We start from the raw sequence: 112451 nt of genomic DNA on the forward strand, positions 1-112451 counted from the left end.
CCGATTGTGGCCAAAGACGGTCGCTTCGGTCCATACGTCACTGATGGCGAATACAACGCGACGCTTCGCAAAGGCGACTCGATCGACGAGTTGACGCCCGAGCGTGCGGCCGACTTGTTGGCCGAACGTCGCGCCAAGGGCCCGGCCAAGAAGGCTGGCAAGAAGACCGCGAAGAAGCCGGCCGCCAAGAAGAAGGCACCAGCCAAGAAAGCTGCAGCGAAGAAGACAACCGCGAAGAAAACGCCGGCTAAAAAGACGGCCCCCAAGAAGGCTGTGGCGAAGAAATCAACTGCCAAAAAGGCCTGACATGCGCCAGCTGGCTGGTTAGTGAACTCCAAGTCGGCACTGTCGTTGCCGCCCAGTAGGCTCTCGGTTATGGATCCGCTCTATACCCACTCCGGCGTGTTTATCGCGTTGGAGGGCGGCGAAGGTGCGGGCAAATCGACCCAGTCACAGCTTTTGCACGATTGGCTGACCGGTCTTGGCCACGATGTGGTTCTCACTCGGGAGCCCGGCGGCACGGCAGTTGGCACCGCGCTGCGTACGATCTTGCTCTCGCACGAGACTGGCAGTCTGGCCGATCGTGCTGAAGCCTTGATCTATGCCGCCGACAAGGCCGAACATGTCGACAAACTGGTGCTGCCGGCACTTGTTGCGGGTCGTGTCGTGATCACCGACCGCTATGTCGACTCGACCCTCGCCTATCAGGGTGGGGGACGCTCGCTCGACAACGCTGAGCTTGAATTTGTTGCCCGTTGGGCGACGTCGGGATTGCGGCCACATCTCACCGTGCTGCTTGACGTCGATCCGGCTATTGGATTGTCGCGGTTCGGCACTCCTGATCGGATCGAGGCCGAACCGCTTGAGTTCCACCAGCGTGTACGCCAGCAGTTCCTAGATCTTGCGGCCACTGACTCGGCGCACTATCTCATTCTGGATGGCAGCGGCGATCGTGCCGACATTCACGACCAGATTCGGACCCGCGTCGAGCCGTGGTTGCGGCAGGCGGCGATATGACGGTCTGGGACGAACTTGTCGGACAGGAGCCGGTCGTGGCAACGCTCAAGACCGCAGTAGCCGGCGCGGCGACGCAGATTCGCGGTGCAGGCGGCGGCTCCATGACACATGCCTGGCTGTTCACCGGCCCGCCCGGCTCAGGCCGCTCGAATGCCGCTCGTGCCTTCGCGGCTGCACTGCAATGCCCCGACGGGGGCTGTGATGAGTGCAAAGCCTGCACGACCGCGCGCGCTGGCAGCAATCCGGACATCACCGTCATCCGCACCGAAGGTCTGAGCATCGGCACTGACACGGCACGCGAGTATGTCCGCAGGGCCGCGCTGCATCCCTCACAGGGCCGATGGCAGGTGCTGATCGTCGAAGATGCCGATCGTCTGACCGATCAGGCCGCCAACGCGCTCCTGAAGGCGATCGAGGAGCCGCCGCCACGCACTATTTGGATGCTATGCGCGCCCGCCGTCGAAGATGTCATCATCACGATTCGTTCACGCGCCCGGGCCGTCCTCTTGCGGACCCCGCCAGCGGCTGCGATTGCGAAACTACTGGTTGAGCGTGATGGCATCGACGAATCGATTGCCGTCGCTGCTGCGGCTGCCGCACAGGGGCACATCGGTCGGGCCAAGGCGCTCGCGACCAATCCTGATGTACGTGCACGGAGGCAGACGATTCTGGAGCTGCCGCTATCGCTCCGTGACCTTGGCGCCTGCCTCCGGGCCGCCGCCGCGATCAATGATGCTGCCGCTGCGCATGCGGCGGCGATCGCAGATGACGCCGATGCGCGCGAGCTGGACGACATACGGTCGGCTTGGGGTGTTGAGGACCGCGGTCGCCGCCCGGCGGGCTACGCCGGAGCCTTGTCGGCGCTTGAGAAGGACCAGAAGCGCCGCCGCACACGATTGCTTCGTGACTCGATCGACGGCGTCCTGCTCGACTTGATGGCGCTCTATCGTGACGTGCTGGTGGCCCAACAGGCCCCCGGAACCGACCTCATCAACGCCGACTTCATCCAGGGAGTTCAGGAGATCGCGAGCCTGGGGACAGCCGAGTCGACCTTGCGGAGCATCGATGCCATCTTGGAATGTAGGCAGGGACTCACCGCCAATGCCGCGCCGCTCCTGGCGCTCGAACAGATGATGATCGGACTCGTGAATCGATAGTGCGCAAACATGCAACCGCCATTTTGATCGGACTGCTCGCGGTCGCTTTGATCGCAATCGTGCTCGTTGCCTCGTTCGGCACCGGCGAGCGATCCAATCCGGTCGGCACAAAAGAATCGGCACCGAGCGGCCTTCAGCCGATCTATCAGCAGAAGCTCAGCTGGACCGATTGCGGTACCTACCGCTGCACCTGGGTCAAGGTTCCGATCGACTACGACGCACCGACCGGCCCCACACTCCGGCTGCGCGTCAAGGTGCATCCCTCTGGCGATAACGGTTCGGATCGGATGTTGTTCATCAATCCAGGTGGACCGGGTGGTTCTGGCGTCGAATTCTTGAGTTCATTTGTCGATGCGGCAAGCCGGTCATTGCGCAAGGCATACTCAATCGTCGGCTTCGATCCGCGCGGCGTCGGCAAGAGCACCCCACTCAAATGTTTGTCTGATCAGCGTCTTGATGAGCTCCTCAACGGTGATCCTGATCCGGACACGAAGCGAGAGGTCAATGAGTTCGTCAAGGGCACCATCGAGCTCGGCAAGGCCTGTGCAGCGCGCTCGGGAGCATTGGCCGCACATGTGTCGACTTTCGAGGCGGCGCAGGACATGGATGTGCTGCGGGGCGTTTTGGGGCAGAAGAAATTTGACTACTACGGGGCCTCCTATGGCACTCAACTCGGCGCGACGTATGCGCAGCAGTTCCCTACCAAGGTGGGCCGGATGGTTCTGGACGGGGCCGTCGATTCGACCCTCTCCGACGAGCAGTCCTCGCTTGGCCAGGCAGAGGGCTTCCAGCGCGCCTTGACCGCATATATCGCCGATTGCGCCGGTGCGACGACGTGCCCACTGGGTCGCGATCCCAAGGCCGCTGAGACCAAGCTCGCGGCGTTCCTTCAGGGATTGGACGCCAAACCGATGAAGGCCAAGAATGGCCGGCTACTTACCGAGTCCGGCGCGTTCTTCGGGATCGCGGTCACGTTGTACAACCGTGACTACTGGCCGCTGTTGACTCGCGAGTTGACCGATGTGTTCGCCGGTGATCCAACGGCGATGCTCAATCTGTTCGACGCCTACACCTCACGCAATCCCAATGGCACCTACAAGGACAATTCCTCGGAGTCGATTGTTGCGATCCGTTGCTTGGACAGCGCCAAGCCGGCGACCGTCGCCGAGGTTGAGGCATCAATTCCCAAGTTCGAAAAGATCTCGCCGGCGTTTGGTCGCGCCATGGCTTGGGGCGCGCTGGGTTGTAGTGACTGGCCGATCAAGGCGACCCATCCACAGGGCCCGGTCCACGCCAAGGGCGCGGCGCCGATCCTGGTTGTCGGCACGACGCGTGACCCGGCAACGCCGTATGAGTGGGCGCAAGCATTGGCCAAACAGCTCGATTCAGGCGTCCTTCTGACCCGGGTGGGCGACGGTCATACTGGCTTCCATGTCGGCAATGCTTGCATCGACAAGGCCGTCGACGGATTTTTCGTCGACAACACCGTGCCCAAGGACGGCGTCAACTGTAAGGCTTCCTGATGCCCTGGTTCTGCCAGACGACCCACTGAGACCGATGTTTAGTCGCGGGCGGCCAGATGGTGGTGGATGACTTCCTCTACGATGAAATTGAGGAACTTTTCCGCGAACGCGGGATCGAGGTCGGCATTGACTGCCAACTCCCGTAGCCGCGTGATCTGACGCGACTCACGAGCTGGATCTGCCGGCGGCATGTCGTGCTCGGCTTTGAGTTTGCCGACCCGCTTGGTGCATTTGAATCGCTCAGCAAGCATGTGGATGACAGCCGCATCGATGTTGTCGATGCTGGACCGGATTTCCTCGAGTTCGGCGTTCGTCGCCTCGGTGGCACTCACGTGCGCGATACTACCTGCGAGGGGTGAGCTTGCGGCAACTTGCATCGTATGCTGGGCCCGGCATTGCTTGACGACACCTCCCGGGGGAGACATCGTGGTTGCACGAACAGTTGGTTGGTACGACTACTACCGCGACATGTATCCGGGCATCACCGGCGAAGCGGTCAGAGCGACGGTCGACCCACTCGGCGTCCACCTAGATACCTTGGGGACGCTTGCCGAAGATCTCACCGGTGACGAGCAGAAAATTCTCGAGACCACTGAGGGACGAACGGTCAAGGTGATGACGAGGACTGCGCAGGTGCCTAAAGATGTGGCGCTTCGTCTGGCGTCAAGTGCGCATTTCGCCTGCGCCTGCACTCGGCTTTTCGCCAATCACATCGATACCTTCGATCGGGCGGTCAACGGGATCAATATCCGATACAACGCTGCCGTTGCGGGCGCCAAGTCAGACATCAAAGCTGACAAGACTGATGAAACGATTGGTGCGCTGAGGGCCGAGATTCGCGCCGAGTTGGATCCGGAATACGGCGCTGCGAAGACCACAGTTTTTGACGCGGCCGATGATGTGGCCGAGATGCTCAACGGCGACCCTTCACCGGGCGAGATCCGAACCCTGTTGCGTCAGGGGCTGATTCCCTTGGCGTTGATGAGCACCTATTTTCCCGAGATATATCTCTCGACGGAGGATCGGCGGGCCGCCTACAAGGCCATGATCGATCAGACGTTGGAGAAGTTGCGTGCGGAGGGACTGCTGCCCGAGGGCGATCCGGGTCCGCTGTATCGGCGTTGGGTTGAGAATGCTGACCGGAACGGCGTCTCGCTCGACACGATCATGGAGATCATCAGAGATCATGACATCGATCCCGACGACTTCAAGGTGCTCGATGGCTTGGAGGAGATCCGTGATCCCGATGACAAGTCATTCTTTATGCTGCCGAAAGACATCAGCGGATCCGATGCCCGCAAAGCGGTCGAGATGGCCTACCTCTTCAACGCAGGCACTGACTATGGGTCGGCCAACGGTGGCGACACCGACTTCCAAGAGACGCCTTACTCGGCGAAGGAACTTCAGCGCATTCTCGATCGTCAGGACGCCAACAACTGGTTCAGTTACGAGCAGGATGTCGGCATGGTTAACCGGAGTGGCGGTGCGCTCGCTGCCACTCCCAATGGCATGCTGATGGGCTTGGGCGGGGACGGGCCAGTGGACTTCTTCAGCCTCAACGGTGGTACGACTTGGGGCGACATTTTCATGCTCAACATCGACGATCCCGATGATTCGCACGAAGCGATGAGGACGGTCGTCGAGAGTGGCAAGGCCAACTATGTGGATGACGACGGCCATCAATTTTCCGGTTCGCTCGATCTTGATCGGCTGCTCCATCACGAGGAGCGTCATTCGCAGCAGTGGGCGGATGACGGCTATGCGAAGTTCATTGCGAAGTACGCCACAGAATCGGTTGCGGTGGACATGAAGGGGCCGTGGATCTTCAAAGCGCCGATTCCGAGGACTGCGACCGGTGAGGAGAACTGGTTCGAAAATGATGCCGGCTTGTCCGATGGAGGTTATTGATCGGGAGCGACCCAAGGCCGATTCGGTCTCGTGCCGGTCGTGCCGGTAGACTCGTTTCTCGGTCCTGCAGGCGATCCCTGGAGGGCCTTGGCCGCCTTAGCTCAGTCGGTAGAGCGTCTCACTCGTAATGAGAAGGTCATCAGTTCGATTCTGATAGGCGGCTCCGTGTCGAGACCCCGTCTCACCTGCACACACGTGTCGGTGAAGGCGGGGTTTCTCTTATTTGGTGTGTCCATCGGGCGCTCCTCGCGTCCCCCCGGTGTACCGCAAGTTGTGTAACCGCCGGCCGCGTCCCGCGGTTACACGGAATACCGACTCAACGACTGGCGACTTTGACCCCGTTTGCAGCGAAGATGTCGCGCCACACGCCAACCTGGTTCGACATGGCCTTCCACTGGCTGAAGACCTCGGACATCGCTGGCGTAACTCTCCCAGCCGTGTCTGATGGTCCATCAGCCTCGAGTTCGGTGCGGGTTGCCTCGATGACTTCCTGCTGCTGAGCTGCAGTGAACTTTGGTGCCATCGCGCCCCGATACCCGCGATCGAATATCGCTTGCCCAACACGGTCAGCGCCATGGTGCCCATCTTGCTGAACTTCGCCTCCGCTTCTGCCAATACAGGCCGCTCTTGAACGTGATGGGCGAGGATCATGACTGCATGTGACGAGACCAGCGTGCCGCAGGACTGGCTACTTTCACGCAAGGCGTTGGGCACGAAACACGTACTGGTCGAACCGGACGACCGCGCGCGGCTTCCTCAGACTCCGCTGCCAGTGCCGAGGAGATCGTCGGGGTGAGGTCAGCGATCTGGGCAGCGATGGACACCGAGTAGAGGCTAGCGCGCGACGCGACCGCACACCATGAAGCCGATGACGAACGGAATGACCCCTGCGTCCTTCGCGGCCTCAGCTTTGTGCCTTTTCCGTCACCTGACGCTTGATGCGGGTGAGCATCGCGGCCATTCCTCGCAGCCGCAGCGGACTTACCGCTTCCTCCAAGGCCATCCTGCTGGACAAGTCGTTCGGCACTCCGAGGACCTCGGCGACGCTCAACCCGTCAAGCCCGCTTTGCAGGATGCCCGCAAAGCCTCGGGTGGTCGGAGCCTCCGGCGGAGCCGAGAAGTGCAGGCGGACCACGGCTCCATCATCGGTGCCTTCGACCTCAGTGATCAAAAAAATCGGTGACTGACACTCCGGTACCGGCTCCAACAGCTCGGGGTGGTCGGCGTAGCGAGCAGGCAGCGGTGCGAGCTCTTGACTGAACTCCAGGAGCAGTTGTAGCCGATCCTGAGGCTCGAGGGCATTGAAATCCTCAACGATCTCTACCAGCGACTCGGGCATACCGGCCGTCTCCGCATTGCTCACCTGCCGGGCACCTCCCCGACGTCCTCGCCCTTGACGATGGGTACGCGTACTGCGTTACCCCACTCGGTCCAGGAACCGTCGTAGTTCTTGACATCCGCGTAGCCGAGCAAATGTGTGAGCACGAACCATGTGTGAGAGGACCGTTCGCCGATTCTGCAGTAGGCGATGACGGGTTCGTCCGACGTGAGGCCCTTCTCCTGCTCGTAGATTGCTTCGAGTTCCGCACGAGCGCGGAACGTGCCGTCATCATTTGCGGCGCGTGACCACGGTACGGACTGGGCACCCGGGATGTGGCCGCCGCGCAGTGCGCCCTCCTCGGGGTAGTCAGGCATGTGCGTGCGCTTGCCCGTGTACTCCTCGGGGGAGCGGACATCGATCATTTGGCCGCCGAGGAAGTCGATCACCTCGTCCTTGTAGGCGCGGATCGGCGCGTCCTCACGCTGCACGACCGGATAGTCCGTCGCCTTGGGCTGGTGCTTTTCGGTGGTCATCTCCCGGTTTTCGGCAATCCATTTGGCACGGCCGCCATCGAGGAGTCGAACGTCTTCGTGGCCAAAAAGCGTGAACACCCACAGGGCATACGCCGCCCACCAATTGCTCTTGTCGCCGTAGACCACCACGGTGGTGTCCCGGCCGATGCCCTTGTTCGACATCAGTTTGGCGAACTGATCACCGTTGATGTAGTCGCGGGTTACGGTGTCGTTGAGGTCGAGGTGCCAGTCGACCTTCACGGCGCCGGGGATGTGCCCGATCTCGTACAACAAGACGTCCTCATCGCTTTCCACGACGACGAGCCCAGGCTGACCGAGGTGCTCGGCAAGCCATTCCGTGCTGACCAGACGTTCGGAGTGGGCGTATGTATTGAACTTCGAATTGTCGTCGTAGGGCATGCTCATAGCGCTCCTCGTGGGTTGGCTGCTGGCGGTCGATGGTGATTCCGCGCCTGTCGTCATGATCTCACGCGGCCTCGACGCCAAGTATTCTGTGCCTAGCCTCCCGGCCTGATGCCGCCTGCTGATGCCGCGCACTCATGTTGCGTAGGTCAGACGGTCTTCTTGCGTCCGGTGACGGCGTTGTAGCCGATGAGGACAATGATCGAGCCGATGATCGAGCCGATAATTCCTGCGGCACTGATGTCCAGACCGTCGCCAAAGAGGAGATTGCCGAGGAAGCCACCGACGAATGAGCCGACCATTCCCAGCACGATCGTGGCAAGAATGCCCATGCTGTCGTCACCCGGAACGATGGCGCGCGCGAGGAATCCGGCGATGAGACCGACGATGATGAAACCGATGATGGACATAAATACTCCCCGTGTAGACCCGAGCGTCGTTGCTCAGGAGTGTCATTTTCCCGGTTTATCTTAGTTGATCCGGGGCTCAGCCCCCAACGCGATGACATCGCCGATGATTTCGAGTCCAACGACATCCCCGGGGCGTGGTGCGTGATGGCCAAGCACCCGCGCGGTCACAGCGAGTGAAGGCAGCGTGTCGAGGATCAGTCGAACCGCTGCATCATGCCCGTAATAACTAACCTCAGTGACAGTTGCGGCCACACCATTGTCGAGTGGTGCCAGATGGATTTGCTCGGCGCGAATCATGACGCGGGCAGGTCCGGCGGGGACGGGTGAACCATCAGGCGCGGAGATGGTGAGTGGCCCGAGTGCTGATGCGATGTCGCCGGCGGAATCGACAATCACATCCATGAGGGTGCCACTGCCGACGAACTTGGCTACGCCTGAATCCACTGGCGTGGTGTAAAGGGTTCGCGGGTCAGCAATCTGGATGAGCCGACCTTCACGCATGACTGCGACCTGATCGGCAAGCGACAGCGCCTCGCTCTGATCATGGGTGACCAAGATGGCAGTGGCCTTCGTCTCTTGGAGCGCCCGAACGACCGCGCGCCCGGTCTCCTCGCGCAGGCCAGCATCGAGTGAGGCGAATGGTTCGTCGAGGAGCACGACCGATGGTGCTGGCGCCAATGCTCTGGCCAGCGCGATGCGCTGTTGTTGCCCGCCGGAGAGCTCATGTGGCCGGCGCGAACGCATCGACACCGGCAGGCCTACGAGTTCGAGCAGGTCATCCACGGTGCGGTGCTGGCGTCGATCGGAACGGCGCAGCCCGAAACCGATGTTGGCCGCCACATCAAGGTGCGGGAAAAGCGCACCTTCTTGCGGCACGTACCCAACTCGACGCCGCTGCGGCGGCACGCGATGAGTCTGATCGAACACGATTTTGTCGTCGAACTCGATTGATCCAGCGTCCGGATCGAGAAAGCCCGCGATCAGGCGGAGCATCGTCGTCTTGCCGCAACCCGAGGGGCCCAGGATTGCGGTTAAAGATCCGGCGGCAACCTGAAGATCGACGTCATGCAAGACCTGTGTCCCGCCGAAGGACTTTGACACGCCATTCAGTCGCAGCTGGGTCATGAGACGTTCGACCTTTCAACATGGCGTGTCAGCAAGAATGTCACTGGCAGGGAGATCAACACCATCAGGGCCGCATACGGTGCCGCGGCACCATACGCAACGTTGCTGGAATTGCTCCAGAACTGCGTTGCAAGCGTACGCGTTCCGATGGGTGCCAACAACAAGGTAGCGGTCAACTCGTTGACGATTGCAAGGAACACCAGCGCCGCACTCACGCCGAGACCCGGGGCGATCAGCGGCACGGTCACCCGCCAGAATGTGCGGGCTGATCCGTCGCCGAGTGCATGCGCAACGTCTTCGAATAGCGGTGGGGCCTGCATGATCGCGGCTTTGACACTGATCATTGCACGCGGCAGTGACACGATCGCGTACGCCGCCAGCAGCAGCCATACCGTTTGATAGATCGCTGGGACGAAGCGCAGTGACACGGTGACCAGCGCGAGTGCGACGACGATTCCGGGGAGTGCATTGCCGAAATAGGTGCTGCGCTCGAGTGTCGTCGTGGCGGCTGAGCGATGGCGCACGGCAAGCCACGCGACCGGCAGCGCGATCAGCGTTGTCCCGATCGCCGCCGCCGCAGCAAGGCCAACCGATGTGCCGCCAGTAATCAGCAGGTCACCGATGGGGAACGCGGTCGAACTTCCGACCACCAGCCAATGCACCAGGCTCCCCATCGGCACACCCAGCGCTAGTACGACCAAGAGCGTCACGGCGGCGAGCGAGGGGACCGTGTAGCGGCCGAGTGGTTTGCGTACGGCGGATCGCCGGTTGCCGCTGCCGATTCGTGAGTAGCGGCGATTGCCACGAAGGCGGAGTTCGGTGATGAGCAGGAGCAGGCAGCACAGGACGAGCACGCTGGCCAGCATGTTGGCGGCAGGTCCGCTGAAGGTCGATCGATATTGATCGTAGATCGCGGTCGTGAAGGTTGGGAAGCGCAACATCTGCAGGGCACCGAACTCGGCCAGCAAGTGGAGACCGACGAGCAATCCGCCGCCCAGGATTGCCGGCCGCAATTGCGGGAGGACGACCTTCGCGAACGTCTTCCACGGTCCGTAGCCGAGACCGTTGGCGACTTCCTCGAGCGCGGGGTCGAGGCCGCGCAGCGACACCATGACCGGCAGATAAACCAGTGGGTAATAGGACATCGTGACGATGAGGGTAGCGCCGGCGTATCCCTCGACTGACGATGTGATTGATACCCAGCCGAAACTGTTGACGAATGCCGGCACGGCAAGTGGTGCGGCGAGCAGTACGTTCCAGATCTGGCGGCCGGGGAGGTTGGTTCGTTCGACGAGCCAAGCCGCGCCGACACCGATGACAATGCTGGCGAGGACGCAGGCGAGCGTCAATTTGGTGGTGTTCGTGAGCAGTTCACCGACGCGCGGGCGCCAGATCAAGGTCTTGGCGGTATGCCAGCCAGCGCTGATCGTCGAACTGATGACAAAGCCGGTCGGGATCACCGACAAGATGATTGCGACTGATGACAACGCAAACAGCGGCCACCGCTTGAGCGTTCCTCGGCGTACGGCCGCCGCCCGAGACCCTCTCGGGTTCGGGTCGACGGCCATACCGAAGGCGTTCAAGTCAGAGAATTCCTGCCTGCTGCATCAGCGAGATGACCTTGGCGCCGTTGAGCGATGTGACATCGATCGTGGGCGCATCGAGATCGGTGATCGGCTTGAGTTTTGGATTCGGCGCGGCCTTCAGGTTGATCGAATATTCCATCGCATCACTCGCGGCCAACGCTTTCTGGCCATCGACGCTGGTCAAGTATTTGACGAACTTCTGCGCCAGTTTCTTGTGCTTGCTCGACTTGAGGACGCCCGCACCGGACACCGACAGGAACGCACCGGGATCTTGGTTGCCGAAGTAGTCCAATTTGGTGTTGTTGGATTCGGCGCCGGACTCGTTTTGGTCCCTGAACCAGTAGTAGTGGTAGATCACGCCGGCCTCAATATCGCCGCTGTTGACGGCCTTCATGACGGTGCTGTTGCCGTCGTAAAACTTGGCGTTTTGTTTCAGCCCTTTGAGCCATGCTTCCGTTGCTGCCTCGCCCTTGAGCGTCAGCACGGCGCTGACGATGGCCTGGAAGTCGGCGCCGCTGGGCGACATGCCGATCTTGCCTTTCCATTTTGGTTCGGCGAGATCGAGGATTCCCGCCGGCAACTCGGCTTCGGTCAACTTTTTGGTGTTGTAGGCCAGCACTGTCGAGCGTGCGGCGTAACCGACCCAATCGCTGCTCTTGGGGGAGTATTTCGCTGGAATGTTAGCCAACGTGGCGGCATCGACCTTGGCGAACCCGCCCTTATTTGCCACGAGTGTCATTGCCGGTGAGTTCTCGGTAAGGAACACATCGGCGGGCGAACGGTCACCTTCGGCCACGATCTGGTTGGCGAGCTCGAAATCGTCGCCATTGCGCATCTCGACCTTGATGCCCGTCTTGGCAGTGAAGCGGTCTGCGAGGAGTTTGGTGAGGCTCTCATGTTGAGCGTTGTACAAGGTCAGTGTGCCGGCGTCCTTGGATTTGCTAGTGCTCTCGATGTCATTTCCGCAAGCGGAGAGGACAAGGGCAGCCGCTAAGGATCCGGCGACGATTGCCACAATGCGACGTCGTGCGTTCATTACTGTTTCCCATTCCATTGACTACTAAGGCAAGGCTAACCGTACCGTCAAGGAATATGCACGTCCGATCGGGCGTGCACTTCTCGGGTGAGCGAGGCGTCAGGGATGACGTTGGCCGGTGCCAGCGAGCACCGCTCGATAGCCTTCGCGATAGGTGGGGTAAGCGAACTCGAATCCGGTGCTGCGCAGCAGCGTGTTTCGGCAGCGCTTGCCGGTGTATGGCGGCCCGGGATCCAACTCGTCCGGCGGAACGGGGCGACCCAGTTCGGCGGCGAGGAAACGCAAAACCTCGCCGCGATCAGTCGGTGCATCGTCAACGCCCACATAGATGGGCGCAGGGGCCGTGGGCATTGTCGTGAGATGCACCATCGCGGCAGCGGCATCGTCACGATGGATTCGGTTGGTGAAATTGACCCGGTCGCTTCTCAGCGTGGTTCCGGCGCGGGCCTGATCGATCAGCCGTGTCCTGCCGGGGCCATAGATGCCGGTCAGTCGCAGGATCGTCGCGCTGGGGACCCTGGCGTGCAGGATCGCTTCTGCTTCGACCAGTACGTGGGCGGTTTCGGCGGTCGGTGCTGTCGGCGTTGACTCATCAACCCAACTGCCGTCGTCCTGGCCGTAAACCGCCGACGACGAGATCATCAGCACGCGGTTAGGCACGATTTGGGCGTGGTCGAGTGCGGTGAGGATATTGACCAGACTGTCGACATACGCCTCGCGGTAAGCGCTCTCTGAACGGCGGTCCGCGCTGGTCGCCAAGATGAGAGTTTCAGTGTCGGCCGGGAGCGTCGGAATTTCATGGGCGAGGTCGATTGAATACCGCTCGAATCCAGTCGGAAGGCGATGCGCGGATCGACGCATTCCAACGACCTGTTGGCCGGCCTGGAGAAAACGCAAGCCGGCTTCGGTGCCAAGGTCGCCGCAGCCGGCGATGACGACGCTCATCGAGTTCGTCGCGCAGTGTTCGACATGTTGATAATCTCTCACGACGTTCCTAATGACGCAGTTCGAGATTGCCACCGAGCGGTTATTTGCCGGCCCAGTGTGCAGACGCCTAAATGCCGTCCGGCATCCTTGAAGGTATGTCTTTAAGCATCGATGAGCAGGTCAAGGCCATATTTGATGATGTGGTCCGTCGCAATCCGGCTGAACCAGAGTTCCACCAGGCCGTCCGCGAGGTCCTGACTTCCTTGGCCCCGGTCGTTCGCCGGCGCCCCGAATATCTCGAGCGCAAGACGGTTGAACGGATCTGCGAACCCGAGCGGCAGATCATCTTCCGGGTGCCGTGGCAGGACGACTCAGGCGAGGTCCAGATCAACCGCGGCATGCGCGTCGAATTCAACTCCGCGCTCGGTCCATACAAGGGTGGCCTGCGGTTTCACCCGTCGGTCACGCTCGGCACGATCAAGTTTCTCGGCTTCGAGCAGATCTTCAAAAATGCGCTGACGGGTATGCCGATCGGTGGTGGCAAGGGCGGATCGGATTTTGATCCCAAAGGCCGATCCGACCGCGAAGTCATGCGGTTCTGCCAGTCGATGATGACCGAGCTCTACCGTCACATCGGTGAATACACCGATGTTCCCGCCGGCGACATGGGCGTCGGAACGCGTGAACTCGGCTACCTTTTCGGCCAGTACAAGCGCATCACCAATCGTTATGAATCAGGCGTTCTGACCGGCAAGGGCCTTGCCTGGGGCGGCGCACGTGTGCGCACTGAAGCCACCGGCTATGGCACGGTGATCTTCGCTGACGAAATGTTGCGCGCACGTGGCGACTCGATTGATGGAAAAACGATCGTGGTGTCAGGCTCAGGCAACGTTGCGGTCTATGCGATCGAGAAGGCGCATCACCTCGGCGGCAAAGTCATCGCAGCATCGGACTCGGATGGCTACATCGTCGACGAAGCCGGCATCAATGTCGAAGTGCTCAAACAGGTCAAAGAAGTCGAACGGCTGCGCATTTGTGAGTATGTCGAACGGATCCCCAGCGCCCGTCATGTCGAAGGCGGCTCACTGTGGGATGTGCCGTGCGACATCGCGCTGCCGTGTGCGACCCAGAACGAGATGGATGAAGCCGCCGCACTCCGCCTGATCAAAAATGGCTGCATCCTGGTTGCCGAAGGCGCAAACATGCCGCTGACCGCGGGCGCCATGGCAGCCGTGCAAGGAGCAGGCCTGGCCTACGGCCCCGCCAAGGCAGCCAACGCCGGTGGCGTCGCAACGAGTGCGTTGGAGATGCAGCAGAACGCATCTCGGGACAGCTGGTCGTTCGAATATTCGGAGGAACGCCTCACCGAATTGATGAAGGGCATCCACCGTCGTGTTGCTGAGACCGCCGAGGAGTTCGGCGAGCCGGGCAACCTAGTTCTTGGTGCCAACGTCGCCGGCTTCCTTCGGGTTGCCGACGCGATGAGTGCGTTCGGTCTCGTCTAAACAACCTGCGCTTCGGTCGCATCAGCCGCGCGTTGGTGCGACCGCTGTCGATGAATGACTCGGGCGCGCGATGATGGGTTCATGACTGAACTGACTTATCGCGAATCGACCCTGATCGAGTTGCCGGCTGAGGCGATATACGACATGGTCGCCGATGTCACCCGGACCGGTGAGTGGAGTCCCGTTTGCACGTCTTGCTGGTGGGATGACCCCCAGCAGGGTGCGGTCGTCGGAGCTTGGTTCACCGGGCATAACGAGTCGGACGATCGCACCTGGGATACCCGTTCGGAAGTTGTCGCGGCCGATCGCGGTCGAGAGTTTGCCTTTATCGTCGGCGGCAAGCTCGTCCGCTGGGGATACACGCTCACCAAGGTCGAGCACGGGACCGAGCTCACCGAGAATTGGGAGTTTTTGCCTGCTGGCATCGCGTTCTTCCACGAGAAATACGGGGCCTTGGCCGAAACCGAGATCGCCAAGCGAATCGAGGCAGCACACACGGGCATCCCCGTGACACTTGCCGCGATCAAACGGATCGCGGAGTCCGGCTAGCCCGAGAGCGTCCTTCACGCGTTCAGGGCGGCCGCCGGGCGCATCAGCCGCGCGCTGGTGCGACTGTTCCTTCGACTGCGCCGAGCCAGAGGGTCTCACCGTCGGGCCCTGGTGCGGTTGCCGAGATACGTACGATGTCGCCGTCTTTGAGGAAGCCGCGGGTCGAGCCGTCGGCGAGCCGAATCGGCTCCTGACCGTTGTGAGTCAACTCGATCATCGAGCCACGTTGGTCATCGGCCGGGCCGCTGATCGTGCCCGATCCATACAGGTCGCCGGTCCGTAGCGTCGCACCGTTGACGGTCATGTGCGCAAGCATCTGGGCAGGCGTCCAATACATCTGCTCATAGGGCGGCCTAGAGATGACGTGGCCGTTGATGCTGACCTCGAGTTGGAGGTCGAGGCCCCACGGTTCGGCGTCATCGTCGTCGAGATAGGGCAATAGCTCGACGGTCCGTTCGGGGGCATGCAGACGGGCCTCGGTGAGCGCAGCCAGCGGAATGACCCACGGTGAGATCGAGGTCGCGAATGACTTGCCGAGGAATGGCCCGAGCGGCACTGCCTCCCAAGCCTGTATGTCGCGCGCTGACCAGTCGTTGAGGATGCACAAGCCGAACACATGGCGATCAAAGTCAGCGAGCGCGACCGGCTTGCCCGGCTTGGATCCGGCGCCGACGACGTAGCCGATCTCGGCCTCGAAATCGAGTCGTGTCGACCAACGGAATGCGATGTCGCCCTCGGGAGTGCGGACCTGCCCTTTGGGACGCGTGATCTTTGCACCGGAAGTGACGACGGTTCCAGCGCGGCCGTGATAACCGACCGGCAGATGCTTCCAATTGGGCTTGAGTGGGTCCTCGCCCGGACGCATCATCGTGCCGAGATTGGTGGCGTGTTGCTCAGAAGCATAGAAATCGACGTAATCTGCGACCGCGAACGGCAACCGCAGCGACACACTGTCGGCCGGCACAAGATGACGCTCGACCACCTGTTCGTGCACGGGATCTTCGAGCCATTCGATGAGATTGTGGCGCACGACTTCCCAGTCCTCAAAACCGGCAGCGAGGAAGGCGTCGAGCGTTCCCGCAGCAAACAACCTCTGTCGCAGCGGCACCACAATCTCGGCGGCTGTGGTCAGATCGAGAATCTCGGTCCCGACTCCGACGCCGACGCGTGGCTGCGTCTCGCCCGGCACCACGAAAGAACACATGGGAAGCGTGAATCGTCCAAAGTCTTCGGTCATGGGAGTACCTCCATCAGTCCGAGCTCGGCTAGATCGTCGAGCGGTTCGTGGGTGTCGCAGGTGCCGAAGGAGTGGAAATGTCGGCGAATGCGATTGACGTCGGCATCACTCAGCGCCGCAATGTGATCGGCGACAACATTGGGTTCGCGCTCGGCGAGGACCGCCGCGATCTCGGTCGGCAATGCCGCGTCGAGAGCAGCGCGCACGGCGAGAATGACGTTGAGGAAGCCGTGATGTTCGAATCCAGTCGCCGGATCGGTATGTCGGACGGCGTTGTGCAGTCCCGCGGTGAGTTTGAACTCGCGGCCCTGACCCAGGCAGTTGTCGAGCGCATGCGCCAGCCGCTCCTCGGTCGGAAACGCATCGGAGGTCTCGCCACCGGTGCGAAGTTTAAGTCCGGTGCCGGTCGGCAGATCGGGCTGCGCTCCCCACGGCAACTCTAGGTAGACCATCGCATCATCGGGCATCTCAGCCACCGGCACGAGTACGTCCGGTGTGGTGATCTCGACCGACCGCAACGTCATACGTGGATCGGACTGAACTGCGTGGACCGCGGCAGGGTAGTCCACGGCGTTTGTGGTCAGCGCGACGTCGATCAGCGCATCGCCAAGTGCATCTTGCAACTCTGTGAGTCGCGCGCCGGAGCATACGAATGCGCCGATGTACGGGGCTGCGGTGGACCCGAGCGCCGCTAAATGGGCACGCACGGCGTCCGGCATCGCGGCGTTGCCGGGCGGAAAAATCGCGGCATCATCGAAGAGCCGCTCGAACAGGAGCGGGTTCATCGGCCGCCCACCCACGACCACGCGTAGTCACCGTCATCGCATGCGGTGCCGCCTTCGCCCAACTCGAGCGGTCGGAACGTGTCAATCATGACCGCGAGCTCGTCGAAGCTTTCGGCGCCGAGGCTGGCTTCGATCGCGCTCGGTTGCGGGCCGTGCGAGTGGCCGCCGGGATGGAGTGAGATCGAGCCGGGCGCGATGCCCGAACCCTTGCGCGCCTCGTAGTCGCCGGCGACGTAAAACATGACTTCGTCGGAGTCGACGTTTGAGTGGTAATAGGGGACCGGGACCGACAGCGGGTGGTAGTCGACCTTGCGTGGCACGAAATTGCAGATCACGAAATTGGTGCCCTCGAACACCTGATGTACCGGTGGCGGCTGGTGTACGCGGCCGGTGATCGGCTCGAAGTCGGCGACGTTGAACGCATACGGATACAGGCAGCCGTCCCAGCCGACAACGTCGAAGGGGTTGGTGGGGACCGTGTGGATCGTTCCGGCTAGACCGCCGGGACCGTTGCCACGATGTTTTATGAAGACTTCGCTGGTGGGTACGTTTTCGTTAGCTTCCAAGACGTTTGCCAACGGTTGGAAAACCGGCGGACGCAGATCACGCTCGCAGTAGGGCGAACTCTCCAGCAGCTGGCCGTAGCGAGACAGATAACGCTTCGGTGGTGCGATGTGGCTGTTGGCCTCGATGCAGTAGGCGCGCAGCATGCCCTTGGGCACCCAGCGGTGATTCGTCGCGCGCGGAATGATGACGTAGTCGCCGGGGCCGACCTCGAGATTGCCGAATACGGTTTCGACAGTTGCAGAGCCGTCTTCGACAAACACACACTCATCGCCGATTGCGTTCCGATAGATCGGCGAAGCCTTGCCCGCGACAACGTAGGAGATCCGCACGTCGCTGTTGCCGAGCACGAGCCGGCGACCGGTGACGACATCTTTCCACTGCCAGTCATCGGCGCCGAAGAGGTCATGCAGCTTGAGATGGCGGGGGAGCAGCGGTTGGTTGGGGGTCGTGGCTTGTTCGGGCAGCAGCCATTCGCGTACGTCCGTAATCGCCGACGGCACGCCACGGTGATAGAGCAGCGATGAGTCCGACGAGAAACCCTCCTCGCCCATCAACTCCTCGTAGTAGAGCTTGCCATCGGGATCGCGATGTTGCGTATGCCGCTTGGGCGGAATGTTTCCCGCTTGTCGGTAGTAAGCCATGGGCCATCAACTCCTGCGTTCGACTCTAACCAGACCGTCCGCGTACGTCATCCCAACTGAACTCCATAGGGTTCATTTGGGATGACGTTGTGGTCAGAAGCTGCCGCCTCTAGAAGTTTCCACGCCGCGCCTGCTCGCGCTCGATCGCCTCGAACAGCGCCTGGAAGTTGCCTTTGCCGAAACCGAGTGAACCGTGGCGTTCGATGAGCTCAAAGAACACGGTGGGGCGGTCGCCGATCGGCTTGGTGAAGATTTGTAGAAGGTAGCCGTCCTCGTCGCGGTCGACCAGAATGCCGCGCTTCTGCAGCTCCTCGATCGGCACGCGAACCTCGCCGATGCGCTCCCGCAACGCTGGATCGGTGTAATACGAGTCGGGAGTGTCGAGGAAATCGATGCCGCGGGCGCGCAGGAGGTCGACCGTGGTCAGGATGTCATTGGTGGCGAGCGCCAGGTGCTGGGCGCCGGGGCCACGGTAAAACTCGAGATACTCGTCGATCTGCGACTTACGCTTGCCGATGGCCGGCTCATTGAGCGGAAACTTCACCCGATGATTGCCGCTGGAGACAACCTTGCTCATGAGCGCGGAGTATTCGGTCGCGATGTCGTCGCCGATGAACTCGGCCATGTTGGTGAATCCCATGATCCGGTTGTAGAAGTCGACCCATTGATCCATGCGGCCGATCTCGACATTGCCGACGACATGATCGAGTGCTTGGAACACGCGTTTCGGTGCATCGGCTGGCTTAACGTATGTCGAGGCACGTGCGACGTAGCCGGGAAGGTACGGGCCGTCGTACTTGCTGCGATCGACCAGTGTGTGCCGAGTGTCGCCGTAAGCCGCGATGGCGCCAATGCGAACGGTGCCATGTTCATCGCTGATATCGTGAGCCGCTTCGAGAATCGTGGCACCCTGGGCCCGGGCGTGGTCGATGCATTTGTCGACGTCAGGGACTTCGAGCGCGATGTCCATGATGCCGTCGCCGTGGGCGCGATGGTGGTCGAGGATCGTGCTGTCGGGATCGACCCCGCCCTTGAGGACGAAACGGACTGCCCCGCTCTCCATGACGTATGCATGGTGGTCGCGGTTGCCGGTTTCGGGACCGCTGTACGCGACGAGATCCATACCGAATGCGGACCGGTAGAACTGTGCGGCCTGGGTGGCATTGCCGACCGCCCAAACGATGGCATCCCAACCTGTGACGGGGAATGGATCGGCGTTGGAGTCGTATTCGACGAGCCCGACGAGTTGTTTGAGCTGGTCGAAGTCGAGGTCGGCGAGGCGTTCGGTGTCAGTCAGATCCAGGGTCATGCCTTCAGCGAATCGCACCGGTCGCGACGATGCAACCAGCACAGCAACGGCTGAGCTCAGGGGGAAGCATTGCCGAACATATTCACTAACAACTAGACAGTATGCTCAGTAGATGGCACATCAAGTTGACCAATTGGATTTAGCCCTGATCGAGGCGCTCCAGCACAATCCGCGTGCCGGTGTGCTTGAACTTTCTCGTCTGACCGACGTCGCCCGCGCCACGGTTCAGTCGCGGTTGCAGCGGATGGAGGACTCGGGCGTCATCACCGGCTATGGGCCCGATATCAGCCTGATTGCTGCGGGGCATCCGGTCCTGGCGTTTGTGACCCTCGAGATCGCCCAGGGCGCACTTGACGCAGTCACGACCGAGCTCGACGGATTGCCGCAAGTACTTGAAGCATTCGTCACCAGCGGCAACGCTGATGTCCTGTGCAAGATTTCGGCGACGTCGCACGAGGAGTTACAGGAAACACTCCTGCACATCAGCAAGTCCGGCTCAGTCGCGCGGTCGACCAGCGTCATCGTATTGTCAGAACTCGTGCCGCCGAGGGTGTTGCCGATGTTGGCCGAACACGCCAGGAAGGGTTCGACCAGAGCCCCTGCCTACCGACCCACCTCGTGAGAGGTTGCTGAGCCACCGTCAACCCAAGGCGGCGGTGCCTGAGCAACCTAATGACATACTTGGGTTCAAGGGGCCGTAGGTCAGGTGCGAAGGACCTGGAGTCGGTCGAGGGCCTCGGTCAGCACCTCGGGACGTTTGCAGAATGCCCAGCGGACCAACGGCCGGCCGGCGGCCTTATCGTCCCAGAAAACCTCATGCGGGATCGCAACAACGCCAGCCCGCTCCGGCAACGATCGGCAGAACTCGAGGCCATCGTTGAAGCCGAGTGGACGTATGTCGGTCGTCACGAAATAGGTTCCCTGCGGCACGAATACGTCGAAACCGATCTCGGCGAGTCCGCTGCACAACAGATCTCGCTGCGCAAGCATGCTTGCCTCGAACCCATCGAAATAGTCTGCGCCGAAGGCGAGTGCTTTGGCGATCGCCGGCTGCAACGGCGCCCCCGACGTGTAGGTCACGAACTGTTTGACGGCGAGCATCGCCTGAATCAACGACGCGGGACCACTCGCCCAGCCGATCTTCCAGCCGGTGAACGAAAACGTCTTGCCGCCGCTTGAGATGGTGAGGGTTCGCTCGGCCATCCCGGGCAGGGTCGCGATCGGTGTGTGGGCGAAGCCGTCGAACGTGAGGTGTTCGTAGACCTCATCGCTGATGACATTCAAATCGTGCTCAATCGCAAGCGTCGCGACCGCCGATAATTCGTCCACAGACAGCACCGTGCCAGTTGGATTGTGCGGCGAGTTGAGCAGAATTGTGGTGGTTCGCGGACTCACGGCGCTACGCAATTCGTCGAGTGACAATCGAAAATCAGGTGCTCGAAGCGTCACTGGCCTGCGAATTCCACCGGCCATTTGGATGCAGGCGACATAGGAGTCGTAATAGGGCTCCAGCACGATGACCTCGTCCCCGGGATCGATCAAGCCAAGTAGTGCGGTCGCGATCGCCTCGGTCGCTCCGGTCGTCACCGCAACCTCGCGATCGGGATCAAGTTCGAGGCCATACCAGGTCCGTTGATGCTCGGCGATCGCTTGGCGCAGCGCGGGGATCCCGATGCCGGGTGCATATTGATTGTGACCGTTGCGCATGGCCTCAACCGCAGCTTCGATGATGCTGGCGGGTCCGTCGGTATCGGGAAATCCCTGCCCGAGGTTGACTGCTTCGGTTCGTGTCGCGAGCGCCGACATTTCCGCGAAGATTGTCGTTCCCAGTCCGTCGATGCGTTGACTTGAGGTCTTCATACGACCAACACTCTCACGTATTTGGCGGCGGTTCCGGCGCGATATTAGCGACCAGGCCCTACGATGGCGCTGATGACTACTATGACGGCCGGCGACACGCGCCACACGCCCTTCGGCCTTGGTGCCCTCTTGACTCTGTCAGGCATCATCGGACTGATCTCCTCCTTCGTGCTCACCCACGATGAGCTCGAGTTAGCGAAGAACCCCGACTTCGTGCCGGCCTGCAACTTCAGTGCAATTCTCAATTGCACCAATGTGATGAAGAGCGATCAGGCAGTCGTGTTCGGCTTCCCAAATCCCTGGATCGGGTTGATCGCATTCCCCGTGGTCTTGACGCTCGGCGTCCTGCTGCTCGCGAAGCTCGAATTTCCCGAATGGATCTGGGCCAGCTTGCAAGTTGGCGTGACGCTCGGCATCGCCTCCGTCCTCTGGCTGCAGTACCAAACGATCTACGAGATCACCGCGCTGTGCCCGTGGTGCATGGCGACGTGGGCGGTCGTCATACCGACCTTCATCTACGTCACGAATGGCAATGTGCGGGCGTGGTTCCCCGGTAACCCGGTTGCTGAGTTCCTTGGCAACTGGCATGCGCTGATCCTGGTCCTTTGGTACATCGCGGTCGCGGCTGCGATCTTCTTCCGGTTCTACGCCTGACGATGGGCACGGCCGCGCTGAGTCGCACCCGGATCGCGGTCGCTGCGGGCTTCTTCCTGCAGGGGCTCGTGTTCGCTGCAATCCTCACCCAGATTCCCGGTATTCAGGACAAGCTTGGTCTCAATGATGGCGATGTCACGCTGTTGTCGCTGATTGTCGCGGTCCTCGCTGGTGTCGGCAGCGTCCTCGCTGGCATGATCGCCGAACGGCGCTCCAGTGCCACGGCGTTCGGACTGGCATTACTGACGATTTCGCTGGGTGCTCTGCTGATCGGCCTGGCGCCGAGCAAATTCGCGATAATCCTTGCGTTCGCGCTGTATGGCTTGGGTGTTGGTGGTGTCGATGCCGGGATGAACATGCAGGGCGTGCGTGTTCAGGCTGCGTATGGCCGCAGCATCATGGCAAACTTTCACGGAATATGGAGTGTCGCCGGAATTGTCGGCGCTCTGTATGCGGCGGGCGTCTCGAAGCTCGACATTCCACTGGTGTGGTCACTCGGGTTGGTGGCGGTCGTTTCGCTGGGCATCACGGTGTGGGCGCGGCCGAAGTTTATTGATGCGCGCGAGGTTGCCGTCCCGCTCGGCGGGGAGGGAATCCAGATCCCGTGGCGTCCGATGCTGCTCATCGGACTGGCGATTCTCGTGTTCTATGCCTCCGACACGGGCATCTTGGCGTGGAGCAGCAAATACCTTCGGGATGCGCTCGATTCGTCCAAGGCAGTTGCGCCGCTGGCGTTCGCGGCGTACGAAGCCGGGGCTCTCGTTTCCCGCTTCGGCGGCGATTTCTTGGTCCGTAAGCACGGTGCAGTGTTCGTTGTCCGGGTCGGAACGTTGATCGGCATTGCCGGCCTGCTCGGTGTCGTCGTCGCACCCGTGCCGGCCCTCGCGATCGCTGGGTTCTTTTTTGCCGGCCTTGGTCTAGCGATCCTCGCTCCGCTGGCCTTCGCTGCGATTGCCGGTGCGGTTGGGCCCGATGGCGTCGATGTCGCAATCGCCCGACTCAATATTGCCAATTACCTTGGTGCGATCGTCGGCAGCGGTGCGATTGGCGCCGCCGCGACGGGCGGTCAGCTGCGCTGGGCATTCGTCATACCGCTGGTGTTGATTCCCATCGTGTTGATCGTGGCGAAGTCATTCGCGACTGCCGACGCGGTCAGCGACTCGGGAGATCGCCCGGCGCTCGAATAGCACGGCCGATCAGCGCTCCCAGCCAGCGCTCCCAAATGATGCTCCCAGGAAATAAGTGTCGCCCCATCCTTCTCGGGGGGTGAAAGGATGGGGCGACTACAGGATCAATGGTTGGTGTGCGCACTGGCCTGTGGAATCAATGTTAGGTCCCCGATCAGTGGTCCGTTAGCGAATTGAAGAAATAATTCAGAAGTTTTTGCTGAGAATCTCCTGATCCCTGATCGACGCTTTGGGAGCAGATGCGAGAATTGTGGTCATGGCCTCACACCGACCCCGACGCAGCCCGACTCAGCGGATCGTCAGCTTGTTCGGTGCCCTGCTGATTTTGGTCGGGCTGGGCTTCCTCGGCTACGTCGGTTGGCAATATTACGGCACGGACATCGTGTCCAAACACAAACAAGCCGAGGTCAAGACCCAGATCAAGGCCAAGTGGAAGGACAACATCGACGGCGACGAGATTGGGCTGCTGCGGGTGCCACGGTTCGGCAAAAAGTATGAACAGCCGATCATTCCCGGCTTCGACCAGACTGCCTTGGCCAAAGGCGTTGGTTGGTACAAAAAGGGTGTAAAGCCTGGCGAGGTCGGTAACTTCGCGATTGCCGGCCACCGGGTGACCCATGGTGAACCGTTCCGGGACTTCCTCAAGCTCCGCAAGGGCGACAACGTCTATATCGAGACGCGCACCCACGTCTATACGTATGTCTTGCGTGACAATGGCACCGATCGGACCGTGGACTTCTCCACCGGGTGGGTGCTCATGTCCAATCCGATTGATCGCAACTTCGTTCCGACCAAACCGATTCTGACGATGTTGACCTGCTCGGAGTTATTCCACACCGATAACCGCAATGTCGTTTTCGGCGATCTGGTCAAGACGGTCGACAAATCGAAGACCGCCCCGCCGGCATCGAACTGATCGTTTCGGTCTCACCTCCCACCATTACGACGGACGGCTACTGTGCAGGATTTTCACCACGAGTTCATCGAGTTCGCGCTGCGTCACGACGTTCTGAAGTTCGGCGACTTCACGCTCAAGTCGGGTCGGCGCTCGCCGTACTTCTTCAACGCGGGGTCGTTCAATACCGGTGAACGATTGGCCGGTCTCGGTCGTTTCTACGCGGCCGCGATTGCCGACAGCGGGATCGAGTTCGACGTCATACTCGGGCCGTCATACAAGGGCATCCCGATTGCCTCGGCGACGGTCGTGCAACTGGCGGAATTGCATGGGCTGGATGTTCCCTGGTGCTTCAACCGCAAGGAGGCGAAGGACCACGGCGAAGGCGGGCTGATCGTTGGATCGCCGCTTGCCGGAAAAGTTCTGATCGTTGACGATGTGATCACCGCAGGCACGGCGATTCGCGAGGTCATGGAGATCGTGACCGATGCTGGCGCCGAGGCGGTGGGTGTTGTCGTCGCGGTTGATCGACAGGAGCGCGGTGCGGGCGATTGCTCGGCGATCCAAGCGGTCGAACGTGATTTCGGTATCCGCGTCGCGAGCATCATCACGTTGGACCAGATCATCGAATACCTCCGCCAGGGTGGGCAACACGGCGAGCATCTTGCGGCGGTCAGTGCCTACCGGGAGACCTACGGCGTCACGGTATGACTGACATAACAGCTGACGAGCCGGACGATGTTGTTGGCGTTGGGCCGTGGTTGGGGGACTGGCCGACCGACGAACACTTCGATCCCGAGCTGCTGCGTGATGGTGACCGGCGCAATGTCGTCGACAAATATCGCTATTGGGCGCTGGAGGCGGTCGTTGCCGATCTTGACCGTGACCGGCACGCCTTCCACATCGCAGTTGAGAACTGGCAACACGACTTCAACATCGGCTCGATCGTGCGCACGGCCAATGCGTTCGGCGTCGCTGAAGTCCACATCGTTGGTAAGCGTCGCTGGAATAAGCGCGGCGCGATGGTGACCGATCGCTATCAACACATCCGCCATCACGAGACGGTCGACGAGTTCGCCGAGTGGGCAGCAAGCGCCGGGCTCGACATCATCGGAATCGACAATGTCGAGGGCTCAGTCCCGATCGAGACCGCCACGTTGCCGCGGGACTGTGTCCTCGTGTTCGGCCAAGAAGGCCCAGGCCTGTCCGAACCGATGCGTGCGGTGTGTGCAGCGACGTTGGAAATTTCGCAGTTTGGTTCGACTCGTTCGATTAACGTCGGCGCAGCCGCCGCGATCGCGATGCACAGTTGGATCCGCCAGCACATCTTCTAATCGATCTAGGCTGATTGGCCTAGGCTGGTGGTCATGAGCGAGCGACAGCGAGTGAACAATCATCTGCCAGTCATGGTGCGGCCTCCGTATTGTGGGTTTCTGACGGAGGTCACGCCATGACGTCTCGTGTTGTTGTTATTGGTGGCGATGCGGCCGGTATGACCGCAGCCTCGGCCCTGCGGCGAAGACTGCACGCTGATGATGAAGTCGTCGTCCTGGAGCGTGGGCAGTGGACGTCATACTCGGCCTGCGGGATCCCCTACTGGGTTGCGGGCACGGTCGACTCGCGCGACGCGCTCGTCGTCCGTACACCGGAGCAACACCGGCGCAACGGCATTGACGTCCGGCTGGATGCCGAAGCCACCGCGATCGACCCCGTCGCGCATACGGTCTCGATTCGCGGCGGTGAGAAACTCAGCTATGACCGACTCGTCATCGCGACCGGAGCGGAGCCGATCCGGCCGGACCTGCCGGGAATCGAGGGCGATGGCATCCACGGCGTTCAGACGCTGGCCGACGGTCAGGCACTCATTGATGCGCTCGCCGAAGGGCCGCGACGGGTCGTGGTGGTCGGCAGTGGCTACATCGGCCTGGAGATCGCCGAGGCATGTGTCGCCCGAGGGTTCGACACCACCGTCATCGAGAAGGCACCGACCCCGATGTCGATCGTCGAACCCATGCTGGGCGAGCTGATTGCCGAGGCGATGCGCGGACGCGGCATTCAGTTGCACGCCGACACCGGAGTCACCGGCTTCGTGCTCGAGGGCGGCGCGGTCACGGCCGTGACGGTCGATGGCGGACAGGTCGATGCTGATCTCGTCATCCTGGGCCTCGGGGTTTCGGCCCGGTCCGCGCTCGCCGCCGACGCGGGCCTGCCACTCGGCGCTAAGGGCGGCATCGTGGTCGACGAGCACCAACGGGTCCTAGGTTTCCCCGACATCTGGGCGGCTGGCGACTGTGTCGTGAGCAAGGATCGGATCACCGGCGACATGATCCATCTCCCGCTCGGCACGCACGCCAACAAGCAGGGCATGGTCGCTGGCGATTCGATTGCGGCCGACTTGCTTGACGAGACGCCGCGGCTCAGTTTCCCGGGCGTCGTCCAAACTGCGATCACCAAGTTTTGTGCGCTCGAAATCTCGCGTACGGGGCTGGGCGAGAAGCAAGCGCGAGCGGCTGGCTTCGATCCGGTCGTCGTTTCGGTTGAGACCACCAACTTCGCTGGCTATATGCCCAATCCGGGCACCATGACCGTCGTCATGATTGCTGACCGCACATCGCGAAAGTTGCTCGGCGCCCAGATCGTCGGACTCGAGGATGCCGCGCTGCGCATCGATGTCGCCGGGACTGCGCTGGCCGCCGGCCTTACGGTGGACGAAATAGTGATGCTCGATCTCGCCTACGCGCCGCCGTTTTCCTCGGTGTGGAGCCCCATTCAGGTGGCCGCTCGTGCTGCCGTCAAAGAACTGGGATACTGAGCCCAGAACCCAACTACATTCAGTCCGAGGAGTTTCAATGTCCGTCGCAACCCCCGAGGTCTACGCCGAGATGCTCGACAAGGCCAAGCGCGAGTCGTTCGCCTACCCGGCGATCAACGTGTCGTCCTCGCAGACGCTGAACGCGGCGCTTCAGGGCTTTGCCGAGGCCGAGAGTGACGGCATCATTCAGATCTCCACCGGCGGCGCGGATTATCTGTCTGGCCCGACGGTCAAGAACATGGTCAATGGCTCGATCGCCTTCGCGCTCTATGCCCAAGAGGTCGCCAAGGGCTATGGCGTCAACGTCGCGCTGCATACCGATCACTGCCCCAAGGACAAGCTTGACGGCTTCGTACGTCCACTGCTTGAACTCTCGGCCGAGCGGGTCAAGGGTGGCGGGCTGCCATACTTCCAATCGCACATGTGGGACGGTTCGGCCATTCCGTTGACCGAGAACCTCGAGATTGCTCGTGAATTATTGGGCAAGGCTGCGGCCGCGAACATCATTCTTGAGGTCGAGATCGGCATCGTCGGCGGCGAGGAAGACGGGGTCGAAGGTGGCCAGGGTGAGCACCTCTACACAACTCCCGAGGATGCGCTGGCGACGGCGGCTGCGCTCGGACTTGGTGAGAATGGCCGCTACATGACTGCTCTGACATTCGGCAATGTCCACGGCGTCTACAAGCCCGGCAACGTCAAACTTCGTCCGGAGATCCTCAAGGAAGCGCAGGCTGCAGTCGGCGCACGGTATAAATCAGAGACGTATGGCCAGGACAAGCCATTCGATCTGGTGTTCCACGGCGGCTCCGGCTCGCTTCCCGAAGAGATCTCGGCGGCCGTCGACTACGGCGTCGTCAAGATGAATGTCGACACCGACACGCAGTACGCATTCACCCGCCCGGTCGTCGACTATATGTTCGCCAACTACACCGGCGTACTCAAGGTGGATGGGGAGGTCGGCAACAAGAAGCAGTATGACCCCCGCGCCTGGGGCAAAGCCGCCGAAGCGGGGATGGCTGCCCGCGTGGTCGAAGCCTGCCAAGCGCTCCGCTCCGCCGGCACCAAGCTCTAACCCTCGAGGTTTCCCACGATAACCCCGAAAACTGGCATTTCTCACATGTTGCTTTCTGTGAGGAGTGCCAGTTTTCTGTGAAAAATATGCTGCTCAGAGTGTGATCGTCGTGCGATTACGTGCATACAATCGGCGTGATCGCTCCAAATCTCTCTGTATGCGTTGTGCCGTGTGGACAGCATTCGGAGGATCAAGCTGGCGCCATACGACCCGGCTCACGCCAAGGTTCTCACCGCGGACTTCATCTTCGCGTGCCTTTTCATCGGCCAGAGCATGGGTGCCGCTGATGCCGAAGGCGCCGGAGTATTTGACCAAGCCGTCGAACTCCCCGATGTGACAGAACGTCGGCCAGCCGAAATCCGTGCGGGCGATAACCCGGCCGTCGGGGGTCCTGACGGTGTATTGGAGTTCCGGTTCAGGGATCCCATATCGCCAGAACAGATAACGGCATCGCGATTCGCCGGGTGATTCGGCGCGCCCATCGGCGAGTCGAAATGTGAGTCGGCCGGCCCGTGACCCGGGCCAGCATTCGAAGTATGCGGCGAAATCTTGGAGTTCTTCGATTTCCACAGCCTTCTGATGGAGCGCCGAGTCGACCGTGACGAGTCCTGATTCGATCGACGATGTGCACGCCGCTTCCCAGATCGCGCGCGGCGTCTTGACCACCAAAAGCCCGTTGACCTCTTCGATCTCGGACTCATCAACGTGGCCCATGTGATGGAATACGCCAGCTTCATGTCGACCGCGACCGCCATTGAGTCGAGTGATGTTGACCAAGGAGAGGTCGCTGCCCCAGACCGCGGCGCCATGGGCGAGGGCCGCTGACTGATGGCTCAGGACGACCGAACCGTTGTGTCGATGCAGCACCGCTCGGCAGCGCACCAAATGTTGTTGATCGGCAGACAGGCTGCGGTAGGTGGCTCCAAATGCATACAAGCCAGGTCCGATGCTGACCAAATATCCAGACCGGCGCGCGTCACGGATCGTACGGTCGTCATATCCGCAGTCCAGGATTTCCGGTCGAGTGATGAAACCGCGGCTGATGGCAAGTGCTTCGAGTGCGTCCATGTCGTAAGCCTCGTGGGATCGTCGCAGTATGGCGGCACCCAATCTGGTAGCTGTGGATAAGCGGCGGGGTCCGGCGTCGTGTGGACAAGTTCGATTTCTCACAGGAATCTGTCGCTTCTAACACGTTGCAACCTGTTAGAAGCGACAGATTTCGGGGTTATCGTGGGAAACCGCCAAGGGGTGGGAGGATGGGCGGTATGACGAACTTGCTGGGCGAGCCTGAGCCCACTCTGCTGCCCGAAGATCCTGCCGCCGCCGACCTTGCATCAGGCGACAGCCCCGCGCTGGCGGCCGAGACTCATCTCGATTCGCCGTTGGCGTGGTCGTTGTTGGCCGACAGCGCGTTGGCCGATGGCCGCGACCTGGAGGGCTATGCCTACGCGCGTACCGGCTATCACCGCTCACTCGACATGCTGCGCCGCAACGGTTGGAAGGGTCACGGCCCGGTGCCGTGGTCGCACAAACCCAACCACGGCTTCCTCCGTTCGCTCGCGGTGCTTGCCGAAGCGTCGGAACGGCTCGGCGATGCCGAGGAGGCTCATCGTTGCCGGGAGTTCCTGCACGAGTCGAGCCCAGAGGCATACGCCGAACTCGTCGGCTGATCGGGTCTAGGAGCGGGGTGCGAACATCGACACCGCGCCCGGTTCGATGTGCCAGGTACGTTCGCTGATGCCTTCGAGCAGTTCGCCGTCAGCGCTGCAGGAGAACGGTTCGCCGTGCACTGTGACGCTGGTACCGCGCACCGTCATGACGTCATCTCGGTCGACGTGAGTGCCCTCGCGAAGATCGCGCGCATAACTCAGACGCTCGGCGTTGCCGGTCGAGTATGAGACAAGTACGTCGAGTTGACCGTCGGAGGGGTCGGCCTGCGGCGCTAGCGGTGTGCCTGCGCCGACATATTTACCGTTGTTGATCGCGACCTGCAGCACGCCGTTGCCCGCCGGCAATGCGGTGCCGTCGACGCTGATCTGGACGGCGAGCGGCGCGGTGTCGAGCCCACTGACCAGCGCGCCGATGCCATAGGCGATAGGACCGAGCGCTTCCTTCCAGGTGGCGGCGCGCTCGGCGGCCTCGGCACCGGCGCCGAGGTGAACGGCATTAATAGCCGATCCGCCGGCATCGTCACGGATGAGGTCGACTCCGACCTGGTGGCCGGCCACGATGAGCTGGGCAGCCTCGGCGGGGACGTTTGGAATGTTGAGGCTGCGGGCAAAATCGTTGCCGGTGCCCAACGGGATCAGTCCGACTGCAACGTCGGTGAGACGGCCGATCCGGAGGAGAGCGGCGATAACGGCATGGAGGCTGCCGTCGCCACCCATCGCAATGACGGTCTCGTGCTCGCCAATCGCAGCATCAAGGTCGCCGTCATCATGGGTCGAAACAACCGTGACGTCATATGAGGTGCGAAGAACCGATAGCGCTGATTCCACGGCTTCGTTCTCCGCTGAGCCGGCCCGGTCGTTGGTGATAGCGATCGCTGACTTCATTCGACAATCCTACGGGGTAGATTTTTTCGGTAGACTGCGGTCGTAAGGCCCCGGATGGCGGGCCTCAGGACGCGTGCACGGTCTCCGGCTCGCCAAGCCTGACTACCACGACGACGAGCGCGATGAGTGGAAGCCGCCACACGGCGGCGGTGTCAGCGAGCACGACCTCGGCACGCGAGGTCGTGATCGAGACGATGCCGACCAGTCCGGCCACGAGGAAGGCCATGCATCGAGCAGGAGGCCGCCAGTCGGGCTGACCGGGCCGACACCAAATCGGCTAGGCTGGGCCGGTAAGAGCGCCGTGAGAACGGGGCTTCCTTTTTGGTAACAGGGGTGCATATCCATGCCCGCAGTCGTGATCGTCGGGGCCCAGTGGGGCGACGAAGGCAAAGGCAAAGCAACGGACCTGCTCGGCAGCCGTGTCGATTATGTCGTTAAGTTCAACGGCGGCAACAACGCCGGCCACACGGTCGTCATCGGCGATGAGAAGTATGCGTTGCATCTCCTGCCCAGCGGGATCCTCAGCGAGGGCTGCGTGCCGGTCATCGGCAACGGCGTCGTGGTCGATCTGGCGGTGCTGTTCGAGGAGATCGACGGACTCGAAGCCCGCGGTATCGACACGTCACGACTGGTCGTCAGCGCCAATGCGCACGTCATCGCCGACTACAACCGGACGATGGACAAGGTCGCCGAACGCTTCCTTGGCTCGCGCAAGATCGGTACGACTGGCCGCGGCATCGGACCGACATACGCCGACAAGATGAATCGCCTTGGCATCCGTATCCAGGATCTCTTCGACGAGAACATCCTGCGCCAGAAGGTCGAGGGCGCACTTGACCTTAAGAATCAGATCCTCACCAAGATCTACAACCGGCGTGCGGTCGAGGTCGACGAGATCGTCGAGGAACTCCTCTCCTATGTTGAGCGGCTTCGCCCCATGGTCGCGGACACCCCGTTGCTGCTGCATGAAGCGCTCGACGCGGGCAAAACGGTGCTCCTCGAAGCCGGTCAAGCGACCTTGCTCGATGTGGATCACGGCACCTACCCATTTGTGACTTCGTCCTCGGCGACGACCGGCGGCGCCTGCACCGGCTCCGGCATCCCACCGACCCAGATCACCGGCGTCATCGGGATCGTCAAGGCTTACGCCACCCGGGTCGGCGAAGGCCCGTTCCCGACCGAACTATTCGACGACGATGGCGACGGCGAGCGGCTGCGGCAGAACGGCTTCGAGTTCGGGACCACGACCGGCCGACCGCGCCGCTGCGGCTGGTATGACGCGCCGATCGCACGGTATGCCGCCCGGATCAATGGCGTGACCGATTTCGTTCTGACCAAGCTCGACGTACTGACCGGCTGGGACAAAATTCCCGTATGTGTTGCCTATGAGGTCGACGGCGAACGGGTTGACGAAATGCCCATGACGCAGACCGCATTCCATCACGCGAAGCCGATTTACGAATTCTTCGACGGTTGGCACGAGGACATCTCTGATTGCCGTACGTTCGACGATCTGCCGGACAACGCACAGGCGTATGTGACAGCACTCGAAGCGATGTCGGGTGCGCGGATCTCGGCAATCGGCGTCGGACCCGATCGTGAAGAGACGATCGTCGTCCACGACCTGCTCTGAGGCGGAAGGCAACCATGAAGACCCTTGTGATCGGTAGCGGCGGGCGCGAACATGCGCTCGCGCTCGCGCTGTCCCGCGACCCCAACGTCGAGCAGGTCCACGCAGCGCCGGGCAACCCAGGCATCGCCGCCTGCGCGACCCTGCATGCGGTCGACCAACTCGACGGTGCTGCCGTCGCAGCGCTGGCACTGAACATCGGCGCAGACCTGGTGGTCATCGGACCGGAGGCGCCACTGGTTGCCGGTGTTGCCGACGCCGTCCGGGACGCTGGCATCGCCTGCTTCGGGCCGAGCGCTGCGGCCGCCCGACTCGAAGGCTCGAAGGCATTCGCCAAGCAGGTCATGGCTGGTGCTGAGGTGCCGACCGCACTCGCTCGCGTTTGCGATACGCCTGATCAGGTCGAGGCCGCCCTTGATTCGTTCGGTGCCCCGTATGTCGTCAAGGACGATGGGCTCGCCGCCGGCAAGGGCGTCATCGTGACCGATGATCGCCAGGCTGCGATTGACCACGCGGCCACGTGCAGGCGAGTCGTTATCGAGGAGTTCCTCGATGGTCCCGAGGTGTCGCTGTTTGCGATCACCGATGGACAGACCGTCCTGCCGCTCCAACCAGCGCAGGACTTCAAACGCATCCGGGACAATGATGAAGGTCCTAACACCGGTGGCATGGGGGCCTATACGCCGCTGCCCTGGGCGCCCGCGGATCTGGTCGCTGATGTCACCCGGCGGGTGCTTGTCCCCACCGTCGAGGAGATGGCTCGTCGCGGCACACCATTCGCGGGGTTGCTTTATGCCGGTCTTGCGTTGACCAGCAGGGGAGTGCGCGTCATCGAGTTCAACGCCCGCTTCGGCGATCCGGAGACACAGTCATTGCTGGCGCTTCTGGAGACACCGCTCTCGGCGCTGCTCTATGGCGCAGCAACCGGTGGCCTTGCCGAAGTGGGCCTGCCGCAGTGGAGCAAGGGCGCTTCGGTGACGGTGGTTGTCGCCGCCGAGGGTTATCCCGAATCGCCACGCACCGGCGATGTGATTGCCGGTGTTGACGCGGCCAATGCGCTCGATGGTGTCGACGTGATCCATGCGGGTACGAGTCTTGATGAAGCCGGCAACCTCGTCACAGCCGGCGGCCGCATCCTCGCGGTGACTGCGGTCGGCGATGATCTGACCGACGCCCGCACTCGCGCCTATTTGGGTGTTGATCTCATCTCGATTGACGGCGCCCAACACCGTACGGACATCGCCGCGGTCGCTACCGCGCAGAGCTAAGCTAATGCCGTCGATGGGTCGTCCGCGGCTGAGTGCGATTTCGGCCGACTCATCAGCACTGCGATAATGGCGCTGTGACCACACCAAATGTTCTCGCCAGCCGCTATGCCTCTGCCGAATTGGCCCGGATCTGGTCGCCCGAGCACAAGATCGTCCTCGAGCGGCAGCTCTGGATCGCTGTGCTCAAGGCACAAAAGGATCTCGGCATCGAGACCCCCGACGGCGTCATCGAGGCACATGCCGCAGTGATCGAGCAGGTCGATCTCGACTCGATTGCCGCACGCGAGCGCGTGACCCGCCATGACGTCAAGGCCCGTATCGAGGAGTTCGCGGCGCTGGCCGGCACCGAGCACATCCATAAGGGGATGACCTCACGTGACCTCACCGAGAATGTTGAGCAGTTGCAGGTACGCGCCTCGCTTGAGCTAGTGCGCGACCGAGCAGTCAGCGCTTTGGTACGGCTCGGTCGACTCGCAGCTGAGCATCAATTGACCGTCATGGCCGGTCGTAGCCACAACGTCGCGGCTCAGGCCACGACACTGGGCAAGCGTTTCGCGACTATCGCGGACGAGCTGATGATCGGCATCGAACGGGTCGAGGAGCTGGTGGCGCGCTATCCGCTGCGTGGCATCAAGGGCCCGGTCGGCACCTCCCAGGACCAACTCGATCTGCTCGGTGGCGATGAGGACAAACTGGCCGAACTCGAGTCCCGCGTCGCAGCGCATCTCGGCTTCGACCGGGTGCTCTCGAGCGTCGGTCAGGTCTATCCGCGTTCACTCGACTTCGATGCCGTGACGGCGCTCGTGCAACTCGTGTCGGCACCGTCCAATTTGGCCACCACAATCCGTTTGATGGCTGGCAATGAACTCGTGACCGAGGGTTTCAAGCCCGGCCAAGTCGGTTCGAGTGCGATGCCGCACAAAATGAACACGCGCTCCTGTGAACGGGTCAACGGCCTCGCGGTGATCCTGCGCGGCTATGCCTCGATGGTCAGCGAGTTGGCCGGTGACCAATGGAATGAGGGCGATGTGTCCTGTTCGGTCGTGCGCCGCGTCGCGCTGCCTGATGCGTTCTATGCCGCCGACGGATTGTTCCAGACCTTCCTGACCGTTCTCGACGAATTCGGCGCATTCCCAGCCGTCATACAGCGCGAACTTGATCGGTATTTGCCTTTCCTCGCCACGACCAAGGTGCTCATGGCCGCCGTACGCCACGGGGTCGGCCGCGAGATCGCGCATGAGGCGATCAAGGAAAATGCTGTGGCAGTTGCCCTCGGTATGCGTGAGACCGGCGCGGCCCACAACGACCTATTCGACCGTTTCGCTGCCGACAGTCGGCTGGGGCTGTCCGAGACCGATTTGGCTTCTTTATTGGCCGAGCCGCTGACGTTCACCGGCGCTGCCGTCAGCCAGGTCAATCAAGTGTTGGCCAAGATCGACGCCGTCGTCGCCCGCCATCCGCAAGCGGCCGCCTATTCGCCGGGTGCGATCCTCTAGGCAGGGATCTTTCATGAGACCAATCGACAAATATCGTCTTATCAGCCTTGGCATCGCGGTTGCGGTGTTGCTGGCCGCATTCCTAGGCACCCCCGATTGGTGGAACGACTACCACTAGGCTGCACTCGTGGCTCTCGACATCCCCGGCGCATCGCACGTCCATTCGGGCAAGGTCCGCGATCTTTACCGTCTCGACAACGGCAATCTGCTCATGGTCGCGTCCGACCGGATCTCGGCATATGACTTCATTCTGTCGCCCGGTATCCCGGACAAGGGCGAGATTCTCACCCGCATGTCGCTGTGGTGGTTCGACCAGCTCAAGGACCTCGTCCCCAATCACGTCATCTCGACCGATGTGCCCGAGCGAGTACGCGGTCGGGCGCTGATCTGCGAGAACCTTGAGATGTTCCCGGTTGAATGCGTCGCGCGCGGCTACCTGACCGGCTCGGGCCTGATTGACTATGCGGCGACCGGCGAAGTGTGCGGGGTTCGGCTACCGGCCGGACTCGTTGAGAGTTCCAAACTTGTCAAACCGATTTTCACGCCAGCCACCAAAGCTGAGCTTGGTGAGCACGACGAGAACGTGTCGTTCGAGACAATCGTCGACACGATTGGTCGCGAGCACGCCGAGGCATTGCGTGAGTTGACGCTCAACGTGTACGGCCGGGCCGGGGAGATCGCCCGTTCGCGCGGCATCATTTTGGCCGACACGAAGTTCGAGTTCGGGCTACGGCCGGATGGCACGATCGTTCTGGCCGATGAAGTCCTCACCCCGGACTCATCGCGCTTCTGGCCCGCCGACAGTTATCAGGTCGGTCGGACCCAAGCGTCGTATGACAAACAGTTCGTGCGTGATTGGCTGACCTCGACCGAAAGCGGTTGGGATCGTGCAAGTGAGCAGCAGCCGCCGTCGCTGCCCGCAGAGATTGTCGAGAAGACGCGAGAGCGCTATTTGCAGGCCTACGAACAGTTGACCGGCGAGGCCTTCTGACCTGCGGTTGTCATACCGTGAGTATTCTGGTGATTCCTGTCACCTTCTAAGGAGTCACCGTGGCCAACCTGTCAGCCTTGCTTGAAGATTCTGCCGCCAGCTATCCCGATCGGACCGCAATCGTCCTCGGCGACAGTCGACTTGCTTATGCGCAGGTCAATGCTGCGGCCAATCAGGTCGCCAATCTGTTGGTATCGCGTGGCATCCAGCCGGGTGACAAGGTCGCGCTCTCCTGCGCGAACATCCCATATTTCACCATCATTTACTTCGGCATTCTTAAGGCCGGCGCGACCGTTGTGCCGCTGAATGTCCTGCTCAAGGGTCGTGAAGTGGCTTATCACTTGGACGATTCCGATGCCAAGGCTGTGTTCGCGTTCGAGGGCACTCCCGAGTTGCCGATCGGCGCTGCCGTATGGGAAGGATTCAACAAAACCGAGGGTTGCACCGAGTTCTTTTTGATCACCGCCGACCCGACCGCGCCGTCATCGATTGAGGGCACGGAGACGTTCGCCTCAGCGGTTGCCGCTCAGCCGCCGACGTTCACGACCATTGATGTCTCCGACGATGACACCGCCGTGATTCTCTACACCTCCGGAACGACTGGCCAGCCCAAGGGCGCCGAACTCCGGCACCGCAACATGCGTGACAACGCGCTGGCTGGCAGAGACCTTTTCGGCGCTGATCCGAGCAACCCCGACACCTACCTTTGTGCGCTGCCGTTGTTCCACTCCTTCGGACAGACCGTCAGCCAAAATGGTGCATTCGCATTCGGCGGCACGGTCGTGATGCTGCCGCGCTTCGAATCCAAGGCTGCGCTCGGGCTGATGCTCAAGGAGAATGTGACGTTCTTTGCCGGCGTACCGACGATGTACTGGGGCTTGCTCGGTGCCTTGGACGACAGTGTTGATGTGAAGACGCTCGCCGCAAATCTGCGTGTGGCTGCTTCGGGCGGCTCGGCATTGCCGGTCGACATCCATCGCCAGTTCAAGGAGCGCTTCGGCGTCACCATTCTCGAAGGTTATGGCCTGTCGGAAACCTCGCCGGTTGCTTCCTTCTCCCCGGCCGGGCAGGATCCGCGGGTCGGCTCGATCGGATTGCCCATCCCAGGTGTTGAGATGAAGTTGATCAATGATGATTGGTCGGACGTTGTTGATGATCCTGAGGCGATCGGTGAGATCGCGATCAAGGGCCACAACATCATGAAGGGTTATTACGACCGTCCCGAAGCCACCGCCGAGGCAATCCATGATGGTTGGTTCCGATCCGGCGACCTGGGCAAGAAGGACGTCGATGGCTTCTACTACATCGTCGACCGGTCCAAGGACATGATTCTTCGCGGTGGCTACAACGTCTACCCGCGTGAGTTGGAAGAGGTCCTGATGACGCATCCGGCGGTGTCGCTGGTCGCGGTGATCGGGGTTCCGCACGAGTCTCACGGCGAGGAGATCAAGGCCATCGTCGTCAAGAATGCTGGCGATCCGACCACCGAGGAAGAGTTGAAGGCGTGGGGTAAGGAGCAGTTTGCCTCCTACAAATACCCGCGTCTGATCGAGTTCCGGGATGAGTTGCCGATGACCTCGACCGGCAAAATCCTCAAACGCGAACTCTCCTAACCACCCTTCCGCCGAGTGGCGCAGATTCGGGGATTTTGGGCGTCCGAAACCCCGAATCTGCGCCACTCGCGGCACGAATCTGCGCCACTCGCAGGGGCGGTGGCGGGACTCGATAGACTGAGGGCACCTGTTCGAACCCTTCCGCCAGAGGAGCGCCCGTGGCCCGCATCATCGTCGACGTCATGCCGAAGGTCGAGATTCTCGACCCACAGGGCAAAGCTGTGCACGGGGCGCTGCCGCGGCTCGGTTTCACCGGTGTGACCGATGTACGTCAGGGCAAGCGGTTCGAGCTTGAAGTGCCTGAGATCAACGACGATGTTCTCGCCGAGGTCGACAAGATTGCGCTCACGCTCCTGTCGAATCCGGTGATCGAGGACTACGCCGTACGGATTGATAAATGAGCGCGCGCCAGCGAGTGAACCAAGGGATTGTTATGCGGGGCTTCCTGAATACTGCACCTCTTGCAGGGAGGCTCGCATGAAAATCGGGGTCGTCACATTCCCGGGCTCCCTCGATGATGTTGATGCGCTGCGTGCTGTGCGCGCAGCCGGCGCCGAAGCGGTCGCGCTTTGGCATGGGGATCACGATCTTCGCGGCGTCGACGCGGTTGTTCTGCCCGGTGGCTTCTCCTATGGCGACTATCTACGCTGCGGAGCGATTGCCAGTTTCGCGCCAGTCATGACCGAAGTCATCGGCGCAGCTAGTGGCGGTATGCCGGTGCTCGGCATTTGCAACGGCTTCCAGATCTTGTGCGAATCGCAACTGCTACCAGGTGCCTTGATCCGTAACGATCACCGCAAGTTCCTATGCCGTGATCAGCGGCTGCGGCTGGAAAACACCGACACCGCATGGACCAACACGTACGCCAAAAACCAAGAGATCGTGATCCCGCTCAAGAACGGCGAGGGTGGCTTCGTGGCCGATGAAAAGACGCTCGACACCCTCGAGGGCGAGGGCCGCGTTGTCGCTCGTTACCTCGGTGGCAACCCCAACGGATCACTCCGCGACATCGCTGGCATCAGCAATGAGCGCGGCAACGTCGTCGGCTTGATGCCGCATCCCGAACACGCAATTGAGGACCTGTGCGGTCCCGGCACGGATGGGCTCGGCTTCTTCACCTCGGCACTCAAAGCCCTCGTTTCGGCCTGAGTCACTACCGATACTCTGTTGATATGGACATTCCTGTCGGTTGGTCGATCATCCTCATCGTGGCGGGGCTATGGAACCTGCTCATTTGGCCGCAGTTTTTCAAACGCATCGTGCGCGACGAGCGGTCGCGGGACGCCGCCGGGAAGCCCACAGCCTTCCTCAAAGTGCATACGGTTCTCATCGCGATCTCGCTCGCGCTCGGCATCGCCGTCGGAGTCTTGGGCGTTATCGCGATCATCTGATCGATCCGTCGCTGTGCGAAGACGTGGTGATCGGGCGTTCGTTGCGATTCTCGTCACAGGCACGCTCAGTTGAGGGTCCGGTGACGGGCACCACTGCGGAGCTAAATACCCCGGTATACAGGGCGTTTTGGTCAAATACGCAGCCGCCCCGGGCCGGGTCGCCTGATCTCTTGATGTCAAGGTATGCGTTGTTGCGTGGTAGTATGTGAACAAGTGAATGTCACCTCACGCAGGTGACGTTCTCTTTGCCCGGCGAAGGTGCGCACTCCTGCGCGGCCTGGAATGAACGGGCTTTACTTCAGTCTGTGAGTTCTTTGCCTAACGCAATCAGCGACGTTTCGTCGCGCACTTTTTCCGATCTTTCGCTCCCTGTTTCGCTGGTCAATGTTTTGTCCACACAGGGAATCACCAGCCCGACTCCGGTCCAGGAAGCTGTCATTCCCGACGCGCTCGCCGGCGATAACGTTCTCGGCCGGGCCCGCACCGGCTCCGGTAAGACCCTGGCCTTCGGTGTGCCGGTTCTGCTGGAACTTGCCGGTGGCACCAGCCGCCCCAAAGCTCCTCGTGGCCTCATCGTTCTGCCGACCCGTGAACTCGCCACCCAGGTGCGCGAAGCCCTCGATCCGCTCGCCGATGCTCTCGGCCTTCGGCTCGCGACGGTTTATGGCGGAACATCGATCGATCGCCAGATCAAGCGGCTCCGCTCGGGTGTCGACGTCGTCATTGCCACCCCCGGTCGGCTTGAGGATTTGATCGATCGCCGCTGCTGCACGCTCGACGACATCCAGATCACGGTCCTCGATGAGGCCGATCACCTTTGCGACCTCGGCTTTTTCAAGCCGATTGATCGCATCCTGACTAAGACACCGGCCAATGGTCAGCGCCTACTGCTTTCGGCGACGCTCGACGGTGACGTCGACAAGCTAGTCCGTAAGCACCTTCCGAAACACAAACTGCACGAGCTCGAGCCGCCTGCGGGCGACGAAGTCCAGATGGAACACCATGTTCTCGTGGTGCCGCCGACCGAAAAGGTCGCCACCATCAAGTTGCTGCTTGCAGCCAACCCGCGCACGATCGTGTTCGTTCGTACGCGTCGCGGTGCATCCAACCTTGCCCGTCAGCTCACGCGCAACGGCATCGAAGCTGTTGACCTGCACGGTGATTTGTCGCAGCGGGTCCGTGAGCGCAACCTCAAGACGTTCTCGAGTGGACAGGCCACCGCGATCATCGCGACCGATGTCGCTGCGCGCGGCATCCACGTCGACCATGTCGGCCTTGTCATCCATTACGATGCGCCAGCCGAACACAAGGCATACCTGCACCGTTCGGGCCGCACCGCGCGTGCTGGCGAGTCCGGTGCTGTCATCACGATGACAACCGCCAATGACCTCGGTGACGTCATCCGTCTGCAGCAGAAGGCGGGCGTTGTGGCCAAACACCATGACTCACGGACAGCGCCGCAGCCGATGACGGTCGAAGCCTTGGCAAAGGGCGGCACTGCTGCCCCCGCCGCTGGTGCTTCCTCGAAGTCCGGCGGTGGCGGCAAAGGTCGTCCCGGTGGCGGTCGACGCAAGTCGGCACCGCAGGGTGGCTATGCCTCCGCGCGCAACCGTGGCGGTGCTCGTAGCCGTCAGGGTGGCCAGGGCGGCGGACAGAAGCGTTCCGGTGGACAGGGCAGCAACGGCGGACAGTCGCGCCAGCGGTCATACTCCAGCTGATTCCAAACCCGCGAGTGGCGCAGATTTGTGCCCCGAGTGGCGCAAATTCGGGATAATTGTTAACCAAAAACCCCGAATCTGCGCCACTCGGCGTATGCGGGCGGGCCGAACGGACGTAGGGTTCGGGCATGGACGTGCTGATTCGGGCTGCCGAGCTCAGAATTCTTGTTGAATCCGCCCAGCGGGTTGTCATCTTGGATGTTCGCTGGCAGTTGGGCGGGCCGCCGGGGCATGACGAATATTTGCGCGGACACATACCCGGATCGGTGTTCGTGTCGCTTGATGATGAGCTTTCGAGCCATGGTGCGGCAAGCGATGGACGGCACCCGCTGCCGCCCGGCGACTCGTTGCAGGCCGCGGCGCGACGGTGGGGTGTCCGGGCTGGCGACCAGGTCGTCGCCTACGACGACAGTGGCAATCTTTCGGCGGCGCGTGCTTGGTGGCTACTGCGGCGGGCCGGCGTCGACGTACGACTTCTCGACGGTGGGCTGAAGGCCTGGACCGACGCCGGGGGAGCCCTCCACACCGAGGATGTCCAACCGGACGCGGGCAATGTCGATCTTCTCGATGGCACCGGGGGAGTTCTCGAACTGGAGCAGATTCCCGAGTTCATGACCACTGGTCTGCTGCTGGATGCACGTGCGGCTGATCGTTATCGCGGTGAGACCGAACCGGTCGACCCGGTCGCCGGGCACATACCTGGAGCAGCCAGCGCGCCTACCTTCGGTAACCTCGATCAGGTCGGGCGCTTCCTGAACGCAAAGCTCCTGCTCGAACGATTTGCTGCGCTCGGTATCGATGGCTCGACTCCTATCGCGGTCTACTGCGGGTCGGGCGTGACCGCTGCGCACGAAGTGGCTGCGCTCGCGATCGCCGGCTTCGACGCGGCGCTCTATCCGGGCTCGTGGTCCCAGTGGAGCAATCGTCCCGAGTTGGCGGTTGCGACGGGGGCCGAACCGGGCGCACTCTAAGTCCCCCATTTCACGTCCCGACGGGGTTCCCATATTGAGGCACGCATGGTTGCAATCTGCTAACCGTCTAGCCTGATAGGACAATGTTGCGCGAAATGTCGATCGCCAAGCGCGTCACGCTTCTCGGCCCGGCGTTCATCGCTGCGGTCGCTTATGTTGACCCCGGTAACGTCGCGACCAACGTGACCGCAGGGTCACAATTTGGCTACACACTCGTGTGGGTCGTCGTGATGGCCAACGTCATGGCGATGCTGGTGCAATACCTGTCAGCAAAACTCGGCGTGGTCACCGGAAAGTCGCTCACAACTCACCTCGGCGAGATCTTGCCAACGGCGCCGCGCGTCGCGTTCTGGATGCAGGCCGAAATCATCGCCATGGCGACCGACGTCGCCGAGATCGTCGGCGGCGCCATTGCGCTCAATCTGTTGTTCGACCTCCCCCTGGTGGCCGGTGCAGTCGTCACCGCCGTCATCTCGATGATCGTGCTCCACATCGGCGATGTACGCGGGCAGAGCGCACTCGAGCGGGTCATCATGGCATTTTTGGGCATGATCGCGGTCGGATTCACTGCGGGCTTGTTCATCAATGTTCCTGACGGCGGCGATTTGGCCAGCGGACTTATTCCAATGTTCAAAGGCTCCGATAGCGTCCTGCTCGCCTCCGGGATCATCGGTGCGACTGTCATGCCGCATGTGATCTATCTCCACTCGAGTCTGACCGTCGACCGCTTGGGTGATCGAGGTGCGCGTCTGAGTATCCAACAGTTGCTCTCGGTGACCAAGGTCGATGTCATTGTGGCGTTGGTCTTAGCTGGCATTTTGAATCTTTCCCTGCTGGTCGTCGCGGCGGCGAACCTCGAAGGCCTTCCCGGCACTGACACCCTCGACGGGGTTAACGCAGTCATCACCTCCGAACTGGGTGCAGGCGTGGCACTGCTGTTTGCGGTCGCGTTGCTTGGCTCGGGACTTGCGTCGACCTCGGTAGGATGCGCGGCCGGTGCCGAGGTCATGAAGGGGTTGCTTCACCGGCAAGTGCCGATGTTTGTGCGGCGTACGGTCACGGTCATACCGGCCCTGGTGATCCTGATGTTCGGCGCCGAGCCCAGTCACGTCCTCATCGCCTCGCAGGTCATGCTGTCGATTGGCGTGCCGTTCGCGCTCGTTCCGTTGGTGTGGCTGACCGCCAGCGCCAGGATCATGGGCGCACACCGGAGCAAGACGTACACGACCGTATCCGCAACGCTTGTCGCCCTGATCATCATCGCGCTGAACTTTGCCCTGTTGTGGTTGACCGTTCAGGGGTGACAGGCTCGGGGCATGCCCGAACTTCCCGAGGTCGATGCGCTTGTCGCTTTCCTGCGCGAGAAGTCCGTGGGAACCGTTGTCGCACGCATTGAACTCGCGTCATTCTCGGTGCTGAAAACATTCGATCCGCCGATCGATTCGTATGCTGGCCTCGCTGTCGAGGGCGTCGCCCGGCACGGCAAATTCATCGACTTTGATATCGGCGGCCTACACCTCGTCATACATCTGGCGAAGGCTGGCTGGCTGCGCTGGTCCGATCAGCTGCCGGCCACGCGGCTCAAACTTGGCAAGAGTCCGATCGCGGCACGCATACGGCTTGATGCGGGTGACGGTCCGCAGCTGGGCTTTGACATCACCGAGGCCGGCACGCACAAAGGGCTTGCGATGTATGCGGTTCGCGCCGCCACAGATGTCGCCGGGATTGCGGCGCTTGGACCGGACCCACTTACGCTGGACTTCGCGCTTCGACCGTTGCTTGGCCGGCGTATGCAGATCAAGCGGCTGCTCCGCGATCAGAAGATCATCGCCGGGATCGGCAACGCTTACAGCGACGAGATCCTGCATGCGGCGAAGCTGTCGCCGTTCGCGATCGCCGAAAATCTCGATGACGACCAGATCGATCGACTCGAAGCGGCGACTCACGCAATCCTCACCGAAGCAGTCGGTGCGGCGCGGGGCAAGCCCATTGCTGAGCTCAAGGACGATAAGCGCAGCCGCATGCGTGTTCACGGGCGAGCAGGCGAGGTGTGTCCGGTCTGCGGTGACACTAACCCGTTACGTCATAGCGATTGAGGTCCAGGGGCCACTTTCTCTATGACGTAACGGCGGTGTCCTCAGCCGACGGCAACGAGGGCCACCGCCGCTGCCGCCAGGGCGAGGCCGACCGCTTGGTGGCGGTGAATGCGCTCACGCAGTAGGAGTGCGGCGAGGACCACCGTGCTGGCCGGGTAGAGCGCTGTGATGACGGCCACGACCGAGAGCAACCCATGGTGGGTCGCATACAGGAAACTGCCGGTTGCGACGAGACCGATCGGGCCCATGACGATTGCCTTGTAGGCCCGGCGATCACGGGGAATCCATGCCGCGCGCATGACCGTGGCGGTGAGAATGACCCCGAACACGGAGGTGAACTGAGTCAGCGCGAGTGGCCAAAGTCCTGCTTCGGAGTTGACTTGGCCGAGCATCGCGAACATGAAACCGAAACCGAGGCCGGCCAAGACGCCGTCGACGACACCGCCCTGGCCGACAGGGTTTGTCTCGACGACCTGTGAGATCAGGTAGATCGCCGGGAATGCGCTGGCGATGCCGGCGAGCACCAGCAGCGAGGGGCGGTCGCCGGTGACGATCCCGAACGATACGGGTACGAGCGCCGAGCCGATCGCAGAGATCGGCGCGACGACGCTCATTCGACCGGTGCCAAGACCGCGGTAGAGAAAGGCCGTGCCGAAGCCGCTTCCCATCCCGGCGATTGCCGCCCAGGTCCAGTCGCCACTGGTCACGGTGCCGCCCACGATGGCACCGCCGATCAAGGAGAAGACGGTGGTTGAACTCTGCCCGACGATAGCGGTCTGCCACGCCGAAACATTGCGGGAAATAAAACCACCGAGGAAATCGGAGACGCCATAGGTGAGCGCGGAGATGAGAGCAAGAACGATGGCCACAACCGGACTATAGGCTGTGCGTATGGCATGGCGACGAGCGAAGTCCCTCGGTAAGAGTACGAACGAAGCGGTCACCAATCTGACCGGTCGCGTTGATGATCAAACCGGACAGGTTGCGGCGCGGGCGGCGCAGGTGATTTTGGTTGCTGTACGGGTCCTGCGCATCCCGGCTGCAGCGCTCTTGTGGGCGCCAGTGCCCTTCATCGCGTTGACTCTTCTGCTGGGGCTGAAGGCCGATGGCGGAGCCCGGGTCTTCGTGGTGATCATCGCGCTGGTGATGGCGGCGGTGAGTGTGGCCTTCGGCGTACGGCGGCGCAAGATTATCAACGCGGTTGATGATCCGGACAAGTTGGCGACCGAGCTTGGCATCATGATCAGCCTCAGCGACAAGGTCAATGAGACTCGCGGAACGCTGGCTCAACTCGCTGGTGGCGGTGGTTGGCGGGTGTTCTCCCGGCTCCAAGGGTTATGGCACGGTGCTGCGATGACCGGCAATTGGATCAACGGGATCGGTGACCTGCCGCGGGCGCGCTACTTCGGACCGCCCAAGATCGGCACGACGATCACGATTACGGTGGCAGCGTTGTGGTTGGTGCCCATTTCGGTCGTGGTGGCGCTGTTCGTCGCGATTGGCAGTCTCGCCTCGACGTTTTGATCCAGTCCCCGTACGCCGAGGAGTCACTCACGTACGCCGAGGAGTCACTCACAGAGCTGACTAGTCGGGCTGCTTCGTCGTCAGAACAACGCAACAGCGTCCTTTTTCGGGCTCGAGGTGACACTCGAGCCGCTCGCGATCCACCGTGTCGACCATGGCATCGATCAACGCGAAATTCATTCCACACACCATGTCGGTATGGGTGTCGGCAAGGGAGTGGAATGGACAATTGGATAGTTCCACCCGGCCGTTGATTTCGCGCGGTTCGTACCCATGCTCGCGCAGGGCGCGCACCGCCAGTGCGAGCGCCTTCTTCTTACTCTTGGGGTTGCCTGAGTCGGCGAGCAGCGATTCACCAAGCGTTCTGCCACGTTCGGCGGCCACCTGATTGAGTGCCTGCATCGCCGGTATGCCGGTCGCGGCCGACTCGGTGATCGCTTCGGCCATCAACCGTCCAGCCAACTCATATTCACGGCCAGGTAGTGATACCGCAATCTCGCGGTCGGAGCGGCGATAGAGCTTGGCTGGCCGGCCGGCGCCGGGCCCGCTCTTGCCGCTCAATCGGGCGAACTCGGTCATGAGTAGACCCTGCGACTCGAGCTTATCCAGATGAAATTTGGCCTTGTGCAGGGGAAGCTGTAGTGCCTCCGCAGCCTCATCTCGACTGACCGGGTGGGCCTGCGCGCATACATACAGGTAGAGGCGGCGGCGTGCGGGTTCGGCTAGCGCACCGATGCCGCTGACGCGTTCAGAGAAGTCGGTCATGGGCACCCCCTTTTCTAAAAAACAATTTAGTTGACGAAATGGTTGAGCGGGTTCTAAGATCAATATTAGTAGTCTTTAGAAAAGGAGACAAGTCATGAGCATGACAATTACTAAGCTTGACGTACCGAGGCTCAAGTCGGACCCCGGGTATCAGGCATTTACGTTGTTGCGGACGGTTTTCACCGTTGCGCCGATTCTATTTGGGCTGGACAAGCTCAACAGTGGCCACTCGATTTTGGTGGAGGGCGACAAATGGTCGATCTACCTCGCTAACTGGATGGATAAGCTCGTGCCAGGCAGCGCGTCGACCGACATGGTGATCGTTGGCATCATCGAAATTGTTGCCGGCATCCTGGTGTTCCTCGTGCCTCGTTACGCCGCATACATTGTCGCGCTGTGGCTCCTCGGCATCATGCTGAGCCTGCTGACCGTGAACACAGGCATCAACTACGGCGACATCGCGTTGCGTGACTTCGGCCTGTTCGTTGCTGCGATCGCGTTGGCCCGCCTGTCGGTGACCTACGACCGTCCGCAATCCTGACCGAAGGTCTCTACAGATGACTGACTACGCCGACACGGATCTCTCCGAGTACCTGGTCGACATGTTGGACGAGAGCCCGGCCGGGGAGGTCGACCTGGCGGCAGCAGCACGCGCCGCCGAGTCGTTCCTCCTCGCGTTGGGAGTCTCGTGCAACACCGAGTCGACGACGAAGACTCCGCAGCGGATGGCCAAGGCTTACGCTGCATTACTCTCGCCCCGACCATTTGAAATGACGACCTTTCCCAATGAGGAAAGATATGACGAACTTGTCATCGTCCGCTCGATCCCGGTTCAATCCGTGTGCGAGCACCATTTTTTACCGTTCACCGGAATAGCGCACGTCGGCTACATTCCTGGCGAGCGGATCGTGGGTTTGTCCAAGCTGGCCCGGGTCGTCGAGATGTTTGCGCGTCGGCCCCAGGTGCAGGAGCGGCTCACGCAACAGATCGCCAATCATCTCGACGCGCATCTGGCTCCCAAAGGTGTCGGTGTGGTTATCGAGGCCGAGCATATGTGTATGACTCTGCGTGGCGTTCATATCAACGGAACCACCACCAGTACGTCGGCCGTACGTGGATTGTTACGCGAAAGTCCGCAGACGCGGGCAGAGTTCTTTGCCTGTTTGCCACCAAAGGGAGCATGATGCCCAAGAGACCATCTACGAGGAGAATGCTATGACCGAGACCCCCGGAATCGTCGTCGTCGGCGCCGGACTTGCCGCCGCAAAAGCAATCGAGACGCTGCGTGAGGATGGCTTCGACGGAGCCATCACCCTGATCGGTGACGAACCTGAGCGACCGTATGAGCGTCCTGCTCTGTCGAAGGAATATCTACAGGGCAACTCGGCATCCGACGACCTGTTTGTCCACCCGAGTGATTGGTATGCCGAGCACAAGGTGGACACCCATTTTGGTGATGCCGCAGCGTCGATCGACCGCGACGCTCGCACCGTAACCCTCGCCTCCGGCGACACCGTCAACTACGACCAGTTGCTCCTCACTACGGGTTCGCGACCGAATACGCTTCGGATCCCAGGCGCCGACCTTGCCGGAGTGTTCTCACTGCGTCGCTTGTCTGACAGCGATCAAATCCGAGCCGGCTTTGCCGACGCCAAGAACGTCGTCATCATCGGTGCGGGCTGGATCGGCCTCGAAACCGCATCGGCTGCACGTGCTGCTGGCCTCAATGTGACGGTGCTCGAGTTCGCTCCGCTCCCGCTGCAACGGGTTCTTGGCGACCAGCTCGCAACCTACTTCGCTGAGTTGCATCGCAAGAACGGTGTTGATCTGCGCACGTCCGTGTCCGCGACCGTAATCGAGGGCACCGACAAACGAGTCACGGGCGTACGCGTCGGCGACGAGGTTCTTCCCGCCGACTTGGTCATTGTCGGTGTCGGGATCAGCCCCAACACTGAACTGGCTGAAGCGGCCGGACTCGCGATCGACAACGGCATCACCGTCGATGAATCGCTGCACACCTCGGATCCGACAGTCTTTGCTGCCGGCGACGTGGCGAATGCCCACAACACAGCACTTGATGCCAGCATCCGGGTTGAGCATTGGGACAACGCAGCCCGACAGGGTCAGCTTGCCGCCAAGTCGATGCTCGGAACGACGGGTGCCTATGACTGGCAGCCGTACTTCTTTACCGATCAATTTGATCTCGGTATGGAGTACGTCGGTTATGCCTCGGCAGCGGACGATGTCGTCATCCGCGGCGATCAGTCGACCGGTGAGTTCATCGCCTTCTGGCTCGCCGATGGCGTCCTTAAGGCCGGTATGAATGTCAACGTCTGGGATGTGTCGGACGAGATCCGTGCCCTGATCGGCAAAACGATCGATCCGGCCCGGCTTGCCGATCCGGCGGTTCCACTCAACGAACTCTGATCCACCCCGCCTTGGCGGTGGCTGAGCAACCTCATTGTGTTGGTTGCTCAGCCACCGCCCAGCGGCGGGATAGGTTGCTCAGCCTGAATCCACCGATGTTGATCTGGGGTTGAGTGCGTCGTAACACGAGAATGCCCTCGTGTTGCGGGAAAATTGGAGCTGCTTAAGGTTCCAAATTCCGCGACACGAAGGACATCTCGTAAATGCAACTCTCTCATAAACGCCACGCTGTTTCAGCCTCGTTCGATGATCCGAATCTCGTGTCGGCCGCAGGTCTGGTCCCGGTTGTCAGGTTGGCCGAATCGGCGGGGCTTCGTGATCTGGCTGACAAACATCTGAGTGTTCCCACCGACAAGGGCGCAAATGCGGGTCTGAAGGTCATGTCTTTGGTTGCGGGGATGGTCGCCGGGGCTGACTCGATCGATGACATGGGTGTCCTTCGCCACGGCGGCATGAGGCGCCTGTTCAAGCATGTCTATGCGCCGTCGACGTTGGGGTCGTTCCTGCGAACGTTCACCTTCGGTCATGTCCGCCAACTCGACGCGATTGCCTCCCGCTTCCTGAAGGCACTCGCCACGAAGACGCCGCTGATCGCTGGTCTCGACGATGGCGACGACTATGTGATGGTCGACATCGACGACACCATCGTCGAGGTCCACGGCTATACCAAGCAGGGTTCTGGTTACGGCTATTCCGGTGTCCGCGGGCTCAACGCAGCAATCGTGACAGTGTCGACGAAACTGGCCGCACCTGTGATCATCGCCCAACGCATGCGCAAAGGCGCCGCGAACTCTGCGCGGGGTGCATCCCAGTTGGTCGCCGAAGCCATGTCAACCCTGAAGAAGCTCCAGAGGGCAGACACTCCGGGCAAGGTTTTGCTGCGCGCCGATTCAGCATTCTATGGCCATCCGACAATCAGTGCAGCGATCAAAACCGGCGCCGATGTGTCGGTCACGGCCAGGCTGGACCCGGCCGTCAAGGCCGCGATCACGGCCATCGGTGAGACCAACTGGCAGAAAATCGAATACACCCACCCGGTCTTCGACCAAGACACCGGCGAATGGGTGTCGCGGGCTGAGGTCGCCGAAATCGAATTCATCGCTTTCGCGTCACAGAAGAAAGCCCGCCATATTGCCGGGCGGCTCGTGGTCCGCCGAACCCCCACCCTCAACACCCAGGCCAAGAACGGCCAGTCCACGCTGTTCGACAGTTGGCGGTTCCACGCCTTCTTCACCACCAGCGATCTGGGAACCGTGGACGCGGACAAGACCCACCGCCAGCACGCGATCATCGAGCAAGTCCACGCCGATCTGAAACACTCGTCGCTGGCTCATCTGCCGTCAAAATCGTTTCCCGCGAACAGCGCCTGGCTGGTCCTGGCCGTGATCACATTCAACCTCACCCGCGCATCCGCAACCCTCACCGGACCGGGCCTGGCGAAAGCGACCACCGCCACGATCCGACGCAAACTCATCACGGTTCCGGCCCGAATCGCTTCCTCGGCCCGACGGATCGTGCTGCATTTGCCCGAAGGTTGGCAGTGGGAAACGGCCTGGAACGAACTACACAATGCCATCGGCTGCGGACCGCCAACACCGGCCGCTGCCTGACCATCCAGCCAACCGGCGCGACACGAAAACCCAGTGGACAACACGGACAACGAGGTCCGCCAGCCCCTCCTGCCCAAACGTCGACCCCGTCACCAAAATCAGAACCGACCACTCAAACGATGGGCATCGGTGGATTCAGGCTCAGCCACCGCCCGGGGAATATCCGGATCGAGTGGTGGTTAAACCAGAGGTGAGCCTTCTCTTCGAACCCATGACCCTTCGTGGTGTGACAGCCCGCAACCGCATTTGGTTGGCGGCCATGTGCCAATACAGCGTGATCGCTCAGGACGGGATCCCAACCGACTGGCATCTGGTTCATCTTGGCGCACGTGCGACCGGCGGCTTCGGCCTCATCATCAGCGAAGCGACGGCGGTCGTTCCCGAAGGACGCATCAGCCCCGAGGACACTGGCATCTGGTCTGACACGCAGATTGCACCATGGCGTCGGATCACCGAATTCGTCAAAGGCCAGGGCGCCGTGATCGGTATGCAGCTCGCGCACGCAGGCCGCAAGGCCTCGACGTATGGAGTCTTCACCGACGGGACCGGCGCGATCGCCGCCGACGACGGTGGTTGGCAGGTCGTTGGACCATCGGCCGAAGCGTTCGAGGGATTGCTTGAGCCACGTCAGATGAGCGTCGAGGAGATTGCGCACGTCGTGGCAGCATTCGCGTCGGCTGCCATACGAGCCGACAAAGCGGGCTTCGATCTGGTTGAAGTCCATGCGGCACACGGTTATCTGTTGCATCAATTTCTTTCGCCGTTGTCCAACAAACGCAGTGATGAGTACGGCGGGTCATTCGCCAATCGCACGCGGATCGTGTTCGAGGTCGTGGACGCCATCCGCCGGGTCTGGCCCGAGGACAAGCCAGTCTTTGTGCGGTTCTCGGCATCGGACTGGGTCGATGGCGGCTGGACGGTCGATGAAACCGCGGAGTTGAGTAAGCTGCTCATGGATCATGGCGTTGATCTCGTCGACGTGTCATCGGGTGGTCTCGATGCATCCCAAGAGATCGCCGTCGGGCCCGGATATCAGGTGCCGTTCGCACATCAGATCCGCGCAGCGGGCGTACCCACCGCCGCCGTGGGCCTCATCACCGATGCGAAGCAGGCAGAGGGCATTCTCGCCGAAGGGTCCGCCGACGCTGTGCTGTTGGCTCGGGCCGCGCTACGCGAATCCGGCTGGCCGCAGCGCGCTGCATTCGAGCTCGGGGTCCCGTGGCGCGAGGTGCCCTATCCGCCGCAGTACACCCGTGGCGCCTGGCGTTGATTGTAAGTTTTGGCCCGATCGGTTTTGGCCGTGGTTTGGCCACCCACGCAGCCCGATAGACTCGGCTCGTGAGCGAAGCCAAGAACTCCCTCGACACTGTCGACAATGCCGCCAGCAGCTCCGATCGGGAGCAGCCATGGGCCGAACTCGGCCTTAAAGCCGATGAGTATGCACGCATCCACGAGATCCTCGGTCGCCGCCCGACCGGCGCTGAACTGGCGATGTATTCGGTCATGTGGAGCGAGCACTGCTCCTATAAATCCTCCAAGGTTCACCTGAAGAAGTTCGGCGACCTCCCGCAGGAAACCCCTCTCGGCAAGACCCTCGCCGGCATCGGCGAGAACGCCGGTGTCATCGACATCGGTCAGGGTTACGCAGTCACTTTCAAGGTCGAATCACATAATCATCCGAGCTATGTCGAGCCCTATCAGGGAGCGGCGACCGGTATCGGCGGCATCGTTCGCGACATTCTCGCGATGGGGGCCCGTCCGGTCGCGGTCATGGACCCGCTGCGTTTTGGTCCCCTTGATGCCGAGGACACCAAGCGCGTCATGCCAGGCATCGTGGCTGGCGTCGGTGGCTACGGCAACATGTTGGGCCTGCCCAACATCGGCGGCGAGGTCGTTTTCGACGAGTCTTACCTCGGCAATCCGCTCGTCAACGCACTCTGCGTCGGAGTGCTCCGCCACGAAGACCTGCACCTCGCGCACGCCACCGGGGTCGGCAATCTGATCATTCTGTATGGCGCTCGCACCGGCGGCGACGGTATTGGCGGCGTCTCGGTACTCGCCTCGGAGACATTTGAATCAACCGGCCCCAGCAAGCGTCCCGCGGTCCAGGTCGGCGACCCATTCATGGAGAAGTTGCTGATCGAATGCACGCTCGAACTGTTCAAGGCCGGGGTTGTGGCGGGCATACAGGACCTCGGTGGTGCGGGACTGTCATGCGCCACGAGTGAGTTGGCGAGTGCCGGCGACGGCGGTATGCACGTTGAGCTCGACACTGTGCCGCTGCGTGACTCGACCCTGTCGCCTGAGGAGATCCTCATGAGCGAGTCGCAGGAACGGATGATGGCAGTCGTCGAGCCGAACAATCTCGATAGCTTCATGGCGATCTGTGCGAAGTGGGACGTTGAAGCCGCCGTCATCGGCGAAGTGACCGATGGTGACCGGTTGTTGATTGACTGGCATGGTCAGCGCATCGTCGATGTTCCGCCGCGCTCGGTTGCTCATGACGGGCCAACCTACGACCGTCCATACGCGCGCCCGAGCTGGCAGGATGCCCTACAGTCCGATGTGGCCGAGGTGCTCGAACGCCCTAAATCGGGTGAGGAACTGCGGGCACAACTGCTCAGGATCGTCGCGTCGTCCAATCAGGCCGACAAGTCATGGGTGACCGATCAGTACGACCGGTACGTTCAGGGCAACACTGTGCTCGCCCAACCCGAAGACGCCGGCATCGTGCGCATCGACGAGGAGACCAACCTCGGCGTCGCGATCTCGACCGACTGCAATGGTCGCTTCACCAAACTCGATCCCTACGCCGGTGCCCAGCTCGCGCTGTCGGAGTCGTATCGCAATGTGGCGGTCACTGGCGCGTTGCCGTTGGCGGTGACCGACTGCCTCAACTTCGGCTCGCCGGAGGATCCCGATGTGATGTGGCAGTTCGAGCGCGCTACGCACGGGCTCAAGGATGCGTGTGCCGAACTGGGCATTCCTGTGACCGGCGGCAATGTTTCGTTCTACAACCAGACCGGTGGGTCAGCGATCCTGCCGACACCGGTGGTGGGTGTGCTGGGCGTGATTCAAGATGTGACCAAACGCGTCGCGCAAGGCTTTACCAGCGACGGTAATCACGTCATCGTCTTGGGTTCGACCGAGGAAGAATTTTCCGGATCCACCTGGGCTGATGTCATCCACGGGCATCTCGGCGGTATGCCGCCGGCGGTCGATCTTGCCGGCGAACGTGCGCTCGCCGAACTCATGCTTGAACTAACTGACGCCGGTATCCTTGAGGCCGCTCATGACTTGTCCGATGGTGGCTTGGCCATGGCGCTTGTCGAGGCATCGCTGCGCCATGACATCGGCGTCCGTGTCGAACTCGACGATCCGTTCATTGAACTGTTCAGCGAGTCCGTCGCTCGGGCTGTGGTCGTCGTTGCCGAAGAGGACCACGAGTTGCTCGTCGAGCTGGCCAGCAAGCACGATGTTGAGTTGACGTCGATCGGCCGTACCGGCGGTGAGTTCGTCGAGGTTGTGGGCCAATTCCATCTACCATTGACCGACGTGCGCGCGGCCTGGAGTGCAACCCTTCCGGCCGTACTCAACTCCTGAGCGATGTTTATCGAACGGACAGCCTGAGCCATGGCGCACCAGCTCAAACCGCTTCCGGCGGGGGAGTTCGAGGCGCTTATCGCGCGCCTCGACGCGGGCGACGGCAGCCGTGATGATCTCAAAGCAGCAACAAAACACTTACTCGCGCTCCTAACGCAGAAGGCACCCGGCAACAGCGTCGAGGTTCGTATTCTGCCGTTTGCCGCGGTTCAGGCGATCGCCGGCGCACGGCATACGCGGGGCACGCCGCCGGCGGTTGTCGAGATGACCGCCGAGACGTGGGTTGCTGTGGCCAGAGGCAGATTGGCATGGACCGACGCCAAGATCAGCGCCAGTGGCGAGCGCTCAAACCTGAGCCCACTGCTGCCATTGGTGTGAAGATGGTGCAAGCCGATGAGCGAAGGGATGTCCATGAACCTCGGTGACATCGCTCGTGGAGCCGCAGCACGGATCGTGATCGAGTCGCGCTATGCCGTGACACTCGTACGCGCAGCCGGACCGCAGGCGGTGCTATCGGCCAATCCGCTGCAGTACGTCGACGTGCTCAAGGCCGTCCACGCGTACGGGATCGAGGGTGCTGCGACCGCGGGCGCCAAGGCCATGAATCCGCGCGGCATCGCCGTCATCGACGACGACGGCAGTCTTTCGTCCGTTGACCTGCACCTCAACAGCGGAGCCCTCGCCGCTTCGCTCCACCGCCGCGGGATCGATTCCGAAGCCAGCGTTGGGATCATGTGCCGCAACCACCGGGCGTTCTTCGAAATCTTCTTCGCGGCCGGCAAACTCGGTGCCCGCACGCTGCTGCTCAACACCGACTTTTCGGGCCCTCAACTGGCCGATGTCTGCCAGCGCGAAGACATCACCGCGCTGGTCTGTGATGTGGAGTTTGCCGACCGACTTGACGGTCTAGATGCCGGTGTCCAGGTCGTCATCGCCGACAGCAACACGGCCACGGCAGAGGGCCAGCCGACGGTTCGCCAATTGGTGCGCGACGGCGCTGGTTCGACAGCACCCAAGCCGAAGCGGGCACAGCGAGTGGTTCTCCTCACCAGCGGCACGACCGGTACGCCGAAGGGCGCACCGCGCGACGTGGACATCACACTGGCCGCACCCGGTGGTTTCCTGTCGAAAGTCCCACTGTGCGCCGGCCAAAACGTCCTGATCGCGGCGCCGCTGTTCCACGCTTGGGGTCTTTCCACGTCGATGCTGGCCCTCGGAATGGGCAATACAGTCGTGATAGGTCGAAGCCTGCGGCCTCAAGGGATCCTCGACACGCTCGAAATCCACCGGATCGACACGCTCATCACCCTGCCGATTCTGATGGCTCGGTTCCTCGCGATCGGCGATGACAAGATTCGGGACCGCGACCTGGCTGCGCTGCGAGTCGTCGCACTATCCGGATCAGCGCTCTCGGCCGATCTGGCGACCCACTTGATGGATCTCCTCGGTGACATCGTGTACAACCTGTATGGCTCGACCGAGGTGGCGTTCGTTGCCATCGCGACGCCCCAGGACATGCGGGCCGCGCCTGGCACGGTCGGCCGGCCGCCATTCGGCACCACGATCCGGATCCTCGATGCAGATGGTGCACAGGTCCCGACCGGCGTGCCAGGCCGGATTTTCGTGCGCAGCAGTCTGCAGTTCGATGGCTACACCGATGGCGCCAACAAACCGATCAGCGACGGCTTCATGTCGACCGGTGACATGGGTCATCTTGACGCGGACGGACGGCTCTTCGTTGAGGGTCGCGACGACGACATGATCGTCTCGGGCGGGGAGAACGTCTTCCCGGCGGAGATCGAGGAGCTCCTGACTGGCCATCCCGACATCGTCGAGGTTGCGGTCATCGGCATCCCTGATGACGAGTTCGGGTCCCGGTTGCGGGCGTATGTCGTGGTCGACGGCGCGCTTGACGCCGACGGGGTCAGAGCTTTCGTTCGTAATAATCTCGCCCGCTACAAGGTGCCGCGGGACGTCGTCTTCGTCGACGAATTGCCGCGCAATCCGGCCGGCAAGGTCGTCAAACGACTGTTGCCAGACCCCCGTTAGTCAGGTGCGCTTGCGGCGCAGGATGTCTCGGCCGTTGCGGCGCACCATCGAAACACCTGTTTTCCACGATGGCCGGTCCAGATCAGGTTGCTTGCCAGCCCCGATTCGGTGCAGCTGATCGGTGTGCCATTGCAGGTCGATCAGGCTGTTCAGAGCGCGCGGATCGGTGATCTTGCTGAGCACAGTTGCTCCGGTGACAGTGCGATGGTGTGACTCGAGGTGCTCCGCCCCGTTGAAAATCTGCGCCGGGGCGTTTGGTGTTGTTGCCGCCGGGCGACCGAGGCCGATGACATCGCAATCGCCCGAGTCGAGTGCTGCCTGCATCGCTGAGCGCGAGCGGAATCCGCCGGTGACGGCCAGGGGTACGTCGGGCGCAACCGCGCGCACGGTTTTCGCATATTCCAAGAAGTACGCCTCGCGCGTAATGGTTGACGCGCGGGCGCCCATCATGGCTGGTGCCTCATACGACCCGCCACTGATCTCGATCAGATCGATGCCTTCGGCAGCTAGGCGTACGACGACATCGCGCGACTCCGTCTCGGAAAAACCGCCGCGTTGGAAATCGGCAGAATTGAGTTTGATCCCGACCGCGAAAGCCGGTGTCACGGTCGCACGGATGCGGGCCAGCACCGCGAGCACGAACGTCATTCGACGCTCCGGAGAGCCACCCCATTCATCGGTGCGTTGATTCGACAAGGGCGATAGGAACTGCGACACGAGGTAGCCATGCGCGCCATGGATCTGAACGCCGTCGAAACCGGCCTTCTCAGCCACGTCGGCCGCGGTGGCGTAACGTCCGATGATCTCGTCGATCTCGGAGCCGGTGAGTTCGTGCGGCGTACGAGCCCCGGGCACCTTGAGCGCAATCGGGCTCGGTGCAACCGGCCGAGTGCGGCCAAAGGGGTTGGATTGGCGGCCCGGGTGGTTGATCTGCATCCAGATAGGCGTGCCGCTCCCACGAGCCGATTCGGCCCAGCGGGCAAACTCGTCATGGTGCCGGTTGTCCTCAATCACGACATTGCCGGCCTCGCCGAGGTGGCGGCGGTCGATCATGACATTCCCGGTCACGATGAGGCCATAGCCGCCGGCGCCCCAGGTCGCAAATAACTGATCGAGTTGCGCATTCGGTGCCCCATTGGGCGATCCGAGCGCCTCACTGAGCGCTGATTTCATGAACCGATTGGGCAGGGTCTGACCGCAAGGCAGGGTCAGTGGTTCGTCGAGCGTTGCGGGCATACGAGATTCCTTCGGTATCTGAACTGTCTCAACCGTAAAGGGTCAGTGCTGATGCCGCGCAGCCAGCGCCCATTAGAGTCAGCGGTGGTTCAGCGCTTTCCATACCGACGACTCGACGGTTGAATACTTGGGCAATCCGTTCATTTCGCGATAATTCTTGACGGCCTTGGTGGTGGCAGAATCGTAAACACCGGAGACTTTGAGCTTCTGCCGGATGGCGACGAGCGCACGTTGGGTGTTCCACACTTCGGTACCGACTGACCCTGGCTTGATCGCGGTGGAGTGCTTGCCCTCGGTGAACAGCGCGGCCCATGTGGCCGGACCTGCTTTGCCGTTGCGGCTCCAGCCGTGGCGGGCCCGGAATTTGTCGATACCAGCGCGCGTGTCATTGCTGTATTTTCCGTTGACCGTCTTCGCTAGGCCCAGTCCTTTGAGTAGACACTGAATGGCGGCGACTTCAGGCCCCTTGGCGCCCGGCTTGATAGTTGGATATTTTCCGAACGACATCCGCACACCACATGGCAGCGGCTCCTTCGTCGCGACCGAGCCGGTGCCGACATCGAGCCAATTTTTGTCGATGGTCAGTTTCGCGCCAGCATATGAGGCATTCACGTTGTTGTGGTACTGATGAATGCGTTGGTGTTTGGCCCAGCGGGAATCGGCAAGGTACGGCATCCCTGCGACATTCGCCTTCTTGTTGGTCCAGGCGAACCACATCTGGTCCGGTGGTGTGAAGCCTTTGTATTTCTTGGCGACAAGTTCATCGGTCAACTTGATCGCGGCTGATGCACTCGAGTAGAGGCCAACTTTGTAGCCGCTGGCGTGCACCTTCTCGTTGAAGGCGTCCATGAATTCTCGGACGACGTTGTCGCAGGTCGAGCGATCGCGCGCCCACCATTCAATGTCCAGATAAGTGAAACTCCCGGCCCTGAAGCCATACTTCTTGAGCGCCGCTACGGCCTCTTTGGCGTCACTGGCGCCCTGCTTGCGGGCAGTGGCCAACGTCTTTGACATGAGTTTCTTCTGGACGCGGCTCTTCTTGTTGTTCTTGAAGCACGGTGCTTGATAGCCGACATGGATCGGCATGAAATGCCAGCCCTTGTCGGCATTCTTCTGCACCCATGCTTTGCTCAGATTGGGTTGGTACTTGTCGCTGCAATAGCGCGAGTTCCCCGACACGTAGATGCCGATTGCGCTGTATGGCGACTTCAGATTCCATACATCCATGGTCTTCTGTGTGGGTGCGACACAGGCATCAAAGCCGTAGCCGGTGAAGTTTCCCGGCGCCGGTGGAGCCGCTGCGGTGGCGGGACCGGCCATGACGGCAGCGGTGAGAATCGTCGCGAGCAGGCTGAGCACAACTCGCGCGGCGGGGGAAGACACCTTGTGCATCTGATCAGGCTAAGGGCGTTGGCCACTCTTGTCAGCCGATTAGCCCCGATCGCCTGCACAACCGAGGCGGTACCGTGATCGGGTGAACAATCGATGAGTCGGCCGACTCCGATACGGGCGGCGACCGCCAACCGCTCCTTGCTGATGTTCGTCGGCTTGCTCCTCGTCGCCGCCAACCTCCGTGGCGCCATCACCTCGGTCGGCCCCGTCCTCAACGACGTGCAGGCCACATTTCAGCTGTCAGCCTTCGAAGGATCGATCCTGATCAGCATTCCGCTGGTCGCTTTTGGCTTGTTCTCTCCCGTGGCTCCAAAGATCGCCAGGGCTGTTGGCATCGAGCGAGCGCTCGGTCTTGCGCTGCTCGTTCTTGCGATCGGAATCTTGGCCCGGTCGATGCCGTGGTTGCCGATCCTGTGGCTCGGAACGGTGCTGCTTGGGATTGGCATTGCAGTTCTGAATGTCGTGATTCCGGCGTTGGTTAAACGGGATTACCCCGATCGGATCGGCCCGATCACCGGGATGTATTCAGCTGTGCAGGCCGGCGTCGCTGCTGCGGCCGCAGGACTTGCCGTGCCGATCGCGGGGACTAATCCGGAAGGATGGCGGCTCTCGCTCGGAGTCTGGGCGGGGCTGGCCGTCGTAACGTTGGCGGTGCTTGCGCCGCGCCTGCGTCATCGCACACCGCCTTCGCCCGAGTGGACCGGTCCTGATCAGCCAGCTCATCGGTCTCCATGGCGCTCGGCATTGGGCTGGCAAGTCGCGATCTACATGGGATTGCAGTCGACCATGTTCTATACGCTGTTGACCTGGCTGCCGTCGATCGAACAGGCGCACGGGACGTCACCCGCTGTGGCAGGATTCCATCTGTTTATTTTTAACGGCACTGCGATCGTGGGCAATTTGGTCATAGCGGCATTCATCCCGAGATGGCCAAGTCAGATTCGCGTGCATCTGGTGACCTCAGTGCTGATCCTGGTGTCGCTTGTCGGGCTCATGACCGCGCCGTCCTGGGATCTTCTCTGGGTGGCAGTCGGCGGTGTCGGCGTGGGTGCGGCATTCGTACTGGCGCTGTCGATGCTCGGTCTTCGAGCAGTCAACCATCGGCAGGCCGCATCGTTGTCGGGCATGGCCCAGTGCGTGGGTTACCTGATTGCGGCGGCCGGACCGATCAGCGTCGGGCTCCTCCATGATCGGCTTGACTCCTGGTCAAAATCACTCATCTTCTTGCTGGTCGTCCTTGCTGGCCAAGCGGCGATCGGCTGGCAGGCCGCCCGCGATCGCACGCTTGGCTGACGCACCGCTTAGATTTGGCGATCCCGCCCAGCCCAGTAGGGTTTGCGCAGTTCCCGCTTGAGGATCTTGCCCGAAGGATTGCGCGGCAGAGCCTCAATGATGTCGATTGAGCGGGGACATTTGTATGGCGACAAGCGCGAGCGAGTGAACTCGATCAACTCTGTCTCGGTTGCGGACTGTCCGGCCTTGAATGCGACGACGGCCTTGACCGACTCGCCCCATTTATCGTCGGGAATGCCGATGACGGCCAGCTCGGCGATTGCCGGATGCTCGGCCAGAACCCGCTCAATTTCGGGCGAATAGATGTTCTCACCGCCGGAAATGATCATGTCTTTGACCCGATCTTCAACGAACACGAAGCCACCGTCGTCGATCCGGCCGACGTCGCCGCTGCGCAGCCAGCCGTCTGGGGTGAGGAGTTCGGCGGTGGCCTCCGGGTTGCCGAGATAGCCAGGTGTCGACTGGTCGGTACGGAACCAGATCTCGCCAGCGGTGCCGGGCTCGACATCGAGCTGAGTGGCTGGATCGACGATGCGGACCTCGGCGCCGGGAATGCATTGGCCAGCTGAGACGAGCCGCTCAGGGTGAGCGTCGTCGCGATGCGCAGCATCGTCGAGAATTGTGATCACGCCGGCCATCTCGGTCATGCCATAAACCTGCATGAACTGTGTGTTGGGCCAAGCTTCGAGCGATGCGCGCAGTAGCGGCAGTGGCATCGGCGCGGCGCCGTAAGTGAGTGCTTTGAGTCGGCCGAACAATCCCATAACGTCGGGGCCGGCCTGGATCAGCGCGGCGACCACGGCGGGGACGAGGAAGGCATGGGTGGCGCCAGCCATCATGCCGCCAGCCAGCAGCGCGCCATCGACCTCGCGAATGATGTAAGCGGGCATGCCGTGTGCTGGCCCAGATAGTGCATAACAGGTGCCGCCGACGTGGAACATCGGCATCGCGACGAGCATCATGTCGCCTGCGGAGTATTCGACATCACCGGCCGAATTGATGGTGTGCTGGATGATGTTGTGTTGCGTCAACATGACGCCCTTGGGACGCCCGGTTGTGCCCGAGCTGTACATGACGGCACACACCTCGTCGGGTGTCACGTCCTGGTCCCGGTCGACCGGTTCGTGCGCGGCCAGCCACGCCTCATACTCATCGTTGTCGCCGCCGACGATGATGACCTTCTCGACAGTTGTCAGTTTGTCACGGATCAGCTCGAAGGCGTCCACGAGCTCATAGCCAACGAAGGCGATGCGGGCACCAGAGTCGTTGATGACGTAGTCGAGCTCGTCGCCGCCGAGCCGCCAGTTGACGATCGCGGTGGCCGATCCGATGAGGCAGCCGCCGAGTACTGCTTCGAGGGTTGCCGGATTGTTCTTGTCGAGGAATGCCACTCGATCGCCGCGTTTGATTCCCTCGGCCTTGAGCCCAGCGGCGAGGCGGCGAACGCCGTCCCATGCCTGCGCCCAGGTCCACGTCCGGTCGAGGAACTGCCAGCACTTCTCGTCTGGTGTCTCCTTGGCCCGGAAGGCCAGGAAGTCACTGAGGTAAGAAGCATCGGGGAGTGCGGCAGGCATGATCGTCCTTTGGTGGCGTGAGGTCCGCTGGTCGCGTGAGGTCCGTCACATTAGCCTACGAGGTTGGGGGTCGATGGCAGCGGGAGAATTTCTGTATAGGTGGCCGAAGGCTTGGGTAGATTGTCCAGATGATTGAGCCATTAGTCGGTGCCGACACAGTTGCGGCATATCAGCGCGACGGTGTGGTCTGCGTACGCGGACTGCTTGACGCGGACGAAGTTGAACGCGCTCGTGGCGCGATCGGATATGTACTCGACAACCCAAGCCGCATGGCGCAAGTCGCCAGCGCCGAGGGTGACCCGGGAACGTTCATCGAGGACTTCCGACGCTGGGGCGACGTTGCGGAAATCGAGGCGCTCGCCCTCCACTCGCGCGCACCGCAGATCGCGGCTGAATTGATGGGCTCACCCGTTGCGCGGCTCTATCACGATCACGTTCTGGTCAACTCTGGCGGCATGAATCAGCGCACCCCATGGCATCAAGACCAGCCGTATTACAACGTCGACGGGCTTGGCGTCAGTGCCTGGATCCCGGTCGATCCGGTCCCAGCCGAAGGCTGTCTGGAGTTGGTTGCAGACACGCATCGTGGTTCCTAGCTCATGCCGCGCACCTTCCTCGCGGGCGAAGCCAAATGGTTCCCCGAGGGCTCGTTGGCAGAACTGTCCGACATCGAAGCCCAGCGCGCGGTATTCGACATACGGCGCTATGACATGCAACCCGGTGACCGCCCGCTCGGGTTAACCCGCCACGGACTCGGCGATCCGGTCGAGAGTGCGACGCATGTTGGTCTCGGTTTTTGCCGGCATGGAGCCACGCTTGAGCATTGCCCGTTGTTTGTCCTTCGAGAGGTCCCAGGTCTCGCGCAGCAATGTTCCGTTGCCAGCGGGGGTGAGTTCATAGCGCCAGATGCGACCGCCGACGAGACCGAAAAACCCTCGGGTCTGCCACGCGATGAGACGGCCCGGCTCGAACTCGATCACTTCGTTGGAGGTCTTGTAGGGAATGCCTTGTTTCATTGACATGCCGAACTTTGTGCCGAGCGCCAACGGCTCCGATTCCTGGCGCGTACCTTTCACCGTCCCCGAGCCGTCGAAGGCTGAGTGCCTCCCGGCGTCGGAAAGAAGCGCGAAGATCTGATCGGGCGGGGCGTCGATGGTTCGCTCGACGCTGACGGTGTCTGAGTTCATGGTCCCATTGTGCTCATGCCCGCGAGATGCTGCGAACTGGAAAGGCGTTCGATTGCCGCCGACTTCGATAGGTTGCTCAGCCACCGCTCAATTAGGCCGGTTCGCTCTGTCCCCTACACTTGAGGGGTGCCTCGCGGAGACGGACGACTCAACCACGACATTGATCCACAGGATCTCGGACCTCAGGACGCCTGCGGGGTCTTCGGAGTATGGGCGCCAGGTGAAGAAGTCGCCAAGCTGACCTATTTTGGTCTGTATGCCTTGCAGCACCGCGGCCAGGAGTCAGCGGGCATCGCGGTCAGCAACGGCCGGCAGATCCTGGTCTACAAAGACATGGGTCTCGTCTCGCAGGTGTTCGACGAGGCAACCCTCGAATCGCTCAAAGGCCAACTCGCCGTCGGCCACTGTCGCTACTCGACCACCGGAGCGAGCGTCTGGCAGAACGCCCAGCCGACGTTCCGGCCGACGCAGAGCGGTTCGGTTGCGCTGGCGCACAACGGCAATCTGACTAATACCGCCGAGCTCGTCGATCTGCTCGCGACGCGCGAGCCGGTCCGCGCCAAGGGCGCCGAACTTGCCACCAGCGACACCGGCGTGATGGCGTCACTGCTGGCCTCCTACCCCGATCGCTCGGTCGAGCAGGCCGCCTTCGAAGTGTTGCCCAAGCTCCGTGGTGCCTTCTCCTTGGTATTCATGGACGAGGGCACCCTGTATGCGGCGCGCGATCCGCAGGGCATCCGACCGCTCGTATTGGGCCGGCTCGAACGCGGGTGGGTCGTTGCTAGCGAGACTGCTGCCCTCGATATCGTCGGCGCCTCCTTCATCCGCGAGATCGAGCCGGGCGAGTTCATCGCTATCGACGAGAACGGTTTGCGGGCCGAACGCTTCGCCCCGGCCGCGCCCAAGGGTTGCCTGTTCGAATTCGTCTATCTCGCTCGCCCCGACACGACGATCTCCGATCAGCGGGTGTTCTCGGTTCGAGCCGAGATCGGTCGCAAGCTGGCTCGCACTGCACCGGTTGAAGCCGACCTCGTCATCCCAGTGCCCGAATCTGGCACCCCGGCGGCGATCGGCTATGCCGAGGAGAGCGGCATTCCATTCGGCCACGGGCTGGTCAAGAACTCCTATGTCGGACGCACCTTCATCCAGCCGTCGCAGACGATCCGTCAGCTCGGCATCCGGCTCAAACTCAACCCGCTGCGCGATGTCATCGCCGGCAAACGGCTCGTCGTCGTCGATGATTCGATCGTGCGCGGCAATACCCAGCGCGCCCTCGTTCGCATGCTGCGCGAATTCGGTGCTGCCGAGGTGCATGTACGCATCGCGAGCCCACCGGTCAAATGGCCATGCTTCTATGGGATCGACTTCGCATCGCGCGCCGAACTCATCGCCAACGGCATTTCGGTCGAGGAGATCCGCCGCTCGATCGATGCTGATTCGCTCTCGTATGTCGATCTCGAGGATCTGATCGAGGCGACCAAGGTGCCCAAGGACAGCCTCTGCCGTGCTTGCTTTGACGGCATTTATCCAATCGCCCTTCCCGAGGACGACCTGATTGGTAAGCACCTGCTCGAGCACCCCGAGACGACAACTCTGAAGGTGATCCAATGACCGAGCGCTCCCCCAAGCACTGCGCTTCGCTGCGTGCAGGGCGGGACCCCCAGCGAGTGGGCAATGGGTTCCTCATGCCGGGGTCTGCCTCCGGTTGCTTTTTGAGGCAGGCCGCAGCATGAGCACGCCGTCGACGTCCTACGCGAGCGCTGGAGTTTCGATCGAAGCTGGCGATCGCGCGGTCGAACTCATGAAGCAATGGGTCGACAAGGCGCGCCGTCCCGAGGTGGTCGGTGGGATCGGCGGCTTCGCTGGGCTGTTCGACGCATCGGCACTCAAGTCCTACGAGCGGCCGCTGCTGGCAACATCCGCTGACGGTGTTGGCACGAAGGTCGCTATCGCCCAAGCGATGGATAAACACGACACAATCGGCTTCGATCTTGTGGGCATGCTGGTCGATGACCTTGTCGTATGCGGCGCGGAGCCGCTCTTCCTGACCGATTACATCGCCTGCGGTTCGGTGGTTCCTGAACGCATTGCCGACATCGTCAAGGGTGTCGCGATGGCGTGCGCGGAAACCGGCACGGCGCTTCTCGGCGGTGAGACCGCGGAACATCCGGGTCTCCTCGGTCCGGACGAATATGACATTGCCGGTTCGACTACCGGCGTCGTCGAGGCGTCAAAATTGCTTGGTGCCGATCTGGTTCGACCTGGCGACGTCGTGGTCGCGATGGCGTCCTCTGGGCTGCACTCCAATGGCTATTCGCTGGTTCGGCACGTGTTCTTCGACCAAGCTGGTTGGACGCTCGATCGGGATGTCCCTGAGTTTGGCTCGACGCTCGGCGAGCAGCTGTTGATCCCAACGAAGTTGTATGCGAAGCCGTGCCTTGACCTAGCCGACAGCCTTGAGGTCCACGCGATGTCGCACATCACCGGGGGCGGGCTGGCAGCAAACCTGGCACGTGTGCTGCCCGATTCGGTCTCGGTTCGTCTGGATCGATCGACCTGGACACCGCAACCGGTCTTCGGACTCGTCGGTGCGCTCGGGGGCGTGGCACAGGCCGATCTTGAGCAGGCGCTCAACATGGGCGTTGGCATGGTGGCGATCGTTCCGCCTGCGGTTGCCGATGCGGCCGTCCGTATGTTGGCGGCTCGCGGCGTGCCCGCTTGGATCGCTGGGGAGGTCGCAACCGCTGGGGTTCACGGTGATGGTGGGACCGTCACACTCGACGGGACACACTCCTGATAGCGGCAAAACGCACCATTTGGAGGGTCGATGCCGTGATCTTTGGCGCGCTCAGGTAGCCTGAAGCCACGACATATTGACTAACTAATTTGTGCGAGGGGGTCGAACCTTATGGGTCGCGGCCGTGCTAAGGCAAAACAGACTAAGGTCGCACGTGACCTGAAGTACCGGACTCTTGATACCGACTTCAGCGGATTGCAGCGCGAACTTCATGGCGAATCGGGAGCTCCGATTCCCGAGCAATACGCCGATCTTCTTGATGAGCCGTCCGACCCGACATCGCGTTAGCGCGATATCGGGTCACAGGACTCACGCCAGTTACTTCGCTGGCAACCACATTGAACGCAACCGGCCGACTTCGCGCATGCGCTGTTCGGCGATCCGGTCGGCGGCAATGCTCGGCGGCACGCCTTCGGTTTGTGCGCGGGTGAGCACGTCCAGCGTGGTGTCATAAATTCCGGTCGCGCGCACCTTGGCGCGTTCGAAGGAAAACCCTTCAAGCTCGTCGGCAACCTGCATCAGGCCACCGGAGTTGACGCAATAGTCGGGTGCGTAAGTGATGCCCTGCTCGGCTAATTGCTTCTCGATGCCGGGGTGCGCGAGTTGGTTGTTGGCAGATCCGCAGACAATCTTGGCGCTCAACGCCGTAACCACATCGTCGCTGAGTGCTCCGCCCAGCGCGCACGGCGCGTAGACGTCAAGGGTTTCGCGGACGAGTGAATTGGTGTCGGCGGAGACCCTGATGTTCGGGTAGGTAGCCTGCAATGCGGCCACCGCATCGCGGTCGACATCGGTCACGATGACATCGGCGCCATCCTCGATGAGATAACCGACGAGATGCCGGCCGACCTTGCCAACGCCAGCAACCCCAACGGCCCGACCCGACAGGCTCGAGGATCCCCATGCGTGCTGGGCCGCGGCGCGCATACCTTGGAAGACCCCGTAGGACGTGAGGACCGATGAGTCGCCTGCGCCCCCGTGCTCAACCGTACGGCCGGTGACGAAGTCACATTCGCGCGCGATGATGTCCATATCTGGGCTAAATGTGCCGACATCGCACGCGGTGTAGTAGCGGCCGCCGAGTGACTGGACCATACGCCCATAGGCGCGGAGCAACGCCTCGGTCTTGATTTTTTTGGGATCGCCGATCAGGACGGCTTTGCCGCCGCCGAGATCAAGGCCAGCGAGCGCTGCCTTATAGGCCATGCCCTGGGAAAGATTGAGTACATCGGCGAGGGCGTCCTGCTCGCTCGCGTACGGGTAGAAACGGGTGCCGCCGAGTGCCGGGCCGAGTGCGGTCGAGTAGATCGCGATGATGGCTTTGAGGCCGGATTCGCGGTCCTGACAGAACACGACTTGTTCGTGGTTGCCTTCGAAGGGGGATACAGCGAGTTGGTCAGTCACGGTAGTGCTTTCTGTTGTGATGGCGAAGAAACGTTGGTGGGCTTCTTCATCGGTGGGCCCACGGGGTGATGTGGGTCACGTACCACTGTAGGCCTTCGAGTAATGCCATGGCTGCCTTCCCAAGCGTCGCCCGCTGTCGGATCGCTCCCAGGCTTGAACTTGAGTCCAAGTTCAAGTTAATGTGACGCTAGGGAGCAGCCCGAAAGGAACCGTTACATGAACAATTCAGCGTCCAAGCAGGTCAACCGATGATCGTCGACGGCAAAGTGGCAATCGTGACCGGAGCCGGCGGCGGAATCGGCGCGGCTTTGGCTGATGCGCTGATCACACAAGGTGCCCGGGTTGTTCTTGCCGACATCGGCGCTGACAAGGTCGCTGAGGTCGCCGCCCGCCTTAACGCAAAGGTCCCCGGCGCAGTGCTTGCCCTTGGTGTGGATGTCTCGCGCACCGGGGCCATCGAAACGATGATCGAAGCGGCCGAGACGACATTCGGTCCGGTTGACCTCTACTTTGCCAACGCCGGTGTTGGCGGCGGTACGGGGCTTTCCGCGAGTGAAGCTGAGTGGGACCTCGCGCTCCAGGTCAATGTGATGGCGCACGTACGCGCAGCGAAACTGCTCGTTCCCGGTTGGGTCGAGCGTGGCGCCGGCTATTTCATTTCGACCGCATCCGCGGCCGGTCTGTTGACGCAGATCGGATCGGCGACCTACTCGGTGTCCAAGCATGCCGCCGTGGCATTTGCCGAGTGGCTCTCGGTGACCTACGGCGATCAGGGCGTGGCGGTCAGTTGTTTATGCCCGATGGGCGTCAACACTGACATGCTCACCGGCGGCGCGGATGCCGACGACGAGGCCCAACGACGGGCAGCGAAGGCAGTTACTGACGCCGGGGGAGTGCTTGAGGCGAGTGAAGTCGCCGACATCGTTCTGGCCGCAATAGCCGAAGAACAGTTCTTGATCCTGCCGCACCGCGAGGTGTTGCTGTTCTGGCAACGCAAGAGCGGCGACTACGACCGCTGGCTTGCCGGAATGCGCCGCTACCAAGAATCACTCGGCTGAGTGGTCTCTTGCTGACCTACATGTTCTGCACCCGACCAAGCCTCAGGAACCTCCTGATGCCAACAGCACCGAACTGGAGTTAACCGATGCAATTCGAACTTTCCGATCGCGCGAAGGAATATCAAGCCAAACTGCTCGCCTTCATGGACGAGCATATTTATCCAGCTGAGCCGATTTACTTTGCCCAGATGGCCGAATCTGCCAATGCCAACTTTCAGCCGCCGATTCTCGAGGAACTCAAACTTGAGGCAAAGAAGCGTGGATTGTGGAATCTCTTCCATCCGCACAAGGATGAGGCGTGGGGATCACCTGGCCTGAGCAACTCCGACTATGCGCCGCTCGCGGAGATCATGGGGCGCAGCCCGCATATCGCGCCCGAGGCCACCAACTGCAATGCACCCGACACCGGCAACATGGAAGTACTCCAGCTGTTCGGCACTGAGGAGCACAAAGAGAAATACCTCAAGCCGCTCCTCGCCGGAGAAATGGCCTCGGCGTTTGCCATGACCGAGCCTGCGGTCGCGAGTTCAGATGCCACCAATGTTCAGTTGAGCATGGTTGCCGACGGTGATGAATATGTCCTGAACGGGCGCAAATGGTTCGCTTCGAATGCGCTGCATGCCAACTGCAGGGTGCTCATCGTGATGGGCAAGACCAATCCGGACGCGGCAAAACATCGGCAACAATCGATGATGGTCGTCCCGCTCGATACGCTAGGGGTCACGATCGTCCGCGGACTGCCGGTGTTTGGCTACATGGACCGCGAGGGACATGCTGAGATCGTGTTCGAGGATGTCCGTGTGCCCAAGACGGCGTTGCTGGCTGGCGAAGGCGATGGCTTCATGATCAGCCAAGCCCGCCTTGGCCCCGGTCGCATCCACCACTGCATGCGATCGGTCGGTATGGCCGAGCGAGCATTGGACCTCATGATCGAACGCGCCCAGAGCCGGGTGACCTTCGGCGAGCCATTGTCGAGTCGGTCGAACATTCAAGACTGGATTGCTGAGGCTCGGATTGACATCGAGATGATCCGGTTGCTGACGCTTAAGACCGCTTGGTTGATGGACACGGTCGGCAATGAGAAGGCGCGGATCGAGATCGCCGCGATCAAGGTTGCGGCGCCGCAGATCGCATTGAAGATCATCGACCGGGCGATTCAGGTCCATGGCGCCGGTGGCGTCACCGACGATTTCCCGCTGGCGAGCTTCTACGCCCATCAGCGCACGCTTCGTATCGCCGATGGCCCAGACGAGGTGCACAAGCGTACGATCGCGCGGGTTGAACTGCGCCGTATGCAGAAGGAAGTCGCCGCGCGGAACGTCTGATCCTTGATGCGCTCGGGTCTGTCGGGTGTGGCCGTCGAATCGATCGGCTCGCACTCGATAGACTCGCATATCGAACTGTGCTGAAGGAACTGTGCTGAAGGAATCGTGTTGAAGGGATTGTGACCGTGGTCAACAGAGCGAATTCGCGTACCAAGAGCGCGTCCTCGGTCGTCCGAGCAGAGGGGTCCGAGCCGCGTCTGCCGCCGGTCACCACGCGCGGCGCAAAGACCCGGGCCAGCCTGGTCGACGCCGCGCGTTTTGTGTTCGAGCGAGATGGCTACCTTGATTCCAGATTGACCGACATCACGGCCCAAGCTGAGTGCTCGACCGGTTCGTTCTATACCTATTTCGCGAGCAAAGAAGAGATCTTCGCGGCGGTGCTAGACGTGGCAAAGGAAGACATGATGCATCCGGGCATGGACCGCGTTGACGCGGCCGATGACCCACGTGCGCTGATCGAAGCGAGTAACCGGTCCTACTTTGAAGCGTATGCTCGCAATGCCAAGCTGATGGGATTGCTCGAACAGGTGGCCAGCATCGACTCGCAGTTCCGCGAGGTGCGCCGGCAACGTGGTGCGCAGTTCATTGAGCGAAATGCTCGGAGTATCGCCGATCTCCAGGACCAGGGTCTGGCCGATCGCGACCTCGACCCGCTGATGGCGTCGCGCGCGTTGTCGGCGATGGTGAGCCGATTAGGTTTCTACACGTATGTCTTGGGCGAGGACGGCACGCTTGACGAGTTGGTCAATATCGCGACCCGGATCTGGTGCAATGCCTTGCGGTTGTCGGTTCCGAAGAACTGACTGGGCCAGCGGCCCAGTCAGTCGCTCAGCAACCCGCGGTCGTCGCGATGCCGCCGTCAATCGGAATGATCGCGCCGGTGAGATAGGAACCTGCCCGGCTGGCGAGGAACACGACGCCACCGGCGATGTCATCGGGGCGGCCGATCCGGTTGAGCCGAGACTGGGCAGCGATCTCGTCGCCGGCCTCGGCAAGCCGCGAAGCCATCATCTTTGACTCGAACGGGCCCGGCGCAATCGCGTTGACGGTGATCCACTTCGTGCCTAGTTTGGCTGCAAGCACCCGAGTCAACTGGTGCACCGCGGCCTTGCTCGGGCCATATGAGTACGCCTCGTGCTGCGGAGTGTGAATCGCGTCGATCGAGCCGATGTTGATGATGCGGGCCGGGTCATCCTGCGTACCGGACTGTTCGAGCAGCGGCAGGAATGCTTGGATCAGGAAGAACGGTGCCTTGACGTTGACGTCGAAGACCCGGTCCCAGGCCGCAGCCGGGAACTCCTCCAGCGGCGCGCCCCAAGTGGCACCGGCATTGTTGACCAAGATGTCGAGGCGTTGTTCGCGTGCTGTGACTTCTTCAGCGAAGGCACGGCAGCCGGCCTCGGTCGACAGATCGGCGGTGATCCCGGTGATCTCGCCGAGCGGTTCCAGTTCCTTGACTGCGGTCATGACCGCATCGGTCTTGCGGGACGCGATGATGACGCGGGCGCCCGCCTGCAGCAAACCGCGGGCCGCCATCAGACCGATGCCACGGCCGCCACCGGTGACGACGGCAACCTTGCCCTCGAGGCCGAAGAGTGAGTCGATTGCGCTCATACCTTCAGCACCAGTTTTCCGGTGTTGGCGCCGTTGAACAGCATTGTCAGCGCATCGCCGAATGAGCTGATGCCGCCTTCGACGACATACTCGCGCGGGATGAGTGTGCCATCGGCGAGCCAGCTGGAGATCTGCGCGATTGCCTCGGGGTAACGATCCGCAAAGTCGAACACAACGAAGCCGGTCATCGAAGCGCGGAACACCAGTAGCGACATGTAGCGCGATGGTCCGGGTGGCAGCGTTGATTCGTTGTATGAGGAGATTGCTCCGCAGATGACAACCCGGGCCCCACGCCGCAGATTGGCAAGTGCGCTGTCGAGGATCTCGCCGCCGACATTGTCGAAGAATACGTCAATGCCCTTGGGTGCAACCTCGCGCAAGCGCTGGGTGACCGATTCGTTCTTGTAGTCAATCGCGGCATCGAAACCGAGGGTGTCGGTCAGCCAGGCGCATTTCTCCGGGCCGCCCGCGATGCCGATGACATGGGCGCCCTTGGCTTTGGCTACCTGACCCGCCACGCTGCCGACCGCGCCCGCTGCTCCGGAGACGACGACAGTGTCGCCAGCCTTGACCTTGCCAATCTCCAGCAGTCCGAAGTAAGCGGTCATGCCGGGCATGCCGAGTGCACCCAGCCATGTCGGTGCGTCGGCAACCGTGAGATCTGCACGGGTGATGTCAATGCCGTCGCTGATTGCGTGATCGGTTGCGCCGAACCCGCCGAGGACAGCCACGCCAACTTCAAAGTCAGGATGTTTTGACTCGATCACGGTGCCGATGCCCAGCGCGCGCATGACTTCGCCGAGTTGGACCGGCGGGAGATAGGAGCGTACGTCGTTCAGCCAGCCCCGCATCGCCGGGTCGAGCGAGAGATAGTCGATCTTGACTAAGAACTGGCCGTCTTCGATAGCGGGAAGTTCGGCCGAAACATAATCCCAGGTCTGGTCATCGGGGTATCCGGTCGGGCGTTGCTTGAGTAGAACCTGCTGAACGGTGGTGGTCATTGAGACTGCTTTCGATCGGGGTTTGGATGTGGTCAGGCGGTGATGAAATTGGTTTGGGCAGCGTGTCTGGAGATTCGTACGGCGCTGGGCAGGCCGATGATCGCGACTAGTGCGCCGCACAGCATGCTGGCCGCGCCGATGAGGAAGGCTGCCGTGTAGGCCGACTCCCGCGCGATTCCGTGGGCCATGAGATTGCTGCTCAGCAAGGTCACGACGAGGGCACTGCCGAGCGCGCTGCCGACGGCTCTAGCGATCGAGTTGACCCCGTTGGCGATACCGGTCTGCTGCGAGACAACCTCGGCGACGATCAGGGCGGGCAGGGCCGCGTACCCCATGCTTACCGCGCCGTTGGATAGCATGCCGCCGACGATGAGATGCCAACTTTGGGTATGAAGCAGTGCCATTAACAAGAACCCGGACAGGCCGATCATGGCTGCGAGAATCAGCGTTGCGCGACCGCCGTAACGATTCACCAAACGGCCACCGAGTGGCGCGGTGATCACGCCGGCGAGGGCAGCGGGCAGTAGGTAGACGCAGCTTGCCTTGAGGACGCTTGCAGAGAATCCATAGCCGGCGCTCGCCGGAGCTTGGACGAATCCGGAGATTGCCAGAAACGAGACGAACATGCCAAAGCCGATGAATAGGCCGGCGAGATTGGTGATCATGAATGGGCGGTTATTCATCAGGACGAGGGGCACAAGTGGTTCGAGTACCCGGCGTTGGGCCGCCAGCCACACGACTGTCACGACTGCCGAGCCGGCGAAGCAACCGATTGTTGCTGGCGAGCTCCAACCCCATAGATGACCTTGTGACAGTGGGAGCAACAACAACACCAGGCTCACCCCGAGGAGGAAGCCGCCGATCCAGTCAATGTGCCCCGCACGATCGGGGCGGTGGCTCGGTGTGGTCATGAGGACAAGCAGCAGCGCGATGAGGCCGGCCGCGAGGGAGAGCCAGAAGATCCGGTGATAGTCCCCGCCGTCACGGGTGAGGAGGCCGGTGAGTACGAGGCCGATGCCAGCACCGATACCCAGGGTTCCACTGACGATTGCCATCGCGGCGGTAAGTTTGTGGGCTGGCAGCGCTTGCCGGAGGATTCCGATCGACAACGGGAAGAGGCCGAATGCGGCGCCCTGCAGCACGCGGGCGACAAGCAGCCACGTCAGCGATGTCGTCAGGGCAGCGAGCAGCGAACCGGCCGAAACCACGATCAAGATGCCGATTAGCACCCTTCGTCGTCCGTGTAAGTCACCAATCCGGCTCAGCAGTGGGGTGAATACCGCTGCCGCCAGCAGCGTGATTGTCACGGTCCAGCCGACTGCGGTCGATGAGGCGTCGAGCGCCGTCCCGATCTGGGCCAGCACCGGCACGACGATGGTCTGCAGTAGTGCAACCACCATGACGGTCAAGGCGAGCGCGGGCACGAGAAGCCGGCTCGGGCCGCGCGTGGGTTCGGTCATGCTCGCCTTCGGGATGCTGGCTCATCAATACGATGCCGATTGCTTGACGGCATCGACGCTCTCATCTAACTTGAACTTGACGTAGAGTTCAAGTATCCCCATGGGTCGAACCACTTCGGCCGTGACTTCTGAGTGGATGGAGTGAGATGTCCTTCCAAGGAACCAGCAGGACCGACGACGTCTATGGCGAGGTGGTCGACGGCGTCGGAACAATCACACTGAACCGGCCCGATCGACGCAATGCGATGTCGGATGCGATGCTCACAGGTTTGGTTGACCTGCTGCAGGCCATGGAGGCCTCCGACTCGGTTGGCGCAATCGTGCTGACCGGTGCTGGCAAGGCGTTCTGCTCCGGCGGCGATGTCCAAGACTTCGATGCCAACGGTGGTGAGGGCCAGGGCGCCGATCAGATCGACCCTGAACGCGTGATGGCCCAGCAACAGATTCAGCGCGAAACCGTCGGGCGTATGTATCGCTGTCCCAAACCGGTCATCGCCGCACTGCCCGGCGCTGCGGCCGGCGCCGGGCTCGGTCTGGCGCTTGCGGCTGATTTCCGGATCGGCAGCGACCATACGGTCGTCGCAACGGCGTTCAGCGCGGTTGGCTTGTCCGGCGATTTTGGTGTCGCGTGGTTGCTGACTCAGGTGGTTGGTCCGGTCAAAGCACGTGAATTGCTCTTGCTTAATCCGCGGGTGGATGCTCAGGAATGCTTGGCGCTCGGCCTGCTCAACTGGGTCGTACCGGGTGCGGAGTTGGTCAAGCGTACGCACGTGATTGCCCAACAGTTGGCTGACGGGCCATCGCTCGCGTTCGAATACATGAAGGCGAATCTGCTCCGGGCGACCTACGAATCCTTGGAAGAAAACATGGACGCCGAGGTCCCGCTGCACAAGACGACCGGGCTTACCGAGGATCACCTTGGCGCGATCCGGGCCTTTGTCGAAAAGCGGACGCCAACTTTCAAATCCACGTACTAAGTCACAAACAGTTTAAGTCACGAGCAGATCGAAGCTATTGCTGGAAGTAGGTCACATATGGTCAATGTTGCAACCGGATTGTGGGACAACGCGATCGCGCGTCCCGACAAGATCGCGCTTCGTGCGCCCGGCGAGGAGTGGACGTTCGAAGCTGTTCGATCTGCAGCGGCTCACTATGCAGGGGCCTTGAAGTCAGCCGGCGTGAAACCCCAGGATCGAGTTCTGTTCATTGCACCGAGCGTGCCGGAGTTCGTGGTTGCTTATTACGGGCTTCAATTGATCGGCGCGACTGCCATCACGATGAATACGATGGCTACCGGTCCCGAGATCGACTACGTCGTGCAGGACTCCGGGGCGAGCATGATCATTGCGTGGCATTCGAGTACGGACCATGCGCGTAGTGTCGCCGATTCCAATGGGCTGCCATTCTGGGCGCTTGAGCCAGGCGCGGAAAATCCAGACGCAGTGCCGGTCGACGCGCCCTTGGACATCGACGAGCAATCGACGGCGGTCATTCTTTACACCTCGGGAACGACAGGCCGGCCGAAGGGTGCCGAGTTGACGGCAGCAAATCTTCTGGGCTGCTCTGATGCGTTTATGGACGTCCTGGAACTCACGATCGATGACCGTTTTGGCACCGGGCTGCCGCTGTTCCATGTATTCGGACAGGCCGTTGTGATGAACACGGTGCTTCGTCTTGGCGCCGCCTTGTCGCTGCTTCATCCCTTCGAACCCAATGCGATGCTCGAGATGATTAAGCGCGACAAACTCACTGCGGTCGCCGGTGTTCCGACGATGTGGAACGCCATGTTGCACGCCTCGGGTGACTACACGGCCGAGGACTTCAGCGCGTTGCGGATGGCGTCCTCGGGTGGCGCCTCGTTGCCAGTCGAGGTCGTACGAGCATTCACCGAGCGGTTCGGTTGCGTGATCCTGGAGGGTTACGGCCTGACCGAGACCACCGGCGCGGCGACTTTCAACGGACTTGATCGTGAGGCCAAGGTTGGCTCGGTCGGGATTACGCTGCCCAAGACATACGTCGAGGTTCGCGATCCGATGGGCACACCCGTTGCCACCGGTGAAGTCGGCGAGATTTTCATCAAGGGTCCGACGGTCATGAAGGGTTACTGGGAGCGGCCGGAGGCGACCGCGGACGACCTTCGCGATGGCTGGCTCAAGACTGGCGACCTCGGCTCGATCGACGCAGATGGCGATGTGCGCATTGTGGATCGCGCAAAGGATTTGATCATTCGTGGCGGCTACAACGTCTACCCGCGCGAAGTTGAAGAAGTCCTCTATGAGCATCCGGCAATCGTCGAGGTCGCCGTCGTCGGCGTCCCCGATGATCACTACGGCGAGGAGATCGCCGCAGTCGTCGTATTGGCCCCAGACCAGACGATCACCGGTGATGAGATTCGGGTATGGGCCAAGGAACAACTGTCGCCATACAAGGTGCCGCGGCTGTTCCAATTTGTCGACGCGCTCCCCAAGGGCGCGACCGGCAAGATCCTCAAACGTGCCATCAATCGAGACGAACTCGCCGCACAAGCGGCCACCAGAAAGGCGCAAGCATGACCACACTCAACACTGTCAGGGGAGCGATCGACTCCGGCGAATTGGGCCGAACGCTCGTCCACGAACACATCTTCGTGGTCGGTGAGGAATTCCGGCAGAACTACCAGAGCGACTGGAACGAGGACGAGAAGGTCGCCGATGCGGTGGTGAAACTCAATGAACTCAAAGCCCTCGGGATCGACACGATTCTGGATCCGACCGTGATCGGTCTGGGCCGTTATCTGCCGCGGATCCAGCGCATCGCCGAGCAGACCGAACTCAATATTGTGGTCGCAACCGGGCTCTACACCTATAACGAGATCCCGTTCCAGTTCCACTACACCGGACCCGGGTTGCTGTTCGATTCGCCCGAGCCGCTGACCGAATTGTTCGTCAAGGATCTGACCGAGGGGATCGCCGACACCGGTGTGCGGGCCGCGTTCTTGAAGTGCGCGATTGAAGAACAGGGGCTGACGCCGGGGGTCGAGCGGGTTATGCGTGCCGTGGGACAGGCGAGCGTACGCACGGGCGCGCCAATCACGTTGCACACCTTCCCGCACAGTGGATCGGGGCTCGTCGCGCAACGTGTGCTGAGCGAGGAGGGTGTGGATCTCGCCAAAGTGATCGTCGGGCATTCCGGCGACTCCACCGATATCGAGTATCTATCCAAACTTGCCGATGCCGGCTCGTTCCTGGGGATGGACCGTTTCGGGCTTGATGTGCTGTTGCCGTTTGAAGACAGGGTCAACACGATCATCGAGTTGGTCAAGCGCGGTTGTGCAGACAAGATCGTGATTGCTCACGATGCGTCGTGTTTCATCGACTGGTTCCCGACCGAGGCCAAAGAGGCCGCAGTCCCGAACTGGAACTTCCGGCACATCAGTGCGGACGTCATCCCGGCGCTCTTGGCGGGTGGACTCACCGAAGACGACATCGACACGATCCTGGTGAAGAACCCCCGGCGTTACTTCGAAGCGTCCTGACCCAACACCCAACCCGTAAACCCCCGAGATTTGTTCAATTTTTTCCCATTTGGCTGAGGTGGATTCAATCGGTCGGCGCAACACCGGGTTGATTTGCGTGGTCCCAGACTAGTGTGGCGAGGACTTCTCTGGGGGTGCGCCATTGGTGGCGTTTGCGTGGCCGGTCATTGAGTTGGTTCGCGACGAACTCGAGATAGTCCGCGTGGTAGCCCGATAGATCGGTGCTTTTGGGGAAGTACTGACGCAGCAGCCCGTTGGTGTTCTCATTCGAGCCCCGCTGCCATGGTGAATGTGGGTCACAGAAGAAGATGTCGATGTCCAAAGCGGTGGAGATTGCCTTGTGGTTGGACATTTCGATGCCTTGGTCCCAGGTCACCGATCCGCGTAACTGTGTGGATAGTTTTCCCATCTGGATGATCATCTGGTCCTGAACTTCCTCAGCGCCGTGACGCTCGGGCAGATGAAGCAACATCACGAAACCTGTGCTGCGTTCGACCAACGTTCCGATCGCGGACTTGTTCAGCTCACCGGTGATCAGATCGCCTTCCCAATGACCCGGAACAGCCCGGTCTTCGACTGCGGCAGGTCGTTCGCTGATGTTGACCATGTCCTTGATCCGGGTCTGTCGCCGGCCTTCTTTGCGGTGGGGTTTGCGCACCGCTCGACCGGTTCGTAAGCAGGTAGTGAGCTCACGTTTGAGCGCACCTCGGCCCTGGACATAGAGCGACTGGTAGATCGTCTCGTGTGACACCCACATCTCCGCCTCATCGGGAAAATCCAACCGTAACCGGTTCGCAATCTGCGCGGGCGAGTGCTTCTTCTTCTCGAGCCGGAACTGGACCTCATCACGAAGCCGTTGGTTCGTCGCCAACTTCGCTGGCTTGGGACGCGCCCGTCTGGCAACACCACGCCGGTGGGCCTTCGACGGGGAATATTTCCAGCCCTTGGTTCTCGGACGACCCGCAACTGACGGGTTCAACGCAGCCAAGGACCGGTACTGCTGGTGATACATGTTCGCCCGCAATTCACGTAGCACCGTTGAGGGCGCCCGGCCGATCGACCGGGCAATCGATCGGATCGATTCATCAGCATGCAGGCCGGCGTGAATCCGCTCGCGATCGGCAACACTCAGATAACGACTCGTTGCGGGCAGGACCAGCGACATTGGCGGCATACCGCCACCTTTGCGCACCCACTTCTTGGCCGTTTCAACCGACACACCCGCAGCCCGAGCAGCCTCCGCGGTCGACAAGCCCTCACGAACCCGAATCCAAAACCCACGCTGACGATCAACATCAGGGAAACGGCCCATACAGCACTCCAAAATTCAGAGTGTTGCGTCGACTCCTTGAACTCAAGTGACGCAGAAGGGCGTTGAGTGAACAAATCTTGGGGTCTTTGGCCTTCGGCCCTTTACCCGAATTTCTTGAATAGCGGGCGGGTTGCTTTGGTCAGTATGCCTGGCAGGGTTGCCATGCCGAGCTCGCCTAGGGCGCCGGGCAAAGAGGTGACCCTGGACGGTTTGTCGACGACGGCTTTGACGAGCCAATTGGCTGCTTTGTCCGAACTCATCATCCGGGTGCCGGCATACGCATCAGTGGCCGAGGACATCGGCGTGCGAACCATCGGGAAGTACACGATTGTGGTCGATATGCCGCGTGAACCGAGTTCGGCACCGAGTGAGCGGGTGAAGGATTCGAGCGCGCTCTTGCTGGCCAGATAGGCCGAGAAGCGCGGGATGGGGATCTGCGTCGACATGCTCGACACCGACACGACGTGGCCGTGGCCTTGGTCGAGGAAGCGCGGCACGAGCGCAAGCGTCAAACGCACCGCGCCAAAATAGTTGATTGCCATCGTGCGTTCGTAATCGTGCATCCGGTCGGTGGACTGCGTGATCGGTCGGCGGATCGAACGCGCCGCATTATTGAGCAGCACATCGATCCGAGGGTGGTCTGCGAGCAGTTGGGTCGCGACCGCGTCGGCGCTCCTTGCATCGGTCAAGTCCGCCGCATAGCTGTGGGCGATGCCGCCAACTGCTTCGATGTCGGCGCGTATGGCGTCCAGTTCTTCCACACGTCGGGCGACCAGGCATACGGTTGCGCCGAGGCAAGCCAGTTTGCGGGCGGCTTCGGCGCCGATTCCGCTGGAGGCGCCGGTCACGACGACAGTTTGACCGCTGAGTTTCATACCGACCCCTCGGCAAAGAGTGCCTGCAGTAGCCGCAGGCAGCGCTGGGTCATCTGTTCAGCACTTTGTTCGGGGTGATCGAGCCACCAATTGACGAGCGAGTCCACGATCGCCATCCACACCGCGGTCATCGCGGAACTGTCGAGCGCGTCGGTATTGCCGTTCAGGGTCATGAGCTCACGGACCCCTTCTTCGGCAAGTTTGGTGATGCGGTCCTTGTAGTGCGCGATCGAAGCACCAATAGCACCGGTGGAAGGGGCAGAGCCGTCGAAAAACAACGACCAGATGTGCGGCTGTGGCTCGAGAATCGCGAAGATCCCGTCGAGCGTGCGCATGCCACGTTCGATGCCGGTCGTGTCTTCGCGGGCGATCCGCTCGATCTCATCGGCAAGGACTGCGCCAGCACTGTCCAGGCAGGACGTGAATAGGCCTTCCTTCGAACCAAAATAGTTGTAGATCAGCGGTTTGGAGATGCCGGCCCGATCAGCGATCAGCGACAGTTTGGTTGCGGCGTAGCCCTGGCTTGCGAATTCGATCGATGCAATGTCGAGGATCTGGCTTTCCCGGTCGAGGCGCGGGACGCCCTTGGTGCCAGCTCGTTTCGTCACAGATCACACTCTAGCGGATTGATATGACTTCATGGTAACTTACTCACAAGTCATATCAAGATGTTTCATCAGGAGCCGCTATGTCGGAGTTCTTCGATCCGCTGCAGAATCCCACACTGGTCGCCATACCATTCTTTCTGGCAACGCTGCTGATGGAAATTGCGGCATTTCGCTGGCTTGAGACCGACGCAGACATGCGCGGTTATGAGGGCAAAGACGCGCGCACCAGCATTTTTATGGGGCTCGGCTCGGTTGTCTCGAGTGCGGTGTTCAAATTTGGCTCGTTGATCGTTTTCGTGGCGCTGTACGTGTGGGTCGCGCCGGTGCATCTTGCCACCGACACCTGGTGGTACTGGGTTGTTCTGATCCTTGGGCTGGATCTGGCCTTCTATCTGCAACACCGTTTCGTGCATCGAGTCCGGATTGGCTGGGCTGCCCATCAGGCGCATCATTCAAGCGAATTCTTCAACTTCTCGACCGCGCTGCGACAGAAATGGAATCCCTGGGCTGAGGCGTTGTTCTGGCTGCCGCTGCCTTTGCTCGGCTTCGCGCCCTGGACGCTGTATATCGCTTTCGGTATCAACCTAGTGTTCCAGTTCTGCCAGCACACTGAACGTATCGACCGGTTGTGGCGGCCGGTTGAATTTCTGTTCAACACGCCATCGCACCATCGGGTGCATCACGGCAGCGACGCGATCTATCTAGACAGAAATTACGCCGGCATCCTGATCATCTGGGATCGTATGTTTGGCACGTTCCAGAAGGAGATCCAGCGGCCGACATACGGACTCACCGTGCCGGTGGAGACCCACAATTTGCTGAAACTTCAGTACGGCCCGTTCGTCGATCTCTTCCGTGATGTTCGGGCAGCGGAAGGTTTGCGCGATAAAGTTGGCTATGTCTTCATGCCTCCGGGCTGGCATCCAGGGGAGAGGCGTGCCGAGGCGCAACAGCCTCGAGTTGCGTCATAACGATTGAGGCCCCTGACCCTCGATTGTTATGACGCAAGCAACGTCATAAACCTCTGGACGCGCCGCCATCGACCGGCAACATGATTCCGGTTAGATAGCTGGCCGCGGGGGAAAGTAGGAACGCGGCAGCGCGACCAAATTCGGCGGGATCGCCGTAGCGACCAAGCGGAATCGAGGCGGCTACGTTCGAGCGAGCTGCGGCTGGATCGGCGGCCATCCCATCGAGTTCACGGACCCGTTCCGTGTCGATCCGACCGGGCAGTAGCCCATTGACACGTATGCCGCGCGGGCCGAGTTCGTCGGCGAGGGTCTTGGCCGCCATGGCCAGGCCGGGCCGGAGCCCGTTGGAGATCGCGAGGCCGGCGATCGGTGCCTTCGCCGAACTCGACAGCACGAAAGCGATCGATCCGCCGTCGCTGAGTTCGCCGGCGATTTGCGTGGCCAGTCGAAGACCACCCACGAACACCGACTCGAAGGCACCGCGCCACTGGTCATCGCTCATGTCGAGCACGGCCCCGGCCGGCGGCCCGCCCACACTGATCAATGCGCCGTCGAGGCGACCCCAACGGGATTGTGCAGCCTCGATGAGTGCGGCAGGAGTTGCGGCATCGGCATTGTCGAGAGCGAGGCCGGTGGCATTGTCGGCACCGAGTTCCTCGACTGCATCAGCGATGCGGTCGGCGGAGCGCGACGAGATCACGACCTTTGCCCCGTCGTCGACGAGTGACTGGGCGGTGGCACGGCCGAGCCCTCTCGATGCGGCCGTGACGATATACACGCGGTCTTTCAGTCCAAGATCCATAGCCTCATTGTGCTTGGTATGGATTGGGCGGGATTGTCAGGGCGAAAACTTGTTCAGCCGGTCGACCTCGGCGAACAGATCGCCGTGGTTGTAATAGTCGACCGCGACGTAGTTGGGGATATGTTTGCGCTGAGTTTGGCAGCGGTCGAGTCGTGCGCCGAGGATTTTGGCGCTGTTGACTTTCGTGGCGTCGCTGACCCGATATTGTGGCCGGTTCAACCAATGATTGACTAAAAGCAGCGGTGAATCGGCTTGACCACGAAGTCGATCACAACTGAAATCGCTTACCTTCATCGAGTCGAAGTTCGTGTCCTGGGCCCAATCGAAACCTTGCAGGATCCAGGGGAATGCGGTGCCGCCGCCGGCGTGCTCGGCGAGGACAACGACCCGGTGACCCGATTCGATCATCGAACCCAGCGTGGGGAACGGTTTGCCGGTTTCGGGGGTGTAGATAGAAGGCATCAGACCGGCCTCCTTGAACACTTTTGCGGTGGCAGCCGGAGTGACATAGTCCTCCAAGAAGAACGTCACGACTTCCCGCGGATGTGCGTCTAGCCACTTTCTAACCTTGCGCATCTCCGGCTCCCACAGCGTTGAGCCGAGTTCGCATACGGCGTGGCATAAATAGGACTGTGCGGGTCCAATCGGGGTCGGAGAGGTTGCGTCATAGAGTCGCAGCGCGCTGGCCAGAACCGCCGGACCGTAGGCCTCTTTGGCCTGTTCGATGCCGGCAGCGCGACTCGCGGCGGTGTTTGCGACGAGCCCTTGTCGTGTGGTCTCCTGGCCCGGCCACGTGTCGATCAGGAACGTACGGATGCCGTCGTTGAGTTGTCCGACGAGTCCGGTCGGCTGTTCGGCTAGGAACCAGCCATCTTGGTCGGCGGCGGACATGGCGTTGTGGGTTGATGGATAGGCCACCTCGTCATAGCGACGGTCGCAGAGTTCGATATGCCCGTTGCAAGCTTGAGCCGTTGCAGCCGGCCCGATCGCAGCAACCGCCGAATGCGGTGGACGGGCGTTCCATGCCACGAGACTGACGACCATCGCCAGGCAGGCAAAGACAGCGATTCCAACCCGGAACTCGGGCCGTTTGAGCAGCCGCGACAAAGCTGGCAGCGATCCACTGCGACCACGGATAGCCGCGCCGATCAACTCGGCGAGCCCATGCAACGCGAGCACGAAGGCACCGGCGATAACAACGGCGGACACGGCAGCCAACGGTCTGATCAGTACGGCGATGCCGATGCCTAGCAACACAGCACCGTGCGCTAGCTGGCCGCTAACGGTTTCGGGAGTGTGGCGCAACCAGCGGAGCGCGTTCGTAGCGGTTCCGCGGATGTCACCGGGCGCGCCCAGTTGGGTTCCCCACAAGAGTAGATAACCCGCAGCAGCGGTAAGACCAGCGGCCCACCACAGCGGACCGCTCAACTCATGCCAGCTGGCCACGCCAAGCGCGCTCGCCAACGTATCGGTCGATATCCGCGCTGCCACTGCACCGCCGATCAGTAGCGCGGCGGCCAGGCTGAGACCGGTCGCGGTGATGGCTATCCCGACTGATCTGAGCACATCGCGACGTCGACGACTGAGCGCCACTGCACCGGCAAACAAAATCATCGCGATCAGGGGGAACAACCACGCCAAGGTGTTGACCAGGTGCGTGTACTTGATTGTGGTGGCCGCGAACCCTTGCCCGCCGAAGTTTGCCAAGGTGACGTCGAAATCAGCCGGAAGAGAGGCGGTCGCATCGGGCGCGACGGTCGATACGGCGGCGACAAGTACGGCCCCGAGATCCGCAAGTCGCAGGACAACATTATTGCCCCCGGCCACGGTCAAGGTCTGGTGAATTGGCGCCACCATGGCCCGAATCGGTGGTCCGAAGACGCTGCTGCGTACGAGTGTCGAGGCAGTTGATTCGATCAACGGACGCGCGATGGTCAGGTCGGGATCGGCGGCGATGACCTTATTGGTGATGATGATGCCGATTTCGTGCGAGACCGCTGGATCACTGCGGATCGCGTCGACGTGGCTGGCGAATCGGTTGCCGTCCAACACCTCATGATTGATGACGCCGAACAACGTGCCGCACATCAGGACAAAGGAACCAAGAATCACGAGCAGTCTGGTGATCTTTGACATTTGTGCACTCGCTTCTGAATCGTCCTGAACACCGCGCCGAAATAGGAATGATAGCGAACATCAGACGGCCCGTTAGCCGGGAGCAGGAACTCGATCTATCGGCGGGCGTTGCTTGTGGTGCATGGTGGGGAGATGTCCGCCGACGAAGTCTTGTCCTAGTTCCTGAGCGCCGAAGAGCGCGGCAACCCGCGCACGCGCGTCGATGCGCAGCACCCGGGCGAGCAGGCTTGGTCGACCGGTAACCTAGTCAGGCCACTGGTGCACGGCTCGACATACTTCAACGAACTGTTTGAGCGGATCGAGGCAACGCGAGAGGGTGACCTCATTTTCTTCACCGATTGGCAGGGTGATGCCGATGAACGTTTGACCGGTGAACCGGGCAGCGAAGTTGTCGAGGCGCTCGCACGTGCAGACGAGCGTGGCGTCGACGTCCGCGGACTCGTATGGCGCTCGCACGCGGAAACGCTGGGTTTCTCTCCGGCAGAGAACCGTCGCTTGGGAAAGCAGTTGCAGGAGCGGGGAGACGAAGCGCTTCTGGACATGCGGGTTCGGTTGGGCGGGTCGCACCACCAGAAAATGCCCATGATCCGATAACGCGACGATCCCTCGCGAGATATCGCCTATGTCGGAGGTATCGATCTGTGTCACTCGCGTCGCGACGACGCCGACCATGGGGGCGATCCACAGGCGCTTGAGATGGCCGAGGAGTACGGATCAACTCCGCCATGGCACGACATTCAGGCGGCCATATCCGGTCCCGCGGTACATGACGTCGAGACGGTCTTCCGCGAACGATGGGAGGATCCGGCACCGCTCAGCCGCAGTCTGTTCAAGCTGCTCATGGATCGTGGGCGTCATCTTGACCGAACGCCCGACCCATTGCCGGCCCAACAACCGCCACCTCCGGAGGTGCCGGGCGCCACCCACGCTGTCCAACTGCTTCGCACCTACCCGGATCTGCGAATGGGCAATGACTACGACTTCGCGCATGGCGGTGAACGCAGCGTTGCGCATGGGTATCGCAAGGCCATCGCCAACGCCAGACGTCTTGTATATGTCGAGGACCAGTACCTCTGGGGCACGCGCATCGTCGACGACAGTTGGGCAACGATTGGCTCCGACAACTTCAACCGACGCTCGTGGACACATGATTCCGAGCTCTCGGCCGCCGTGGTCGATCTGGCGGGCATGTTCGAGGTCTTTGCGACTGCGGCCAGCGGCCTGGACGCGTGGCACTCCGGTGGAGGAGTGGGGGAGCGCCCGGCTGGCCGGCTGCGTCGCCTCGGCCGGCCAAAAATCGGTCCGGTCTCGCGTGTGCTTGCAGCTGTTTCGTATCGCGTCGTTCATGACCCGGACGGACGTCCTCGCTCGATTCGGCTCCGCGGGGATCAGTTGTGAGCTTTCGCCGGGCAGCCCCGATGAGCACAGTCGCGGCGACAATTGGATTCTGGGTGCCATCATGGAGCGAGCGTTCGATCCGTCGAAGCTCAGTGGCATGAGCGTCGAGCGCGGCGGCTCGGGTCGCGGTGAGAGTGGCGATCCGCAGGGGTAGGTCGGTGCCCGCCGGCGGGGGCAATAGTTTGCGGCCGGTGCTCGCCTGGAGGTTGGCCAGCCAAGGCGACAACACAATCGCCAAGACCAACCAGCCGACAGCCGATAGTGCGACGAGGACGGCGCCGGCCCAGCTGTCCACGACCCAGAACCACAGCGCCGTCGACGCTTCTCCCTGCGGAACGAGTTTCCACCACAATGGAAAAGTGATGTTTTGAATGGCAAACAGCGGCAGCGAGATGCCGACAAGGCCGACAAGCATGCCTCTGGTTGCGTGTATCGCGAGCCAGCCGAACTCACGGCGTACGGCTGTGTCTCTGATCGCCGGGCCCAGACGCGTTGGGCCTGGTGTTGACTCAACAATGCTCGCGCCCCAGTTGCCGAGTCTGGAACGTTCATTGTCGGCGACAGCGTGTAACGCGCGGATAGCACTAGGAACAAGGATCAGGCCGACTCCGATGGCGGACGTGATGAGGACGAACAATGCCCAGAGAAATACGAGCGCAGCCAATGAAGAGGTTCTGAGGCCACCCAAAAGTTGTTTGAACAAATCGAGCATCCGTGTGGACAGCTCGTTGAGGTGGGCCCGGCTGAAGGCGGGTGGATGAGAGTCTTGAAACGTAGGCCGAGCGGCGAGGCGGTTGTTCTGCTTCGCGGTCATGCGCCAAAGGTACCCGCCAGGCCGGGATCGACTCCCCAAGCTCTCCGCTTCGCTCCGAGCAGGGGGACCCCAGGCGACTGTCGCGTTTTTCGCGCCGGCTTCGCTAGAAACGAACTCGGTCCACCCCAAAGAACGGGGTGGACCGAGTTCGTTGGTGGCCAGGGCCGGGATCGAACCGGCGACCTACCGCTTTTCAGGCGGTCGCTCGTACCAACTGAGCTACCTGGCCACCGCCCCCACGCGATGCGCACGAGCGACGATCACCTTATCGCACGAATAGATGTGCTCGTTAATCGGATCGGATGACCGTGGCGGCAGCCTCGTTGTCAGTTCTGCCCGGTGTCTGTTGACTTCAGAATCAGGGTGTGGCGCTACCGCTCGGCGACGCGGGATGCGGCGTGGGCGTTGCGGCGGGCGGCACGTATGCGGGGGTAACGGGTGCAGATGACTTGCGGGAGGCGAAATACGCGGCCACGCCGCCACCGACCAGCGCCAGCAGAACCAGATTGCGAATCTTGTGGGATTTTTTCGGTACCTCGACACCTGGAATCCGGGCCTTGACATCGTCAACTGAACCGATGCGCTCGCGAAGGTCCTTGACCGAGTCCTCTAGATCGATCCCGTCAAGAAAATCTGTGACGCGATCCTCAATTTTTTCCATCGTTGTTGTGTTGTGCTTCCACGGTGTGCTCATTTTTTGCTCCTCGAGGTACCTAATTATCGATTGATCACATGTTACCCAGCAGGGGAAAATAAAGATCTCCCACCCGAATGATTCGGATGGGAGATCTTGCATTGCGACCCCGACCGGACTTGAACCGGCGACCTCCGCCGTGACAGGGCGGCGCGCTAACCAACTGCGCCACGGGGCCAAAATGTTGTGTTGCAAACTGCATTATTAGTGCGGCGAACCGCGACCGCAATCCTAACCTACAACGTGGCCGGGCGACAAAACGGCCCCCGCCGAATCGTTGGCGATGCCGTTCTATCGGCTTGTCGCAGCGTGAACTGGCTTAGAGCAGTTCGCCCCGATGCGTCGGCGGACTCGCCTCGACCAGGTTGATCGCGCGCGAAAGATCGAATTCGGGTTCGGGGTCCTCGACGAGCGGTTCAGCGGCTACGACGGCCTCGGGCGAGGCATAGACCGCTGCGGCGGGATCGGTTGCCGGTGTCGTCAGGATCGCTTCTTCAGGCATTTCAACTTCTTTCACGGGTTGCGAAATCGTGCCACTGGCAAGGATCTCCTCGACGGGCAGTGCTTCGAGTTCAGGTTCGGCAGTCGGTGCTGTGCGATCAGGAGCCGCAATGACCGGAACGGCGACGCGCGGAATTTCCGTGCCCTTACTCGGGCGCCGGCTAACAAGCCACCACACGGCGCCGCCGAGCAAGCATGCTGCAACGATGACGACCAAGACCACGATGATGGCCGATAAGCCCATGTCGCACCTCCGAAAATTAGGCCGCGCAGTGGCCGAAACGAAGGGTCCGCGAGGCACACCTGATTGCAGACAATAACGTGATCGCGGGTCAAACTCGTCGTATATCGACGAAACGCCGTGACTAATCCCGCATTGCGCCCATCGTGTCGACCGGTAAGAATAGGACCCGTCCGCACGCTCAGGCGCTAGGAGCCACATGATCGAGTTCAGGTCCATCGGCAAAACATTCGCCGACGGGACCGAGGCGGTCGATGACTTTAGCCTCGTCCTCCCGTCGCGTACGACGACCGTTTTGGTCGGCTCCTCAGGGTGCGGCAAGACGACCCTGCTGCGCATGATCAATCGTATGGTTGAGCCGACGCACGGCCAAGTATTGATCGATGACGTCGATATTGCGACCCGTAACCCGGTTCAGCTACGGCGGAGCATCGGCTACGTCATGCAGCACGCGGGGCTCCTGCCGCACCGAAAGGTCATTGACAATGTCGCGACTGTGCTGTTGCTCAACGGTGTTTCGAAGAAAGAGGCGTATGCGCTCTCTGCCGAAACACTCGAAAAAGTTGGTCTCGACCAATCGCTGGCGCAAAAGTACCCGAGCCAACTGTCGGGCGGACAGCAGCAACGAGTGGGAGTCGCCCGCGGCCTCGTCACCGATCCCAACATTTTGTTGATGGACGAGCCATTCGGCGCGGTCGATCCGATTGTGCGCGATGATCTTCAGCAGGAATTGCTCCGGCTGCAGAAGGAACTCGGCAAGACGATTGTTTTCGTCACCCACGACGTCGACGAGGCCTTTTTGCTCGGCGACCAGGTCGTCATACTGCAGCAAGGCGGCCATGTCGCTCAGGTTGGAACGCCAACGGAGATCCTTAGCGAGCCGGCCGATGACTTTGTCAGCAGCTTCGTTGGATTAGACAAAGGTCGACGTGTTCTGCGGATCGAGGAACGTGCTGGCCAATCGATCGTCGTGGACGAGACCGGCAAGGCAGCAGGGATCCTCGCACCATGAGTTGGCTGTTCGATAACTTCTCATTTGTGTGGGGGTTGACGCTCAAGCACATCTGGTTGAGCGCGATCCCGATCGTCGCTGGCTTCGCCGTGGCGTTGCCAATTGGTTGGTATGCGAGCCGCCACCCACGGCTGCGCGGCACGCTGCTGACTTCAGGAAGCCTGCTGTACACCATCCCGTCACTGCCGCTATTCGTTATCTTGCCGCTCATTTTGGGCACCCAGATCTTGAATCCACTCAACGTCGTGATTGCGCTGTCGGTCTATGCGATGGCGATCATGGTCCGTTCGGCCAGCGATGCGTTCCTGTCGGTCGCGCCCGAGGTCCTCGATGCGGCGACGGCATCGGGTTACTCGTCCAGCAATCGCTTCTTCCGAGTGCAACTGCCGCTATCCGGACCGGTTCTGCTGGCCGGTCTCCGTGTCGTCTCAGTCAGCACCGTGAGCTTGGTTAGCGTCGGAGCACTGGTCGGCGTCAGCAGTCTCGGGACGCTGTTCACCGACGGTTTCCAACGTGACTTCAAGACTGAGATCATGATCGGCGTCGTGCTGACCGTCATTCTCGCGTTGATTTTCGACGGGATTCTCGTCCTCGGTGCGCGGCTGCTGATGCCGTGGGCTTCACTCATACGCGCATCTGCGAGCAATGTATGAGTGCCGTTGACGGAGCAATTGACTGGCTGACCGACGGGGCGAACTGGTCTGGAGCATCGGGCATCCCGCATCGGATGCTTCAACACCTGGGCTACACCTCGCTCACGATCGTGATCGCCGCTGGGATTGCGATTCCACTCGGACTGTGGATTGGGCATACCGGACGCTTCCGCGGGCTCGCTGTGGCGACGACGGGCGCCGTGCGCTCGTTGCCGACCTTGGGGTTGCTGACATTGATCGTCCTAGTGGTCGGCGTTGGGCTCACCGCGCCGATTGTTGCGCTCGTCGTCTTGGCTATTCCACCGTTGCTTGCGGGTGCCTATTCGGGGCTCGAATCGGTGGATCGGAAGACGATCGACTCGGCGCGCGCCGTCGGCATGACCGAGTGGCAGATTCTGCGAAAAGTTGAGCTACCGCTCGCGTTGCCGTTGGTGATCGGTGGCTTCCGCTCCGCGACGTTGCAGGTCGTTTCCACCGCGACTGTGGCCGCGTACGTGAGCCTCGGCGGGCTTGGCCGTTACCTTTTCGATGGTCTCGCGTTGCATAACTATCCGGAGATGTTCGCGGGGTCGGTGCTCGTTATTATTATCGCACTCGTGTTGGATGGAACCTTCGCAACACTTCAATGCTTGGCAACAGGCAAACATGCAGTTCCGACAACCGCTTCGTGAACCGTCGGCTCTGGATTAATCGCAACACCCTTTCGAATCAATGGCACTTTCGACAAAAGGAGCAAACCGCTCATGAGAATCAACAAACTCGTCGTCCTCGCCGCGGTGTCGGCGCTGGGACTGTCCCTGAGCGCGTGTGGTGGTGATCCGACGTCGGACAACACCAAAGCCGCTGCCGGTACGATCACGGTCGGATCGAGTGGATCGGTCGAGAGCCAGATCATCGCGGAGATGTATTACCAGGCGCTTGACGCTGGCGGCGTGAAGGTTAAGAAGAAGCTCAACATCGGCGCGCGTGAGGCATACATACCCGCGATTAACGACGGCTCGATCGATCTGATCCCTGATTATTCGGGCAACCTGTTGACCTACTTTGACAAGAACGCGACTGCGACGACGTCCGAGGACGTTATGGATGCGCTCGATGATGCGGCACCCGACAACCTCGAGGTGCTCGATCCGGCGCCAGCCGAGGACAAGGATTCGATCAATGTCACCGCGGCGTTTGCGGCCAAGCACAAGCTCAAGTCGATTGGTGACCTTAAGGGTCTCTCGGGGCTCAAGATTGCAGCTAATCCGGAGTTTCAGAAGCGGTCCTATGGCATCCCCGGACTCAAGAAGTTCTATGGCGTGGACGCGAAGCTGGTTCCGGTCAATGACTATGGCGGACCGGCGACGCTGAAGGCGCTGCTCGACGGCACCGTCCAGATGGCCGACATCTACTCGACGACCCCGTCAATCACGGCGAACAAACTTGTCACGCTCGAGGATCCGGAGCACATGATCGCGGCACAGAACATCGTGCCGGTGATCAATGATGATAAGGACAGCGACAAGGTCACGGCCATCCTCAACAAGGTTTCCGCCGCGTTGACGACCGCCGATCTGCTGGAACTCAATGCCGAGAACTCCGGCAAGGACAAAGTTGAGCCCGCCGTCCTCGCAAAGAAGTGGCTGAAGGAGAAGGACATCATCTAGCACAAACCGCTCGACGTCCCCAAGATTTGGCCGAGATCATCCCATTTTTCGAACTTTCGGAGTCGGTAATGGGACAAGGTCGGCCAAATCTTGGGGACGCGTCGGTTGTGACGTGACGTCATCTGGGATGCTCGGGTTATGCCCCTGCAGACTGTGAATAATGCCCAGATTTATGTCGAGGACACCGGCGCCCCGGTTGATCGGCCTGACGCGCCGGTGGTTGTGTTCGGCCACGGGCTGTTGTTCAGCGGTCGAATGTTCGCCGCGCAGGTCGGGCGTCTTCGTGCCGATTATCGTTGCGTCACGATCGATTGGCGTGGTCAAGGCAAGACGCCCGCGGCAGACGAGGGCTATGACATGGAGACCCTGTATGACGATGCCGCGGCATTGATCGTCGGGCTCGATGTGGGGCCGGTCCACTATGTCGGCTTGTCAATGGGCGGCTTTGTCGGGCTGCGTCTGGCGGCCCGGCGCCCCGAACTCATTCGATCGCTGAGCCTGCTGGACACGAGCGGCGGGCCGGAGGATCTGGACAAGGCCGCCAAGTATCGGCAGCTTGCCCGCATCTATCGGTGGGTCGGCATCGGACCGCTCAAGGGCAAAGTCAAACCACTCATGTTCGGTCCAACATTTCTTGCTGACCCGGCATCCAAGGCGGCCACTGATAGGTGGGAGACCGAGCTGAGGTTGACGGATCGGCTCGGTATGAAGAAGGCGATCAAGGGTGTCACGGACCGGCTGGCCATCACCCAAGAGCTCGTAAACATCACTTGTGCGACGCAGGTTGTCGTTGGCGAGGATGACGTCGCGACGCCGTTGGCCAAAGCTCAGGCGCTGGTCGACGGCATCACGGGTGCCGAATTGCTCACCGTCCCGCAGTGCGGCCACTCGAGCACTGTCGAACAGCCCGAGGCGCTTGCCGATCTGCTTGAGGCTTTCCTTCAGCGTCAGGCGGGTCTCAAGCCGGAGGCGTGAACGTCCACGGTTCGAGCGACAACGTCGACGGGTCGAAGTCGTCGATTGACGACATGCCCAGTGACTCGAGAATGATGCTCAGTGGGTCAAGCCCTTTGTTGGTTAAGTCGCGATAGGTCACCGCGCCATCGCGTTTGGCTAACCGTTTTCCTTCGGCGTTGAGCGCGAGCGGCACGTGGGCATAGGTCGCTTCGGGGTAGCCGAGTTGGGCGGCGAGATAGGCCTGGCGGGGTGCCGAACTGAGCAGGTCGTCACCGCGCACGATCTGATCGATGCCCTGGACGGCATCATCGACGACCACTGCCAAGTTGTACGCCGGAATGCCGTCATTGCGCACCAGCACGATGTCGTCAACGGCGCCTTCGATCCGGCCGTGAAGAAGGTCCGTGACCGCATACGTCCCGATTTCGCTGCGAAGTCTGAGCGCAGCTGGCCGTTCGAGCCGACGGGCTGCACGCTCCTCGTCGGTGAGATCGCTGCATGTGCCGGGGTAGGCGCCGGGGGGATGATGCGGTGCCGACGGAGCCTCGTGGATTTCGCGCCGGCTGCAGAAACATTCGTAGACCTCGCCGGCAGCGCTCAGTATCGCGATCGCTTCGGCATAGCGATCGAAACGCTCGGATTGGTGAACGACGGGGCCGTCCCAGTCGATGCCGATCGCGCGTAGATCGGCTAGTTGCTGCGCCTCGGCGCCGGGGTGGACACGGTCAAGATCTTCCACCCGGAGCAGGAAATCTCGGCCGGTGGTTCGGGCGAAAAGCCACGCCAACAGGGCTGTGCGCAGGTTGCCGATGTGGAGGTCGCCGGACGGGCTGGGGGCAAATCGTCCCGCGCTCATGGAAGGACCTTTTCGTGGTGCTGGAAGGCTTCGTCGAGCGTGTAGCCGTGGCGTCGGTAGACCGCCTGTGCCCGCTGGTTGGTGTGCTCCGTGGACAACTCGACCGAAACGGCACCGGCGGCTTCGGCTTGAGCGGCAACTGTATTGAGCAGCAGGTCGACAGCCCGGCCACCGCGTGCCGCCTCCGCGACGAACAGATCGTTGAGGATCCAGATCGGGGCAAGCCGTACCGAGGAGAACGACGGGTAGATCTGCGCGAAGCCGACCGGGTTCGTGCCGTCGATCGCGACGAACACCAGAGATTCGCCGGCCGCTACGCGCTCGGTCAAAAACGTGGTGGCAGCGTCGCTGTCGTAGGGTGCTCCGTAGAACGTCAGGTAGTCCGCGAACAGCGGCGTAGCGACATCGATGTCATCGACTGAAATTCGTGAAACACGCATGTGACCAGAGTGCCAGAGCCGAGTGACAGTCGGATTACGTCATACCAATTGGGGCCTATAGCCCGCGTTTCCTATGACGTAAGCGAGGTCGGTCGCAATGCATCGCTGAGCGTGTTCAATGTGCTGTCGACGACTGTGAAAAAGGCCCATTTGCCGCGTTGCTCGCGGGTGACGAGGCCAGCGTCGACGAGTTGCTTCATGTGGTGCGAAACGGTGGGCTGAGACAAACCGACCGGGTCTGTTAGGTCGCAAATACATGCTTCGGCGCCAGGCTGTGCGGCGATCAAAGAGAGCAGTCGTACACGCGTTGGATCACCGAGCGCTTTGAACATGCGGGCCAAACGTTCGGCTGCTTCGATGTTTAGCGCGCCCCCGGTGACCGGTGAGCAGCACGCTGCAACATCAGCGGTGAGAAATGGAAGATCGGCGGTCATGAGTTCATCATGACAGACGTATTGACAAACGTCGATACATCGACCATCGTCAATACGTAGATACCAATCAATGCATCAAGGAGCGGACTATGCCCCAGGAATCAGAATTACGCGAGCAGGTTCGCGATCGCTATGCGCACGCTGCGGTGGCTGTGCAGGCGGGTTCATCCAACACCGAGTTGAACATTGTCGATGACAATTCTGGTTCGTGCTGTGGCGGTGACACGGCCGATGTTGACACCCGATTTGGCGCGGGCCTCTATGCCGTCGGTGAGCAGGGTGACCTACCCGCTGAGGCATTGGCTGCGAGTTTGGGTTGTGGCAACCCGACTGCGGTGGCCGATCTGCACCCCGGTGAGCGAGTGCTCGACCTAGGCTCGGGCGGTGGGATCGATGTCTTACTGTCGGCCCGTCGCGTAGGAGCGGCCGGTTTTGCCTATGGCGTGGACATGACCGATGAAATGCTCGATCTAGCGCGCACCAACGCCGCCAAAGCAGGCGCGACCAATGTGGAGTTTCTCAAGGGCACGATCGAAGCTGTGCCGCTGGCGGATGCCGCGGTCGACGTGGTGATCTCCAACTGCGTCATCAACCTGTCCACCGACAAGCCGGCCGTACTCGCAGAAATGTTCCGGGTGCTGACCCCAGGCGGCCGCATCGGGATCTCCGATGTCGTTGCCGAAGACCACCTGTCGACGACCGACCGTGCCGACCGCGGCTCGTATGTCGACTGTATCGCCGGTGCCTTGTCGCGCTCGGAATATCTCTCTGGCCTGACTGCAGCGGGATTCATCGATGCGGAGGTTGAGTTCACCCATGAAGCGGCCGAGGGGATGCACGCAGCCATCATCCGCGCCAGCAAACCTGCCGTATGAGCCATACTGCAACGCCGGTCGGCACGGTTGCGGGCCGGATGGGACGACTGGACCGGTTTCTCCCAATCTGGATACTGCTTGCCATGGCCGCAGGGCTAGCGCTCGGTCGCCTGATTCCCGGACTCGATGACGCCCTCGACGGGATCAAAATCGGTTCGGTGAGCCTACCGATCGCAGTCGGCCTGCTGCTGATGATGTATCCGGTGCTGGCCAAAGTTCGCTACGACCAAACCGCACAGGTCACCGGTGACCGACGACTCCTCGGTGCATCGTTGGTCCTGAACTGGCTGGTAGGTCCCGCGTTGATGTTTGCGCTGGCCTGGTTGTTGTTGCCCGACCTCCCTGAGTTTCGGACTGGCTTAATTATCGTCGGCCTAGCGCGCTGCATCGCGATGGTGTTGATCTGGAATGACCTGGCCTGTGGCGATCGAGAAGCCGCTGCGGTCCTCGTGGCGATCAACAGTGTGTTCCAAGTCCTCGCGTTTGCAGCCTTGGGCTGGTTTTACCTCCAGGTATTGCCCGGTTGGCTCGGCTTGTCGACCACCGACGCAGGGTTCTCGGTTCGCACGATCGTGATCAGCGTTGTGGTTTTCTTGGGTATTCCGCTGGTTGCTGGCTACCTCTCGCGCACGTTCGGGGAACGGCTCAAGGGCCGCGATTGGTATGAGCAACAATTTCTGCCGCGCATTTCGCCGATTGCCCTGTATGGGTTGTTGTTCACTATCGTGATGTTGTTCGCGCTGCAAGGCGACACGATCAGTCGCCAACCGTGGGACGTGGCCCGTATCGCCATCCCGCTATTGGCCTATTTCGTGCTCATGTTCACGATTGCCTGGCTGGTGGCGACAGGTCTGGGCCTCGGCTACGCGAAGACCGCAACGGTCGCGTTCACCGCCGCGGGCAACAACTTTGAACTCGCCATCGCGGTCACGATCGCAACGTTCGGCGTCACCTCGGGTCAGGCGCTTGCCGGCGTCGTCGGGCCACTCATTGAAGTGCCAGTCCTTGTTGCGTTGGTCTATGTGGCGCTGTGGCTGAAAAACCACACTCAGCTAGACCGTGCGGTCCGCTTACGTCATACCGAATGAGGCCTATAGCCCTCGTTCGTTATGACGCAAGGGAGGCTGTTGTACCCCCGGGATTCACGCCGTATTGCACAGGGTGGATTAATTCCACTGCTAACGTCTTGCGCATCGCCCACACAATGGAAGGCCGATGACGTGTCTGATCCCGTGAGTTTCTTCGTTAGCTCGTGCGCTGACAACCCGGCGCGACCTTGACCAACCTGATTGAGCACGAGCCCCTGGCACAGCGCGGCACCGTGATCGCTCAAACGCTCGCCGCCTAGTGGCCACCGCTCACCATCAGAACGGTCCCGCTCAGTGTTCGTGCCTGTTTCGTGGAGATTTCGTTTTTCGCCGAAGCCCGGACTTGCCTGCCGAGTTCTGCTCCGGCCAGAACACTCTCTACATGATTGACTCCGGCCCCGGTGCCGGTTCAATGGTTGGGTTCCTCAGGGAAACCATAGTCACAGTTGCGAGAGCCGAAATAACGTTAGACCGCCGGTAGCACTTAAACCTGCCGCTGGGAAAGGTCCTACTAGTTATGTTGGGGCAGGACTGATAGCGTCATGCGGCATACCGTCGGCATCACCCGGGTTAGCACGCATACCTCTATCGGTTTACTAGCGGTATAGGACAATGTCGGGCCCTTCTGGGCTAGCCGTCCGCAGTTGCTCACCAAGGGGGGAGAACTTTATGGGTTCCCTGATTCTCATGATCATTGGCCTGACTGCCATGGCTACTGGCTATCTGGTCTACTCAAAGTATCTTGCGCGCGAGGTCTACAAACTCAACGACAGTTTCGTGACTCCAGCGCACGAGCTAGAAGATGGCGTGGACTACGTACCCACGAACAAATTTATTCTGTGGGGCCACCATTTCACCTCGGTCGCCGGTGCTGCCCCCATCGTGGGCCCTGCGATTGCAGTGATCTGGGGCTGGCTTCCAGCCTTGCTCTGGGTCACCGTAGGCACCGTCTTCTTCGCCGGGATGCACGACATGGGCACGCTGTGGGCCTCGACGCGGAACAAGGGGCGCTCCATCGGCGCACTGTCCGCCCGCTACATCGGCAAACGCGGCGCCAACCTGTTCTTGGTCGTCATTTTCCTTGTCTTACTCATGGTGATCGCGGCATTCGCAGTCGTCATCAAAAACCTCCTCATCAGCACACCGGGAGCGGTCATCCCCGTGTGGGGCGCCATTGTTGTCGCCCTTCTGGTGGGTGTTGCTATGTACCGGATGCTCTGGCCGCTACTGCCCGTTACCGTCGTCGGCGTCGTTGCACTTTACGCGCTCATCGTGGTGGGCGACAGGATGCCGGTGGTGCTCCCCGAATCGACGCTCGGCATGTCCCCGGCCACCCTGTGGATTCTCGCTCTGTTCGCTTACGGAGCGATTGCTTCCCTGCTGCCGGTGTGGGTCCTGCTTCAGCCGCGTGACTACATCAATGGTGTGCAGCTGTTTGTCGGCTTGATCCTGTTGTTCGGATCCGTCCTGCTGGCCACACTGTTCTCCGCAACACCACCGGCGATCGTCGCGCCCGCCATCAACATGGACGTTCCCGCGGGTACGCCAAGCATGATTCCCCTCCTGTTCGTGACCATCGCTTGCGGTGCTATTTCAGGATTTCACGGGATGGTGGCTTCAGGCACCACGTCGAAGCAACTCGACAAAGAAACGGATGCTCGTTTCGTCGGATACTTCGGCGCCGTCGGCGAGGGACTTCTCTCCTTGGGAACGATCCTGGCCGTCGTCGGTGGATTCAAATCGGTTGCGGAGTGGAACGAGATTTACAGCGAGTTCGGCTCAGCTGGGGTTGATGCCTTTGTTCAAGGCGGCGCGACCCTGATGCAGAACGGCATCGGCCTGCCGGCATCGCTCAGCGCCACGGTGCTGGCGACCATGGCTGTGCTGTTCGCAGCGACCACGATGGACACCGGAATGCGGCTGCTGCGCTACGTGATCCAGGAAGCCGGTGAAGCCTTCGAACTCAAGATCGGCAACATTCCCGCGACCTTCATGGTCGTGGTCCTCGGCCTCGGCCTGACGTTCTCGCAGGGCCTCGGAGGCGATGGCGGTCTGCGCATCTGGCCGCTGTTCGGAACCAGCAACCAACTGATGGCGTCGCTGAGCCTGTCAATCATCGCGGTCATACTGATCCGCAAGGGGCGTAACCCGATAACGGCGTTGATTCCGCTGGTGATCGTTTTCAGCATGGCATTCTGGGCGGCGATCGAACAGCTTAGCAGTTTCGCCGACCCGAGCAACCCCGATTGGATGCTCTTCGCGCTCGACATCATCATCATCGTGGCCAGCGTGTGGGTCGCCGTCGAAGCGATCTTGGCGGTGCGGGACGCGAGGAACTCGGTTCCCGAACACGAGGACGCTGACGCGGAACTTACCGCGACCACGGATTACGTGTAGCCGAATGGGATCATTACCGACTGACCGGCGCCGGAACAAGTTCTTCCAGCGTTGGTCGGCATTCCGCGAGGGCATGTACGAGTTCTATGTGGGACCGTACCGGCAGATGTTCAAACAGGAGCAGCAAAACGAAGACGATCTGTTTATGATCGCGGTCTTGGGCGAGGCTCTCGGCGTGCCCGACCCGGCCGCGTATTACACCGCCGAACTCATGCCCGCCATCTGGGAAAATTTCCATACCTGGCATCGCCGCATTGGTATCCCGCGCTCGCCTTTGGACCATATCGGATGTTGCTAACACTCGCTGGCGAACGGAGAGTGCTCTTCGTCGGAGGCAAGGGCGGAGTAGGCAAGACGTCCGTAGCATCTGCTTTAGCCCTTGCCGTTGCCCAAAACGGCGGAAGAGTGCTGCTCGTCTCAACAGACCCCGCACACAACCTCGGGCATATCTGGGACACGACGTTATCCGATGCGCAAGCACGGGTTTTCACGGCTTCGCACGGATATGTGGATGCCGTTGAGATAGACCCGTATGCCACCATCGAACGTCATTTCAACGCTGTCGACGCGACCATGATGAAGCTCCTTCCCGAGCGGTTGCACCGCTCGGCGAAACAGCACCTCGAACTCGCGAAGACAGCACCGGGCAGCCACGAGTCAGCCATCCTCGAACGGATCGCCGAACTCATCGACCAGGATGCCGAAGTCTATGACCTCGTCATCTTCGACACCGCACCATCCGGCCACACGCTGCACCTGCTTACGCTGCCGGAGAAGTTGACGGGGTGGACCGAATCGCTGCTAGCGAGTCGTTCGAGATCGGAGCGATTCGCCGCGGCCGCCCGTGGAATCGTCGGCGGTGAAGACCCGGCGGCATCAGCGGACTCCGAACTGAGGCACACGTTGATCGCTCGTCGTGATCGGTTCGTCCGAATGCGGAAGACGATCACTGATGCCAACGCCACGGGCTTCGTAATCGTGACTCTCGCGGAAAGGATGCCGGTCGCCGAATCGCTCGACATCGTCAGACAATTGCGCGATCTGGGGATCGACATTGCGTCCATTGTCGTTAACCGCAGATCCCCTGCCGACTCCGGCTCTCTCTTAGCCGAACGCAGGAAGCTCGAAGACAACTGTCTACAGGTGCTGCGCGAGCAACTCGACGCTGTGCCGATCGCCGAACTCCCGCTGCTGGCTCGGGACCTGACGGGAGAAGAAGCCTTGGGGGAACTCGCGGCGCTCCTCACCGCGAACTAACGATGATCTATATCCGATTGGCTCAAATGCCGACCCGGAGCTGCCAATGCTCCGTAAGCGGATCGGCGAGCGGTACTAGATGGAGAGACACGCGGCCTGAAATTGCCCCGATGGCGGGGGCGTTCCGTAAGAGCGTGGTCACCGGGACACGTTGATCGACCGGTGTTCTCCGGGGCGATCACGACAAACGACCCGGTCGTAAACCCACGAGTTCATGTCGATCGCTGTGCACTTGACGCTTAAGATGGGCAACCTACTTGCGTGCTTTCGATTCCTACCGTGGTGAAAACAACCTCGACACACTCGACCTCAAGCCAGCGCTGCGAAGGACGCCGTCTTCCTCCTCCCGCAGGTCGAAGCCACGATCTCCGGGATGAATGCCGCGTATGCGCGCAGTCTGTTCATAGATCGTTTCCTGCGTAGGAGAGGTTGAAGCTCTTGTTGACTAGTGGGAAGTCCGGGACGATGGTGTCTACCAACGCAACGGGAAGTGCCGGCCAGTTGAAGAACGAGGGGTCCACGATTTTAAGCCGCCGGACTCGCCTGTCGGGGCTGATCTCGACGCGTTGAGCGATGGTGCCGCGCCAGCCTTCGACGAGCCCCAACCCGGAAGCGCCTGGGCGTATCTGGGGCGGCTCGTCGCTGGCAATCTCGCCCGAACCAGCCGCGTCGATTAAATGTAGTAACAGTGCTACCGATTCCTGGATCTCCCTGGCACGGACCAGGAAGCGTGCCAGCACGTCCCCGCCGGTCTCGGTCACTATCGTCAGCCCGGCAGTTGCTTCGGTGAACGGGTGGTCGCGGCGGGCATCGAGCGCGACACCGCTAGCGCGGGCGACGTAGCCAACCACGCCGATGTCGGTGACCTGTTCGGCGGTGAGGATTGCCGTGCCGGTCAAGCGGTCACTGATACCGCTGTGGTTTAGTGCAAGCTCTACAAGCTGGGCAATATCGGCGGCAATCTCCCGCAGTTCTGGTGGGTCAGGCCAATCGCGGACCCGCGCCCCTCCTGGGAAGACTGCGCCCCGCAGGAGTCGGTGACCCGTGACGCTGGCGTTCAGCCGCAGCAGCCGCTCCCGAATCCGCAGAGCATGGGTGTTCAACAACCCTTGGCCGGTGTCATTGCACAAGGCACCGAGATCTGTGACGTGGTTGTAGAGCCGCTCCAGTTCCAGCACCGCTGCCCGCATCACGTTGGCCCGTGCCGGCACCGGCCAATCCATTGCCTCCTCGACGGCCAGGCAGAACGCCAACGTGTGCCCCACAGCAGTGTCGCCCGACACCCGTTCGGTCAGCGGGACGGCGTCTGCCGGTAGGCGTCCTTCGGCGAGCTTCTCGATACCTCGGTGCACGAACCATAGTCGGGCTTTGAGCTTGAGAATGGTTTCTCCCACCACCGAGAGTCGGAAGTGTCCCGGTTCGATCATGCCTGCGTGGATGGGGCCGACGGGGATCTCGAAGACGCCGGGGCCCTCGACGATGAGGAAGGGGTACGTCTCCTCGGGCGAGCCGAATGGTGGGGGCGGGCCGGCGTCGCTGCGCATCGGATACCAGCCCTGCGGCCAGTGATGGTGCCGTACCAGACGCCGCGGTAGTGGATGGTCGATCGGGGTGATGCCGTAGAGGTCCCGCATCTCGCGCTCAAACCTGCCCGCCGGGAACGAGAGTCTGGCGAGGCTGGGGATCGAAGGGGCTTGTCGGTCGATAACCAACACAAGTTCGACTCGGCGGTCGGGTCGGGGGGCGACGAAGACGTAAATGACCCGGAAACGGTCCTCGTCCTCGTGCGCCGCGATGAGGGCGAGGCGGAAGCCGTCGTCCAGAAGTGCCGCAGCACGTGGCCACAGGCTCTGCGACGTCACCTCGATCTGGCGACGCTCGTGGGCGCCTGGCTTTTGTGTCGGCATGGTCATGGGGTACCTACGATCAGACTGGCAGCGTGCAACAACTGGTCCACCGGCCAGGCAACGATGCCCAACCCAGCGAGTGCCACCAGGCCGAGGACCAGCGGGGTGGTCGAACCGGTACTGGGGCTGATGCGGACCCGGGCCCGGTCCGAACCAGACCCCAGGATCATGGGGGTCAACTGGGCGGTGATGGCGACGAAGATGATCACCAGCATCGCCAGAGCCAGGGCGATCACCCAGGTCAGCCCGCTGGCGACTGCGGCACGCGCCAGACCGATCTCGCTGACGAAGAGGCTAAATGGCGGCAGGCCGAGGAGCGCCAGGAATCCGACGCCGAAGACCGCAGCCAGCGTCGGTCGCCGGGCAAGTAGACCGCGAACGCCCGCGCTCTGGGAGGTCCCCTCGAAGAGGAGCACTTGGCCGGCGCTGCAGAACAGCACGGCCTTGCCGAGCCCGTGGCCCAGGATGTGCAGCAGGCTCGCGGCGATGGCCAGTGGTGTGCCGATGGCTAGGCCGATGACGATCAGGCTCATGTGTTCGATGCTGGAGTAGGCGAGGAGCCGCTTGTAGTCGCGTTGAGCAATGATCAGTGAGGTCGCGAGGATCAGAGACGCCAATGCTATTACCAGGAGAATAGTCCGGATGAACGACGGGTCTAGGCTGCCCATGGCGATCACTCGGTACCGAATAAGTGCGTACACAGCTACCGGGAGCAGGACCCCGGACATCAGCGCGGAGACGGGAGCGGGTGCCTGGCTATGCGCATCGGGTAGCCAGCTGTGCAGCGGAATCATGCCCGCCTTGGCGCCGTATCCGAGCACTAGCAGGGCGAATGCGATCCGCATGACGCCAGGGTCGAACTCGCTCGAGTGGGCGACCAGCTGGTCCCAGTCCAATGCAGCACCGCTGGGAATGGCGGTCTGTCGTGCCGCGTAGTAGACGAGGACGGTGCCGAGGTAGGCCAGTGCGATCCCGACCGAGCAGATAATCACGTACTTCCAGGTCGCCTCGACCGCGCCGCGAGTACGTCGATGCCCGACCAGGAACGCCGTGACGATAGTTGTCGCCTCGACGGCCGCCCACAACACCCCGAGGTTGTTGGCCAGCACCGCGAGGACCATTGCCGCCAAGAAGGTCGGCACCAGTGTGGTGTAGCGACGGATGTCGGCGCTCTGCACGTCGTCATGAGCCAGCTCGCTGTCCACGAAGGCAACGTTGGCCCAAGTCGCGATCACCCCCACCGCCCCGATCACGATCAACATCACGGCGGAGAGTGAGTCGACACGCAGCAGGGAGCCCGCCGTCAGAGCAACACCGTCGATCGTGAGAATCGCAGCACAGATCCCGCTGGTCAAGATGACAAACGCAGCCGCCACGCTCACCCAGCCAGTGGACCGTCTCGGCTCGCGGCGGGCAAGCGCAACGATGCCGGCGAACACGGGAGCAGCCAAAGGAACCCCGATCACCAAAGCGTCCACGAACCCACCTGGTCCGATGGATGAAGCGCCGACCATTCAGTCCCTCAACTCTCGTAGTTCGCCGATATCGGTGTCCCCGAAGGCCGTGCGAAGTCGGATGGTGAGCACTTGGAGGACCAGTACTACCAGCAGTAGGTCCATCGACACCGCGAGTTCGACGATCACCGGGACACCCGAGGTCACGAGGAAGGCAGTGGCGGCGATGCCGTTGTCGAGCAGTAGGAGCCCCGCCACCTGGGACAGTGCACGACGACGGGTGACCAGCATGAAGAACCCCAGTAGGACCATGGCGATCCCGACCGGTACCGCGTGCGTGGTCGGCGTCGGGTCCAACACGACCAGCGGTCTGCTCACCGCGTAGGCCAGGAGGGTCAGTAGCGCAGCCGCTAAGAGTGAGGCGGGTACATTGACCACCGGTTGCGTCTCCCGTGCGGCACCGCCGGCAGCGAGCACCCGGCGCAACACCGCAGGTAGGACGCCGCCCTTGAGTACGAGAATACCCAGTGCGACTGCGTATAATTCCAGGCCGCCTTCCTGGGTTCCCAACAAGGCCGCCATCGCGGCCAACAGAACACCCTGGGCAGTCAGCAGACTGATCAGCGCCGAGAGTCGCCGACGCCACAGCATCAGGACTGAGGTCAGCAGCAAGCCACCGCTGACGAGGTAGAGAAACTGCGTGAAGAGTTCCACAGACACGAGCTATCTCCTTTCGGCGTAAGTGAGAGTGCGGATCATGCGAGGAAGAAGGAAGACGAGACGGCTAGGACACCGAAGAGGAACGATCCCGCGAGCAGTTCAGGCACCCGGAACAGGCGCCACTTCGCCATGAACACCTCACTCGCGGCCAGAACCGCACCGAGCACCGTGACCTTGACTACGAATGCGGCCGCGCCGAGGGCCAACGCTGCCGGTCCGGCAGTGGTTGCCACGCCCCAAGGCAGGAACAGGTTGACCCACAATCCCAGCAGGACCGCTAGGCGCATGGCAGAGCCCAATTCCACCAGCGCAAGGTCTCTACCCGCGTACTCCAGAACTGTCGCCTCATGAATCATCGTCAGCTCGAGATGGGTCGACGGATTGTCCACCGGCAACCGACCGGCTTCGGCGACCACCACGATCCACAGCGCGACCGCGGCCAGCAGGGTCGCCGGCGACAAGATCGTGCCTGGCGCGCGCTGGCCGTGCTCGACGAGGCTTGCCAGGTTCGAGGATCCGACTCGGACCGAGAGCGCAAAGCCCGCAACTAGAAGTGTCGGCTCGGCCAGGGCAGCCACGGTGACGGTGCGGCTGGATCCCATGCCGCCGAAAGCCGAACCCGTGTCGAGCCCGGCCAGGGCTAGAGCGATCGAGGCGACCAGCAACAGTGACACGACGGCGTAGAGATCTGCGACACCATCGAGCGGAGAGGTGGTCGTAATGAATGGTGCAGCCGACGCGATCAGCACCATGGAACTCAGCACCACTGCCGGCGCCACGGTGAAGATGATCGTCGACCCGTCAGGCGCAATAGACTCTTTGCGCAGCAGTTTGCGCAAATCGCGCCACGGCTGACCTAGACCGGCGCCGACGCGACCCTCGAGCCGCGCCCGCACCTGACGCATTAGGGCAACCAGGACTGGGGCACCGACCAGAAACAGGAGAACCTGGATCGCCACGCCTAGGAGCGACCAGACCGTGACTGCACTCACGATGTCACCCCTACCGCGATCAGCACGACCAACAGACCGACCAGCCCGTAGGCGAGGTATCGGTGCACACTGCCGTTCTGGAGGCGGCGCGCCATGGCCGCCCACTTTGATGCCGCAGCCAGCAGGGGTGGGTACAGCCGGGCTTCGAGGCGATCTGAAACCCGTTGCCGATAGCGGATGCTCTCCACCAGATAGCGCGACTCGCCGTGGTGGGTGATGTCGATGTCTTGTTCGGGACGGAGCACGTCGTCAAATACCCGGGTGAGCGGCTCGGCATACGCCGTGGCTGTGTACTGCATGCGAGGGCTTAACCTGACCCCGCCACACCCCCAGACCAGGGACGAGCGGCGCGGTTGACGCGCGCCTACATGCTGCGTGAGAACCATAATGAGCACCGTTCCTCCGACCAGCCCGAGCGCGATCAGCACCGGAGACATTGACCCGGCGATACCAGACAGCTGGAGCTTCACCGCACCATGGACCGGGCGTTCCTCGCCGAAGGACGGCATGACGACGAGCACCCGCTCGAGTGCGCGGATGACCGTCAGAGGCGCGAACGCCAGAGGCACGCAGGCCAACGCCGCAAGGGCCATGCCCGCGCGCATGGTGCGCGGCACCTCCGTGGCGGCCGCCGCCTCCTCCGATCGTGGACGGGCCAGGAACCCGACACCAAAAGCCTTCACGAACATCGCAACGCCAAGCCCCGCGGTCAGCGCAACAGCTCCCACGGCGAGCGGCATGACAATCGCGACAGCGACATCGGGTGCACTGGCTACAGACAGGCTGTGGATCAGGCCCTGAAGCAGCAACCATTCGGAAACGAACCCATTGCCCGGTGGTAGCCCCGAAGCGCCGAGGGCACCGACCCCGAAGAGCACGGCGGTGACCGGCATCCGCCGGGCGAGGCCACCCATCTTGTCCAGATTACGTAACCCAGTGCTGCGTAGCACCGCCCCGGCACCCAAGAACAACAACGTCTTGAAAGCCGCGTGATTCACGGTGTGCAACACGGCGGCGATCATCAGCAGGCTGGCCAGCCGCGCGTCGCCAGCGGCGGCAAACATGCCAGCGGCGCCCACACCGATGAAGATCAGGCCTAAGTTCTCCGTAGTGGAGTACGCCAACAGGCGCTTGAGATCGGTAGCCGCCACGGCCTGCAGAACCCCGTACACAGCGGAAAGCGCCCCCGCAGTAAGCACCACTGTCCACCACCATCGTGGGCCGCCACCGAGCAGGTCGAAGCCGACCCGCAACACACCGTACAGTCCTAGGTTAACCATCGCCGCAGACATCAAAGCAGAAACGTGACTCGGCGCCTCGGGATGCGCGCGCGGCAACCAGACGTGCAGCGGTACCAGCCCGGCTTTCGATCCAAAACCGGCAAATACAAGCAGGAACACGAGCGATCGCGTGGCGGGTGACAACGTTGCCGACGCCGCTCGCATCCCCGCGAACGTCTCGGTGCCAGCCGCGTTGGCGAACATTACGAGACCAAGCAGGATCGCGACCAGGCCGGCGTGTGTCATGGCGGCGTACCAGACCCCAGCTTGGCCCACTTCGGGCCGCGCGCGGTGCTCGGTGAGAACGAGGATCAGTGAGACCACTGCCATCAGTTCCCACAGGACCAGAAAGGTGGTTACGTTTCCCGCCGCTGGCACCGCAACCATCGTGGCTGCGAATAGTGGGAGAGCCGCTTGGACGGTTTTTGAGCCGACCCCTTCGGCAGGGCCATGAACCTGATGGGGGTCGTGAGAATGTGGGTAGCCGACGCTGTAGATGCCGGTCGCAATGGCGACGGCACCCACCAAGGTCATGAAGAGCCCCGACAGCGGATCGACTGCGAATACCGCCTCGCTCAACGGCAACAGCCGCGGGACGGTGACCGACCATGGACCTCCAGCGAGGGCTCCCACGCCGGCCAGCACGCCACCGAGCCCGACCACGCAGGTCAATGCTCCTGAGAGCCGCGCCCGCCACGCTTGTGGAGCGCGTGCGAATATCGTGACGCCCGCGCACGCCAGGCCCGCAGCACTTGCGACGAGCAACAGGCCGAATTCGATCAGCGTCATCGACCACTCAACCCACGCAGGGCAGCGACAATGGCCTCGGGCTCGGGGGGACATCCCGCGATGGTGACGTCGACAGGGATGAAGTCGCTGACCGCTCCTTGTACTCCATATGCGCCGGCGAAAACTCCGCAGTCGCGGGCGCAGTCGCCTAGGGCTACCACTCGTTTCGGCGCTGGCATCGCCTCATAAGCCTTGATAAGCGGGTCCACCATATTGCGGGTCACCGGCCCGGTCACCAGCAATACGTCCGCGTGCCGGGGCGAGGCCACCAGCCGTACGCCGTACCGCTCGAGGTCGTAGACCGGGCCGAAGGCTGACGCGATCTCAATCTCGCATCCGTTGCACGAGCCTGCGTCGACGTGCCGTACTTGGATCGAACCGCCAAAGACCGCATCGGCACTGCCGGCCCCTACTGCGTCGTGGCTTCTTGCGGGCGCCGGCTCCGCGATCCGGCCAGTCCTGTGGATCAAGCGTAGGAGGTTTCTCATCGCCGACCTCGATCCGCCGGGCCACGTTGTGCTGATAGCTCATCGGAACGGAGCGTGGTAAGTAGTTCGGCTTGCTCGGAGAGCACGCTGGTCAAGATCGAGCGGGCGACACTCATCAGATCCGCGATCTGGTCACTGACCAGGGAGTAGTAGACCACCGATCCCTCCCTACGAGCCGTGACCAAGCCGGCACGACGGATGACCGCTAGGTGTTGCGACAGATTCGACGCCTCGATCCCGATCGCAACGAGCAGATCACCCACCGATTGCTCACCCTCGCTCAGCAACTCCAACACCCGGATCCGCGACGGATGGCTCAGGATCTTGAAGAACTCCGCCTTCATTTGATGCAGAGGCGTCGTCACTTCCCACGTCCCGAAACACACATGACCAACAGCCGCCCTTCGACGCCGCGGCGCCCAGGAGGCCACCGTCTTTATGAGTTGCACAATTGTGCAATTAGCGTAACAGGCAATGCGTCATAGGATCAACCGCCGGGTGTCCCCGGTTCACAGCGCCAAATCGGGCTGGCTCACTGATGACCCTCTCCACCGCGACGCTGACGGAATAGATACCGTCAAAGCATGTCCTCAGCCTCGGCGGGGGCCACCGGTTTCAGCTCGATCGGGTGCAGCAGTGACTGGAAGCCGATGTCGACGGTCGGCAGGGGAGCGCGCGAGTTTCAGTTGGGATTCACTGGTTAACCTGGTTGCCGCGGCCGGACTTTACGTCGAGATGAGCGTGAATCACGCAGCGTGAACCATCTGGCGGTCTAGCCGATCGCTGCCACGGGTGCCACAAGCCGGTGGTTTTGCGGCGACGGCATTGGTGAGCGAAATGTTGATGAGGGACGCGTTGATCAGGGACGAGTTGGATCGCGTCAGAGTGCGCTGGTGCCGCATGACCCAGACTCGGCGGGCCACACCTGTCGCGCGACCCTCATGAAGTTGCCAGCGAGTACTGCATCAATGTCACGATCGGTCCAGCCACGGTCGGACAACTCTTGATCAAGAGTCACGAAGATCTCTGGCTCCATCCATTCGATTGGGCCCCAACGCGTGTAACTCTCGTCAAACAGCTCGGGGTTTGCGACCAGTTCGGCGAGGAAGTCTTGGCGGTCGAACGAGTAGTCGGTACTCACACCGACGTGGTCGATGCCAACAAGATCTACGGCAGTCTCAACGTGTCTGATAATCGCCTCGAGAGTTGGAGTGTTCGGGCCCAGGAATATGCCGACGCCGGTGATACCGACGACGCCACCCGTCTCAGCACAGGCTCTTGCCTGATCATCGGTGATGTTGCGCGGATGCTCCCAAACTGACCGCAAGCACGAGTGGCTGTAGATCACCGGCGACTGCGACACTTCACACAGGTCCAAGCCGGTCCGCGTGCTGCAGTGCGAACCATCGACGACCATGCCGGCCGCATTCATCTCGGCAACGAGTTTATGCCCCCAGGCTGTGAGCCCAGTGTCATCGGTGTCCAGGCATCCGCCGCCCGCGAGGTTTGCGTGGTTGTAGGTAGGAAGCATGGTCCTTACCCCCATCGCGGCGAAGCTGCGCACGTTGTCCAAATCACCTTCCAACGGCCCTGAGTCTTCGAGGTCGAAGGCGACAGCGATGCGGCCCGCGAGCGCGGCCGACTCGACTTCGTCGACCGTTGTCGCGAGTTGAAGGTTCGCACTGGCTTGCACTGATGATCTGAAACTGTCGAGTAAAGCCAGCGACTCGAGGTTCGAATGGGGTGAGTAGCCAACGTTGACTGACACGAACCCCCCGACGCCGGGCCGTAGGTATCGGCTCAGCTGATCAACGTCGGCGTTCGGTTGGAGCGGCAAGCATGTGTGTTGATCCCACACCCACCGTGGTCCGGATTCCATCCGCCCATCATGCCGCCTTAGGGGTGAGCTTCGAAGCTCACCCCGCAGAGCTATGGCCTCTGCGCAACCGAAGCGGCCAGAGCCGTTCTCGATTGGGGATTCTCGCGACTGGACGTCGCCTATGTGACCGCGATGATTGACCCACAAAACTCCGCCTCAGCTGCTGTCGCAACAAGAATGAGATTCACGCCAAGGCGTCTCGACTCTCGATTCAACAGAGATACGGTCGTCTGGGCGCGCGATCGAACTGATCCCGAGTGAGTGAACTCGCTCCGCCAAGTTCGGGACGACGGTGACGTCCCGCCGAGACGACGTAGAAGGAGACGACGGAAATCGCTGACACCAACCATGTTTTGGCCAGCATCGCTGTCTTCCGGTTGAGAGTGCATGCGGCTTAGGACGCCGGTGCGCACGGGGCTGCTGAACGATCTGGTGACGGCCTGACCTGCCGAACGGGTAGTTACCTTCTGTGTGGGGAATATCGGGCCTCCTCTGGAAGGCTTCAGCTCCAGCCAAGGGTGCATCCGGACGAGTTCTGCAAGCCAGGCGTTCACCGGGCGTTCCGTAAGAGGAACGGCGGATCCAAGCGGTCAACGGGCCGGGTTGGTGCTGAGTCTTGCCCGCAGGACGCCGGCGAAACTCACCGCCGTCACTATCGCCCAGGAACCTTCTAGGAGAAGGAATCCCCACTGTTGCTCCTGGACGGCCTCAATGGCCAGCACAGTTGACCCGGCAAGGTTCAAGATTAGATAGGTGTACGACTTCTGGTCGAGAATTCCACGCTGCGCAAGCGCGAACCCCGCCAACACCAGAAGTGAACCGATGATCTGGATGATTTGACTCATGACGCTCCCTTCGGCAAGCGTCGTCTTGGCGGACCGGGTACGGCGCATCTCGTCCGGGACACCGTCAATAGTCGAGCGGTGTTACCCAATTGTGGCAAACGCATCTCGATCAATACTTGGAACTGCCGGAAGGAGGCCAAAGCTTGAGCGCGTGCCGCCTGCGGGAGGATCGGTTACGGAAAGAGTTGCCTGAGTCTCGTCATGGTAATCAATAAAATGGGGTCTAAACCCGTCATACATTCGTGCGGGTGATACTCGATGACAATCTCGATCCGGCTGACCAATGACGAGGAAGCGCGCCTGAACAGCCGCGCGAACCGCACTGAACGTTCGAAGATACATTCGCGGCCGATGCCGCAATTGGTGCCGCTGAAACTGAGGGTCGACGTAGTCGGCCATCGGCGGCCGTCGCCGCCGTCGGGTTCAGGTCCTGCGCGCCGCATTCTATCGCTTTCCGCGCGCTCGTATTGAAGGCTTTGTCTCTATTCGGTACTGTTCTTTAATATTCCAAAGAGTATTGGAGAAGGCATGGATCAGCGAGAAGCAAAGTCGACGCTCTATGACCGGCTCGCTGTTGTCGGGAAGGCTTTTGCGAGTGCTAAACGGTTGGAAATCATCGATCTTCTGACGCAGGGCGAACGCACTGTCGAATCCTTGGCAACCGAGGCAGGGCTTGGGGTCAGCACGACATCGGCGCACCTGCAGATTCTCAAGATGGCAAATCTGGTGAGTACCCGACGCGATGGCACGAGAATTCACTACAGCCTCGTCGGAGAAGATGTTGCGACCCTTTATTCGGTCATGCGCACAGTGGCGCGCACCCGTTCGGCCGACGTTGCCCGTGCACTTGATGCCTATTTAGGCACTGGCGGGATCGGCGATGTCGAAGAGGTCTCGCGAGAGGAACTCGTGGGGCGTCTCAATTCGGGCAATGTGATGTTGCTCGATGTTCGACCGGCCGAGGAGTTCGCCGCGGGCCATATCAAAGGTGCCCGCTCGTTTCCATTCGGTGATCTGAGCGAAAGGATCCCACTGATCGATGATGAGTCCGAGATCATCGCTTATTGTCGCGGCGCATATTGCGTCATGGCTAACGATGCCGTCCGACTCCTGCAGCAGCATCATCAGACCGCTCGTCGCCTCGAGGAGGGAATGCTCGAATGGCGGTTAGCCGGGCTGCCCGTTGAGGCGGGGCCGGCCGTTGGTGACGGTGCCACCGTGGAAGTAGGTGCGTAAGGCGTGAAGACCGCACAAGCCTTCACCGCGATGCGCTCTTGGGCACTCCGTAGGTGGTTAGTCGCGGGAATCTCTGCGATCGCGTTCGCTGTCGTGGTCGCGATACCGACGGACCTGATCGACACACCATTTTTCAGCCGCGAGATCCCACCGACGTGGTGGTCGTGGCCGGCCTTGATCATTTCTTCGGTTTTGACCGGACTGCTAATTGCCACCTATGTCGCAGGATCGGACGCCAATCAGGACGAGTCTGAAATTTCTGACAAGTCACGAGTGGGTGGCTACGTCGGCAGCCTCCTTACCTTCTTCGCGGTCGGTTGTCCGGTATGTAACAAGCTCGTTCTGGTCGCACTTGGCAGCGCCGGTGCGGTGACATGGTTCGAGCCCATTCAGCCGCTGCTTCAAGTGGTAGCGGTCGGGTTGTTGCTGTGGGCCTTGCTATATCGACTCCGCGGCGAAATCGAATGTCCAATTCCAGCGAAAAGCGTCGTTACACGACAATCGGGAGCGCAGATCAATGACTGACACCACCCCACGGAAAAAGCTTCAGGCACCGCTCATCATCGCTGTTATCGCGTTATTGGCAACGGCGATTGTCCTAGTAACGCAATTATCATCAAACAGCGATGAGCCGAAGAGTGCTGCAAAAATAACCAAGACCGAGTCGGCACCGCCGCTGCCCGGTTTGGAGCGGCGCGTGGCGAATGATCCGATGGCCGTCGGTGCTGTTGATGCTCCGGTGGTCATGGTCGACTATTCGGAATTTCAGTGCCCGTTTTGCGGCCGATTTGCCCGCGACACGGAACCCAAACTGATCAAAAAGTATGTTGACAAGGGCATCTTGCGCATCGAATGGAGAGATTTCCCCTATCTTGGCAAGGAATCCGGTGCAGCCGCGTTGGCCGGACGGGCCGCCGCCGACCAAGACAAATTCTGGCAGTTCAACAAGGCGATGTTCGCCAATCAAGAAACCCCCAACAGCGGTAAATTGACGACCGAATATTTCGTCAAGATCGCCAAAAAAATCGGTCTGGACACGAACAAGTTCCAGCAAGATCTGAACTCGAAGAAAAACCAACAAGCGATCCAAAAAGACTTCGATGAAGGCCAGTCAATCGGCGTCAGCGGAACACCAGCATTCATCATCAACGGCCGGCCCGTCATAGGTGCTCAACCAATCGGAGTGTTCGAGAAAGCGATCGAAGCTGCCGCGGCTGCGGCGAAATAATGGATGTCAGCCTACTTGCGGCATTGTTCGCGGGCATGCTTGCGCTCCTGTCGCCGTGCAGCGCGCTGTTGTTGCCGTCGTTTTTTGCCTACGCGTTCGCGAACCGAACCGCGCTGCTGATGCGCACGAGCGTGTTCTACCTGGGGCTTTTGATCACGCTTGTCCCGCTCGGCGTCGGGGCAAGCGCCGCCTCGTCAATCTTTTACGGGCACCGTCCGCTGCTGATCAGCATCGCGGGTTGGACGATCATCGCCATCGGTCTTTTCCAGATCCTTGGTCGCAGTTTCGCGACACCGTTTGCCGGCAAACTTCACACCTTTGCAAATGGACCGGTCGTCAGCAGTATGAACTGGGGCTCGACCCTCGTTCTCGGTGCGGTCTATGGTCTGGCGGGTTTCTGTTCGGGTCCCATTCTTGGCGCCATTCTGACGATGGCCGCAACCCAGGACTCACCACTTCAGGGCGGATCCCTGCTCGCGGTCTATGCACTCGGCATGGCGGCACCGTTGTTCGTTCTCGCTGTGTTCTGGGATCGATTCCAGCTCGGCAGTCGCAGTTTTCTACGCGGCCGCATGTTCAATCTCGGCAAGCTCCACGTGCATTCGACGGCACTCATCTCTGGGCTTCTATTCGTCATCATCGGCGTTATCTTCTTGCGCTTCGACGGCACCGCAGGGATCACCGGGATGTTGGGATTCGGCGACACCACTGGACTGGAAGTGTCTGCACAAGAAGTCGCCACCAGCATCGCCGACGCCATACCGCTTTGGGCAGTTCCCGCAAGCATCGCCCTCATCGCAGGCCTTGTCGCATGGCGGCGGTCACGCCGACGTGACTCAACTGCGACCGCCTCCACCGTTCCGTCGGATTCGGATCGTGTCTGAGCGATAGCGCAGACTTAAGCGCTAAACCGCGCGGATCATATTCTTTGGTGCCGTCGTAGACGGTCCATTTGGCAGCCAGGGTCCTACCGGTCCGCGACCGTGATTGCCGACGGCAACAATTGTGGTCAGTTCACGCGCCCCGGACGAAGCTCCTGTTGCCACCGTGTTGCCCAAGGACCGATCTGCCGCTGGGGAGCCT

The 112451-nt window shown here is 61.4% G+C and carries 111 protein-coding genes, 3 tRNA genes, 2 pseudogenes and 1 riboswitch (1 of these 117 running past the window's edge); of the genes and pseudogenes, 67 read left to right on the top strand and 49 right to left on the bottom strand.

Translation table 11 applies throughout. The features are described 5' to 3' along the window. From topA to AC2YB9_RS02080, 4 genes are all read left to right on the top strand, one after another. A protein-coding gene (gene topA, locus AC2YB9_RS02065; protein ID WP_487267098.1) for a type I DNA topoisomerase crosses the window boundary here: on the top strand, positions 1–306 show its 3' end. It extends 2439 nt beyond the left edge of the window; the window shows 306 of its 2745 coding nt (coding positions 2440–2745); its start codon lies beyond the left edge, outside the window; it ends in the stop codon at positions 304–306. Between the two features lie 69 nt (positions 307–375). Beyond that, positions 376–1017 carry a dTMP kinase gene (gene tmk / locus AC2YB9_RS02070; RefSeq protein ID WP_487267099.1) on the top strand — a complete coding sequence of 214 codons (642 nt, stop codon included), beginning with the start codon at positions 376–378 and terminating at the stop codon, positions 1015–1017. Further along, on the top strand, positions 1014–2174 hold the full coding sequence (locus tag AC2YB9_RS02075) for a DNA polymerase III subunit delta' (protein WP_487267100.1): 1161 nt from the start codon (positions 1014–1016) through the stop codon (positions 2172–2174). The genes tmk and AC2YB9_RS02075 overlap by 4 nt, the downstream gene beginning before the upstream one ends. Further along, positions 2174–3697, top strand: coding sequence for an alpha/beta hydrolase (locus tag AC2YB9_RS02080; protein ID WP_487267101.1), 1524 nt, complete (start codon positions 2174–2176; stop codon positions 3695–3697). The genes AC2YB9_RS02075 and AC2YB9_RS02080 overlap by 1 nt, the downstream gene beginning before the upstream one ends. A gap of 38 nt (positions 3698–3735) precedes the next feature. Here AC2YB9_RS02080 and AC2YB9_RS02085 read toward each other — a convergent pair whose 3' ends face one another. Beyond that, positions 3736–4122, bottom strand: a complete 387-nt coding sequence (locus AC2YB9_RS02085; protein WP_487267102.1) for a chorismate mutase — start codon at positions 4120–4122, stop codon at positions 3736–3738. A gap of 1 nt (position 4123) precedes the next feature. Here AC2YB9_RS02085 and AC2YB9_RS02090 point away from each other — a divergent pair, with 1 nt between their 5' ends. Continuing rightward, on the top strand, positions 4124–5605 hold the full coding sequence (locus AC2YB9_RS02090; protein ID WP_487267103.1) for a hypothetical protein: 1482 nt from the start codon (positions 4124–4126) through the stop codon (positions 5603–5605). A 90-nt stretch (positions 5606–5695) separates the two neighbouring features. Beyond that, a tRNA-Thr gene (locus AC2YB9_RS02095) sits at positions 5696–5768 on the top strand. 153 nt (positions 5769–5921) lie between these two features. On the opposite strand, the gene AC2YB9_RS02100 is transcribed toward AC2YB9_RS02095, so the two are convergent. From AC2YB9_RS02100 to AC2YB9_RS02135, 8 genes are all read right to left on the bottom strand, one after another. Then, the gene (locus AC2YB9_RS02100) at positions 5922–6128 is read right to left on the bottom strand and encodes a hypothetical protein (RefSeq protein ID WP_487267104.1); all 207 of its coding nucleotides are present in this window, start codon (positions 6126–6128) and stop codon (positions 5922–5924) included. Positions 6129–6509: 381 nt separating this feature from the next. Then, positions 6510–6968, bottom strand: a complete 459-nt coding sequence (locus AC2YB9_RS02105) for a SufE family protein (RefSeq protein WP_487267105.1) — start codon at positions 6966–6968, stop codon at positions 6510–6512. Next, positions 6965–7864, bottom strand: coding sequence for a sulfurtransferase (locus AC2YB9_RS02110; RefSeq protein WP_487267106.1), 900 nt, complete (start codon positions 7862–7864; stop codon positions 6965–6967). The genes AC2YB9_RS02105 and AC2YB9_RS02110 overlap by 4 nt, the downstream gene beginning before the upstream one ends. 146 nt (positions 7865–8010) lie before the next feature. Further along, positions 8011–8271 carry a GlsB/YeaQ/YmgE family stress response membrane protein gene (locus tag AC2YB9_RS02115; RefSeq protein WP_487267107.1) on the bottom strand — a complete coding sequence of 87 codons (261 nt, stop codon included), beginning with the start codon at positions 8269–8271 and terminating at the stop codon, positions 8011–8013. A 60-nt stretch (positions 8272–8331) separates the two neighbouring features. After that, a complete protein-coding gene (locus AC2YB9_RS02120; RefSeq protein ID WP_487267108.1) occupies positions 8332–9396 on the bottom strand; it encodes an ABC transporter ATP-binding protein in 1065 nt (354 codons plus the stop codon). Then, positions 9393–10964, bottom strand: coding sequence for an ABC transporter permease (locus tag AC2YB9_RS02125; RefSeq protein WP_487267109.1), 1572 nt, complete (start codon positions 10962–10964; stop codon positions 9393–9395). Before AC2YB9_RS02125 ends, AC2YB9_RS02120 begins: the two co-directional genes overlap by 4 nt. Before the next feature lie 16 nt (positions 10965–10980). Beyond that, positions 10981–12018, bottom strand: coding sequence for an iron ABC transporter substrate-binding protein (locus AC2YB9_RS02130; RefSeq protein WP_487267110.1), 1038 nt, complete (start codon positions 12016–12018; stop codon positions 10981–10983). Between the two features lie 99 nt (positions 12019–12117). Next, positions 12118–13005 (bottom strand): SDR family oxidoreductase, encoded by an 888-nt coding sequence (locus tag AC2YB9_RS02135; protein ID WP_487267111.1) that lies wholly within the window; start codon positions 13003–13005, stop codon positions 12118–12120. 107 nt (positions 13006–13112) lie between these two features. On the opposite strand from AC2YB9_RS02135, the gene gdhA reads away from it, so the two are divergent. Continuing rightward, complete coding sequence (gene gdhA, locus AC2YB9_RS02140) at positions 13113–14450, top strand: NADP-specific glutamate dehydrogenase (RefSeq protein ID WP_487268555.1); 1338 nt, start codon at positions 13113–13115, stop codon at positions 14448–14450. A gap of 81 nt (positions 14451–14531) precedes the next feature. Further along, positions 14532–14999, top strand: coding sequence for an SRPBCC family protein (locus AC2YB9_RS02145; RefSeq protein WP_487267112.1), 468 nt, complete (start codon positions 14532–14534; stop codon positions 14997–14999). A gap of 43 nt (positions 15000–15042) precedes the next feature. Here AC2YB9_RS02145 and fahA read toward each other — a convergent pair whose 3' ends face one another. From fahA to hppD, 4 genes are all read right to left on the bottom strand, one after another. Then, the gene (gene fahA / locus AC2YB9_RS02150; RefSeq protein WP_487267113.1) at positions 15043–16236 is read right to left on the bottom strand and encodes a fumarylacetoacetase; all 1194 of its coding nucleotides are present in this window, start codon (positions 16234–16236) and stop codon (positions 15043–15045) included. After that, complete coding sequence (locus AC2YB9_RS02155; RefSeq protein WP_487267114.1) at positions 16233–17021, bottom strand: hypothetical protein; 789 nt, start codon at positions 17019–17021, stop codon at positions 16233–16235. Before AC2YB9_RS02155 ends, fahA begins: the two co-directional genes overlap by 4 nt. Beyond that, positions 17018–18229, bottom strand: coding sequence for a homogentisate 1,2-dioxygenase domain-containing protein (locus AC2YB9_RS02160; RefSeq protein ID WP_487267115.1), 1212 nt, complete (start codon positions 18227–18229; stop codon positions 17018–17020). The genes AC2YB9_RS02155 and AC2YB9_RS02160 overlap by 4 nt, the downstream gene beginning before the upstream one ends. A gap of 109 nt (positions 18230–18338) precedes the next feature. Continuing rightward, entirely contained in the window at positions 18339–19538 is a 1200-nt protein-coding gene (gene hppD / locus AC2YB9_RS02165; RefSeq protein ID WP_487267116.1) for a 4-hydroxyphenylpyruvate dioxygenase, read from the bottom strand. 112 nt (positions 19539–19650) lie between these two features. Between hppD and AC2YB9_RS02170 the strand changes: the two genes are divergently transcribed. Then, complete coding sequence (locus tag AC2YB9_RS02170; protein WP_487267117.1) at positions 19651–20160, top strand: Lrp/AsnC family transcriptional regulator; 510 nt, start codon at positions 19651–19653, stop codon at positions 20158–20160. Between the two features lie 80 nt (positions 20161–20240). Here the strand turns inward: AC2YB9_RS02170 and AC2YB9_RS02175 are convergent, their stop codons facing one another. Continuing rightward, positions 20241–21398, bottom strand: a complete 1158-nt coding sequence (locus AC2YB9_RS02175) for a pyridoxal phosphate-dependent aminotransferase (RefSeq protein ID WP_487267118.1) — start codon at positions 21396–21398, stop codon at positions 20241–20243. Between the two features lie 72 nt (positions 21399–21470). Here AC2YB9_RS02175 and AC2YB9_RS02180 point away from each other — a divergent pair, with 72 nt between their 5' ends. The 7 genes from AC2YB9_RS02180 (at position 21471) to fbaA (ending at position 28018) form a co-directional block, all read left to right on the top strand. After that, complete coding sequence (locus AC2YB9_RS02180; protein ID WP_487267119.1) at positions 21471–22052, top strand: vitamin K epoxide reductase family protein; 582 nt, start codon at positions 21471–21473, stop codon at positions 22050–22052. A 2-nt stretch (positions 22053–22054) separates the two neighbouring features. After that, positions 22055–23239: an MFS transporter gene (locus AC2YB9_RS02185; protein WP_487267120.1), complete on the top strand. Its 1185-nt coding sequence runs from the start codon at positions 22055–22057 to the stop codon at positions 23237–23239. A 256-nt stretch (positions 23240–23495) separates the two neighbouring features. Then, the gene (locus tag AC2YB9_RS02190; protein ID WP_487267121.1) at positions 23496–24155 is read left to right on the top strand and encodes a class E sortase; all 660 of its coding nucleotides are present in this window, start codon (positions 23496–23498) and stop codon (positions 24153–24155) included. Positions 24156–24197: 42 nt separating this feature from the next. After that, entirely contained in the window at positions 24198–24845 is a 648-nt protein-coding gene (pyrE, locus tag AC2YB9_RS02195; RefSeq protein WP_487267122.1) for an orotate phosphoribosyltransferase, read from the top strand. After that, positions 24842–25468, top strand: a complete 627-nt coding sequence (locus tag AC2YB9_RS02200) for a TrmH family RNA methyltransferase (RefSeq protein ID WP_487267123.1) — start codon at positions 24842–24844, stop codon at positions 25466–25468. The genes pyrE and AC2YB9_RS02200 overlap by 4 nt, the downstream gene beginning before the upstream one ends. 116 nt (positions 25469–25584) lie before the next feature. After that, the gene (locus AC2YB9_RS02205) at positions 25585–26946 is read left to right on the top strand and encodes an FAD-dependent oxidoreductase (RefSeq protein ID WP_487267124.1); all 1362 of its coding nucleotides are present in this window, start codon (positions 25585–25587) and stop codon (positions 26944–26946) included. 37 nt (positions 26947–26983) lie between these two features. Continuing rightward, positions 26984–28018: a class II fructose-bisphosphate aldolase gene (fbaA, locus tag AC2YB9_RS02210; protein WP_487267125.1), complete on the top strand. Its 1035-nt coding sequence runs from the start codon at positions 26984–26986 to the stop codon at positions 28016–28018. 93 nt (positions 28019–28111) lie between these two features. Here fbaA and AC2YB9_RS02215 read toward each other — a convergent pair whose 3' ends face one another. Beyond that, entirely contained in the window at positions 28112–29086 is a 975-nt protein-coding gene (locus AC2YB9_RS02215) for a type IV toxin-antitoxin system AbiEi family antitoxin domain-containing protein (protein WP_487267126.1), read from the bottom strand. Positions 29087–29283: 197 nt separating this feature from the next. Between AC2YB9_RS02215 and AC2YB9_RS02220 the strand changes: the two genes are divergently transcribed. Further along, positions 29284–29688, top strand: coding sequence for a DUF3151 domain-containing protein (locus AC2YB9_RS02220; protein ID WP_487267127.1), 405 nt, complete (start codon positions 29284–29286; stop codon positions 29686–29688). Between the two features lie 6 nt (positions 29689–29694). On the opposite strand, the gene AC2YB9_RS02225 is transcribed toward AC2YB9_RS02220, so the two are convergent. Further along, entirely contained in the window at positions 29695–30573 is an 879-nt protein-coding gene (locus tag AC2YB9_RS02225; RefSeq protein ID WP_487267128.1) for a diacylglycerol/lipid kinase family protein, read from the bottom strand. A 64-nt stretch (positions 30574–30637) separates the two neighbouring features. Then, on the bottom strand, positions 30638–30799 hold the full coding sequence (locus tag AC2YB9_RS02230) for a hypothetical protein (RefSeq protein ID WP_487267129.1): 162 nt from the start codon (positions 30797–30799) through the stop codon (positions 30638–30640). 117 nt (positions 30800–30916) lie between these two features. On the opposite strand from AC2YB9_RS02230, the gene AC2YB9_RS02235 reads away from it, so the two are divergent. From AC2YB9_RS02235 to AC2YB9_RS02290, 12 genes are all read left to right on the top strand, one after another. Next, positions 30917–32206, top strand: coding sequence for an adenylosuccinate synthase (locus AC2YB9_RS02235; RefSeq protein ID WP_487267130.1), 1290 nt, complete (start codon positions 30917–30919; stop codon positions 32204–32206). Positions 32207–32220: 14 nt separating this feature from the next. After that, on the top strand, positions 32221–33471 hold the full coding sequence (gene purD, locus AC2YB9_RS02240) for a phosphoribosylamine--glycine ligase (protein ID WP_487267131.1): 1251 nt from the start codon (positions 32221–32223) through the stop codon (positions 33469–33471). Positions 33472–33545: 74 nt separating this feature from the next. Then, positions 33546–34967, top strand: coding sequence for an adenylosuccinate lyase (gene purB, locus AC2YB9_RS02245; protein WP_487267132.1), 1422 nt, complete (start codon positions 33546–33548; stop codon positions 34965–34967). A 127-nt stretch (positions 34968–35094) separates the two neighbouring features. Beyond that, a complete protein-coding gene (locus AC2YB9_RS02250) occupies positions 35095–35958 on the top strand; it encodes a phosphoribosylaminoimidazolesuccinocarboxamide synthase (protein WP_487267133.1) in 864 nt (287 codons plus the stop codon). Positions 35959–36017: 59 nt separating this feature from the next. Next, entirely contained in the window at positions 36018–37571 is a 1554-nt protein-coding gene (locus tag AC2YB9_RS02255; protein ID WP_487267134.1) for a long-chain-fatty-acid--CoA ligase, read from the top strand. Between the two features lie 158 nt (positions 37572–37729). Beyond that, positions 37730–37972 (top strand): phosphoribosylformylglycinamidine synthase subunit PurS, encoded by a 243-nt coding sequence (gene purS / locus AC2YB9_RS02260; RefSeq protein WP_487267135.1) that lies wholly within the window; start codon positions 37730–37732, stop codon positions 37970–37972. Between the two features lie 76 nt (positions 37973–38048). After that, a complete protein-coding gene (gene purQ / locus AC2YB9_RS02265; RefSeq protein ID WP_487267136.1) occupies positions 38049–38720 on the top strand; it encodes a phosphoribosylformylglycinamidine synthase subunit PurQ in 672 nt (223 codons plus the stop codon). A gap of 23 nt (positions 38721–38743) precedes the next feature. Beyond that, positions 38744–38962: an SCO4848 family membrane protein gene (locus AC2YB9_RS02270; protein ID WP_487267137.1), complete on the top strand. Its 219-nt coding sequence runs from the start codon at positions 38744–38746 to the stop codon at positions 38960–38962. A gap of 305 nt (positions 38963–39267) precedes the next feature. Beyond that, entirely contained in the window at positions 39268–40680 is a 1413-nt protein-coding gene (locus AC2YB9_RS02275; protein WP_487267138.1) for a DEAD/DEAH box helicase, read from the top strand. A 128-nt stretch (positions 40681–40808) separates the two neighbouring features. Continuing rightward, positions 40809–41651 carry a sulfurtransferase gene (locus AC2YB9_RS02280; protein ID WP_487267139.1) on the top strand — a complete coding sequence of 281 codons (843 nt, stop codon included), beginning with the start codon at positions 40809–40811 and terminating at the stop codon, positions 41649–41651. An 83-nt stretch (positions 41652–41734) separates the two neighbouring features. Continuing rightward, the gene (locus AC2YB9_RS02285) at positions 41735–42955 is read left to right on the top strand and encodes an Nramp family divalent metal transporter (protein WP_487267140.1); all 1221 of its coding nucleotides are present in this window, start codon (positions 41735–41737) and stop codon (positions 42953–42955) included. Positions 42956–42967: 12 nt separating this feature from the next. Further along, a complete protein-coding gene (locus AC2YB9_RS02290; protein ID WP_487267141.1) occupies positions 42968–43747 on the top strand; it encodes a DNA-formamidopyrimidine glycosylase family protein in 780 nt (259 codons plus the stop codon). 41 nt (positions 43748–43788) lie between these two features. On the opposite strand, the gene AC2YB9_RS02295 is transcribed toward AC2YB9_RS02290, so the two are convergent. After that, positions 43789–44616, bottom strand: a complete 828-nt coding sequence (locus AC2YB9_RS02295) for an EamA family transporter (protein WP_487267142.1) — start codon at positions 44614–44616, stop codon at positions 43789–43791. A 22-nt stretch (positions 44617–44638) separates the two neighbouring features. On the opposite strand from AC2YB9_RS02295, the gene AC2YB9_RS02300 reads away from it, so the two are divergent. After that, entirely contained in the window at positions 44639–45271 is a 633-nt protein-coding gene (locus AC2YB9_RS02300; RefSeq protein ID WP_487267143.1) for a hypothetical protein, read from the top strand. 60 nt (positions 45272–45331) lie between these two features. Here AC2YB9_RS02300 and AC2YB9_RS02305 read toward each other — a convergent pair whose 3' ends face one another. Beyond that, positions 45332–46036, bottom strand: a complete 705-nt coding sequence (locus AC2YB9_RS02305) for a helix-turn-helix transcriptional regulator (RefSeq protein ID WP_487267144.1) — start codon at positions 46034–46036, stop codon at positions 45332–45334. A gap of 94 nt (positions 46037–46130) precedes the next feature. Between AC2YB9_RS02305 and AC2YB9_RS02310 the strand changes: the two genes are divergently transcribed. The 8 genes from AC2YB9_RS02310 to AC2YB9_RS02345 all read left to right on the top strand — a co-directional run bounded on the left by AC2YB9_RS02310 (position 46131) and on the right by AC2YB9_RS02345 (position 55725). After that, positions 46131–46577, top strand: a complete 447-nt coding sequence (locus AC2YB9_RS02310) for a hypothetical protein (protein WP_487267145.1) — start codon at positions 46131–46133, stop codon at positions 46575–46577. A gap of 16 nt (positions 46578–46593) precedes the next feature. Next, on the top strand, positions 46594–47220 hold the full coding sequence (gene folE / locus AC2YB9_RS02315) for a GTP cyclohydrolase I FolE (protein WP_487267146.1): 627 nt from the start codon (positions 46594–46596) through the stop codon (positions 47218–47220). A 31-nt stretch (positions 47221–47251) separates the two neighbouring features. Beyond that, a complete protein-coding gene (locus AC2YB9_RS02320) occupies positions 47252–48463 on the top strand; it encodes an NAD(P)/FAD-dependent oxidoreductase (RefSeq protein WP_487267147.1) in 1212 nt (403 codons plus the stop codon). Between the two features lie 203 nt (positions 48464–48666). Continuing rightward, positions 48667–50073, top strand: coding sequence for an IS1380 family transposase (locus tag AC2YB9_RS02325; RefSeq protein WP_487267148.1), 1407 nt, complete (start codon positions 48667–48669; stop codon positions 50071–50073). 211 nt (positions 50074–50284) lie between these two features. Further along, positions 50285–51343 (top strand): NADH:flavin oxidoreductase/NADH oxidase, encoded by a 1059-nt coding sequence (locus tag AC2YB9_RS02330; RefSeq protein ID WP_487267149.1) that lies wholly within the window; start codon positions 50285–50287, stop codon positions 51341–51343. Between the two features lie 68 nt (positions 51344–51411). Further along, positions 51412–53676: a phosphoribosylformylglycinamidine synthase subunit PurL gene (purL, locus tag AC2YB9_RS02335; protein WP_487267150.1), complete on the top strand. Its 2265-nt coding sequence runs from the start codon at positions 51412–51414 to the stop codon at positions 53674–53676. Between the two features lie 30 nt (positions 53677–53706). Continuing rightward, a complete protein-coding gene (locus AC2YB9_RS02340) occupies positions 53707–54054 on the top strand; it encodes a sterol carrier family protein (RefSeq protein ID WP_487267151.1) in 348 nt (115 codons plus the stop codon). Between the two features lie 15 nt (positions 54055–54069). After that, a complete protein-coding gene (locus AC2YB9_RS02345; RefSeq protein ID WP_487267152.1) occupies positions 54070–55725 on the top strand; it encodes an AMP-binding protein in 1656 nt (551 codons plus the stop codon). Here the strand turns inward: AC2YB9_RS02345 and AC2YB9_RS02350 are convergent, their stop codons facing one another. Both AC2YB9_RS02350 and AC2YB9_RS02355 read right to left on the bottom strand, forming a co-directional pair. After that, positions 55726–56961: an NADH:flavin oxidoreductase/NADH oxidase family protein gene (locus AC2YB9_RS02350; protein ID WP_487267153.1), complete on the bottom strand. Its 1236-nt coding sequence runs from the start codon at positions 56959–56961 to the stop codon at positions 55726–55728. A 78-nt stretch (positions 56962–57039) separates the two neighbouring features. Beyond that, on the bottom strand, positions 57040–58353 hold the full coding sequence (locus tag AC2YB9_RS02355; protein WP_487267154.1) for a glycoside hydrolase domain-containing protein: 1314 nt from the start codon (positions 58351–58353) through the stop codon (positions 57040–57042). Positions 58354–58446: 93 nt separating this feature from the next. Here AC2YB9_RS02355 and AC2YB9_RS02360 point away from each other — a divergent pair, with 93 nt between their 5' ends. Further along, a complete protein-coding gene (locus tag AC2YB9_RS02360) occupies positions 58447–59646 on the top strand; it encodes a CynX/NimT family MFS transporter (protein WP_487267155.1) in 1200 nt (399 codons plus the stop codon). Positions 59647–59654: 8 nt separating this feature from the next. On the opposite strand, the gene AC2YB9_RS02365 is transcribed toward AC2YB9_RS02360, so the two are convergent. Beyond that, a complete protein-coding gene (locus AC2YB9_RS02365; protein WP_487267156.1) occupies positions 59655–61220 on the bottom strand; it encodes a long-chain-fatty-acid--CoA ligase in 1566 nt (521 codons plus the stop codon). 128 nt (positions 61221–61348) lie between these two features. Between AC2YB9_RS02365 and AC2YB9_RS02370 the strand changes: the two genes are divergently transcribed. After that, positions 61349–61816 (top strand): phytanoyl-CoA dioxygenase family protein, encoded by a 468-nt coding sequence (locus AC2YB9_RS02370; protein WP_487267157.1) that lies wholly within the window; start codon positions 61349–61351, stop codon positions 61814–61816. Between the two features lie 141 nt (positions 61817–61957). Here AC2YB9_RS02370 and AC2YB9_RS02375 read toward each other — a convergent pair whose 3' ends face one another. After that, complete coding sequence (locus AC2YB9_RS02375) at positions 61958–62407, bottom strand: SRPBCC family protein (protein WP_487267158.1); 450 nt, start codon at positions 62405–62407, stop codon at positions 61958–61960. 126 nt (positions 62408–62533) lie between these two features. Between AC2YB9_RS02375 and purF the strand changes: the two genes are divergently transcribed. From purF to AC2YB9_RS02390, 3 genes are all read left to right on the top strand, one after another. Continuing rightward, positions 62534–64018 carry an amidophosphoribosyltransferase gene (purF, locus tag AC2YB9_RS02380; RefSeq protein ID WP_487267159.1) on the top strand — a complete coding sequence of 495 codons (1485 nt, stop codon included), beginning with the start codon at positions 62534–62536 and terminating at the stop codon, positions 64016–64018. A 118-nt stretch (positions 64019–64136) separates the two neighbouring features. Next, entirely contained in the window at positions 64137–65204 is a 1068-nt protein-coding gene (purM, locus tag AC2YB9_RS02385; RefSeq protein ID WP_487267160.1) for a phosphoribosylformylglycinamidine cyclo-ligase, read from the top strand. A gap of 111 nt (positions 65205–65315) precedes the next feature. Further along, complete coding sequence (locus AC2YB9_RS02390) at positions 65316–65492, top strand: DUF3073 domain-containing protein (RefSeq protein ID WP_487267161.1); 177 nt, start codon at positions 65316–65318, stop codon at positions 65490–65492. Positions 65493–65522: 30 nt separating this feature from the next. Here the strand turns inward: AC2YB9_RS02390 and AC2YB9_RS02395 are convergent, their stop codons facing one another. Continuing rightward, positions 65523–66608, bottom strand: a complete 1086-nt coding sequence (locus AC2YB9_RS02395) for a Leu/Phe/Val dehydrogenase (protein ID WP_487267162.1) — start codon at positions 66606–66608, stop codon at positions 65523–65525. A gap of 248 nt (positions 66609–66856) precedes the next feature. On the opposite strand from AC2YB9_RS02395, the gene AC2YB9_RS02400 reads away from it, so the two are divergent. The 3 genes from AC2YB9_RS02400 (at position 66857) to AC2YB9_RS02410 (ending at position 69794) form a co-directional block, all read left to right on the top strand. Beyond that, complete coding sequence (locus AC2YB9_RS02400) at positions 66857–67666, top strand: SDR family oxidoreductase (protein ID WP_487267163.1); 810 nt, start codon at positions 66857–66859, stop codon at positions 67664–67666. A gap of 86 nt (positions 67667–67752) precedes the next feature. Then, positions 67753–68991 (top strand): acyl-CoA dehydrogenase family protein, encoded by a 1239-nt coding sequence (locus tag AC2YB9_RS02405; RefSeq protein WP_487267164.1) that lies wholly within the window; start codon positions 67753–67755, stop codon positions 68989–68991. Between the two features lie 125 nt (positions 68992–69116). Next, positions 69117–69794: a TetR/AcrR family transcriptional regulator gene (locus AC2YB9_RS02410; RefSeq protein WP_487267165.1), complete on the top strand. Its 678-nt coding sequence runs from the start codon at positions 69117–69119 to the stop codon at positions 69792–69794. Between the two features lie 25 nt (positions 69795–69819). Here AC2YB9_RS02410 and AC2YB9_RS02415 read toward each other — a convergent pair whose 3' ends face one another. Genes AC2YB9_RS02415 through AC2YB9_RS02425 form a run of 3 tightly spaced genes read right to left on the bottom strand, consistent with a single transcriptional unit; the run spans position 69820 to position 73066 of the window. Continuing rightward, entirely contained in the window at positions 69820–70605 is a 786-nt protein-coding gene (locus tag AC2YB9_RS02415) for an SDR family oxidoreductase (protein WP_487267166.1), read from the bottom strand. Next, entirely contained in the window at positions 70602–71606 is a 1005-nt protein-coding gene (locus tag AC2YB9_RS02420; RefSeq protein ID WP_487267167.1) for an NADP-dependent oxidoreductase, read from the bottom strand. Before AC2YB9_RS02420 ends, AC2YB9_RS02415 begins: the two co-directional genes overlap by 4 nt. Positions 71607–71638: 32 nt before the next feature. Continuing rightward, positions 71639–73066, bottom strand: coding sequence for an MFS transporter (locus AC2YB9_RS02425; RefSeq protein ID WP_487267168.1), 1428 nt, complete (start codon positions 73064–73066; stop codon positions 71639–71641). A gap of 146 nt (positions 73067–73212) precedes the next feature. Here AC2YB9_RS02425 and AC2YB9_RS02430 point away from each other — a divergent pair, with 146 nt between their 5' ends. The 3 genes from AC2YB9_RS02430 to AC2YB9_RS02440 are packed head-to-tail and all read left to right on the top strand — an operon-like array spanning position 73213 to position 76580. Next, positions 73213–74043: an enoyl-CoA hydratase-related protein gene (locus AC2YB9_RS02430; RefSeq protein WP_487267169.1), complete on the top strand. Its 831-nt coding sequence runs from the start codon at positions 73213–73215 to the stop codon at positions 74041–74043. Positions 74044–74100: 57 nt separating this feature from the next. Beyond that, positions 74101–75618: a long-chain-fatty-acid--CoA ligase gene (locus AC2YB9_RS02435; protein ID WP_487267170.1), complete on the top strand. Its 1518-nt coding sequence runs from the start codon at positions 74101–74103 to the stop codon at positions 75616–75618. Further along, the gene (locus AC2YB9_RS02440) at positions 75615–76580 is read left to right on the top strand and encodes a phosphotriesterase family protein (protein WP_487267171.1); all 966 of its coding nucleotides are present in this window, start codon (positions 75615–75617) and stop codon (positions 76578–76580) included. Before AC2YB9_RS02435 ends, AC2YB9_RS02440 begins: the two co-directional genes overlap by 4 nt. A 64-nt stretch (positions 76581–76644) precedes the next feature. On the opposite strand, the gene AC2YB9_RS02445 is transcribed toward AC2YB9_RS02440, so the two are convergent. From AC2YB9_RS02445 to AC2YB9_RS02455, 3 genes are all read right to left on the bottom strand, one after another. Continuing rightward, positions 76645–77892 carry an IS30 family transposase gene (locus AC2YB9_RS02445; protein ID WP_487266578.1) on the bottom strand — a complete coding sequence of 416 codons (1248 nt, stop codon included), beginning with the start codon at positions 77890–77892 and terminating at the stop codon, positions 76645–76647. A 101-nt stretch (positions 77893–77993) separates the two neighbouring features. Then, positions 77994–78767, bottom strand: a complete 774-nt coding sequence (locus AC2YB9_RS02450) for an SDR family NAD(P)-dependent oxidoreductase (protein WP_487267172.1) — start codon at positions 78765–78767, stop codon at positions 77994–77996. Beyond that, entirely contained in the window at positions 78764–79375 is a 612-nt protein-coding gene (locus AC2YB9_RS02455; RefSeq protein ID WP_487267173.1) for a TetR/AcrR family transcriptional regulator, read from the bottom strand. The genes AC2YB9_RS02450 and AC2YB9_RS02455 overlap by 4 nt, the downstream gene beginning before the upstream one ends. Positions 79376–79455: 80 nt before the next feature. Here AC2YB9_RS02455 and AC2YB9_RS02460 point away from each other — a divergent pair, with 80 nt between their 5' ends. Further along, on the top strand, positions 79456–80346 hold the full coding sequence (locus tag AC2YB9_RS02460; RefSeq protein ID WP_487267174.1) for a sterol desaturase family protein: 891 nt from the start codon (positions 79456–79458) through the stop codon (positions 80344–80346). 43 nt (positions 80347–80389) lie between these two features. On the opposite strand, the gene AC2YB9_RS02465 is transcribed toward AC2YB9_RS02460, so the two are convergent. Continuing rightward, positions 80390–81148, bottom strand: coding sequence for an SDR family oxidoreductase (locus tag AC2YB9_RS02465; RefSeq protein WP_487267175.1), 759 nt, complete (start codon positions 81146–81148; stop codon positions 80390–80392). A gap of 36 nt (positions 81149–81184) precedes the next feature. Further along, positions 81185–83284 (bottom strand): phosphoinositide-specific phospholipase C-related protein, encoded by a 2100-nt coding sequence (locus tag AC2YB9_RS02470; protein WP_487267176.1) that lies wholly within the window; start codon positions 83282–83284, stop codon positions 81185–81187. Positions 83285–83542: 258 nt separating this feature from the next. On the opposite strand from AC2YB9_RS02470, the gene AC2YB9_RS02475 reads away from it, so the two are divergent. Together AC2YB9_RS02475 and AC2YB9_RS02480 are read left to right on the top strand one after the other, a co-directional pair. Beyond that, positions 83543–83878: a phospholipase D-like domain-containing protein gene (locus AC2YB9_RS02475; protein ID WP_487267177.1), complete on the top strand. Its 336-nt coding sequence runs from the start codon at positions 83543–83545 to the stop codon at positions 83876–83878. Between the two features lie 21 nt (positions 83879–83899). Further along, positions 83900–84682: a hypothetical protein gene (locus AC2YB9_RS02480; protein WP_487268556.1), complete on the top strand. Its 783-nt coding sequence runs from the start codon at positions 83900–83902 to the stop codon at positions 84680–84682. Between the two features lie 187 nt (positions 84683–84869). Here AC2YB9_RS02480 and AC2YB9_RS02485 read toward each other — a convergent pair. From AC2YB9_RS02485 to AC2YB9_RS02505, 5 genes and pseudogenes are all read right to left on the bottom strand, one after another. Next, positions 84870–85496, bottom strand: a pseudogene (locus AC2YB9_RS02485) (sensor domain-containing protein); the annotation flags it as partial. A gap of 152 nt (positions 85497–85648) precedes the next feature. Continuing rightward, positions 85649–85725 (bottom strand) — tRNA-Phe (locus tag AC2YB9_RS02490). Positions 85726–85854: 129 nt separating this feature from the next. Next, complete coding sequence (locus tag AC2YB9_RS02495) at positions 85855–86190, bottom strand: hypothetical protein (protein WP_487267178.1); 336 nt, start codon at positions 86188–86190, stop codon at positions 85855–85857. Positions 86191–86294: 104 nt separating this feature from the next. Beyond that, a tRNA-Asp gene (locus AC2YB9_RS02500) sits at positions 86295–86368 on the bottom strand. 141 nt (positions 86369–86509) lie between these two features. Next, positions 86510–86935, bottom strand: a complete 426-nt coding sequence (locus AC2YB9_RS02505; protein WP_487267179.1) for a hypothetical protein — start codon at positions 86933–86935, stop codon at positions 86510–86512. A 196-nt stretch (positions 86936–87131) separates the two neighbouring features. On the opposite strand from AC2YB9_RS02505, the gene AC2YB9_RS02510 reads away from it, so the two are divergent. The 5 genes from AC2YB9_RS02510 to AC2YB9_RS02530 all read left to right on the top strand — a co-directional run bounded on the left by AC2YB9_RS02510 (position 87132) and on the right by AC2YB9_RS02530 (position 91221). Then, positions 87132–87944 (top strand): ABC transporter ATP-binding protein, encoded by an 813-nt coding sequence (locus AC2YB9_RS02510; protein WP_487267180.1) that lies wholly within the window; start codon positions 87132–87134, stop codon positions 87942–87944. Next, entirely contained in the window at positions 87941–88597 is a 657-nt protein-coding gene (locus AC2YB9_RS02515; protein WP_487267181.1) for an ABC transporter permease, read from the top strand. The genes AC2YB9_RS02510 and AC2YB9_RS02515 overlap by 4 nt, the downstream gene beginning before the upstream one ends. Further along, complete coding sequence (locus AC2YB9_RS02520) at positions 88594–89268, top strand: ABC transporter permease (RefSeq protein WP_487267182.1); 675 nt, start codon at positions 88594–88596, stop codon at positions 89266–89268. Before AC2YB9_RS02515 ends, AC2YB9_RS02520 begins: the two co-directional genes overlap by 4 nt. Before the next feature lie 72 nt (positions 89269–89340). After that, the gene (locus AC2YB9_RS02525; protein ID WP_487267183.1) at positions 89341–90246 is read left to right on the top strand and encodes an ABC transporter substrate-binding protein; all 906 of its coding nucleotides are present in this window, start codon (positions 89341–89343) and stop codon (positions 90244–90246) included. 138 nt (positions 90247–90384) lie between these two features. Continuing rightward, positions 90385–91221, top strand: a complete 837-nt coding sequence (locus AC2YB9_RS02530; RefSeq protein WP_487267184.1) for an alpha/beta fold hydrolase — start codon at positions 90385–90387, stop codon at positions 91219–91221. Here AC2YB9_RS02530 and gluQRS read toward each other — a convergent pair. From gluQRS to AC2YB9_RS02545, 3 genes are all read right to left on the bottom strand, one after another. After that, positions 91205–92059 carry a tRNA glutamyl-Q(34) synthetase GluQRS gene (gene gluQRS, locus AC2YB9_RS02535; RefSeq protein ID WP_487267185.1) on the bottom strand — a complete coding sequence of 285 codons (855 nt, stop codon included), beginning with the start codon at positions 92057–92059 and terminating at the stop codon, positions 91205–91207. The genes AC2YB9_RS02530 and gluQRS overlap by 17 nt on opposite strands. Continuing rightward, entirely contained in the window at positions 92056–92499 is a 444-nt protein-coding gene (locus AC2YB9_RS02540) for a GNAT family N-acetyltransferase (RefSeq protein WP_487267186.1), read from the bottom strand. The genes gluQRS and AC2YB9_RS02540 overlap by 4 nt, the downstream gene beginning before the upstream one ends. Before the next feature lie 71 nt (positions 92500–92570). Beyond that, positions 92571–92933 (bottom strand): ArsR/SmtB family transcription factor, encoded by a 363-nt coding sequence (locus tag AC2YB9_RS02545; RefSeq protein WP_487267187.1) that lies wholly within the window; start codon positions 92931–92933, stop codon positions 92571–92573. Between the two features lie 89 nt (positions 92934–93022). Here AC2YB9_RS02545 and arsM point away from each other — a divergent pair, with 89 nt between their 5' ends. The 5 genes from arsM (at position 93023) to AC2YB9_RS02570 (ending at position 98550) form a co-directional block, all read left to right on the top strand. Next, a complete protein-coding gene (gene arsM / locus AC2YB9_RS02550) occupies positions 93023–93808 on the top strand; it encodes an arsenite methyltransferase (protein ID WP_487267188.1) in 786 nt (261 codons plus the stop codon). Beyond that, on the top strand, positions 93805–94896 hold the full coding sequence (arsB, locus tag AC2YB9_RS02555; RefSeq protein ID WP_487267189.1) for an ACR3 family arsenite efflux transporter: 1092 nt from the start codon (positions 93805–93807) through the stop codon (positions 94894–94896). Before arsM ends, arsB begins: the two co-directional genes overlap by 4 nt. 669 nt (positions 94897–95565) lie before the next feature. Then, a complete protein-coding gene (locus AC2YB9_RS02560; RefSeq protein WP_487267190.1) occupies positions 95566–97293 on the top strand; it encodes a carbon starvation CstA family protein in 1728 nt (575 codons plus the stop codon). A gap of 4 nt (positions 97294–97297) precedes the next feature. Next, positions 97298–97591, top strand: coding sequence for a cory-CC-star protein (locus tag AC2YB9_RS02565; RefSeq protein ID WP_487267191.1), 294 nt, complete (start codon positions 97298–97300; stop codon positions 97589–97591). Beyond that, positions 97582–98550, top strand: coding sequence for an ArsA family ATPase (locus AC2YB9_RS02570; protein WP_487267192.1), 969 nt, complete (start codon positions 97582–97584; stop codon positions 98548–98550). Before AC2YB9_RS02565 ends, AC2YB9_RS02570 begins: the two co-directional genes overlap by 10 nt. 401 nt (positions 98551–98951) lie before the next feature. Here AC2YB9_RS02570 and AC2YB9_RS02575 read toward each other — a convergent pair whose 3' ends face one another. The 8 genes from AC2YB9_RS02575 to AC2YB9_RS02610 form a co-directional block, all read right to left on the bottom strand. Next, positions 98952–100463 carry a hydrogenase large subunit gene (locus AC2YB9_RS02575; protein WP_487267194.1) on the bottom strand — a complete coding sequence of 504 codons (1512 nt, stop codon included), beginning with the start codon at positions 100461–100463 and terminating at the stop codon, positions 98952–98954. Beyond that, entirely contained in the window at positions 100460–101935 is a 1476-nt protein-coding gene (locus tag AC2YB9_RS02580) for a proton-conducting transporter transmembrane domain-containing protein (RefSeq protein WP_487267195.1), read from the bottom strand. Before AC2YB9_RS02580 ends, AC2YB9_RS02575 begins: the two co-directional genes overlap by 4 nt. Positions 101936–101971: 36 nt before the next feature. Next, a complete protein-coding gene (locus AC2YB9_RS02585) occupies positions 101972–102631 on the bottom strand; it encodes a hypothetical protein (protein ID WP_487267196.1) in 660 nt (219 codons plus the stop codon). 35 nt (positions 102632–102666) lie between these two features. After that, complete coding sequence (locus tag AC2YB9_RS02590) at positions 102667–103623, bottom strand: respiratory chain complex I subunit 1 family protein (RefSeq protein ID WP_487267197.1); 957 nt, start codon at positions 103621–103623, stop codon at positions 102667–102669. Then, positions 103620–105692, bottom strand: a complete 2073-nt coding sequence (locus AC2YB9_RS02595; RefSeq protein WP_487267198.1) for a proton-conducting transporter transmembrane domain-containing protein — start codon at positions 105690–105692, stop codon at positions 103620–103622. The genes AC2YB9_RS02590 and AC2YB9_RS02595 overlap by 4 nt, the downstream gene beginning before the upstream one ends. Beyond that, positions 105689–106162 carry an NADH-quinone oxidoreductase subunit B family protein gene (locus tag AC2YB9_RS02600; protein WP_487267199.1) on the bottom strand — a complete coding sequence of 158 codons (474 nt, stop codon included), beginning with the start codon at positions 106160–106162 and terminating at the stop codon, positions 105689–105691. The genes AC2YB9_RS02595 and AC2YB9_RS02600 overlap by 4 nt, the downstream gene beginning before the upstream one ends. A 14-nt stretch (positions 106163–106176) precedes the next feature. Beyond that, positions 106177–106545 carry an ArsR/SmtB family transcription factor gene (locus AC2YB9_RS02605; protein ID WP_487267200.1) on the bottom strand — a complete coding sequence of 123 codons (369 nt, stop codon included), beginning with the start codon at positions 106543–106545 and terminating at the stop codon, positions 106177–106179. Between the two features lie 515 nt (positions 106546–107060). Next, the gene (locus AC2YB9_RS02610; protein ID WP_487267201.1) at positions 107061–107948 is read right to left on the bottom strand and encodes a dipeptidase; all 888 of its coding nucleotides are present in this window, start codon (positions 107946–107948) and stop codon (positions 107061–107063) included. Positions 107949–108131: 183 nt separating this feature from the next. Here AC2YB9_RS02610 and AC2YB9_RS02615 point away from each other — a divergent pair. Then, a pseudogene (locus AC2YB9_RS02615) lies at positions 108132–108320 on the top strand (GNAT family N-acetyltransferase); the annotation flags it as partial. A gap of 329 nt (positions 108321–108649) precedes the next feature. On the opposite strand, the gene AC2YB9_RS02620 reads toward AC2YB9_RS02615, so the two are convergent. Next, positions 108650–108904, bottom strand: a complete 255-nt coding sequence (locus AC2YB9_RS02620; protein ID WP_487267202.1) for a CBU_0592 family membrane protein — start codon at positions 108902–108904, stop codon at positions 108650–108652. A gap of 14 nt (positions 108905–108918) precedes the next feature. Next, positions 108919–108984, bottom strand: a riboswitch (guanidine-III (ykkC-III) riboswitch). Positions 108985–109432: 448 nt separating this feature from the next. On the opposite strand from AC2YB9_RS02620, the gene AC2YB9_RS02625 reads away from it, so the two are divergent. From AC2YB9_RS02625 to AC2YB9_RS02640, 4 genes are read left to right on the top strand one after another with little or no spacing between them, the layout of a single operon-like run. Then, positions 109433–110140, top strand: coding sequence for a metalloregulator ArsR/SmtB family transcription factor (locus AC2YB9_RS02625; RefSeq protein ID WP_487267203.1), 708 nt, complete (start codon positions 109433–109435; stop codon positions 110138–110140). Positions 110141–110143: 3 nt separating this feature from the next. Then, positions 110144–110665 (top strand): hypothetical protein, encoded by a 522-nt coding sequence (locus AC2YB9_RS02630; RefSeq protein ID WP_487267204.1) that lies wholly within the window; start codon positions 110144–110146, stop codon positions 110663–110665. Beyond that, positions 110658–111368: a DsbA family protein gene (locus AC2YB9_RS02635; RefSeq protein WP_487267205.1), complete on the top strand. Its 711-nt coding sequence runs from the start codon at positions 110658–110660 to the stop codon at positions 111366–111368. The genes AC2YB9_RS02630 and AC2YB9_RS02635 overlap by 8 nt, the downstream gene beginning before the upstream one ends. Beyond that, positions 111368–112252: a cytochrome c biogenesis CcdA family protein gene (locus tag AC2YB9_RS02640; protein ID WP_487267206.1), complete on the top strand. Its 885-nt coding sequence runs from the start codon at positions 111368–111370 to the stop codon at positions 112250–112252. Before AC2YB9_RS02635 ends, AC2YB9_RS02640 begins: the two co-directional genes overlap by 1 nt. Positions 112253–112451 lie beyond the last annotated feature (199 nt).

The organism is Aeromicrobium changchenzhani, from assembly GCF_057586615.1.

Coding starts and splice junctions, on each gene's coding strand:
- tmk (WP_487267099.1), top strand. CDS start 376: ATGGATCCGCTCTATACCCACTCCGGCGTGTTTATCGCGTTGGAGGGC.
- AC2YB9_RS02075 (WP_487267100.1), top strand. CDS start 1,014: ATGACGGTCTGGGACGAACTTGTCGGACAGGAGCCGGTCGTGGCAACG.
- AC2YB9_RS02085 (WP_487267102.1), bottom strand. CDS start 4,122: ATGTCTCCCCCGGGAGGTGTCGTCAAGCAATGCCGGGCCCAGCATACG.
- AC2YB9_RS02100 (WP_487267104.1), bottom strand. CDS start 6,128: ATGGCACCAAAGTTCACTGCAGCTCAGCAGCAGGAAGTCATCGAGGCA.
- AC2YB9_RS02110 (WP_487267106.1), bottom strand. CDS start 7,864: ATGAGCATGCCCTACGACGACAATTCGAAGTTCAATACATACGCCCAC.
- AC2YB9_RS02115 (WP_487267107.1), bottom strand. CDS start 8,271: ATGTCCATCATCGGTTTCATCATCGTCGGTCTCATCGCCGGATTCCTC.
- AC2YB9_RS02120 (WP_487267108.1), bottom strand. CDS start 9,396: ATGACCCAGCTGCGACTGAATGGCGTGTCAAAGTCCTTCGGCGGGACA.
- AC2YB9_RS02125 (WP_487267109.1), bottom strand. CDS start 10,964: ATGGCCGTCGACCCGAACCCGAGAGGGTCTCGGGCGGCGGCCGTACGC.
- AC2YB9_RS02130 (WP_487267110.1), bottom strand. CDS start 12,018: ATGAACGCACGACGTCGCATTGTGGCAATCGTCGCCGGATCCTTAGCG.
- AC2YB9_RS02145 (WP_487267112.1), top strand. CDS start 14,532: ATGACTGAACTGACTTATCGCGAATCGACCCTGATCGAGTTGCCGGCT.
- fahA (WP_487267113.1), bottom strand. CDS start 16,236: ATGACCGAAGACTTTGGACGATTCACGCTTCCCATGTGTTCTTTCGTG.
- AC2YB9_RS02155 (WP_487267114.1), bottom strand. CDS start 17,021: ATGAACCCGCTCCTGTTCGAGCGGCTCTTCGATGATGCCGCGATTTTT.
- AC2YB9_RS02160 (WP_487267115.1), bottom strand. CDS start 18,229: ATGGCTTACTACCGACAAGCGGGAAACATTCCGCCCAAGCGGCATACG.
- hppD (WP_487267116.1), bottom strand. CDS start 19,538: ATGACCCTGGATCTGACTGACACCGAACGCCTCGCCGACCTCGACTTC.
- AC2YB9_RS02170 (WP_487267117.1), top strand. CDS start 19,651: ATGGCACATCAAGTTGACCAATTGGATTTAGCCCTGATCGAGGCGCTC.
- AC2YB9_RS02175 (WP_487267118.1), bottom strand. CDS start 21,398: ATGAAGACCTCAAGTCAACGCATCGACGGACTGGGAACGACAATCTTC.
- AC2YB9_RS02180 (WP_487267119.1), top strand. CDS start 21,471: ATGACTACTATGACGGCCGGCGACACGCGCCACACGCCCTTCGGCCTT.
- AC2YB9_RS02185 (WP_487267120.1), top strand. CDS start 22,055: ATGGGCACGGCCGCGCTGAGTCGCACCCGGATCGCGGTCGCTGCGGGC.
- AC2YB9_RS02190 (WP_487267121.1), top strand. CDS start 23,496: ATGGCCTCACACCGACCCCGACGCAGCCCGACTCAGCGGATCGTCAGC.
- AC2YB9_RS02200 (WP_487267123.1), top strand. CDS start 24,842: ATGACTGACATAACAGCTGACGAGCCGGACGATGTTGTTGGCGTTGGG.
- AC2YB9_RS02205 (WP_487267124.1), top strand. CDS start 25,585: ATGACGTCTCGTGTTGTTGTTATTGGTGGCGATGCGGCCGGTATGACC.
- fbaA (WP_487267125.1), top strand. CDS start 26,984: ATGTCCGTCGCAACCCCCGAGGTCTACGCCGAGATGCTCGACAAGGCC.
- AC2YB9_RS02215 (WP_487267126.1), bottom strand. CDS start 29,086: ATGGACGCACTCGAAGCACTTGCCATCAGCCGCGGTTTCATCACTCGA.
- AC2YB9_RS02220 (WP_487267127.1), top strand. CDS start 29,284: ATGACGAACTTGCTGGGCGAGCCTGAGCCCACTCTGCTGCCCGAAGAT.
- AC2YB9_RS02225 (WP_487267128.1), bottom strand. CDS start 30,573: ATGAAGTCAGCGATCGCTATCACCAACGACCGGGCCGGCTCAGCGGAG.
- AC2YB9_RS02230 (WP_487267129.1), bottom strand. CDS start 30,799: ATGGCCTTCCTCGTGGCCGGACTGGTCGGCATCGTCTCGATCACGACC.
- AC2YB9_RS02235 (WP_487267130.1), top strand. CDS start 30,917: ATGCCCGCAGTCGTGATCGTCGGGGCCCAGTGGGGCGACGAAGGCAAA.
- purD (WP_487267131.1), top strand. CDS start 32,221: ATGAAGACCCTTGTGATCGGTAGCGGCGGGCGCGAACATGCGCTCGCG.
- purQ (WP_487267136.1), top strand. CDS start 38,049: ATGAAAATCGGGGTCGTCACATTCCCGGGCTCCCTCGATGATGTTGAT.
- AC2YB9_RS02270 (WP_487267137.1), top strand. CDS start 38,744: ATGGACATTCCTGTCGGTTGGTCGATCATCCTCATCGTGGCGGGGCTA.
- AC2YB9_RS02280 (WP_487267139.1), top strand. CDS start 40,809: ATGGACGTGCTGATTCGGGCTGCCGAGCTCAGAATTCTTGTTGAATCC.
- AC2YB9_RS02285 (WP_487267140.1), top strand. CDS start 41,735: ATGTTGCGCGAAATGTCGATCGCCAAGCGCGTCACGCTTCTCGGCCCG.
- AC2YB9_RS02290 (WP_487267141.1), top strand. CDS start 42,968: ATGCCCGAACTTCCCGAGGTCGATGCGCTTGTCGCTTTCCTGCGCGAG.
- AC2YB9_RS02300 (WP_487267143.1), top strand. CDS start 44,639: ATGGCATGGCGACGAGCGAAGTCCCTCGGTAAGAGTACGAACGAAGCG.
- AC2YB9_RS02305 (WP_487267144.1), bottom strand. CDS start 46,036: ATGACCGACTTCTCTGAACGCGTCAGCGGCATCGGTGCGCTAGCCGAA.
- AC2YB9_RS02310 (WP_487267145.1), top strand. CDS start 46,131: ATGAGCATGACAATTACTAAGCTTGACGTACCGAGGCTCAAGTCGGAC.
- folE (WP_487267146.1), top strand. CDS start 46,594: ATGACTGACTACGCCGACACGGATCTCTCCGAGTACCTGGTCGACATG.
- AC2YB9_RS02320 (WP_487267147.1), top strand. CDS start 47,252: ATGACCGAGACCCCCGGAATCGTCGTCGTCGGCGCCGGACTTGCCGCC.
- AC2YB9_RS02325 (WP_487267148.1), top strand. CDS start 48,667: ATGCAACTCTCTCATAAACGCCACGCTGTTTCAGCCTCGTTCGATGAT.
- AC2YB9_RS02330 (WP_487267149.1), top strand. CDS start 50,285: ATGACCCTTCGTGGTGTGACAGCCCGCAACCGCATTTGGTTGGCGGCC.
- AC2YB9_RS02340 (WP_487267151.1), top strand. CDS start 53,707: ATGGCGCACCAGCTCAAACCGCTTCCGGCGGGGGAGTTCGAGGCGCTT.
- AC2YB9_RS02345 (WP_487267152.1), top strand. CDS start 54,070: ATGAGCGAAGGGATGTCCATGAACCTCGGTGACATCGCTCGTGGAGCC.
- AC2YB9_RS02350 (WP_487267153.1), bottom strand. CDS start 56,961: ATGCCCGCAACGCTCGACGAACCACTGACCCTGCCTTGCGGTCAGACC.
- AC2YB9_RS02355 (WP_487267154.1), bottom strand. CDS start 58,353: ATGCACAAGGTGTCTTCCCCCGCCGCGCGAGTTGTGCTCAGCCTGCTC.
- AC2YB9_RS02360 (WP_487267155.1), top strand. CDS start 58,447: ATGAGTCGGCCGACTCCGATACGGGCGGCGACCGCCAACCGCTCCTTG.
- AC2YB9_RS02365 (WP_487267156.1), bottom strand. CDS start 61,220: ATGCCTGCCGCACTCCCCGATGCTTCTTACCTCAGTGACTTCCTGGCC.
- AC2YB9_RS02370 (WP_487267157.1), top strand. CDS start 61,349: ATGATTGAGCCATTAGTCGGTGCCGACACAGTTGCGGCATATCAGCGC.
- AC2YB9_RS02375 (WP_487267158.1), bottom strand. CDS start 62,407: ATGAACTCAGACACCGTCAGCGTCGAGCGAACCATCGACGCCCCGCCC.
- purM (WP_487267160.1), top strand. CDS start 64,137: ATGAGCACGCCGTCGACGTCCTACGCGAGCGCTGGAGTTTCGATCGAA.
- AC2YB9_RS02390 (WP_487267161.1), top strand. CDS start 65,316: ATGGGTCGCGGCCGTGCTAAGGCAAAACAGACTAAGGTCGCACGTGAC.
- AC2YB9_RS02400 (WP_487267163.1), top strand. CDS start 66,857: ATGATCGTCGACGGCAAAGTGGCAATCGTGACCGGAGCCGGCGGCGGA.
- AC2YB9_RS02405 (WP_487267164.1), top strand. CDS start 67,753: ATGCAATTCGAACTTTCCGATCGCGCGAAGGAATATCAAGCCAAACTG.
- AC2YB9_RS02415 (WP_487267166.1), bottom strand. CDS start 70,605: ATGAGCGCAATCGACTCACTCTTCGGCCTCGAGGGCAAGGTTGCCGTC.
- AC2YB9_RS02420 (WP_487267167.1), bottom strand. CDS start 71,606: ATGACCACCACCGTTCAGCAGGTTCTACTCAAGCAACGCCCGACCGGA.
- AC2YB9_RS02425 (WP_487267168.1), bottom strand. CDS start 73,066: ATGACCGAACCCACGCGCGGCCCGAGCCGGCTTCTCGTGCCCGCGCTC.
- AC2YB9_RS02430 (WP_487267169.1), top strand. CDS start 73,213: ATGTCCTTCCAAGGAACCAGCAGGACCGACGACGTCTATGGCGAGGTG.
- AC2YB9_RS02435 (WP_487267170.1), top strand. CDS start 74,101: ATGGTCAATGTTGCAACCGGATTGTGGGACAACGCGATCGCGCGTCCC.
- AC2YB9_RS02440 (WP_487267171.1), top strand. CDS start 75,615: ATGACCACACTCAACACTGTCAGGGGAGCGATCGACTCCGGCGAATTG.
- AC2YB9_RS02445 (WP_487266578.1), bottom strand. CDS start 77,892: ATGGGCCGTTTCCCTGATGTTGATCGTCAGCGTGGGTTTTGGATTCGG.
- AC2YB9_RS02450 (WP_487267172.1), bottom strand. CDS start 78,767: ATGAAACTCAGCGGTCAAACTGTCGTCGTGACCGGCGCCTCCAGCGGA.
- AC2YB9_RS02460 (WP_487267174.1), top strand. CDS start 79,456: ATGTCGGAGTTCTTCGATCCGCTGCAGAATCCCACACTGGTCGCCATA.
- AC2YB9_RS02465 (WP_487267175.1), bottom strand. CDS start 81,148: ATGGATCTTGGACTGAAAGACCGCGTGTATATCGTCACGGCCGCATCG.
- AC2YB9_RS02470 (WP_487267176.1), bottom strand. CDS start 83,284: ATGTCAAAGATCACCAGACTGCTCGTGATTCTTGGTTCCTTTGTCCTG.
- AC2YB9_RS02495 (WP_487267178.1), bottom strand. CDS start 86,190: ATGAGCACACCGTGGAAGCACAACACAACAACGATGGAAAAAATTGAG.
- AC2YB9_RS02505 (WP_487267179.1), bottom strand. CDS start 86,935: ATGGGCTTATCGGCCATCATCGTGGTCTTGGTCGTCATCGTTGCAGCA.
- AC2YB9_RS02510 (WP_487267180.1), top strand. CDS start 87,132: ATGATCGAGTTCAGGTCCATCGGCAAAACATTCGCCGACGGGACCGAG.
- AC2YB9_RS02515 (WP_487267181.1), top strand. CDS start 87,941: ATGAGTTGGCTGTTCGATAACTTCTCATTTGTGTGGGGGTTGACGCTC.
- AC2YB9_RS02520 (WP_487267182.1), top strand. CDS start 88,594: ATGAGTGCCGTTGACGGAGCAATTGACTGGCTGACCGACGGGGCGAAC.
- AC2YB9_RS02525 (WP_487267183.1), top strand. CDS start 89,341: ATGAGAATCAACAAACTCGTCGTCCTCGCCGCGGTGTCGGCGCTGGGA.
- AC2YB9_RS02530 (WP_487267184.1), top strand. CDS start 90,385: ATGCCCCTGCAGACTGTGAATAATGCCCAGATTTATGTCGAGGACACC.
- gluQRS (WP_487267185.1), bottom strand. CDS start 92,059: ATGAGCGCGGGACGATTTGCCCCCAGCCCGTCCGGCGACCTCCACATC.
- AC2YB9_RS02540 (WP_487267186.1), bottom strand. CDS start 92,499: ATGCGTGTTTCACGAATTTCAGTCGATGACATCGATGTCGCTACGCCG.
- AC2YB9_RS02545 (WP_487267187.1), bottom strand. CDS start 92,933: ATGACCGCCGATCTTCCATTTCTCACCGCTGATGTTGCAGCGTGCTGC.
- arsM (WP_487267188.1), top strand. CDS start 93,023: ATGCCCCAGGAATCAGAATTACGCGAGCAGGTTCGCGATCGCTATGCG.
- arsB (WP_487267189.1), top strand. CDS start 93,805: ATGAGCCATACTGCAACGCCGGTCGGCACGGTTGCGGGCCGGATGGGA.
- AC2YB9_RS02560 (WP_487267190.1), top strand. CDS start 95,566: ATGGGTTCCCTGATTCTCATGATCATTGGCCTGACTGCCATGGCTACT.
- AC2YB9_RS02565 (WP_487267191.1), top strand. CDS start 97,298: ATGGGATCATTACCGACTGACCGGCGCCGGAACAAGTTCTTCCAGCGT.
- AC2YB9_RS02570 (WP_487267192.1), top strand. CDS start 97,582: ATGTTGCTAACACTCGCTGGCGAACGGAGAGTGCTCTTCGTCGGAGGC.
- AC2YB9_RS02575 (WP_487267194.1), bottom strand. CDS start 100,463: ATGACCATGCCGACACAAAAGCCAGGCGCCCACGAGCGTCGCCAGATC.
- AC2YB9_RS02595 (WP_487267198.1), bottom strand. CDS start 105,692: ATGACGCTGATCGAATTCGGCCTGTTGCTCGTCGCAAGTGCTGCGGGC.
- AC2YB9_RS02620 (WP_487267202.1), bottom strand. CDS start 108,904: ATGAGTCAAATCATCCAGATCATCGGTTCACTTCTGGTGTTGGCGGGG.
- AC2YB9_RS02625 (WP_487267203.1), top strand. CDS start 109,433: ATGGATCAGCGAGAAGCAAAGTCGACGCTCTATGACCGGCTCGCTGTT.
- AC2YB9_RS02635 (WP_487267205.1), top strand. CDS start 110,658: ATGACTGACACCACCCCACGGAAAAAGCTTCAGGCACCGCTCATCATC.
- AC2YB9_RS02640 (WP_487267206.1), top strand. CDS start 111,368: ATGGATGTCAGCCTACTTGCGGCATTGTTCGCGGGCATGCTTGCGCTC.